This window comes from Bradyrhizobium sp. USDA 3256, assembly GCF_054058275.1.
On sequence record NZ_JBSSAE010000002.1, the window covers coordinates 2,385,483 to 2,499,302 of the forward strand.

The window sequence follows — 113,820 nt, forward strand, 5'->3', positions numbered from 1 at the left end:
TTTCCTTGATCTCGATCAAGGAGGCGAGGAGATCGTGGCCGATGCTGTCGACCGTTGGTGTCGATGGAGGTCGCGATGGTCCGTTGGGGCAAGACTCTGCTCGCGGTTGTGCTGGTGTCGGTGACGTCCGTTGCCGCATTCGCGCAAACGGCTGACAAGCCGCCCGCCCAGACCAGCCCGCCCGCCCAGGCTAGCCAGCCGGCTGCGGCAACCCAGCCTGCCGATCAGCTCCTGAAGCCGGAACAGCTGGAAGCCCTGGTGGCGCCGATCGCGCTCTACCCGGACTCGCTGCTCGCCAATGTGCTGGCGGCGTCGACCTATCCGCTCGAGGTCGTGCAGGCCGATCGGTGGGTCAAGGAGCGCAAGAGTCTGAAAGGGGATGCGCTGAAGACCGAGGTCGACAAGCAGGCCTGGGATGACAGCGTGAAGGCGCTCACGAGCACCGCCGACGTGCTCGCAATGATGAGCGACAAGATCGATTGGACGAAGAACCTGGGCGATGCCGTGCTGGCCCAGCAGCCCGACGTCATGGACGCGATCCAGCGGCTGCGCAGCAAGGCGCAGGCCAACAACAAGCTGGTGACAACCAAGCAGCAGAAGGTCAGCGTCCAGACCCAGGAGAACAAGCAGGTCATCGTCATCGAGCAGACCGATCCGAACACCGTCTACGTGCCTTATTACGATCCCGCGACGGTCTATGGCGCGTGGCCCTATGCGGAGTATCCGCCGTATTATTTCGGCTATCCGTCCTATATCGGCGCCGGTGTGATCGCGGCAGGCCTTGCCTTCGGTGCTGGCTGGGCGATCGGACGCTGGGGCAATTATTGGGGCGGCGGCTTCAACTGGGGCAATCGCAACGTCTATGTCAATCACCGGACCACCAACATCGCAAATGGCTGGCAGCACAATCCGGCGCATCGCCAGGGCGTTCGCTACAACAATAGCAACATCCAGCAGCGCTTCGGCGGCAACGCCAATCGGGCCGGTGCCAGCGATCGGATGAACTTTCGCGGCCGCGACGGTCAGCAGGTTCTCAATCCCGGTGATCGCCCGGGTGCAGATCGCGCAGGTGACCGGGCAGGAGACCGCGGCGGCGACCGTGCGGGTGATCGCGCCGGAGATCGTGCGGGCGATCGCGCTGGAGACCGTGGAGGCGACCGCGGCGGAGATCGTGCGAAGGGTGGTGACCGTGCAGGTGCAGGCGATCGCGCCAAGGGCGGCGACCGCGCGAGTGCCGGCAACAAGGCCAAGGGCGGTGGCGATCGCGCAAAGGCCGCCAACCGCGGCAATGCCGGTAACCGCGCGGCTGCGGCGAATCGCGGCGGTGGCGGTCGCGGCGGCGCCATGAACGTGTCGTCCGGACGGGCGGCTGCGGCGGCATCGGCGCGCGGGCGATCGAGTATGGCCAGCATGCCGCGCGGCGGCGGCGGCGCAAGTTTTGCCGGCCGTGGTGGCGGTGGCTTCAGCGGCGGCGGAGGCGGCTTCCGCGGTGGTGGCGGAGGTGGCGGCTTCCGCGGCGGCGGTGGCGGTGGACGACGCTCCGACATCGCGCTCAAGCACGATATCGAACTGCTGGGACATCTCGCCAACGGCCTCGGCTACTACCGCTTCTCCTATCTCGGCAGCAGCAAGGCCTATGTCGGCGTGATGGCGCAGGAGGTCGAGCAGGTCATGCCGGCGGCGGTGACGCGCGGCGCCGATGGCTATCTCAGGGCCTATTACGACAAGCTTGGGCTCAAGTTCCGCAGCTACCACGACTGGCTTGCCGCCGGCGCGAAGATTCCATCCTCGTCGGAGGCATCACGATGACTGGCCCCTCATGCTCGCGACTGGATCGTATTGCCTCCATCGGCGTGGCCGCGGCAACAGCACTCGCCTTGCTGCTGTCTCCTGCGCGCGCGCAGCAAGGCTTCCCCAATCCGGAAGACGCGGCGTCCGCCTTGGCAACCGCGGTCAAGACCGGCACCAGTCGGGCGATGCTGAAGGTGCTGGGCCGCGATGCCGCCGATATCATCGAGTCGGGCGACGATGTCGCCGACGCCAATGCGCGAGAGAGCTTTCTTTCTGCCTACGACGCCAAGCATTCGATCAAGGCTGACGGCAACAAGAAAGCCATCTTGATTCTGGGGAGGGACGATTTCCCGTTCCCGATCCCGCTCGTCAACAACAATGACGGCTGGAGTTTCGACGCCGCCGCGGGACGTCGCGAAATCCTCTACCGCAGGATCGGCCGCAACGAGCTGGCCGCGATCCAGACCTGTCTTGCCTATGTCGACGCACAGAACGAATACGCAGAGAAGGATCGCGGCGAGGGTGTGGGCGCCTATGCCCAGCGCATCGTCAGCAGGCCGGGCAAGACGGACGGGTTGTTCTGGCGCGACGACAAGGATCCAAGCCCGCTCGGCGAGCTGGCCGCCCAGGCCGCCGCGGAAGGCTACAAGGTCGGCGAGCAGAGCATGCCGTACCACGGCTACTACTATCGGATCCTGAAGGCACAGGGCTCCGACGCTCCGGGCGGCGCGCTGAACTATGTCGTGAAGGGCAAGATGATCGGTGGATTCGCACTGGTCGCCTATCCCGCCGAATACGGCAATTCCGGCGTCATGACCTTCCTGGTCAACCACGCAGGCACGGTCTATCAGAAGGATCTCGGCTCACGCACCGATTTCCTCGCCAAGCGCATGATCGTCTTCGATCCGGATCAGACCTGGAAGAAAGCGGATCCGACAAATCCCTGAGCGAGGAGGGGACTGCAGTGACGCGATCCATGATCCGTTCCGTCATACTGGCGCTCGCGGCGATGGTCCTGGCGGTCGCGCCATGCTTCGCCCAGGCCGTCGGCCACGTTCAGGTCAAGTTCGTGAAAGCCGCGCTCGTCGTGGGCGGCGGCGGCGGCAGCGGCACGTTGACCTACCGCGGGCGGCACTATCGGTTCATCGCGTCCGGCTTCAGCCTCGGCGTGACTGCCGGTGCGTCGGTGACCTGGCTGGAGGGCACCGCCTCAGGCATCAGGGACGTCAACGATTTCGCCGGCAGCTACGCGCTGGTCGGAGCCGGTGGCGCATGGGCTGGGGGCGTCGGCGGGGTGAGCCTGCGAAATGAACACGGGGTGGTGCTGGCGCTCAAGGGACCGAAGGCAGGGCTGGAATTTGCTGCCAATCTGGGCGGGCTTACGATCTCGCTGCGCTGAGCGATGGATTGATCTATCTCAAGGCCAGGTCCGAGGCTCAGGTTCAGCTTGCATTTGGCGGGCGGCGATACGTCATCCAGATAACCGGGAGGTGAAGGCATGTACCGGCACATTCTCATTCCGACAGATGGGTCGGACCTGGCGGAGCAAGGGGTGAAGCAGGGGTTGGCGCTGGCGAAATCTCTCGGAGCCAAAGTATCGGTCGTCTTCGTTGTTGAGCCGCTCTCGGAAATAGGAGGGCGGTACCGTGATCTGCTCGCGAGATTTGCCGAGATACGCAAGGAAGAGGCCACGAGCGCGCTGGATCGCGCCGCACACGCGGCCAGGGGAGGCCGGCGTTCCCTGCGAGACAAGCCAGGTCGAGAGCGGGCAACCCCATCAAGCCATCATCGCAGCAGCCGAGGATAAGGGCTGCGATCTCATCGTTATGTCATCGCACGGGCGCAGCGGGCTCTCCAAGCTCCTCATCGGCAGTGTGACAAACAAGGTGCTGACGCAAGCGAAGACTCCGGTCCTTGTCTGTCAGTGAGGGCGCAGATCGCTGGATAGAAATCACTGTGCACGGAGCTTGGGAGAAATCGAAATGAACAAAATCACTGTGTGCCTGGCTCTTGCCGGTGCGGCGTTGTCGGGTCCGCTGCAAGCGCAGACGAGCATCGATATGGCGCGGATAACTTGCTCGCAGTACCTCGCCATGTCCCCGGGCGATTCGTCCGTGTTTTCTGCCTGGATGAGTGGCTGGTTCAATCAGAAGAAGGGATACGTCTTCGTCGATCTCAACGCGTATGCACGGAATGTCGCAAGCGTGAAGGCGTGGTGCGCGACCAATCCCACTCAGACCGTGATGGCCGGTCTTGAGCGCTCTACGGCCGGCCAGTGATCAAACAGGGTTGGAAGATAACAATGAAACCATCAATCTTCGCAATTGCGACCGTTGCACTCCTCGCCACGAGCGTCGTGGCCAAAGCGCAAGTCGTCGTCGATCTGTCCCTCATTACCTGCAAGCAACTGCTGGAGTCGGATCAGGAACGACAAATGCTGATCAGCTCCTGGATGTCGGGCTATTTCAGCGCATCGAAGAACCTGACCGTTGTCGATTTTCGCTACGTCGAGCGAAACGGCAAGGTCATCGGCAAGTACTGCAAGTCGCACAAGACAGACACCGTAATGAATGCGATGCAAAAGAACTGGCGCTGACCATCGTTGTTGCGAACGCGCAGGCAGCGGACGGCATCCTCGTCCTTCTCGGGTCGGAGGTGAAGCCGGCGATGCCAACGGTCGGCAGGCTCGTCGCGGTTCACTCGCGCTTCTGATGAACCGCTTGTCCCTCAACTCGGGCCGCGGCGCCCGTATTTCTACGGTCCGAGCCCTTGACCAAGGTCAAGGCGCGGCCACTGGCTGGATGGTGTGTTGCTAGGGCTGTTTGCTCTTGCCCGGTGTCGCGGTGTCGGCCATCTGGTATGTCACTTATGAGATTCGCCGACGTGGTCTGCTGGCTCGAAGGGCGCGCAGTCCTCGCGAGACCAGGACATTTGCCAGCGAATCAGAAGCCAAGGCATTCGCACGGTCAAAACTGGACGAAGGGCTGGTCGTGTTTGCCGGCACCATCAATCCGCACCTCCCCAGGCAATTGATCCCCTCGCAGAACATTGCCGATTGGCTCGTCGAACAGTGAGCCGGCTCCTCTTCGGCAGAACGAGCTTCGTGCTGCGCCGAAGTTGAACGCGGAGCCCGAGCACGCTGTTCGTTTGCCCTTGAGTGTTGCCATTTTGGCACGTGGCTTTTCGTGACTCACATCTAGGCTTCGATCACTGCCCCGATTGGGCGAGCGCAAGGACTGCTTTTCTCGATTAACGCCAAGAGACCCGGAGATCATTCCATGAAGAGATTTTTGCTTTCTGTCGCCGCGATTGTCGGCATGGCTACGCCGGCGTTGTCGGCTGACATGGCCGTCAAGGCGGCGCCTGTGCCGGTCCCTCCGCCGGTCTACAACTGGACCGGCTTCTATATCGGTGCGAACGGCGGTTGGGGCGAGAGCCGCACCTGCTGGGACTTCATCCCTGCCGTCGGTGGTGTCGTGGCCGACGGATGCAGCTCACGCTCTGGTGGCGTTTTCGGCGGACAGCTCGGCTATCGCTGGCAGGCCGGCCAGTTCGTCTTCGGCCTGGAAGGACAGGGTGATTGGGCGGACCTGAAGAGCTCGCGCCTCAGCCTGATCGATCCGAGGTTCTCGACGACAACGAAGACCGACGGACTGGGCCTTTTCACCGGCCAACTCGGCTGGGCCTGGGATGCCGCGCTGTTCTACGTGAAGGGCGGTGCAGCGGTCACCAGCAATCGCTATGACATCTGGACCACGGTCGGCGGAATCGGGGTGGCGTCGGCGACATCGACCCGTTGGGGCGGCACGATCGGCGTGGGCTTCGAATACGGCTTCACTCCGAACTGGTCCGTCGGGCTCGAATATGACCGTCTCTTCATGGGCGATGCCAACAACACGTTCTCGGTGGTCAATCCCATCGTGGCCGGCGCCGCCAACCGGATCGGACAGGACGTGGATCTGCTGACGATACGCCTGAACTATCGGTTCGGCGGGCCGGTCGTCGCGAGATACTGATCGTCCTGGATGGATGTAAATTAGGCCCCGGCATTTCTGCCGGGGCCTTTCCCTTAGCTTTGGCACTACCGATCCAAACGCTCGATGCGCGGCAAGCGCCGCTGTCAGCGCTTCGCGGCGCCGCCCTTCGCTGCCTCGTAGGCGTCGCGATAGCCTCTGGCGATGGTCCGAACGCCGCGCCCGATATCGTCATAGACATCGTCAGGCAGGTTCGCGAGCGACACGCGAAGCGACCATTCGGGCGCATCGAATCCGCCGCCGTTCAACAGCACGATCCCGTGGGCTTCGGCCAGCCTGAACGCCAGGTCGAGCGGATGGACGTTCTTCTTCAGGTATTCAACCGCAGCGTCGCCGATGTTCTTCCGGGCCCAGAACTCGAAATCGATCAGGGCGTAGTAGGCATCATAGTTCGGATTCGGGCTCAGCTTGTCGGCCAGCCCGAGGCCGTCGAGCATCGACCACAGGCGCTTGTTGACGATCTCCATGCAGGCAGCCTGATAGGCCTTGTTCACGTCCATCATCTCGGCGAGCGAGAACAGGCTCATCATCACCTGCTGCGGCAATGACAGGCCCGCCGTGTGATTGAGCGCCACGTCGCGGCTGTCGGCGACGATGCGGTCGATCAGCTTGAGCTTGCGTGGTTCGAGCGTGAGCGGTCCGTAGCGCTTGTCGAGTGCCTTCACGGCCTCGTCCGGGAGCTTGGCGATCATCTTGTCGAAGATGTTGTCCTCGTTGATGGCGATGGCCCCGAGCCGCCATCCCGTGCAACCGAAATACTTCGAATAGGAGTAGACGCCGATGGTGTTGTGCGGCAGTTCGCCGAGCAGCGAGCGGAACCCGTGCACGAAGGTGCCGTAGACGTCGTCGGTGAGGATCATCAGGTCGGGGCGCTTGGTCTTGACCAGATTGGCCAGCTTGGCAACCGTCTCCTTGCTCAGCGCCATCCCCGGAGGGTTGGACGGATTGACGACGAAGAAGGCCTTGATCTTCGGATCCTCCAGCTTCTTGATTTCCTCGTCGGTGAACTGGAACTTGTTTTCTTGCGGAGCCCTGATCTGAACGACCTTCAGGTCGTAGTCTTCCAGGTGCGTCATCTCGATGTAGGGCGTGAAAATCGGCGTCGCCAGCGCGATCGTATCGCCAGGCACCAGCAGGCGATTGGCTTTCAGCGACTTGAAGAGGTAGCACATCGCCGCCGTGCCGCCCTCGACCGCATAGATGTCGAATTTGCCGGCCGGCCGGGGCTCGCCGCAAACCGCCCACATCAGGTATTCGTGCACGATCTTTTCGTTGTGCACCAGCATGCGGTCCGGCACCGGGTAATTGTCGCCGATGATCGAATCGACCAGCTCGTGGACGAAGGCGTCGGGGTCGAAGCCGAACTTCTTGACCGCAAAGGGCAGCATCTCGGTCAGGAAGCTCGCGCCCGGCATGTCCTTGTGCTGCTTGAGCCAGGCCTCGAACCGGCCGGCGATGCCGCTTGGCTGGGGCATGCCGCCGATGCCCGCCGGGTGCTCCATCACCCGCTTGCTCTCGGTGATGGCGAACTGTCCCAGCAGGAAGAAGCCTTCGCGCGGCGTCGTGGCCACCCAGTTCGGATTGCCCCGCCCGGCGTTCAGGAAAGGCATCTGGCTCCGCTTGGAATTGCTTTTGGCGAGGTTGATCAGCTCGTCCTTGATCTCGAAGGGGCTCAGCGCCTCGAATTTCTTCAGGGTCAGAAGATCGGCCATTTGACACTCCCGGGGCGATGCAAGCTGTTGGAATGGAGGCGACAGGCTCTGTTGCCTGCGCAATCGCGCGCAGCATGATCGGCGACCGGTTACGAGCCTTGATCTATGTCAACGGTCACGCGCAGCGCGATGCGATCGCTGCGACGGATCGCCGCTCACGATGCGAGTGCGCGGCACGTGCGTAGTGTCGGCAAGATCACGAAATCGCAAGGCTCCCGCAGCGGCGGTTGACATAGATCAACGTCCCGCTCGCCAACCGCCGTCTGATGTCGACCGATACGGTTGCTCGCCCTTTTCGGCACCCCTGCATGAGATCGAAGCGGGCGCACGCCGAAGCCCCGGGACAGCATGAACGGGTGACATCATGATCGATTGGCTCTTCCAGACGCTCCGCACCTATCCCGAAATTGCGATCTTCCTCTCGCTGGCCTTGGGCTACTATTTCGGTTCCTTCACCTATAAGGGGCTTGGACTGGGCGCGGTCACCGCGACACTGGTCGCCGCGGTCATCATCGGCCAGATCGGGATCACCATATCAGGGCCGCTGAAGCCGTTCTTCTTTCTGATGTTCCTGTTTGCAATCGGTTACGGTGTCGGACCGCAATTCGTGCGCGGCATCGCGCAGGACGGCGTCCCGCAGGCGGTTTTCGCGGCGGTGGTCTGTGTCTTCTGCCTGCTGTCTGCGTATCTCGGCGCCAAGCTCGCCGGTTACGACGTCGGATCGGCCATCGGGCTCTATGCCGGCTCGCAGACGATTTCCGCGTCGATGGGCCTCGCGACCGACGCCATCAATCGCCTTGGTCTGCCCGCCGACGAAGCCAAGAAGCTGCTCGATGCCATGCCGGTCGCTTATGCCGTGACCTATATTTTCGGCACGGTTGGGTCGGCGATCGTGCTGGCGCTGCTCGGGCCTGCGTTGCTCGGGATCGATCTCGAGACCGCATGCAAGAAATACGAGGAGGAGCACGGCGGCAAGAAGCAGCTGGGCGGCCCGGGGACGGCTTGGCACCAGTTCGATGTGCGCGCCTATCGCGTTCATGAGCGCGGACCCGTCGCCGGCAAGACGGTCGGGCAAGCCGAGGCGCTGCTTCCCGATCATCGCATCTTCGTCCTCCGGCTCCGGCAAGCCGGCAAGATCGAGGAGGCAACTTCGGACACCGTGATCCATGCCGGCGACATCGTCGCCGTTGCCGGCCGCCGGGATGTGCTCGTGCAGCTGATCGGCGAGCAGGCCGAGGAAATTGACGATCGCGAACTGCTGGCGGTGCCGATCGAGGGCGTCGACGTGTACGTGACCAGCAAGGACGTCGACGGCAAGACGCTGGAGCAACTGGCGAAGGAACCGGGCGCTCGCGGCGTGTTCCTGCGCAGGATCGTCCGGGGCGCGATCGCGACCGAGATTCCGATCCTGCCGTACACCAAGATCAATCGGGGCGACATCCTCACCTTGGTCGGCCGCACGTCCGATGTCGCCGCCACCACAAAGCTGCTGGGCCGGCCCGACCGTGCAACCGACGTTGCCGACGTCGCCTTCATCGGGGCGGCCATTGCGATCGGCGCTCTGGTCGGCGCTTTCGTCTACAAGATCGGAAGCGTGCCGCTCACGCTGTCCACCTCGGGCGGTGCGCTAATCTCCGGCCTGTTCTTCGGCTGGCTCCGGTCCGTGCATCCGACCTTCGGCCGCATCCCGTCACCCACGGTGTGGTTCATGAACTCGGTCGGCCTGAACGTCTTCATTGCTGTGGTCGGAATCTCCTCGGGCCCGGGATTTGTCGCCGGCCTGCAGAAGCTCGGCTTCAGCCTGTTCCTCTGGGGCGTCGTCGTGACCACCGTGCCGCTGATCCTGGCGATGTTTGTCGGCAAATACGTGTTCCGCTTCCACGACGCGATCCTGCTCGGATGCTGCTCCGGCGCGCGCACCACGACCGCCTCGCTGGGCATGATCAACGACCGCGCCAAAAGCCAGATTCCCGGCCTTGGCTACACCGTCACCTACGCGGTCGGAAACACGCTGCTGACGATCTGGGGCATGGTGCTGGTGATGATGATGACGTAGCCGCGGCGCGGGACCGTGTTGAGACGATGTTGACCTGGCTGGCGCAATTTCTCGTTCGGTATCCGGAGCTCGCGCTGTTCCTGGTGATCGCCGCGGGCTACTGGATCGGAAGCTTCAGGATCGGCGCCTTCAGCCTCGGCCCGGTGACGGGCGCGCTGTTCGCAGGACTCGCGGTCGGCGATTTCGCGCATGTACCCGTCTCCAGCATGACCAAATCGTTCCTGTTCCTGCTGTTCCTGTTCGGGGTGGGCTATTCGGTCGGCCCGCAATTCATGTTGGCTATGAAGCGCGATGGGCTGAAGCCGATGTTGATGGCCGTTGTCGTGAGCCTCACCGGCCTTGCGGCGGCGATCGTCGCGGCACGCGTGCTGCGACTCGACGCCGGCTTTGCAGCCGGGCTCATGTCGGGTGCGCTGAGCCAGAGCGCCGCGATGGGTACCGCGACCGACGCGGTCAATTCCCTGCCTGTGTCCGAAGCACAGCGCGCGTTGTTGGTCTCGCACATCGCGGTGGCCGACGCGGTCTGCTACATCTTCGGCTATGCCGGCGTGATTACATTCTGCACGATTGTCGTTCCGGCGCTGTTGAAGATCGATCTGAAGGCGGAAGCGCTCAAGCTGGAGCAGACCCTGGGCATCACGCGCGCCAAGCCCGGCCTGGCGTCGGCATGGCGCAAGTTCGAAATGCGCGCCTATCGGCTGGATGATCATGCCGCGATCGTCGGGCTGACAGTTGCTGCCGCCGAAGCCCGCGTGCCCGGGCAACGCGTCTTCATCCACCGCTTTCGTCGCGGCGAGCGCATCCTGGAGGCGGAGCCTGCCACTGTGCTCGCGGCCGGCGATATCATCGCGCTGTCGGCGCCGCGCCAGACCATCGTCGAACTGATCGGACCGCGCGGTGAGGAGGTGGAGGACCGCGAGCTGCTCGACATCCCCGTGATCTCGGCGGACGTGTTCCTGATCAACCGGGAACTCGCGGGCAGCAGTCTGCAGCAGGCGTCGGAACAGAGCTGGGCACGCGGCCTCTACTTGCGTTCGTTGAGCCGCGGCGATGAAGCTCTCCCCATCGCGGCCGGCGTTGTCCTGCAGCGCGGCGATATGCTTCGCATCGTCGGTCCTGAATCGGTGGTCCAGAATGCAGCCAAGAGCATCGGCGTCATCGTTGCGCCGAGCACCAGCATCGATTTCGTGGTGCTGGGGCTCGCGATCTTCTTCGGCGGCCTCGTTGGCGTGCTCCTGAGCTTTTCGATTGGTGGCGTCACGATCTCGCTGAGCACCAGCGTCGGTACGCTGCTCGCTGGACTTCTTGTCGGCTATCTCCGCACACGTCTGCCGTATTTCGGCCGGATCCCCGATGGCGCCATCAGCCTGATGACGTCGCTCGGACTGGCTGCCTTCGTCGGCCTGACCGGGATCCATGCCGGTCCGGTCTTCCTCTCCGCCATACGGGAGTCGGGCGTCGGCCTGCTGCTGGGTGGCATGTTTGTAACCCTGTTGCCGCAGATCGTCGGCTTCTGCTTCGGCCATTTCGTGTTGCGCATGAACCCCATCCTCATGCTCGGCGCATTGACCGGCGCACAGACGGTGACGGCCGCGATGGCGGCCATTCAGGAGCGCTCGGGCAGCTCCGTGGTGGTGCTTGGCTACACGCCCGCCTATCCGATCTCCAATATTCTGCTGACGACCTGGGGATCGATCATGGTCGTCGTTTTCGCTGGATGACGGGGCGGGGACGGCTCGCGCCTACCTCGCCATTGAGAGTCGCGCACAAGCGAGCCTCCCCGGGGCCGGACGACCGTATTCCGCCTGTTCCGAACTGAACTGCGGTTTCCAACGAGTCCCTACGGCTGAAGGGTCAGCGCGCTCGGCGGGTCGGATATTGAGGTCCGGATCGACGCCTTGATGGTGCCCCTCTGCTGGCAGCATGGCCCAGACTGCGTCGATGTTGCAGGGGGCTAACGCGCATTTCAGAGCGAAACATGAATATGAATGCGGAGGCCGATGAGTAACCCAGCCGCAACGCGATCTCTGTGATCGGCAGGTCGCTGCCCAACAATTCGATAGCCTTGAGCAGGCGGAGACGCTGACGCCATGCGCGCAAGCTCATGCCGACTTCGCGCTCGAAGTGCCGCGTCAAGGTTCGCGGCGACATGCCGATCTCACGCCCCCATCTCTCGGCGTGGCGCGTATCCGCTGGATCGGCGTAGAGGGTTTCACAGAGCGCCAGCAGGCCTGGGTGGGTCGGCCAAGGTAACGCTGCCGAGATCGGCGTCGCCCGCCGCAACTGATCGAGGATGAGCGCGATAACGCGAGCGGCGTAGCGACGATCCTCGCTTTTCAGCGACGCGGCTTCCACGATGAGCGTCCGCAGGAGCGGGGACACATGGATGACGGTCGTGCCCGAAGTCATGCCTTGGCTGGCAGCATTGGCGACCCAGAGGCTCCGGAATTCCGCTCCCATCAGCGAGCCGACCGAATGCTTCGTACCGGCCGGCAGCCAGACGGCCTGTTCCGGAGAAATGACGACGCGCCGTCCATCCGCCTTCACGGTGAGCGCGCCTGAGATCGCGTAGACCAGCTGATTCCAGCTGTGACTGTGTTCGGCGAAGTAGCTCCTCGCGGGAAGAGACTGCACCCGAACGATCAAAGGCTTCGGTGATCCGAGGCCCTGCGGGGCATCGACCGTCTTCCAGCCGGCGTTCCCTGGCGAAATGTGACGTTTCATCTACATAAATTGGCAATCTGTAGAAGGAAAAGTCCAGCGATTTCTCCTTAACTCCGACGCGGTGATCCACGGCCCTGGACCGGCCACCGGTCCGATCGGCGACGTCCCGTCGACGGACATCTAACGGCGGAGCAAGCCGCAGCGTGAACTTCAATTTTCCCGTTGCCAGCCATGAGGCGCCGACCGCCATTCGCCGAGAGCGCAGCAATGTCGCAAGGCTGGCTGTCGCCCAGGCCCTCGCAGGCGCCAATTCCACGGTCGTCTACGCAACCGGGGCCGTGGTCGGCGACATGCTGGCGCCTACCAAGGCACTTGCGACGCTGCCGGTCTCGGTTTTTGTCGTCGGCATGGCCATGTGCACGCTGCCGGCGGGCGCTGTCGCGCAGCGCTATGGCCGGCGCGCGACATTCCTGCTCGGTGCAGGCAGCGGCGTCCTCGCGGGCTTGATTGCGCTCCTTGCCGTACTCAACGCGTCATTCCCGCTATTCTGCGCAGGGACCTTCTTTGGCGGCGTCTATGCGGCCGTGGTGCTCTCGTTCCGCTTTGCGGCGGCCGATTGCGCAGCGCCTGAACGGCGTCCGCGCGCGCTCTCGGCCGTGATGGCTGGCGGTGTGTTCGCCGGTGTGATCGGTCCACAGCTTGTGACGCACACCATGAATCTGTGGGCGCCGTACCTCTTTGCTGCGACGTTTGTCGGCCAGGCGGTCGTTGCCGCGCTCTCCGCGGTCATTCTGGCGGGCGTTGAGCTTCCTCCGCGGACTGCAACGCATCTCAACGCCGGAAGGCCGCTCGCTGTCATTGCCCGGCAGCCGCGCTTTATCCTGGCCGTGATCTGCGGGGTCGTCTCCTACCTGCTCATGAATTTCCTCATGACCGCAGCCCCGCTGGCGATGAAGCTCTGCGGGCTGCCTCAGGAATCGGCCAATCTCGGTCTGCAGTGGCACGTCATCGCGATGTACGCCCCGAGTTTCTGGACCGGCCGCCTGATCACGCGCTTCGGCGCATCCGCGATCGTCGCGGTCGGGCTGGTATTGATTGCGGCCTCTTCGTCGGTGGGCCTGCTCGGGATCGATGTCGTGCATTTCTGGGCGACGCTGAGCCTGCTCGGGATCGGCTGGAACTTCAGCTTCATCGGCGCCTCCGCGATGATCCTGGAGTGCCATCGTCCCGAGGAAAAGGCGCGCGTTCAGTCGCTCAATGATTTCGTGGTCTTCGGCACGATGACCGTCGGCTCCTTCCTTTCGGGCGGGCTGCTGTCGTCCTTCGGCTGGTCGACCGTCCTGATGCTGTCGTGCGGACCACTGCTCGGCGCGTTGCTGGCACTCATCGGCTTTTCATACCGGCCCGGCCGCACGACCAAGCTAGCGTCTCGAGGAGAATCCACATGAGCGTAGCGGAAACCCCAGTTCAATATATGGAGCGAACGCGCCAATATTACCGTGCCCTTGGTTACGACAACGACTATGTCTGGGCGACCTTTGATGATGTCCCTTTCACCAAACCTGCCAAACCATCATCGGACCTGCGTATCGCACTGATTACCACGGCCAGTCCGCCGGATTTTGACGGCGTCAAACGGGTATGGTCGGGTGTGGTTTCGCCGCCGCCCGGGAAGCTGTTTACCGACAATGTTGCGTGGGACAAGGAGTCGACCCACACCAATGATCCGGGCAGCTTCTTGCCGGTAGAAGCCGCTTTCGGATTGGTCGGCGAAGGTGCCCTCGTCGGACTGACCCGGCACTTTCACGGCGTGCCGACAGAATACAGCCAACGGAAAACGAACGCGGAGGATGCACCTGAAATCCTGGCACGGGTTCGAAAAGACGGGGCTGATGCTGCGATCCTTTGCCCCCTTTGCCCCGTGTGTCATCAGACCGTAAGCTTGGTCGCCCGGCATCTGGAAGCGAACGGCATTCCGACGGTCATTGTCGGCTCGGCGCAGGATGTCGTGGAGCACTGCGGCGTGCCACGGTTCTATTTCACGGATTTCCCGCTGGGCAATCCTTGCGGGCATCCCTGGCGACCGGACATGCAGCGCGAAATCATGCGCCAGGCGCTCGCCCTTCTTGACACGGCGACGGCGCCGCGAACGACTGTGAAAGCGCCATTTGCGTGGAAGGAGGAGGGTTCCCTTTGGCGGCCCCGGTATGGAAGAGTAAATCCAGCGGATCGAGAGCGGCTGCTCAAGCTGGGTGATGAGCGCCGCCGGCGGCAAGCCAAGGCCAAGCAGGTTTCCATGGAGGGAGTGTCATCAAAATGACCGAGAGTTCGATGGGAAATCGGGTGCGCGTTCTTGAAGACCGGTACGGTAACCCCTTGAGCACAAGCTCTGCCGCCGCCCGCGACGCATATGTCGCCGGCGTCGACAAGCTGCTCGCGGCCGGATCGGGAATTGACCAGGCATTCCGCGACGCGATCGCCGCCGACGAAGGTTTCGCTCTGGCGCACATCGCGCTTGCGCGAACCCTGCAACTGCTCGGTCGCGGCAACGAAGTCAAAGCGCCGCTCGAACGCGCGATCGCGCTAGCGCCGGCTACGACTTCGCGTGAGCAAGGTCATATTGCGATCTTTGCCAAGATCCTGAGTGGTCAAGGCGCTGCGGCGGTTTCGGCGATCGCCGAACATATGAAGCACTGGCCGCGCGATGCCATGGTGCTGGCACCGGCCACCGGTGTCTTCGGCTTGATCGGCTTCTCGGGCAAGTCCGGCCGCGAGGTTGAGCAACTGGCGATGCTGGAGCCGCTTGCAACCCATTATGGCGATGACTGGTGGTTTCGAACCGTGCTCGCGTTTGCCGAAATCGAGCTGCACAGGCTCGACAGTGGTTTCAGGAATATCGAGACCGCACTTCGTGGTTGTCCCCGCAACGCTCACGCTGCGCATATCAAGGCCCATCTGTTCTATGAGCAGGGACAGCGCGAGGAGGGGCTGGTTTATCTCGAGCAATGGAACGCCGCCTACCCACGCGAGGGGCAACTGCATTGCCATATCAGTTGGCATCTTGCCCTGTGGTCGCTGGAGACCGGCAGGCGGGATCAAGCCTGGAAGATCTATCGTGAGGCGCTGCATCCGGGCGGCTCGTGGGGGCCGCAAATCAATGTCCTCACGGATTGCGCCTCGTTCCTTGCGCGCGCCGAGATGGCGGGCGAGCCGCGATATCCGGAACTCTGGAGCGAGATCAGCCAGTATGCGGCGAAGTGGTTTCCCAACTCGGGGATCATCTTTGCCGACATGCACAGCGCGCTTGCCTTTGCAATGGCTGGCGACGCGGAGGCCTTGGCGAGGATCATCGAGAACCCGAAGGGACCCGCCGCGGACATGGTGGTGCCCATCGCGCGCGGCTTCGATGGTTTGGCCAAGGGCGACTGGACACGGGTCGTCGATGAGCTAAGGCCCGTCCTGGCAACCCATGAAAGGGTTGGAGGCAGCCGCGCCCAGCGCGACCTGCTGGAATATTCCGTGACCTGCGCCTTGCTGCGCAGCGGTCGAGCCGACGAGGCGCGGCGGCTGATCGCGTCACGACGACCGCAGAATGTGGCGAGTGGCGTTCCGCTCGCGGGGATCTGAACGTGTCCTGGTTTGGGACCTGCACTGGTCAAGAGATCCGAAATGGCGAAGCGGTGGGTTTCGGATGGCGCCGCCTGAGGGAGAGTAACGATGCGCATCAACGATGATCTGTCGAAGCCCGTTATCGTTCACGCCTCGAAGCTGGACTGGGTGGCCAGTCCGTCGGCCGGCGTGGATCGGCGCATGCTGTTCCGCATTGGCGGCGAAGTCGCGCGCGCGACCTCGATCGTGCGTTATGCTCCCGGTAGCGCGTTCCCGCGTCATACGCATGGGGGTGGAGAAGAGATTGTCGTCCTTGAAGGTACCTTTCAGGATGAGCATGGCGACTACCCCGCGGGCAGCTACTTCCGCAACCCTCCAGGGACGTCACATGTTCCCGCCTCGAAGGACGGCTGCACCATCTTCGTGCGGCTCTGGCAGTTCCGGGACGAGGACCGGACCCAGGTCGTGCGTCAGCCAGGTGAGGGCCAACACGTTGCGCCGCGCCCCGGTGCAAGCAGCGTCAGTGTGCTGTTTGACGACGGCCACGAAGAGGTCCGCCTTGAAGACTGGCGGCCGGGTGAAGTCATCAGCCTTGCGAACGCGCGCGGGCTCGAGTTCTTTGTTCTATCGGGGGGACTAACGATCGGGGGCGAGACGCTGCAGCCGCAGGGCTGGGGTCGGCTACCCAGCGGCGTCGACCTGAAAGCGACCGTGGGCCCGCAGGGCGCGAAAATCTGGATCAAGGAGGCGCCGCTGCTGCATCCGGATATCTGTCGACTTCCCGGGTAGCCGATACAATCCTGACCGCCTCTGCGCTGGGCTCCTTGCAAGGGCGAAGCTGCTTTGCATGGGGTTGTTTTCGATATTTTGGTTGGGCCGGGCCTGTTTCCGCCGGGCAGCGCTCCGAAACATCATGTTGCATTGAACGGATGTTGCGGCTACGCAATTGAGATGACACGGAAATTTTCCGTTGCCCCAATGATGGACTGGAACGAAAGTTCAAGGTTTTCAGTTGGTTAGATGGCCACGTGTGCACGACGTGTGCACGCGGAGATCAAGAAAAATCTCACTACAGGCAGCGCGAGCATGGTGCGCGACGAAGCGCTTCCGACTGTGCAGATTGTCGCGCCGGCCGCGGATATTCTTCCCGCATCCCGCAAGGTGCTCGCCAGGGCCGGACTGACGCGCGATGATATTGACCTGTTCGAGGTCAACGAGGCGTTCGCCGTCGCCGTGGAGAAGTACATCCGCGACCTGCGGATCGATCGAAACAAGATCAACGTCAATGGAGGTTCGATCGCGCTGGGTCATCCAATTGGCGCGACGGGCACCGTCTTGATCGGGGCAAGTTTCCCGACGGGCTCCCCGCATCCTGCGTCGCGCTGCAAGAGCAATTGTGCTGGCACGAAAAATGCTGAGGCGCCTCCGCAACGGCGAGCACAAGGTTCGCTGGGCAGACGGAGGAGAACATGAAAGCCCAAGTATTGAGAGCGTATGACGAGAGGCTGTCCAACGACCGCTGGGTCATCGAAGAAAACGTACCTGATCCCAAGCTGACGAAATCGACTGACGTTATCGTCCGAATCGGCGGCGCGGGCGTATGCAGGACCGATATCCATATCATCGAAGGAGTCTGGAAGCCGCACATGGATCCGTCCGGCGACAAACTCCTCCCCATCATCATGGGACACGAAAATGCAGGTTGGGTCGAGGAGGTCGGCAAGGAGGTCGAGGGACTGAAGAAAGGAGATCCCGTCATTGTTCATCCGAAGATCACTGGAGGAACGTGTCTCGCCTGTCGTCGCGGCTTCGACATGCATGGTCCCGGCACGTTTCCTGGTCTGGATTGCAACGGTGGCTATGCAGAATTCCTCTGCACCTCGGAGCGGAATATCGTGCCGCTGCCACGGACGCTCGCCCCCAAGGAGGTGGCGCCTTATGCGGACGCGGGGCTCACGGCCTATCGCGCCGTCAAGAAGGCTACGCGTCACCTTTTGCCCGGCGAATCTTGCGTCGTTATCGGTGCAGGTGGATTGGGTCACATCGCAATCCAGTGCCTCAAAGCAATGTGCGCCGCCGATATTATCGTCGTCGACAAGTCCGAAGCGTCGCTGAAGCTGGCCGAAAAGTCAGGTGCCGACCATCTGGTGAAAGCCGACGGCGAAGAAGTGGCTGCCGTTCTGGCTCTGACCGCCGGAAACGGCGCGGAGGCGGTAATCGATTTCGTCGGTGAGAAGGGCACGACATCGAAGGGGCTGGCGATGACCCGTTCGATGGGAAGTTACTACGTTGTTGGTTACGGCGAGGACATCCGCATCCCGACTGTCGACATGGTGATCACCGAGAAGAACATCATCGGCAATCTCGTCGGCACATGGGCCGAGCTGACGGAGTTAATGGCGCTCGCAGACCGCGGTCTGGTTGAACTGGCAACCGCCGAGTATCGTCTCGCCGATGCAAACAAGGCCTTGCACGATCTCAATGCCGGCAAGATTCATGGACGCGCAGTTTTAATTCCGTGAACCCGGGTCTCGTCCACCGCGAGCATTTGCTCGTGGTGGATTTCACCGGCCCGTCTCCTGACACGGCATACAAATTCTCGTTCGTTTGGGCGCGCTGGAGGTGGCTTTGAAAGCTCATCGGAAACGAGTTTTTTAGTCCGGCCGGAAGCAGCCAATCGACCAAATCGGCTCTAGGCATCCAAACCGACTTTTCATGCTGCATCGCAAACTGAGGTGAGAATGCCACCTGCAGTTCACGGCGAGTCTCAATTTGCATCTTTGTCGCAATTTGCGTCGTGGACGCTCTCAAGTTGACGGGGCGCGGTCATCAGGGATCGCCGGTGATCACGGCGTTCAAGAAGCTGTTGTCGGAGGTTCCGGACGGTCTGGCACGGCCGTTGCACGAACTATGCGGCAGGGAGCCGCGAAGCATGAGTTGACCGTTTAAAGGCAGTGCTGGGAGCCGCCCGCAAGACGCTTCGTCGTTCCGGGTCGGCTGAATTGGGGGCGAGAGTGACATCATTTCTTCGCATTGAGCGGCGCTATATGAGGTTCATTCTGGTGAACGGCATGGCCCTGCGCCCGAGAATCCTCTGTATGCTTTGCTGTGAGCCAATCGGCGCCCACTATCTCAAAGAATTCAGCACCGGGCTGTCGTTCTGCGGTCATGACTGTTACGCGCTCTATTGCGATCGCTGGATCTCCAGGGCGGGGCAGATAAAGTGCTCGGCCGTTGCGGAGACCTCTTGCTGATTGGCGCATGCGTATGGGCAAGTGTTCCCGCGCATCGGCTAGAAGAGCCGCCCAGGTTCGAGGTCCCGAAACATCGCTGGACCCAACGTGCAGTCGTTACTGATTCCAACGAAGCGTTATCGGCATCCAAGCCTGCTTCCATTCTTGCAACGCAAACATCGCTGCACCAATCCCTTTGCGCTGTCGGAATTCTCATTCTGCAATTTCCGTCGCAATCTGCATCGCTTCCGGCAGCAGGCCGGGCCCGTGTAACGCGTCCGCCCACGCCATACACGCGTCGATACCTCGGAAAGAGAGTTGGCGAGCGCCTCGGATGCGCTGGCACGCCCATTGCAAAGCTCCTGATCACAACAACGCCGACTGCTCCGTCTGGGGTGAGCCGCGACAAGAACGAGGGAAGGGGACGCTTGCCTGAGGGCGCATCATGTGTGGGATGAAGTATAGCGATCGCAGGACCGTAGTTCGGAAGATCGCGCCTGATCATCGTTGCGGTGCACCACAGTCGTTCCCGAGACCCTTGCCGATATCAAACGTCCGGCCATGCAAGCGGCCGCGAGGTGGCCCGTAACGCACGGGTAGGCACTGCCCGGTCCGCGAAGGTCCAGGCAGGCGGAATATCGATGTGGTTTCTGACCCGATCAGGAGGAAAGACGAGATGTCTGGAACTTTAACACTCAACAAGATCACCGCCCAGCGCGGCATATCCGTCGGTGATGCTGCAAAGAAGATTGCAGATCTCGGATGGAATCCTTCCTACGTCCAGGAAGCGATGACCTTTCCCACGGACTACAAGATCGCGAAGGCGCCGAAGGATCCGATGAAGCAGGTCCTCCGCTCCTATTTCCCGATGCAGGAGGAGAAGGACAACCGCGTCTACGGTGCGCTCGATGCTGCGCTGCGCGGCGACATGTTCCGCAACGTCGAGCCGCGTTGGGTCGAGTGGATGAAGCTGTTCCTGGCGATAATCCCGTTCCCGGAAATTTCCGCCGCCAGGTCCATGGCTATGGTCGGCCGCCTCGCTCCAGGTGAAGATCTTCGCACCGGCTTCACGATGCAGATGGTCGACGAGTTCCGTCACTCGACGATCCAGATGAATCTCAAGAAGTGGTACATGGAGAATTACATCGATCCGGCCGGCTTCGACATCACCGAGGAGGCGTTCGGCAAATGCTACGCCACCACGATCGGCAGGCAGTTCGGTGAGGGCTTCATCACCGGCGATGCGATCACCTCTGCGAACGTGTACCTGACCGTGGTCGCCGAGACCGCGTTCACCAACACGTTGTTCGTCGCCATGCCGTCGGAAGCGGCCCGCAACGGTGACTACGCGCTGCCGACGGTCTTCCTGTCGGTGCAGTCGGATGAGAGCCGGCACATCGGTAACGGCCACTCGATGCTGATGTCGATGCTGAAGGAGCCGGAGAACCATCTGCTGCTCGAGCGCGACATGCGCTATGCCTTCTGGCAGAACCACGCCATCGTCGACGCAGCGATCGGCACCTTCATCGAGTACGGCACCACGAACCGCGACAAGACCAAGGAGTCCTATGCCGAGATGTGGCACCGCTGGATCTTCGAGGACTATTATCGCACCTACATGCTGCCGCTCGAGAAGTATGGCATCAAGATCCATCATGACGACGTTCAGACTGCCTGGAAGCGTCTGACCGAGAAGCACTATGTCCACAAGGTCGCGCAGTTCTTCGCGGTCGGCTGGTCGGCCAACTTCTGGCGCATCGAGGCGCAGACCGACAAGGACTTCGAGTGGTTCGAGCACAAGTATCCGGGCTGGTATGCGCAGTTCGGCGACTTCTGGAAATGGTATGAGAAGCTGTCGCATCGCGGCCAGACCAACATCCTGTTCAACAGCGATGTCGGTTACGTCTATCCGCATCGTTGCTGGTCGTGCCTGGTGCCCTGCCTGATCCGCGAGGACATGGTCACCGGCGAGATCGACGGCAAGCTCTACACGTTCGCCCATGAGCTCGATCGCTGGACGGCCGTCGAAGCCTTCGCCGGCGAGTATCAGGGGCGTCCGACCCCCGCGATGGGACGGTTCAGCGGCCGTCGCGAATGGGAAAGCGTCTACCACAATGTCGATATCGCCGACGCCATCAAGGATCTCGGCTTCGTGCGCACCGACGGCAAGACCCTGGTCGCCCAGCCGCACCTGCGCTTCGAGGAGAAGGAAATGTGGACGCTCGACGACGTCCGCGGCCACATCCTGAAGAGCCCGCTGCTCACGCTGCGGGAAATGAGCCCGGCCGACCGGGAAAAGCATCTCGCCGAGTATCGCAAGGGATTCACCATCAATCCCTGCAACTAGCCGAGGCGGAAGGGGCCGGCTCCGGCCGGCTCCTTCCGATCACTCTCCGGAAGATACGCAAGTCTTGGTTTGAGGAGGCCCTATGGGCACGCCCGCTAATGTCGTTCGCCTGCAACCGGTAGGCATAGAATTCGAGGTCGAGGAGAACGAGACCGTTCTTGACGCCGCCTTTCGCCAGGGCATCGCACTGCCGCATGGTTGCAAGGAGGGACAGTGCTCGGCGTGCAAATGCGTCCTTACCGGAGGCGAAGTAGAGCTCAAGAAATATTCGACGTTCGCCCTCAATGAGATGGAGCGAGGCCAGGACTACATCCTGCTGTGCCGGACCTTGGCCTATTCGGATCTCGAGGTGGAGCTCCTCAACTACGACGAGGAGGTGTTGTCGAAATCGATCCCGGTGAGGGACTTCGCGGGCACAGTCACGAGCGTCTCCGCGCTGACCCATGACATCCGGCTCCTCGAGATATCGCTCGAGCAACCTCTGAAGTTCTGGGCGGGTCAATATGTCGACATCACGCTCCCGGGGGCAGAGACGATTACGCGCTCGTTTTCCATGGCAAATTCGCCGATCGAGGGCGAAAAGCTCGCATTCATCATCAAAAAATACCCGAACGGACGCTTCTCTTCCCGGCTCGACGGAGACCTCTCCGCCGGAACCGCGGTCGGAATCCGCGGACCCTACGGGACCTGTTTCCGGCGAGAAAACAGAGCCGGAGCCATAGTCCTGGTCGGCGGCGGATCGGGAATGTCGCCGTTGTGGTCGATCCTGCACGATCACATCGAGTCTGGCGAGGCTCGTCCGGTGCACTTCTTCTATGGCGCACGGACGCGCAACGATCTTTTTTACCTCGATCGCTTCGCAGAACTCGCCGCCAGGCATCCGGAGTTCAAGTTCATCCCGGTGCTCTCCCATGCGGCCGATGATGCGGCCTGGAGTGGAGCAAAGGGCTTCGTGCACGAAGCCGTCGGAGCGCACCTTCGCAACGCGAGATATGGCGAAGACGTCGACGTCTATGCGTGTGGACCGTCGCCGATGATCGAGGCGCTGGTGCCCGTGCTGCAGCTGAACGACGTCGAGTCGGATCGCATCTTCTTCGACAAGTTCACACCAGCCAACAACTGAGGTTTTCGAATAGCGACCGTGCCTTTTACAGAGCCCACCAAGGGAGGAGGAAGACGACCATGACTGCCGTTCAAAGTGTTCCAGCGAAATCCGGTGCAGCAGGCGCTGCGGTGTTTCCGGATTCGGACAGCCGCAAGTACCGGTATTTCGAGCCCCGCAGCAAGCGGGCGACGCACTATGAGGACGTGACCGTAGACGTTCAGCCCGATCCGGAACGCTATTTGCTGCAGGACTGGATCATCTCCTTCCCCAACGGAAAGGGGGCCTACACCAAGGACAACACGGCCGCGTTGAGCTCGAACTGGCATGCCTTCCGTGCGCCCGATCAGGAGTGGGAGCGCACCCACTACCAGCGCCAGTCCAAGATCGAGACGATGGTGCAATCGGTGATCGCCAACGGCCGCAAGTCCGGTGCGCCGAAGGGCTTCGACAAGGCCTGGGTCAAGATCCTGCAAAACCACCTCGGTGCGTGGAAGCACGCCGAGTTCGGGCTCGGCACATCGCTGATGCAAGCTCAGCGCTACGGCTACACCCAGATGATCAACAACGCGACCCTGACGAACTCGTCCTATAAGCTTCGGCTGGCCCAGGACATCACGCTCTATCTCGCCGAGATCGGAATGGACATTCCGGGCTTCGACGACACGGCTGGCAAGCGGGCGTGGCTGGAGGACAAGGGCTGGCAGGGCACCCGGGAAGCGATCGAATCGATCATGGGGTCGGCTGACTATGTCGAGCAGTACTTCGCCACCAACATCGTGTTTGAGCCGCTGGTCGGTGAGCTGTTCCGCAGCGGATTCCTGATGCAGGTCGGCTCGCCGAACGGCGACTTCATCACGCCGGCGGTCATTTCGGCGGCCGAGGCCGACTATGAGCGCAATCTCGCCAACACGATCGACCTGATGCATCTGCTGGTGAGCGACAATCAGCACGCCGCACACAACAAGAAGCTGTTCCAGGGCTGGGTTAACAAGCACGTGGCGCTGGCCGGCAAGGCGGCCGCCGGACTGCAGCCGATCTGGTCGCAACCACATTCGAAGCCGGTGCAGTACGCCGACGTCCGCGCGCAGTCGGTCGAACGCATCAAGAAGATTCTCGGCGAGCTCGGTCTCGTCCTTCCCAAGGAGTGAATTGCAATGTCCATTGCTTCAAGAAGTGCGACCAACCAGAACATCTTCCAGAAGATGGGAGATCTCCGTTTTGAACAGACGATATCCCATCAGTGCGGCGTCACCATGAACGACAGCGTCGAAGCGCGCGCCATCGCTGAATTCATGGGCAAAAAGCCGAACGTGACCGTGACCTACCAGCCGGCCCTGATCCGCATCGACGGCGAGGGCAAGCTGATCTTCAAGATGGATGAGATCAGCGACATCCTCGGAAAAGACATGACGGCCGAGATATTCGAAGTGAATACCTCGACCCACTACGGCCGGATGGTGCGCATCGACGACAATACGGTGACGCTGTTCGGAAACATGGACGAGGTCTTCGAATACATCGAGTGAAGCTCCCTCACTGGGGGCCGCATCCTCAACGGTGTGGTCCCGCCGTTTCCAAAGTGTTCGCGCAGCTACGATGCGTGGATTGATCGAACAGCGCCTATCAAATTCTCGGAGATCATCATGTTCATAACTCCCACGGGCGAGGAAGTTTTCGTCATCGACGGTCATACCCACTTCTGGGACGGCAGTCCGGCGAACCAGCTCAACATTCACGGCAAGCAGTTCATTGATTGCTTCTACGCCTACCACAGCTCGCTCAGTCCAAAGGACAAGCTCTGGCCCAAGGAGCAATTCGAGAAATACAGCGCAGAGCAGATGTACCGCGATCTGTTCGTCGACGGTCCGGACGACATGGCCATCGTGCAGTCGACCTACCTCACGGAATTCTACAAGAACGGCTTCAACACCATCGACCGCAACGCCGAGATGGCGAAGAAGTACAAGGACCGCTTCATCGTCAACGGCGCATTTGATCCGCGCGACGGTGAGCGGGCGCTGGAATACATCCACTACATGAAGGATACGTTCGGCATCAAGGGCGTCAAGCTCTACACCGCCGAGTGGAAGGGCGAGTCGCGGGGCTGGAAGCTCACCGATCCGAACGCCTATCGTTGCTTCGAACTGTGCCAGAAGCTCGGCATCACGAACGTCCACGTCCACAAGGGGCCGACCATCATCCCGCTGGACAAGGATGCATTCGATGTTCACGACGTCGATCACGCGGCGACCGATTTTCAGGGCCTGAATTTCATCATCGAGCATTGCGGGCTGCCCAGGCTCGACGACTTCTGCTGGATCGCCGTCCAGGAGACCAACGTCTATGGCGGCCTTGCGGTCGCGCTGCCGTTCATTCACGGACGTCCACGGTATTTCGCGGAAGTGATCAGCGAATTGCTGTTCTGGGTCGGCGAGGACAAGATTCTCTTCGGCAGCGACTACGCCATCTGGACGCCTCGATGGCTGGTCGAGAAGTTCTGGAACTTCGAGCTGCCCGAGGATCTGAAGCAGGAGCACGGTGTCGATCTGACGCCGCAGGCAAAGAAGAAGATCCTCGGTCTCAACGCCGCGCGGCTTTATGGCGTGGATGTCGAGGCACAGAAGGCAAAGCTTGCGAAGGGTGCCTACGCGACCGCGGCGGGATGACATCACATGAACGCACTGCTCCACGAGTGTGACCGAAGAACCAGCGAGGTGTGGCAGCGCCTCGCGTTGGTGACAGACCCCGAGCTCGACGAGCCTGTGACCGAGCTTGGATTCGTCGAGCATGTTACCGTCGATGACGATGGCGATGTCGACATCGTCTTTCGGTTGCCGACCTTCTGGTGTTCGGCGAACTTCGCGTTCCTCATGGCCGACGACATGCGTCGGGCGGTGTCGTCGCTGCCGTGGGTTCGCAAGGCGCGGCCACAGCTTCGGGACCACATGGTCGCGGAGCAGATCAACCGCGGCGTCCGCGAAGGGATGTCGTTTGCCGATGCGCTCAAGGAGTTCGCACCTGGAGGCTCGCTTGACGAATTGCGGGATAAGTTCCGCCGCAAGGCGTTCGAGCGGCGCCAGGAGGTCATGATCCTGGCCTTGCGGGGGATAGGTTATGAAGATCCGGCGATCTGCCGGATGAGTCTGTGTAGCTTTGACGAGGTCGTGTTTGCTTCGCCGGACGTCGCGCGACAGAAGCCCCGCTACCGCGAGCTTCTGATCGAAACAGGCCTGGCCTGCCTCCCGGAGGATCGCACCTTTGTCACCTACGAGGGGGCCCCCATCAAACGGCACGAACTGGCATCCTATCTGCAGCGTTTGCGGGGAGTGCGCATCAATATGGAATTCAACAGCTCATTGTGCAGAGGCCTGCTTGCCGTCCGTCGTCGCGAACTCGTCGACGACAATCCCGGACCGACGCCGTCACCGTGCGGCGGCTGTAGCAGCCGCTGTGCTGCTCCATCAGGCAGCCCGTGACCTTTGAGAAGCTTAAAGCGTGGGGGCGCGTTTAACGCGCTGCCCGCAAGCGCCAAGAACCGGAGCGGTCAGCAAGTCCGCCCAACCAGACAACAAGATCCGTCCGCTTGGGAGTGAAGCCAATGCCGAAAGTATTGCTACATCATATCGAAGCCCGCCGTGCTCTTGCGCGCGGGGTCCAGAAGCTTGCAGCAGCGGTCGAATCGACCCTCGGTCCGAAGGGCATGAACGCGATGGTCGACAGGCCGATCGGCACGCCCATCGTCTCGCGCGATGGCGTCACCATCGCCTCTGAAATCGAACTGCCTGATCGCTTCGAGAACATGGGTGCGCAGGTGGTGCGCGAGGTCTCGATGCATACCAATGAGGTCGCCGGCGACGGCACGACCACCGCCATGGTGCTTGCAAATGGCCTCATCCAGGGAGGAGTTGCAGCACTAGAGCGGGGCGCCAAGGCGGTCGATCTCTGCAAAGGGATCGACCGGGCTGTTGAGGTCGTTGTCGAGGCTTTGAAGAGCTCCGCAATTGCCGTATCGGATCGCAAGACGCTGGAGGCGGTGGCGACGATCGCGTCAACCGACGCCCATCTGGGCGGTCTGATTGCGGAGGCGGTCCAGCGCGTCGGCAAGGATGGCATCATCAGTTCCGACTACGGGCTGACGACGAGCACGACGCTCGAAGTCGTCGAAGGCATGTCGTTCGATCGCGGTTACATCTCCCACCACATGGTGACGGATGTCGAAAAGATGGAGGTGGTGCTCGATCAGCCCTACATCCTCCTGACCGACCTGAAGATCAAAACGCCGGCCGAGCTGGCGGCGGTGCGCGCGACGGTCGCCTCGACCGGGCGGCCGCTTGTTATCGTCGCCGAGGAGATTGCGCCGGAAGTGGTCGTCACACTGCTCGGCGATGACAATCGCGGCAAGATCCTGGTGATCAATCCGCCTGATTATGGTCATTGGCGCAAGGCAATGATGGACGATCTCGCCATCATCACCGGTGGCCGGGTCATTGCGCGCGAGCTTGGCGGCAGACTGGAAGAGGCCAGCCTGGCCGATCTCGGCACCGCACGGCAGGTGCGGGCCAGTGCGCGGGAAACGGTGATCATTCGGGGCGGCGGCGACGATGCGGCGATCGCGGCGCGGCGCCTGCAGGTGGCCAAGCAGCACGATCTGGCTCCGCCTAACATCGAACAGGACAAGCTCAAGGAGCGGTTGGCGAAGCTGTCGGGCGGGACTGCCGTGATCCTCGCAGGCGGCGTCACTCCGGTGGAGCAGAAGCGGACGATCCAGTTGATCGACGATGCGCTCAGTGCGGCGCGGGCCGCGGCCGAGGAGGGCATCGTGCCCGGTGGCGGCACGGCGTTGGCGCAGTGTGCGCCGGTGGTGACACGTACGCTCGGCAACATCAATGGCGACCTCGGTGAGGGAATCAAGCTAGTGCGAGAAACCCTGTCTCGTCCGGCCGCTTTCATTGCACGGAATGCCGGCCATGATGCGGAGAAGGTCGTGGCCGATCTGCAGAGCTCCAGGTCGGGCGTCGGGTTCGATGCCGCCAACGGTGTATTCATTGACATGGTGTCGGCCGGCATCGTCGACCCCGTCCGGGTGACCTATACCGCGCTTCGAAACGCAGCTTCCGTCGCGACCCTGGTGCTGACCACCAACACGCTGATTGCCGACGTGCCGGAGTATATCGACCCGACACAGGGGCCCGCACTGGGCGGTGGGGCTGAGAAACTTGGACGCGCATGAGACTGTGTGCGCGGTCCGCGTTTCACCGCGTCGTCTCAGGAGACGACGCGGGCCGCGACCAGAGGGACAGAAACCTCGATATCGAATCCATCACCAGGAAGGGGGAGTTATGCAGAAGTATGTTGCGGAATTTATCGGTACGTTCGCGCTGGTGTTCTTTGGCTGTGCGACCGTAATCTTTATGCGGGCCGAGGTCGGCTTGCTGGGCGTCGCGTTCGCATTTGGCCTGACCGTGGTCGCAATGGCCTATTCTATCGGACATATCTCCGGTGCTCATCTCAATCCGGCGGTCAGCCTCGGGATGCTCGTCGCCGGGCGGATGTCGCCGCGGGATTTCTCGGGCTATATCGTCGCGCAGTTCGTCGGGGGAATCGCGGCTGCGGCCGTGCTGTACCTCATCGCCGAAGGCAAGGTCGGAGGCTACGACGTCGCGGCGAACGGCTTTGGCCAGAATGGCTGGGGCCAGTACGGTGTTCTATCCGCGTTCGTGTTCGAAGCGTCGGCAACGTTCCTGTTTCTGACGGTGATCCTTGGTGCGACGCAAAACGGAGCGGCGTCTGCCTATGCCGGGTTGGTGATCGGTCTGACGCTGGTCGCGATCCATCTCGCCGGCATCGCTGTGTCGGGATCGTCGGTCAATCCGGCGCGCTCGTTTGGGCCCGCATTGTTTGCGGGCTCCGATGCGCTGTCACAGGTGTGGCTCTATTTTGTGGCGCCGTGCCTGGGTGCCACACTGTCCGGTTACGTCTTCAAGGCGGGAGTAACGCGCCAGATGGTGGCGGCGACGTGACGTTCGCGATCGAATGATTGATTGCACCGTGACAACGATCCGGAACGGGTTACAATCTTGAAAGTCCCGGCATGAGCCGAAGGAGGCAGTGTAACAAGCCTCCAGGCTCATCCGATCAGCCGGGCGGGAGGAAAAGGGACATGGTCTATATTATCTCCAAGCGCGACGGTCCGCACCGTGAAGAACTGGCGGCCAAGGACTTCCTTCAGAGGAACCGCACGACGATCAACGCGCTCGCCAATCATCTGACACTCGGGCGTTGGCAGCAATTGCGCAACCCGACGCCCCCTCCGCAGCCCCAGCCGTCGGGCAAGCTCTGGTCCACGCCGCCGGCTCGCCCAAAAGAGGTCGAGCCTTATGTGCGGATCAGCCATAACGGTCGCGTCGTGATCGCCGATCTCGCATCGGGACGGCAGCTCGATTTTGTCGGCGAACTGCGTGGCAACGGCCAATCGCGATACTTCGCTCTGGCGACGCGCGAGAACGGGATCTTCGAGCCGCTGGACGACGAATTGTACAGGGTCCTGGCCGACCTTGAGGGAGTGAGTGTGCCCGACGAGACGTCGGAAGCTCACCTGGAACAGGTCATCTCAGGTCGTCTCGGCCTGGACGCGATCTCCAGAAGCGTCGAATGATCTGCGTGAGCTGAGCCTGCAGGGAAAGCGATCCCGGTCGGCTCCGGCTCAGTTTGTGTTTGCCGATCGGGTTGCTGTTTGCCAACGGACGTATGGTGCTCCAATGCTGACGGAAACGCTCATGGCCAAGCCGCCGTTTTCCCTGGAAGGCTACAAAGCTTCGGACGCGGAGCAGGGGCGGCCATACGATGAGGGCGAAACCAACAAGGCATGGGAAAACTTCCTGACCTTCGGGGACCTGAGGCGCGAGAACGCTCCGGTGCGAAGCGTCATCGAGGATTCATGGCAGCGCAGCGTCAAGTCCGGGGTTGATGCTCGTGGCAAGGGCAGTCATCTCCTAGCCTCGCCGGACGATCTCTATGAACTTCGTTTGAAGAATGATGATCTGCTTGGTTCGAGCGCCGAGACCTTCCGCCGTATTGCCGAGGTGCTTGGTGACGCGGCGACGATGGTGGTCATCACCGACGGGAACGGCGTCGTGCTGGAGGTCGGGGGCGATCGGCGGACCATTGATGCGGGGCACGATATTCGCCTGGAAGCAGGCGCGGCCTGGGGCGAAGCGGTCACCGGCACCAATGGCATCGGCACAGCGCTGGTCACTGGAAAGCCGGTTCATGTCCATGCGGCCGAGCATTTCTCGGAGGGCATCAAGGCGTGGACCTGCGTCGGTAGCCCCATTCGCAGTCCGATAGACGGCAGCATCATCGGCATCGTCGACTTTTCCGGACCTCAAGCAATCTTTCACCGGCACAATGTGGCCCTGGCGGTGGTCGCGGCCCATCACATCGAACTGGCGCTCTCGGAAAAGATCCGCATCGAGAGAATGCGGCTGCTTGAGGCGAGCATTTCCCGAATGCCGGGGATGAACAGTGCTGACGGGGTCGTTATTCTCGACCGGTTCGGCCGGGTCGTTCACCATAACGACATGGCGTCAGTTCGCTGGCACCGGATTGCGCAATCGCAAGACTTGAGCATCGGGAGGCAGCTTCTGCCAAACGACAAAGGCTTTCTCGCGAAAGACCTTGCCAAGGGGCTGCCCGAGGAACTGCGCGAGCAGCGGATCGAGCCGCTCGTGGTCGACGGCGTCGTAAAGGGCGCGATGCTCGTGCTCGCAGCGAAGCCACGCGCCAGTCTTGCCCGATCCCAGATGTCGCCAGCAGCCCGCGCCGCACTTGTTTCGGCCAGGGAAGCGATTGTTGGCTGCAGTGACGCATTACTGCAAACGATCGAGAAGATTGAGCGGGCAGCGCTTGGACGAACGGCAATCCTGCTCGAGGGTGAGACCGGCGTCGGCAAGGAACTGTTCGCCCGTCTGGTTCACGCCGCCAGCCAGAATACCGGCAAGGAGCCGTTCATTGCCTTCAATTGCGGTGCGGTCTCCAAGGAACTCCTCGGCGGCGAATTATTCGGACATGCGCCGGGCGCCTATACCGGCGCTACGCGCGAGGGGAGGCCTGGACGGTTTGAGTTTGCCAATGGCGGGGTGCTCAGCCTTGACGAGATCGGTGAAATGCCGATGGAGCTGCAGCCTTACTTGCTTCGTGTGCTGGAGGAGCGCGCGGTGTACAGGCTTGGTGACAGTAAGGCACGACCTGTAGACGTCCGGCTCGTGGCGTCGACCAATCGGAATCTGAAGCAGGAGGTGGCGGAAGGGCGTTTTCGCAAGGACCTGTACTTCCGGATCGGTGTCGTCAAGTTCACCATACCGCCGCTCCGTGAGCGCCTGGGCGATGTCGAGATTCTGATCGATCATTTCAACAGGCAGTTTGCAGAGACCTATAGTACCCAACCGCTACACTTCGAGGCAGCGACGATGGAGTTGCTGCGTCGCTATAGCTGGCCCGGGAACGTTCGCGAACTGCGCAATCTGGTCGAGAATCTCGTGCTGATGACGATCACCGGCATCGTCGCTCCCCGGGACTTGCCAGAGGATTTCGTGGAAATGGCGTCGGTTCAGCCCTCCTCGGTGTCCGTGCAGGCGGGGCATAGCTCGACGGGATCGGAAGGCGACGAGATTGCGCGTTTCGACGAGGTGGAACGCCGCACCATCGAGAGGGCGGTCGCGAATGCTGGCGGTAACATTGCCGCCGCTGCCGAGAAGCTCGGGCTTTCGCGCGCTACGCTGTATCGCAAATTGCACCAATACCGTTCCCGAACCTGAGGGCGGGGTGACACATGGCGGCTGTCTGGCATGAACAGAACGGCGGGGAGGGGCCGGCGACCGCGGCGGCGCTCGCATCGCAGATTGTTGCGCGCGCGGACCGCGACGTCACTTTCGTGGTGCAGCTGCTCGGCGAAAGCCAGGATCTGCTGGTTCGGCATTTCATCGTGCTCATCGAGGTCGAACTCTCGAAGCGCGGCATCAGTTACAGTGCGCATCCGCTCTTGCGTCCGTTCATCGAAATGCATGCGCGTGAGCTTTCGGAATTCGTCTTGAAGGGGATCGGCTTGCGGCATCAGTTCGGCCTTCAGGCTATCGAGACGATGGCCGGCGATCCTGCGCGGTTGCTGAGGGTCGATCTGTGGGACTCCCTGCAATCTCACATCAATGACGCGCAGCAACATTTTGTATCTGGTGTCGGAGGCCTGCAGCGGATCCTGGCTCAGATCGAGGCAGGCCGATGAGTGATGATTCTCCAACCCTGGTCGAAGTGCTGAAGGAACGATTGGTCGTCGTTCAGGAGATGTCGGCCGCTCAATCACGCAACCTTCTGAACCTTCAGCTCGGCGGTGGGGCGGAGTTCGAGATTCAGGAGATTGAGCGCGAGATCGCCGCGACGGGCGTCTCGCATGCGTTCGCCGAGGCGCTGGAGGAAGCGCGGGCGCGCCTGAAAAACGCAACTGCCGGAATGGCAGTATGCGACGCTCAATGCGCCGCACTGGAACGACGTCTTGAAGATCTTGACAGGCGGATTGCCGCCGGCAGGTGAGATGTTCGATGGATACGATGGAAGCAGACACTGCAACGCTTTATGATTTGCTTGGGCGACACTGGACGGTAGGGGCGCCCGTCACCAGTTTGGCCTTCGCGGAAGACGGAGTTGCGTTTGCGCTCGCCGATGGCGCTCTGGCGATCGCTCCGTTGACCGATATTGAGCCGCCGCAAGATCGCTGTCGTGTCGCGCTGGACGGGGGCCGGGCCACAATCTCGCCGCGGCGGAAACCGGTGCCCCCATTGACGAAGGTCGTTATCAGCGATGCTCCGCTTCACCTCGCCTTGATCGGGACGTCGGGCTTTGTCGCAAGTGATCACAGCCGGTTGCTTCGCGTGTCGGCATCCGGCGTCACGCATCTGATCGCGGACCATGGGTCCCCAATTGATCTCGTCGCCCCGGTTCAGGCTGGCGGCATTCTGGCCGCCTCCGGCGGATCGGTCATATTTTACAATCCAAATGGCGATGTCAGTTGGCTCCAGGAGCGAGCGGGCGGGCATGCATCGGCACTGGCCGTATCAAGGGATAGTCGGCGCTTTGCGGTCGGGGCCGATAATTGTCTGCTCGTTCGTGCCTTCGGGGCACGACCAGGGCCGGCGGCTTCATTCGAGCTCGGCCCGATCTCTCATTTGGCGTGGAGCCCGGACGGATCCTGGTTAGCCGCTTCGGTCGTGGGGACAGGTGTCGTCTTGGTCCGTCTTGCCGATGCCCGGATCGTCCGGATGTCCAGCTATCCCGGGAGTACTGCATCTCTGTCGTGGAGTGCGGATTCCCGCGTTCTCGTCACGAGCGGAGCTTATCGGATGATCGCATGGGATATTGCGAGCCTCAGCGACGACAGCGAACGGCCGGCCAGCCTTGCGACAGGCCGTGCCCGACCCGTACTCGTGAAGGCAGTGGATATACACCCCGAGGGTCAGCTGATTGCAGCAGGATACGCGGACGGCATGGTGGTTGTCGCCAAGATCGGCGAATCCGACGAACTGCTCGTCAAGCCACCCGGCCGGGGCGCTATCCACGCACTTCGGTGGTCGGCCGATGGCCAGCATCTCGCATTCGGCACGGACAACGGGGAGGCGGCGATCGTCACGTTTCCCTCCCACATCTTCAAATAGCGGGCTCGCACCAAAGGCGAAAGTCTTCCGCGATCATTAGGAGGGATACCATGACGTCTACTCGATCGCTAAACGAAGCCGAAAGCAAAGATCAGTATTTCAAGGAGCTGGCCGAGCTTTCCGAGCGGATGATCGCCGCGCATGGCAAGGAGTTCTCGATGGGCGCTCTCGTGCTGGCGGCCAGGTTCATCGCAGAGAACAAACCCTTCGAGCGAAGTGCAGCGACGACGAGCTGAGCAAAGCCAGCGATTGATAGCCGTTGTTGCAGATTGCGTTAAGCCGGACAGAACACGAACTGTGTGTGTAGGTCGGCGAAGCCGTGACGGTAACCGGCGCCCGCCCCGTAATTTTCTGCAGTTCGGGGCGACCTGCCGCAATTTGGCTGCAGCTTGCGCAAACCAGCTCATGATGGATGGAGCGAGAGTTCAAGTTTTTCAAAAGGTGAGCAGACCGCGTGTGCATGACGTGTGCACCGAGAGATCAAGAAAAATCTATTGTCGTCAAGTCTTGAGGGGCTTCCTTGAATTGATGTGTGACGGCTGAAAAGCGGTGATGGCTCGAGAGTGCTCGAGCCTCTGGCTCGCGCATTGTGGCGAGGACGCTAGTGTTCCTCACGGCATTCGGCCGGTCGGGAGAAGCTGAACCAACTACAGTCGACGATAAGAGTTGGTGCGGGGTTTGGGTCGCTCCCTGTTCGCATGGGCTACGCTTTGTCCGCCACACTGCTCTTCTATGTTCATCAACAGGGCGCGCGCAGGTGTCACAAGCCAACCGATGTTGGTCCCGTGACCGCGCGACGGACGAGGGCGATGACCTCATCGGCCTCCTGCTCGGTGCTGTCAAAGCGGGCGACGAACCGGATCACCTCGTCGCCTCGTCGCGCGAATTGCAACCCGTTTGCCGTGAGCCGGTCGATGGCTAGTGCGGGCAGCTTTGCGAAGATCAAATTGGCTTCCACTGGAGCAACGAGCCGAACGTCAGGCAGTGCAGCAAGACCTGCTCCAAGGTAGGCAGCCACGGAATTGGCCTTTGCCGCGAGTCGTAGAAAAAGGCGATCCTCGACATAAGCGAGCAGCTGCGCGGACGCATAACGCATCTTCGACGCGGTCTGTCCGGCGCGGCGAAGCCGATAGGACAGGGGTTCAACAAGGTTGTGGTCGAAGACCACGATCGCATCCGCTGACATCGCGCCGTTCTTGGTTGCTCCAAACGACAGGATGTCGACGCCCGCTCGCCAGGTCATATCGGCCGGGCTACAGCCGAGCCGCGCCAAGCCGTTGGCGAACCGGGCGCCATCCATGTGCAGCGACAGATTCTTGTCACGGGCGATTTCGCCGATCGCGGCGATCTCGGCGAGAGGGTAGACCGTCCCATATTCGCTGGCCTGAGTGATCGACACCGCATCGGGCTGCGCGCGATTGCGGACTCCCCAAGCCGCCCCGGTAACCGCCTCGCGCAGGATTGGCGGCTCGATCCGAAAATGCCCGCCGGGCAGCGTGAGGAGCTTCGCGCCACCTGTGAAGGCTTCGGTCGCGCCGCCTTCCGCCGTGTCGATATGTGCTTCCTTGTGGCAATAGATCGCGCCATAGGGCCGCACGCAGGTTGCGAGCGACAAAGCATTGGCGGCCGTGCCGGTCGAGACTGGGAACACCGCAACCTCGGTCTCGAACAGCGTCGAGAAGCGCTGATTCAGCAATTTCGAATAATCGTCGTCGCCATAAGCGGCGGCTGGCCCACGATTGGCCGCTTCGATCGCTCGCAGTATCTCAGGGCTGACCGGTGCGACGTTGTCGCTGCGGAAATTCGGGAGCGCTTGGGTTGCGTCGTTCATGCCGTCCTCACCTGCCGTCAGATCACGGTCGTTTCGTGTTTGCTTATGCGTCGGTTGATCAGGAGCAACGGGATTGCGGTGACCAGGATAAGCACCGCGGCTGCGGCGGCCGCGAGTCCCGCGCCGGTGCCCTCGATGGCATGGTACATCACGACGGTCGTGGTGACCCAGCCGCTCGCATAGAGCACGATAGTTGCGCTCAACTCGGATGCTGCGGTGATCCAGACCAGCACGAGGCCGCCGACAAGGCCGCTCGCCATCAACGGCACCGTCAGGGTCGCGAAGGTTTTGCTCGGCGAGACCCCAAGATTGATTGAGGCTTCCTCGAGCGAGGGATCGAGCTGATGCACAATTGCCGAGGACGACCGGATCGCGAAGGGCAATTTGCGGACGACATAGGCGATGACTAGGATCAGCCAGCCGCCGGTCAAGATCAACGGCCCGCTGTTGAACGCGATAATGAGCCCGATCGCCAGGATCGTGCCGGAAACCGCAAACGGCACCATGCCGACGAAATCGAGCAACCCAGACAGGCGCGTGCGGTGCCGGGCCACCACGTAGCCGATCGGAGCGCCGATCAGCATAGTGGCGATGGCCGCGATGCTGGCGAGCGTCAGCGTGTTGAGCAGCGGCCGATAGGAGCCCGACAACAAGGTCGCGTAATTGCCCAATCCGAACTCCCAGGTCAGCACGGGGCCACGGAAGCGCAGGAGAGAGATCATCAACACGGCTGCGAAAGGCAGCAGCGAGGAAATCACAATGCCCCAACTCACGACCGTAGCCACCAGCCGCAGTCCCGGTGTCATCGGCAGCTTCGCGGTCGCACTGCGGGCATTGGTTGAGAAGCGGCGCTTGGCGAGATAGTGCCGTTGAACGAGAAGCGCGAGCGCCGTGCAGGCAATCAGGAGCACGCTGAGCGCACCCGCAGCAGCCGGATTGGCGTCAGATTCGCCGGCGAACAGCTTGAAGATGTCGACGGCCAGGAACGGGCGGTCCTCAGCCAGCACCGCTGGCACGCCGAAATTCTCCAGCGCCTCAATGAACACCAAAATTCCCCCGGCAAGTATCGCCGGCATCACAATCGGCAGCAGCACGGTGCGGATCACATAGGACCGTGAACCGCCGAGATTGCGGGCTGCCTCCTCCATCGAGGCATCGACGGCCTGGAAGCCGGCCAGCACGGGCATGACGACGTAGGGATAGAGCGTCAACGTGAACACGATGACGATGCCGGGTAGGCCATAGATCGAGCCGATCGGGATGCCGATTCCGCGCAAGGCGCTAGTGATGACGCCGGCATGGCCGAACAGCAGCACGAGCGCGTAGGCGCTGACGAAGGAGGGCAGGACCAGCGGCAGGGAGGCAAGCGTCAGCAGCAGAGCGCGGCCCGGTATGTCGATCCGGGCAAGACAGAAGGCGAGCGGGATTCCGATCGCGCATGTGAAGGTTGTCGCGAGCGCGGCGCAAAGCAGACTATTGCCGATGCTGCCAAGATAGTAGCGGCTCTTCACAATCGCCGCATAGTTCCCGAGCGTCAGCCCGCCCGTGCCGTCGATCCGTATGCTCGCATCCAGAACGAGCGCCAGCGGGTAGAGCAGAAAGACCGCGAGCAGCACCAGCGCCGCCAGCGCCACGATGGTGGCAAATCGTTTCATGGCGCCGGATACGCCGTGATCTGGGCAGGATCGTAGGCAAGGGTGAGCGGAGCGCCGGGCAAGACATCAAGTACCTGGCCGCCGAGCGCTGTGATCCGAAGCTGGGTGCCGTCTGGCAACGTTGCGTGGAGACGCTGCATCAGGCCCAGAAATTCGCGTAGCGCCAGACGTGCCTGAACGAGCGGGCCGTCGGAACTGTTTCCCAGCCGCAGCGCCTCCGGCCTGACCGACAGCAACACCGGTGCGCCCGGTGATGCAACCTCGCCTCTGACTGAGAACTCCGTTCCGGCCGCCGCGACAGGGGTGTTGCGGCCGTCGAAAGCGCCGGCGATGCCCGGCACCATATTGGTCGAACCGAGGAACTCGGCGACGAACGCAGTCTGCGGCATCCGATAGATGCGTTCGGGCGTGTCCACTTGCTCGATCTTGCCGCGACGCAAGACAGCGATGCGGTCGGAGATGGCGAGCGCCTCCTCCTGATCGTGCGTCACGTAGATCGCAGTGAGGCCGAGCGCCTGCTGGAGCTGTCGGACCTCGATTCGCATTTCGGTGCGCAGTTGCGCGTCGAGATTGGAAAGAGGCTCGTCGAACAGGAGCACAGCAGGTTCGATCACGAGCGCGCGGGCGATCGCCACGCGTTGCAGCTGGCCACCGGAAAGCTGGTGTGGCGAGCGTGGACCGTAACCTGCTAGGCGCACCCGCTCGAGCGCTTTGTCGACACGCGATGCAATCTCGGCAGCCGGGACCTTCCTGGCCTTCAGCCCGTAGGCCACGTTTTCGGCGACGGTGTGGTTCGGGAAGATCGCGTAGTTCTGAAACACCATGCCGCTGTCGCGGCGATGCGCGGGCAGGGTATCGATGCGCCGGCCGTCGAAGGAAATGGATCCGGATTCGACATCGACGAAGCCGGCGATCATGCGCAGCAGCGTCGTCTTCCCGCAGCCCGAAGGCCCGAGCAGCGTGAACAGCTCGCCGTGCCTGATGTCGAGCGAAATGTTGTCCACGGCCCGCACCGCGCCGAAGGTGCGGGTCAGGCCTTCAATCCGGATCCTGGTCATGGGATCAGCGCGTGTTCTGGATTGTGGTCTTCAGCCGCGCGAGGGTGTCGCGCCGGGCTGCTTCCCATTTGGCATCGTCATAAGGCAGCACCTTGATCGCCCGGAAGGGCAGCATCCCGGGTGCGACTGCCTCGAGCTCGATATCTTGACGGGCAGGGCGCCGGAAGGTCGCCTTAAGCAACATCTCCTGAACTTCTTTGCTGGCCAGGTAGTCGACCAGCCGCTTGGCGGGCTCGGGGTTCGGTCCGCCTTTCAGGACGGCCGCGCCCTCGACGCCCGCATATGTGCCCTCGGCCGGATAGGTGACGCTCACTGGCGCCCCATTATGGGCCCACAGGAAGCCGGCATATTCGAGGGTGATGCCAAGTGGATATTCGCCGCTACCGATCCCGTCGAACACCTGGGTCGAGCGGTTGAGCACCTTCGCATTGGCGAGCAGCCCGTCCATCCTCGTCCACGCCGCGTCATCCGCACCCCACAGCGACAGAAGTGTGGTCGCGGCCGCATATGAGAATCCCGAATTGGCCGGGTCGGTAAAAGCGAGCTTGCCCTTCCATTTCGGATCGAGGAGGTCGGCCCAGGATTTGGGCCCGCTGGCCTTGTCGATCGCCTTGGTATTCTGCCCGATTACAACGACCTGGATGTTGGTGCCCAGCCAAAGGTCGTTTGGATCGCGGAATTGGGCCGGCACGGCTTCGCGGCCCGTGGCCGGGTAAGCCTGAAGATGTGGACTCGCCAGCCGCAGCAGCGTCGCATTGACACCCCAGATCACGTCACCCTGCGGATTGGCGGACTCGGAGGCGACACGGCGTACAAGGACACCCGATCCGGTCGAGACCACGTCGACTTTGATCCCGGTCGCCTTGGCGAAGCCTTCGGCGACAAGCTTGTTCACGGTGTCGTCGTTGGCCGAATAGAGCACGACGCTCTGCTGGGCCGCGGCCAGCCCGGCCGCGAACAGCGATACCGCGAGCGCCACGACTCGGGCGAGGACGGAGGCAGGACATCTCATCATGGTTCGCCTTTATCGGTTCAGTCGTCGCTCATGTGGTGGCAGCGAGGTACACGGTGGCCGCCTTGAGCCCGGCGCCTGGTTCAATCGGCAAGCCGAGCTTCGTGAGTGAGTCTTCAAGATGCAGAAGGTCGGTCAGAATCGTCGCCGTGCTCAAAGCCCCCATCGTGCCAAACCGGATGACACGGCCAGAGAGACGGTTGCGGGCGCCTGCGATCACCGTGCGGTGATCCTGGTAGAGCTGCCGGACGATGGCTCCGCCTTCGAGCCCGTCTGGGACCTTGAAGACCACGACCGTGCTCGAGCGCGGCTCATCGCGGCAAAAATCTGCTAGTCCGAGCGCCGCGCCGCCGGCGCGCAGCGCGGCTGAGAGCTTCTTGTGGCGCTCGAGCACATTGGCGAAGCCTTCCTCATGCATCATCGTCAAGGCCTCTCGCAGAGCGTAGATGAGGCTCACCGGCGCCGTGAATGCGGTCTCGTTTTGCTCTGCGGATTTCAGCGCGCGACGGAAATCCCAATAGAAGGTCGATCGCTGCTTGTCCTGCCCGATCACGCGCCATGCCTTGGCGCTCACGCTGGCAAGTGCGAGGCCGGGCGGGCACATCAAGGCCTTTTGCGAGGCTGAGACCACGATATCGACGCCCCATTCGTCCTGCCGCATCTCGATGCCGCCAAGACCGCTGACAGAATCTGCGATCAGCAGCGTGGGCCGGTCGCGCACGAGCGCGCCGAGCGCGGCGAGATCGGCAACGATCCCGGTTGAGCTCTCATTGTGCACGGCGACGACGGCGCAATAGGTGTGCTCGCGCAACCGGGCCTCCACCGCGGCGATATCGATCGCCTGGCCCCATTCGATCGCGACCGTGTCGGCCGTGATGTTCATGGCCTTGGCGATGGCGGTGAAACGCTCGCCGAACTGACCATGCTCGATCACAAGGATCCGGCTGCCGGGCCCCGCCACGTTGACGAGCGCGGCCTCCATGACGCCTGTTCCGGAACTCGCAAAGAACAGGACATGGTTTGTCGTCCCCAGGATCGGACGGATCATCTTCTCCGCCTCGCCGATCGCGGCCCGGCATTCGGGGCCGCGATGGTTGACCATTGTCCGGGCCATCGCCTGCCGCACCCGCTCGGGCACCTCGGTTGGACCGGGAAGCCGAAGACGGTAACCTGTCGAGGCGATGGCGGGGGAAGTCTCTGTGGCCGTCATAGCTTGAAGTCACCGTTCTGACGCATGTAGGGAACGAGGCCGCCCGCGCGCAGGATCGCCAGCATGATCGGTGGCAGGGGATCCGGGCTGAGCGTCTCGCCACTACGTTCGTTGCGGATCGCGCCGGTGCCGTCGTAGATCAGGATGTCGCCCTCACTAATCCCGGCGGTATCGCAGACGAGCGGCAGCAGGCCGTTGTTGATGGCGTTGCGGTAGTAGGTCCGCGAGAATCCTCGAGCCAGCACCGCCGGAATGCCGGCGCCGAGCACTGTCGTGACGGCGACCTCCATGGCCGAACCGCAACCGAAATTCTTGCCCGCCACCAGGATGTCTCCGGGCTGTACAGAGGCTGCGAAGGCAGGGTCGACATGCTCGAACAGGAATTGCTTCAGAACAGCGGGATCGAGGCTCTCTCGCTTGCGGGTCGAGCTGATGATCGAGTCAGTGTTGACGTCGTCGCCAACCAGTCGCGCGCGTCCCCGTAGAGCTGTCATCGCGACACCTCGCGGGGATCAGTCACCGCGCCGCGTGTTGCCGTGGCTGCGCAGGCAGCCGGGGAGGCGAGGTAGATCGATGCCTTGGCGTTACCCATGCGACCCTTGAAGTTGCGGTTGGCCGTCGAGATCACTGAAACTCCGTCTGCCGGGATCACCCCGCAGGTCCCGCAGCAGGAGCCGCAACCCGGCTCGACCACCGTCGCGCCGAAGCCGACCAGGGCGTCGAGCGTGCCGTCGGCCGCCATGGCGTCGCGGACCTCGCGCGATGCCGGCGTGACCACGAGCTGGACGCCGGGCGCGACGCCTCCACCCGCCTCGAGCACGGCACGGGCCTGATGGAAATCGCGTAGCCTGCCGCCCGTGCAGGTGCCGAGATAGACCATCTGCACCGGCGTGCCGGCCGCATCCTCGAGTGGTACGACCTGATCCACCAGATGCGGCAATGCGATCTGCGGCGGGAGTGCGTCGAGCGCGATCTCCACGGTCCGGCTGTAGCGGGCATCCGGATCCGGTGCGATCGGTTCGAAGGCTTGGCCGGTGCGACCTTCCAGATACGCGACGGTCTCTTCATCGGCCGGGAAGATGCCGGTCTTCGCTCCCATCTCGACGGCAAGATTGCTCAGGACGAGGCGGTCCTCCAGCGTGAGCGTGGCGAGGCCGGGCCCCGCGAATTCGAGCGCCTGATAGGCCGCACCGTCGGCGCCGAGTCGGCCCACGAGCGCCAGCGCGATATCCTTCGCATAGACGCCGCTCGGCAGTTCTCCGGTCAGAACGACGCGGATCGAGTCCGGGACGCGCAACCACATCCGGCCGCACAGCATGATTGCGGCAAGGTCGGACGAACCGATCCCGGTCGCAAAACAATTCAGCGCCCCGTATGTCACGGCGTGGCTGTCGGCTCCAACGACCAGGCTGCCCGGCAGCGCGCGGCCGGTCTCGACGATGAGCTGGTGGCCGATTCCTTCGCCGGCCTCATGCAGTGTGACGCCGAAGCGTTTGGCGAAGTCTCGCATCACGCGATGCAGTTCGATCGTTTGCGGGCTCGCGGGCGGCACGTAATGGTCGAGCGCAAAGACCAATCGCGCAGAATCGTGCACGTTCTTCCCGCCCATCGCCTTGAAATAATCGAGCGCCATGGGGACTGAACCGTCGGTACCGAGCGCGCAATCGACCTCGCAGACCACGAGGTCCCCGGCCTGCGCATCCTGCCCGGATTTTCGAGCGAGTATCTTCTCGGAGATCGTACGCCCGGCCATCGTTAGACCTCTGGCATCTCGCAGCCGAGACGGCGGAGCGAGGCGTCGACCCAGCTACGATCGAGCGTACCGGCTTCGATCGCCGCCATTTGCTTGGTCTCGGCAGCCCGCTTGGCTTCGGCGGCCTCGATCACCGCGCGGCAATCGTCGACGGCGACCGCGAGGACGCCGTCGTCGTCGCCCAACACCAAATCGCCGGGTTGTATGACCATGCCGCCGATCGCGATCGGCCCGTTGATCTCGCCCGGACCGTCCTTGTACGGACCGCGATGGGTGACACCCGCTGCGAATACGGGCAGCGGGTTCGCCCGGATCGCAGCCGCATCGCGGATCGCGCCATGGATGACGATGCCGGCGACGCCGCGCCGGGCCGCCTGCGCGAGCATCATCTCTCCGAAGATTGCGTTGCTGAGGTCGCCAGCCGCATCGACCACGATGACGTCGCCGGCAACTGCCATGTCGAGCGCCTTGTGAACCATCAAATTGTCGCCGGGGCGGGTCTTCACGGTCAGAGCGGGACCAGCCATGCCACCGACCGCATGCATCGGCCGCAGCGTCGCGCCGCCCGAGGCCATGCGTGACATCACATCACTAATATTGGCGACCGGAAGGGCGCGAGCCCGCTTGATCCATTCGTCCGCGACAGCGCGCTTGCGGGAATGGATCCTGAACCCTACGGCCATACCGAACCCCATTGAAAATGGAACGCCGTTACGCATAGTGTAATGGCGATGCGCCGAGGTCAACCCAGAATCGGCGGAACAGGGGATTTCGATGCCGAAGACACAGGGGGTCGCCGCCGTGCAACGCGCACTGGCGATCCTGGATACCTTCGCCGGAGCCGGCTCGCGCAGCCTGGCCGACATCGCCAAGTTCACGGGTTTGGCGAAACCAACGGTGATGCGTTCGCTGGTATCATTGGACGAAGCCGGCTACGTCGTCCGCCTCAGCGACGGCCGCTACGCACTTGGTGCGAAGACTTTCCAGCTCGGCACCACCTATCGGGCCAATTTCAATCTCGAACAGCATGTGCTGCCGGTGCTTCAGCGGCTAAGCCAGCAGACGTTGGAGAGCAGCGCGTTTCACGTGCGCGAACGCGACAGCCGGCTCTGCCTGTTTCGGGTGGATTCGCCGCAACTAGTACGCGACGTCGCGCGGCTCACAAATCTCGCGCCGCTTGATTTGACCTCGACAGGACAAGTGCTGAGGATGGCCCGTTGGGCGGACCGGGTAGATGACGGCGTGCAAATTTTCGTCAGCTCCGGAATTTACGACGCCGTGACGGCCTCTCTCTCCACCGCTGTCTTCGGCCACGACAGAGCACTGGTGGGGGCCATGACGGTCAGCGGCCCCGTCGAACGCATACGTCGCGCCGATCTCGGGGCGTTGGCGGCCCCGCTTACCGACGCCTCGCATCAGCTGTCGCTTGTGCTCGGCGCGCCACTGCCCCGGGAGGTCGGCGCGCCGCGCATCATCAGCTTGCCATCGGCGGAAACCGGCTCTCCCTGAACCTCCACCAATTTGAGCTGTTTGGCGGAGCTTGCCCGAGCTGGGTGGTGATGGATTGGAGTGAGAGTTCACGTGTTTCAATCGACTAGAGGGCGTCGTGTGCACGATGTGTGCATCAGGAGATCAACAAAAATCTATAGTCGGCCAATACAGGCAGCGGCCTCAAAGCTCGTTTCGGTGTCATGGAAAATGACGTGGTTTCGGCTCGATTTCCTATCCGGCTCGGAAGTCGAAATACGGTCTGACCTCGCGCAGTTGATCGAGCAGGGCAGGTCGATGAGCGGGGTCGAGATCGCCGCCATTCATCATGAGCGATTGGAAGTTCAGGGGCAGCCTGGTTGCATTGTTGGGGGGATCGACTGTTGCTCATCCGCAATGCTCGTGCCGATCCCGAACGATCGCCAAGACGAGTGAATACGGCGCCGATCCGACCGTGCCATTGAGCATCCTGCGCTTCACCGCCGTGTTCGATTTCAGCGGCAGCCCGACGAACTACGCTGTCGATGGCCATGGCAACGGATCGAATGCCCCCTGAGCAAGCAACTGGCTGGTCCGCATCTATCGGAGGACGTGCCGCCCGGCGTTTTCAATCGACAACGGATTGACACAGGCGCCGTCCGCCACTCAATGATATCTGTGCATCAAAGTCGGTGATGGGACGCCAAAGCGCGAGGTGACCTCAATACGCTGCCATCCTCATTGAGCGGCTAACGATGCGAGGCCATCAGCCGTCCCGCAACGGGCAGGCGCGCGACCAGAATGGAGCCGGTTTCCGACTCCGTGATGTAGAGGTTTTTGTTGTCGGGACCACCATAGGCCACATTGGTCGTGGCGAGGCCCTTGCAGGAGCGGATCCGATAGAGTGGCTCGCCCAGGCGACTGAATATCCAAGCGGTGCCGAGGCCGGCGTGAGCGATGGCAAGATTGTCTTGCTCGTCCATCGCCAGGCCGTCGGGGCCGCCCAGGCTTCCGGACAACTGGAGGAATATGCCGACCTTCGATGCCGTGCCGTCCGGCATCAGCGGTATCCGCCAGATCGCATTGCCGCGCGTTGCGGCGACATACAAGATGTGTTCGCTGCCATTGAGCACCAACCCATTCGGGCTCGGCACGTTGCCGACGATTAAGTCGAGCGTTCCATCGACGCGCAGACGATAGACGCGACCGGTCGGGTCGTGCATGCCGGTCTGCCCCTGGTCCGTAAAATAGATGTCGCCATTGCTGGAAAACACCAGGTCGTTGACGCCCTTGAAGCGCTCCGACCAGCGCCGGTCCAGCACGTTGGTGACTTTGCCGCTATCCGGCTCGAGCATCATGAGCCCGTGGCGATAGTCCGTGATGAATATCCGACCATCGCGTGCGATCTTCAAGCCGTTCGGCTCGCCGTCATATTCTGCGACCAGCGTGAACTCGCCGGCCGGGGAAATGCGGAAGACCCGGCCATACGGAATGTCGACGATATAGAGATTGCCGTTGCGATCGAAAGACGGTCCCTCGATGAAGGAATCAGTCGGAAGTCCCCGGCGGTTCACGACTGCCCAGGCGTTGTCAGGGTCCTTGCGACGAAACTTGTCCGGTAGGCAGGCGAAGACTTCGGTCTGGATTACTTCCGGTGCTGCGTACATCTATTCATCTCGTCAAGGGACAACAGCGGCCTGCGAGGGCAGCCACGTCGCGATTTCAGGGAAGATCACCAGCAGACCGAGCAGCACGAACATGATCAAATGGAACGGAATCGTGCCCGTGACGACGTCGCTCAGCTTGCCGGTCCAGATGCTCTGGATCACGAAAAGGTTGATGCCGATGGGAGGCGAGATCTGGCCCATCTCGATGAAGAGCACGAGGATGACGCCGAACCAGATCGGGTCGATGCCGTATTGGACCAGAACGGGATAGAGAAGGGGCACCGTCACCACGATCATGCCGAGACTTTCGACCAGGCAGCCCAGCACCGTATAGAGCACGAACAGAGCGAAGAAGAATTCGAGCTTCGAGAGCTTCAGATCGACCAGGAACTGGGTGATCTGCTCGCCGACGCCGGCATAGCTGATGGCGTAAGAGAACAGGAAGGCGGCATAGACGATGAACAGGATGTTGCCGCACACGCGCACGGTGGTCTGTAATGCGCGCCAGAGAATTGCGACGCTGAAATCACCCCAGAACATCGCGATGATCATCGCCAGCACACAGCCGACGGCAGCGGCTTCAGTCGGCGTGACCAGGCCGGAATAGATGCTCCCGATCGTGCCGCCGATCAGCACCATGAACGGAATGACGTCGAGCAAGGCCGACAGCAGTTCGCGGACCGATCGGGCGCCGGTTTCAGCGGGTGCGATCCCCGGCTTGAACCAGGCGTGCAGGGCAATGTAAGTCATGAACATCGCGGTCAGCAGCAGGCCCGGCATGACGCCGGCCATGAACAGCTTGGCGACCGAGGTCTCCGTGAAGGTGCCATAGACGATCATGGCAATACTCGGCGGGATCAGGATGCCGAGCGTGCCCCCTGCGGCCAGAGAGCCGGCGGATAAGCGGGGGCTGTATTTGCGCTTCCGAAGTTCCGGCAGCGCGACGCGTCCGATCGATGCAGCCGTGACGACACTTGAGCCGCTGATGGCGGCAAAGATCGCACATCCCGCGATGTTGGTTTGCAGCAAGCCCCCAGGAATCCACGAGACCAGCTTCGACAGCCCGTGATAGACCCGCAGGCTCAACCGGCTCTCCTGCAGGATCTCGGCCATCAGGATGAACAGCGGGATGGCGCTCAGCGTAAAGCTGTTCATGCTGCCCCAGCTGACGAGGCCGATGCCTTTCAGCCCGGCCAAACCGGCGTGCAGCAGCAGATAAATGACGGAAGGTACGGTGATTGCGAACGGGATCGTCATGCCAACGCAAAGCAGGCCGACGAAAATCGCAAGGACAAGGATCAGTTCGACGCCGGGAGTCATCGCTGCATGCTCCCTTGAAGGTGGCGGATTTTGACGAGAATGGTGCGGACCAGGGCGAAGCACAGGAGCAGCATGCCGAGCGCCATCGTGGTCTGCGGCAACCAGAGCGGCGTTTGCAGCGGCGTGGGAGCCACGTCCTCGGAGCGCCAGGAGTTCATCACGAGGCGCCCCAGTTGCCAGGTGACGAAAGCGGTGGCGATCAGCGACATCAGGTCAAAGATGATCTGCGAAACGATCCGTGCGGACTGTCCAAGCCGGGCCTGGATCAGCTCAACCCGGTGAAACGCGCCATGCGCTTCGGCAACCGACATGCTGAGGAAGGTGGTCGCGACTAGAAGATACCCGCCGATCTCATCGGTTATCTGAAGCGATGTCGAAAATACGTTGCGCGCGATCGCTTCCGCTCCGATCAGGATGATCATGGCAACCAGAAACAAGGCGCAGAGCGCCTCGGACGCATTCTCGACCGGGCCCGGGCCCGATGACACGTTGTCGATGAAGTGGACGGCGCCGTCAGGCGCCACGTCCTTGATCTCGATGCCGCCGGCCATGATTGATTACCGGCCGAGAGCCGCACGAACCTGTTTGAGCGCTGCCGCGGCATCCGGGCCCTTCGACTTTGCCCATTCATCCCAGAATGCTGAGATCACCTTGGTGCCGGCGTCAATATCGCCGGGCTGTTCCGGCGTGACGGTCATCCCGCCCTCGGCAAACTTCTTGCTGAGACCGTCTTCCTCGTCCGCCATGGCCTTGGTGATCAGCGGCATGTTGTCTGTGATCGCCTTGCGGACCTTAGCCTGGATCTCCGGTGACAGCTTGTTGAAGCGATCCTTGTTCACGATGATGACGGAATTGAAGTAGTTGATGCCCAGCCGATAGTTGAATTTCAGCAGGTCCTTCCAGGTGTTTCCGCCGCCGGTGTTGGCGGTGAGCACGCCGTCGACGATGCTGCGATCCAGCGCCGAGGGGACTTCCGGCGCGCCAAGCGTGACCGGCACGCCGCCGAGTCGCTTGATGAATTCGCCCTGCTCGGGCGAGGTCACGCGGATCTTCTGCCCTTTGATGTCTGCGAGCGAGATCAGCTTCTTGCTCGAGAATGCGACCTGGTAAGGATAAAGGTACTGCCCGAGCACCAGCACGCCTTTTTTCTCGAAGGCCTTTTCCAGGTACGGCGCCATGATGTCGGCGGCTTTCCTGTATTCATCAAGCGAGCGGATCAGCAGCGGCAATCGCAGGACGCCGCCAATCGGCACGTTGCCGAGAAAGTATCCGTCGTCGCCCATCTGCACGACGTCGTCGCTGACCGCCTGGGTGATGGTCGTGGTGTTGATCGGAAGCGATCCGCCGAGGTGCAGCCGGATCGTCAGCTCGCCGGCGGTATCCTCCTCGATCTGCTCGATGATGGCGTTCATGCCCTTGGCCGCTGCAACCGTCGCCACGGGATTGTAGATGTAGAGATCCCATTTCTCGGCGGCGGAGGCCGGGGCGGTCTTTGCAAGGCCCGCCAGTGCAATGGCCCCTACAATTGCATGCGCAAATCCGCGGCGGCTCGTCGGCATCATCGTTCGCTCCCGGTCGTTTATTGTCGTTGGGCAAAACTATGTTTGATCGCGGCCCGGCCAGCAAGTGAACGAACGGTCATAATCAATCGCATATGTGATAAATGCCTGGATCACGCCTAAGCGTATTGATCGTTCTGCGATCACGTAGAAGTTGGACATCCCGCGTGGCGAGCCGGTAGACGCGGCCAACTGAACGAGAGAGTTTCGGGATGGACACGACCCCTGCAGATGGCCCGTTGGGCGGAATCCGCGTCATCGACCTGACCAATGTGATCATGGGGCCGTTTGCGACCCACATCATGGCCGATCTTGGTGCGGACGTGATCAAGATCGAGAGCGAGGAAGGCGATTCCTTTCGCACCTACCGTCCCAATCGTAGCGAGGGCATGGCCGGCGGCTTTCTCCATCTCAACCGCAACAAGCGTAGCGTCGTGCTTGACTTGAAGCAGCCATCGGGAATGGCTGCACTGCACAAACTGATTGCGACGGCCGATGTCTTCGTGCACTCGCTCCGTCCCAGAGCGATCGATAAGCTCGGACTTGGCTATCAGGCGGTTCGTGCGATCAAGCCGGATATCATTTATTGCGGCGCTTACGGTTTCAGCGAGAAGGGACCTTATCGCGACAAGGCCGCTTATGACGACATCATCCAGGCGGGCTCCGGACTTGCCGCGCTGCACCTTGCCGCGCGAGGCGAGCCGGCATTCATGCCGACCGTGCTGTGCGACAAGCTATCGGGGCAGGCAGTCGCCTATTCGGTGATGGCGGCCTTGTTCCAGCGTGAGCGCGGCGGCGGCGGCCAGGCCATCGAGGTGCCGATGTTCGAGACCACGGCGGAATTCGCCTATATCGAGCATCTGCTCGGCTTTGCCTTCGAGCCCTCGCTTGGAAGTCCCGGCTATAGCCGTGTCGTCAGCCCGCGGCGGAAGCCGTTTCGGACCGGCGACGGCTACATGTGCATCCTTCCCTATTCGGATCGGAACTGGCGCGATTTCTTCGATTTTATCGGGCGTCCCGAGCTGAAGTCGGACGTCCGTTTCTTCCCGCTGGTCGAGCGGGCGTCTCATCTGGAGACGCTGTACGAGATCATCGAACAAGAGGCTCCCAGGCGCTCCACCGCCGCATGGGTCGCGTTCTGCGATGATGTCAGCATTCCCTGCATGCCTGTGCTCGGCCTCGCCGACTTGCCCGATGACAAGCACATGAAGGCGGTCGGAATGTTCGCGCGCGCCGAACATCCGTCGGAAGGCGCGTACAAATCGATCCGGGCACCGGTGTCCTTTAGCTTAGCACCGTTCCGCCTTCGCCGGCATGCGCCTCGCTTGGGCGAGCATACGGCCGAGATCCTGGCAGAGATCGGAATGGACGCTGCGCAGGCGTCTGCCAACAGCGTCAGGAGCAAGTGAGGCGCCGGGCGCGTTGCGCTAAGCGAGATAATCTGAAGGAGGTTCAATTGCGCGCATTTCGGTTCGAATCCCTGACGCTTCCGCCGGAAGCCGATGCGATGCGGCGCAAGGTTCGCGTGTTCCTTGAGGATGAGCGGGCCAATCGACGCTATGCCGCACACCGGACGTCGTGGTCGACATTCGATCCGGAATTCAGCCGGCGCGCCGCGAAGGCGGGCTTCATCGGCATGACCTGGCCGAGGCAATATGGCGGCGGCGAGTATTCCAACCTCGAGCGTTTCGTCGTCACCGAGGAGATGCTGGCGGCCGGGGCACCAGGCGGAGCGCACTGGATCGCCGATCGGCAGTCGGGTCCTCAGATCCTCAAGCATGGCAGCGAACGTGCGAAGGAGTTGATCCTGCCCAGAATCGCGTCGGGCGAGTGCTATTTCGGCATCGGCATGAGCGAGCCCGACTCCGGCTCGGACCTCGCGGCCGCTCGAACCAGGGCAGATCGGGTGGAAGACGGCTGGGTAATCAACGGCGCCAAGATCTGGACATCGAACGCACACCGCGTCCACTACCTGATTGTGCTGGCCCGCACCGGGCCACCCGGCCAGGATCGCCATGCCGGCTTGTCCCAGTTCATCGTGGATACGACGTCGAAGGGTATCGAGATCAGGCCGATCATGAACCTGTCGGGCGGACACGAGTTCAACGAGGTTTTCTTCAAGGACTGCTTCGTTCCGGACGACATGATGATCGGTAAGCCGGGTGAAGGCTGGACGCATGTCACCGGCGAGTTGGCGTTCGAACGGGCCGGTCCGGACCGCTTCATGTCCGATATCCGCCTGCTCGTCGAACTAATCAACAAGGTGGGACACGAACCGAATGAACGCCAGGCCGTCGAGATCGGTCGGCTGGCGGTTCACTTCGCTACGCTGCGGCGAATGTCGTCCTCGATCGCCGGGCTTCTGGAGCAGGGCGGGACCCCGGTCACGGAAGCCGCGCTTGTCAAGGACGTCGGCACGGCATTCGAACGAGAGGTCCCGGAGATCGTGCGGAAGCTCCTGCCGATGGAGGCGAGTCTCGACGATGAGGACGAATACTCGCAAGGATTGGCGCACGTGCTGCTACACGCCCCGTCCTTCACCATTCGGGGGGGAACGCCGGAAATCCTGCGCGGGATGATTGCCCGCAGTCTCGGATTGCGGTGAGAAGGAGCGCGTCATGGAAGACATGTCAGCTATCGTACTTGAGCAGGCAGACCGCCTGTTTCAGCAACACATCGACAAGCAGATCCTGCTGGAGGCCGATGCAGGTCATTGGCCGGGGTCGCTGTGGGGCGCTCTGGACGATGCTGGCTTGCCACTCGCCCTCGTGCCGGATGCGAAGGGCGGCGTCGGACTTGCTTCGAGCGTGGCTGCGAGCCTGATCCGTAGGTCCGCATTTCATTCGGTGCCGCTGCCGCTCGCGGAAACCATCATGGCCAACGCCCTGTGGACGGATGCCGGCGGGGAGGTCATCAAAGGAGCCATGACGCTTGCGCCGGTCAATCCGCTGGATCGCATCACGCTCGTAGCGGGCGCCAGGGGCGCGACACTCCATGGCACCGCGCGCCACGTTCCATGGGGCAAGCAGGCGTTGCACGCGCTGGTATTCGCTCGCGACGCATCCGGAAAGGCGTTCCTCTGCCGCGTGCCCACCGCAAAGATCAACTCGACCAAGGCGCGACGGAACGTCGCTTGCGAGCCACGCGAGGACATCGACTTCGACGGCTTGCACCTTTCATCGAACGACGTGTCGCCGGCATCCTCCTGCCTCGCCGCAGAGGGTTTGATGCCATTCGGCGCGGCCATCCGGGTGCAACAAATGATCGGAGGGATGGAGCGCTGCATGGACTATGCTTTGGCCTATGCCAATGAACGTGTCCAGTTTGGCCGTCCGATCAGCAAGTTCCAGGCCGTTCAGCACATGTTGGCGATTGCTGCCGGGCATTTCGCGGCAGCGTCGGCGGCCGGCGACGCGCTCTCCGAGGCACCGCTGCTCGGCGACAATGCGTTTGCCGTGGCGATCGCAAAGTCCCGTTGCGGCGAGGCCGCCGGACAGGTTGCCGCCATATGCCATCAGGTGCACGGCGCCATGGGATTTACGCAGGAGCACCCGCTGCATTATGCCACTCGTCGGTTGTGGTCATGGCGCGACGAATGGGGCGCCGAACCGTGGTGGCAGGAAAAAATTGGCCGGGTAATCTGTGCGCGCGGCGGAGACGGCTTCTGGCCGCTGCTGGTCGACCGGCAGGAAGCTGTCGGCGCCGCCTAGGCTGACGGAGCTGGCCGGAGATAGCGCTGCACGACATCATTGAGCAGTGCGACGATCTCGGCTCGACGTCGTGTCATGTCCTGCAGAGGACCTGACACTGCAACAGCGAGCGCTCTGTTCCATCCGTCGATGCCTTCGGGCAGGGGAATGGCAATCGAGCCTGCGCCCGGCGTCACCAGTCCTGCCGAGAAGAAGTAGCCATCACGCCGCGTGCGACCGACATTCTCGACCACCTGATTGATGTCGATACGCGGAATCCCGAGCGCTGCTTCCGCGTTCGTGCGCGTGCAGAGGCCGCGGATCTCTCTGTCGCTACATGGAGTCAGCAGCGAAAAGCCGGTGGCCGACCAGACCACCAGCCGCCGGGATCCCGGCGGAACGTGGAAGCGCATCGCGGACCTCGCCTGCAGCACGTGGATATACTGCGCGAAGATGCCGCTGCGCGCGGCGATGATCACGGTGTCGCCGGTCTTGTGGGACAGCTCTTCAAGCATCCTGATCAGGCTGCCGTTTCTGACCGGGCCCTTGTCCAGCCAGGTCCCGAGCAGGGTGACACGCGGTGAGGGCAGGAAGCTGCGGCTCTCCGGCAAATAGTCCATGTAACCCAGCTCGACCAGGCAGTTGAGGAGGATGGAGGTCGATGATTGCGGAAACGCAAGGCGTTCGGCCACTTCGGCAACCCGCGCGTCGCGCTGAATTTCGTCGAAGAACTCAAGAATCCGAAGCACGCGTCCCGCCGACTTGACCGAGCCCGCTGCGGGAGGGCCATAGCTCGTGGCTTCCGTGATTTGACTGTCTGCGGAGATTTTGGTTCTTCGTGTTGGCATTGTACGACGACTGATCCTGCTATTTTCGCAGACGCCTGGTCTTCTCTCGTTCAGATGTCCGCGTCGTCCCGCTGCGCATTTTCAAGGCGATCCCCAATTCGCTGGCCGCGTCGCGCACTACAGACAATATTTGCTGGGCGTCGCGTGAAATCAGTTCGGACAGACCGCCGATTCCAAGTCCGATAGGTTGCTCGAGCGGTCCGCGCGGCATCGCAACGCAGACAATACCGGCGCCGAGCGAGATCCGCCCCAGCGAAATCGCAAACCCGGTCCGTCGGATTTGCTTCAGCTCTTCCATAATTTCGGGAAGCGGCGAGACGAATGGATTCGCATTCCATAGATTGGAAACGTCGGAGGGGCGGATGCCTTGTGCTCCTTCGTCCTTGACGCGTCGTTTCGTCTGTTGCCAAAGCTCCTCGACCGTCTGGTCCGGCATCTCCGAGAGCAGCAGTCGCCCCATGCCGGCTTCCATCAGTGGCAGCCGCGATCCCACCGGGATGTCGAGGCGCATCGCGTGGCGACCGGGAATCACGTCGATGTAGCGCACACACAGATCGGACGGGACGCCGAGCAGGATCGTCTGGCTGGTGCGTTCACCAACCGCGACCATCAGCGATCTAACGTCCGCGCGCGAGACGCTCGGCTCGACCCAGTTGCCCAACGCCGCCACCCGGCTGCTGGGAAGGATTCCCCGACTATCATGATCAACGACGAGATAACCGGCATTGATCATGCTCTGTACGATCGTCGACGTGCTCGACTGGGGAAATGCGAGACTTGCCGACAGTTCCGCGATGGTCACGGCCCGCTGTCTGGAATCGATGTACTCCAGAATCTGCAGCGTGCGCAGTGACGACTTCACACTGATTCCTAAGGACTTGCCGGATCGTGATCGTGGCATGTTTCCCCCGTTTAATCATATAGATGATATTGAATATCTTATTGACGATCAAGACAATCTGCGTTGTTCTCTCGGCGAAAACAAATGCGAAGGAAACGCGATGGAAGGCTTGCCGAACACCATGTGGCAGCCGGCGGTCGAGGCCGGGTTCGTGGACGAGGTGCGGCGGTTCGTGAAGCAGCGCATCGTGCCGCTGGCCAATGAGATCGACGCCAAGGACCTGTACCCAGCCGAGATCGTTCGCGATCTTGCAAAGCTTGGCTGCAACGCGATCTCGCTGCCAAAGAAATTCGGCGGCCGCGAGCTGGGCTATGCCCATAGCGTAGCCGCCTGCGAGGAGATCGGCTACGGAAGCGCCGCCGTCGCGATCTGTCTGATCACGATCTTCCAGGCGCAGACGATGCTAAACACGTTCGGCTCGGAGAGCCTCAAACAGCGCTATCTGCCGCAATTCGCGGAGGGGCTGATCGCTTCCTACGCCCTGACTGAAGCCTCGCATGGCAGCGATATTCGCAGGCTCGATACCAAGGCGCACAAGGACGGCGACGCCTGGGTTCTGAACGGCGAGAAGTCGTTTATCACGTCCGGCTCCCGCGCCGAAGTGTTTGTGATCCTTGCACAGACAGATATCGGTGTATCAGTCTTTGTCGTCCCCCGCGAATGCGCCGGGGTCTCTACATATGTCGGAGAGAACTCCGCAACCTTCGGCCTGCGCAACGGCCCGCATGTCAACGTTCGGCTGCAGGACGTGCGGCTTCCGCTGGATCACCTGGTCGGGCAGGAGGGCAAAGGCGTCCGGCAGGCGGTGACGACGCTCGACTATTCGCGCACACTTGCCGCGGGCATTTCGGTCGGTATTGCAAGGGCCGCGTTTGACGCAGCCCTTGTGTTCGCGCGCGATCGCACCGCGTTCGACCAGAAGGTTGTCAATTTTCAGGGTATCCAATGGTACTTCGCAGACATGCTGGCGAAGATCGATGCCGCGCGCCTGTTGGTTTACGAGGCGGCGCGGGCGCTGGACAACCATGACGACGTCATCCGTCGGGCCAGTGCCGCGAAGCTGTTCGCTTCGGAGGTAGCAACCGAGGTCGCGGCGCGCTGCGTCCAGATCTGTGGCGCCTACGGCACGATGGTGAACGCGCCGTTCGGTCGCTTCATGCGCGATGCCAAGACCTATGAGATAGGCGGCGGCTCCTCCGAAGTGCTAAAGAACGCCTTGGCCAAGCGTGTCGTCAACTACGCGGCCGAGCTATGATCCTGGAACGCCTGTCACACTGGGCATCAGTCACGCCACAAAAGCCGTTTGTGGTCACTGCGGAGCGATCGTATTCGTTTGCGGAAATCCATTCGCTATCGCTCAGATGCGCGCGACTGCTGCAAGGGCGCAGCATCGGAAAGGGCGACCATGTTGCTCTTATCTCGGGGAACTCCGCCGCGTTCCTGGTCGCGTGGTTCGGTATCAATGCGGCCGGTGCCGTTGCCGTGTGCCTGAACGACCAGTTGAAGGGCGACAGCATCGACTATCTGGTGGCGCAATCCGATTCCAGGCTGATCATGGCCGATGAGGATTGGCTGGTCTCGAGGCGCGGTGATCTTCGTGACGGCCGGGTCGAGCTTCCCGTTGTCGCGATCGACGACGAAAAGTTTCTTCTGGAGCTTGCCGCTCTTCCCGAGAGCGAGGTCGCCGACATCGCGCCGCATGATGCCTGCACGATCCTGTATACGTCGGGAACGACCGGGCGTCCGAAGGGCGTGATATGTGCGCATGGCGGTTACGCGGCGACCGGAGTGCAGTCGGCCCGCATCCTCGAACTGACCGCGGAGGACCGCATCTTCGTCTATCTGCCGCTATATCACACGAATCCACAGACCTATGCGGTTATGTCGGCGTTGACGGTGGGCGCATCGCTTGGCCTGCGGCGGCGGTTTTCGGCGACTTCGTTCTTCGAGGACGCGAAGGCCGTGCAGGCGACCGGTTGCACGTTCGTCGGCACGGTACTCGCGATCCTGGCGGCACGCTATTCCGTACCGATGCGCGACCACATGATGCGCTTTACGATCGGAGGCGGTACGACAGCCGAACTCGCGCGCACCATCGAGGACCGCTTCGGTTTCAAGGTGCACGAACTCTACGGCATGACCGAGGTCGGAGGTTGGGTATCCGGAAGTACGGCTGGGGACCACAAGCTCGGCGCCAACGGCCGGGTGCGGCCGGACATGCAGGTCCAGATCGTCGACCCGGATGACAACCCGCTCCCGACCGGCGAGCGCGGCGAGATAGTGGTTCGGCCGCTCGAACCGAACCGAATCCTGCTCGGTTACTACAACAAGCCGGACGAGTTAGCGAAGGCGAGCCGGAACTTCTGGTTTCACACCGGCGATGTCGGCAGCTTCGATTCCGACGGATATCTATATTTTCATGGACGCACGAAAGAGCTCATTCGGCGTGGTGGAGAGATGATCTCGCCGCAGGAGCTCGAGGGCCGTCTGCTGAAGCTGCCCGGGGTCCGGGATTGCGCGATCGTAGGCGTTGCGGATCCGATCATGGGCGAAGAGGTCAAGGCGGTAGTCGTGACGGACTGCGATTTCGATCTGCGCGACGTGCGCGGGCGGCTTGCCGATCAGGTGCCGACATACATGCTGCCTCGGTTCGTCGAGCGAGTTCTCGCGATACCGCGCACCCAGACAGAGAAGATTCTGCGTCGCGAACTCCAATACATCGATGATCGGGTCACCGATCTCACCAATAATGAAAACGGGAGGAATTTGAAATGAAAGGGCTTGCGAGGGTACTTGGTGTACTGGCTTGCTGTCTGGCGACCGGTGCCTGGGCCGGAGACAAATCGGGGACGGTGAAGATCGGTGTCCTGACCGACATGACCGGGGTGTTCTCCGATCTGACCGGAAATGGATCGGTCGAGGCAGCCAAGATGGCGATCGAGAAGTTTGGCGGCAAGGTCAACGGCCGTCCGGTCGAGCTCGTGTTTGCCGATCACCAGAACAAGGCCGACGTCGGCCTTGGTATCCTGCGTCGCTGGTATCAGGTCGACGACGTCGATGCGGTGTTCGACTTCGCCAACTCGGCCGTCGCACTCGGCGCCGTCGAGATCACGAAGGAATTCGACCGGGTGATGGTTCCGTCTGGCGTCGGCGCGACCGACCTGACCGGCTCCAAGTGCTCGCCCAACACGATCCACTGGACCTGGGACTCCTATGGAAACGCCAATGCGCTGGTCAAGAGTGTGATGCATCAGGGCGGAAAGAAGTGGTTCTTCGTCACGGTCGACTATGCGTTCGGGCACAGCCTTGAGGAGAACGTCACGAAGTTCGTCAAGGCAGCTGGTGGTACCGTGCTGGGCTCCGTGCGTCATCCGCTCAACACGTCGGACTTCAGCTCCTATCTTCTTACGGCGCAGTCGTCCGGTGCGGACGTCATCGTGCTGGCCAGCGGCGGAGCCGATCTCTCGAACGCGATCAAGCAGGCACGCGAGTTCGGGATCACGTCGGACAAGTACAAGATTGTCGCGCCGCAGTTCAATCTTGCCGTCGTACACGCGGCGGGCCTTGACGCTACGCAGGGTCTGCTCGCCGCCGGCAGCATGAACTGGACCAAGGACGAGACGACGCGAGCCTTCGCGACCGAGCTCGCCAAGCGCAACAAGGGGATTCACCCCGATGCGCTCCAGGGCGGCGTTTACTCCTCGGTGCTGGCCTATCTCGGGGCCGTCGAGAAAGTCGGCAGCACCGATGGCCGCAAGGTGGTCGAATATCTGAAATCGGTCCCGGTCAAGGACCCGCTGCTTGGCGATGGCGTGGTCCGCGCCGACGGGCGTATGACGCATCCGGTGCAGATCTTCCAGGTCAAGTCGCCAAAGGAATCGAAGGAGCCGTGGGATTACTTCCGGACTATCGATACGATCCCCGGTGGCCAGGCGTTCCGGCCGCTGAATGAAAGCGAATGCCCGCTCGTCAAAGCGTCACGATGACCGGCACACCCTCGATTGCACTGGTCGGTCTCGGTGAGGTCGGCACCAGCTTTGCGAGCGCATTGCTCGATCGCGGTGTCGAGCTGAAGGTTGCCTCGCGTGCATCGCCGCGCGCGACGGCCTCGGCGAAGAAGCTCGGCATCGACGTCGACGAGGATGTCGCGCGCGCGGCGAGCACGGCCGACGTCGTGCTGCTGACGATCACCGGCGATGGGCTGCGCGACGTGGTCAAAACAATCGCACCGGTACTACGGGAGCAGGCGATCCTTGCCGACCTGACCGCCGCCGATCCGCCACAGGTGATTGCGGCCGCCGAAATGCTCGGTGCGAACCGTGCGCGGTTCGTCGATGTGGCGATCATGGGCGCCGTCAGCCTGCACGGCATCCGGACGCCCTTGCTGGCGTCAGGGGAGAAGGCAACGGACTTCGCGGAGGCGATGAATGCGCTCGGCTTTTCCGTATCGGCCCGCGACGGCTCCGCGGTTGGCGATGCATCGAGCCTGAAGCTGCTCCGGAGCCTGTTTGCCAAAGGCCTCGATGCGCTGGTCGTGGAGTCGATGCTGGCCGCGGAGGCACTCGGCTTGCGTCAGGACCTGATCGAACTGCTCGGCGATTTCGATCAGCGTCCATTGCGCGACCACATCGACATGTATCTGAGGACGCATCCTCCCCACGCCGGCCGGCGGCTGGTGGAGATGGAGCTGGCGGAAACGCAGTTGAAGTCGCTCGGGCTCAGGAGCCTGACCACCCGCGCGACCATCGATCGCTATCGCCACACAACGGACCTGGTCCGGCAGGGTGGGGCGATGCCGGGGCTGGATGCTCCAGCGGCCCTGCAATGGCTTCTGGCCGCCGAACGAGCCAGCACACATAAGAACAAGAGCTGAAGGACATTCGCCGATGGATTCGGAGGACATGGATGCGAAGGAGCGGCTGGTCTACGTCACGCCTGCGCTTTTGAAGAGGCAGATCGAACTTGTGTTGTCGGCATGGGGGATGACGCCGGACAAGGTCAACGTGATCGCGGATCTATTGGTCGAAACCGATCTGCGCGGCATCGAATCTCACGGCGCGTCCATGCTCCCTCTCTATGACAAGATGCGGCGCGCCGGCGGACTCAACATGACGCCGCAGCCGCGGATCGTGAAGGAGAATGCCGCCACGGCTCTCATGGACGGCGATGCGGGCCTCGGCCATCCCGTCGCGGTCGAGGCGATGAACCTCGCGGTCACCAAGTGCAAGGCGATTGGCATCGGTGCCGTCTCGGTCGTCAATTCGCATCACTTTGGAGCGACCGGGCTCTATGCCGAGATGGCGGCGCGCCAGGGTGTCATCGCACTTGTCACGTCGTCGGCTCGTACCGTTGCAGTGCTCCCGACCGGCGGCACGACGCCCGTGCTCGGCACCAATCCGATTGCATTCGCGGCGCCGGCGAGCAGGGGGGATCCGTTTCTTCTAGACATGTCGACCTCCGCGGTCGCCGCCAACAAGGTCAAGGTCTACGCATATCATCAGACGCCGCTTCCGGTCGGCTGGGTGGTCGACGGCTCCGGAAAGCCGGTCACCGACCCCACGGAAGGCTTCCGGACCTGCATGGAGAGCGACGTCGGCGGATTGATGCCGATGGGCGGCACCCGCGAAACCGGCACCCATAAGGGCTACGGTCTTGCCGTGATGGCGCAATTGCTCGGCAGCACGCTGGCGGGCGGCTCGTTCTCGCCGTTTCGCAGCCGGGGTGCGAAGCCGGGCACGCCCGACAATATCGGTCATTTCTTCCTTGCGCTGGATCCGGATTTCTTCCGCGCCGGCGGGTCATTCGAGGACGACGTCAGCGACATCCTAGATCACCTTCGCGCGACGCCTGCCGTCGATCCGGGCAGCCCAGTGATCGTCGCCGGTGAGCCGGAATTCGCGCGCAGAGCGGAGCGGCTGAAGACCGGCATTCCACTCAACGATGCGTTTCTGGATGAAGTGAAGGCCGTCGCAACGGGCGCGGCCGTCGATTTCATTCTCGATTCAAAGGTGCAGTGACGATGCTTCATTTCGACGGTGTCATTAAGGACTGTCTCCCTCCGCGACTGGCTTCAACTCCGGAGAGGATCAAGGTTCCGGCTGGCGCGTGGGAGACGCATGCCCACGTTATCGGTCCCGCAGTCGACTATCCTTTCGTATCAGGCAGACACTTCAATCCACCGCCGGCATCGCCTGCCGATTTCGTCGCGATGCTCGACAGGGTCGGCATGCAGTATGGTGTCGTCGTGCAGGTGTCGGTGCACGGAACCGATAACCGGCTGCTCGTCAAGGCATTGCGCGAATACCCCGACAGGCTGTGTGGGGTCGCCGTGATCGACCCCGATATCTCCGACAAAGAGATCGCCGAGCTCAAGGATGCCGGCGTGCGCGGTATCCGCGTTCTCGATATCGTCGGTGGCGGTGTCGGCCTGCAGAATCTCGAAGTCCTGGCGGACCGCTGCGCGGAAGTTGGCTGGCACGTTCAGGTCGCGACCCGCGGCGAGACTTATCCCGAAATCGTCGATCGACTGCTTCGACTGCGGGCACCCTTCATCATCGATCACATGGGGTGGTGCGCCGCGGCAAACGGCCTTAACAGCCCCGAATTCCAGGCGGTGCTCCGCATTGTCCGAAACTCAAGCTGCTACGTGAAGCTGTCCGGCGGCTTCAGACTTTCGGCGCAATCCTATCCGTTCCGCGACGTCGTTCCGTTTGCCGAAGCATTGATCGATGCCGCGCCCGATCGGATGGTGTGGGGAAGTGACTGGCCCCATGTCGGTCTCTACGACGCTGCCACTGTCCCGGATGTCGGCGAGATCCTCGATGGGCTCGCCAAGTATACCGCTGATGTTCAGCAGCAGCACAAGATACTGGTGTCTAACCCAGCTAAGTTCTACGGGGTTCCCGTCGCCACCTAGTCCCGCGCCTGATTTCCCACCTGGAAAAGGGCTTATGCTCTTTTCGAGTGGGATCTGGAGCCGGCAATCAATGGCCATCACACTTTTTGCTGCGTGCCTCACTCCGACAGGGTTTTGGGCCCGACCCTGACGTCCGGCCCGGTGACGCATTGGCGCCGCCGCTGAGGTTCCAGAGATAACGCTCTGTGCAGACTCGCTGGCCCCCCACCACCACCAGTGCCTTCCGGTGATGGAACATGGCTGCTCGGGCAGCTCTAACCGGGCCCGGCTGTTGTCCTGACCTAGCGAGAGCCTTGGTGGCTCTCGCCGACAGTGTGGTCTAGTCGGCCGATAGAGGGGCGCCGGTCAAGGACCAGCTTTCTCCGTCAAATGTCGCAATCCGCAGAGTTCTGAAGGGCGTGTAGTCTCCGGGCCGGGTGCTGATCGCGACGCCTGGGAGCATCATCGGCAATCGCTCGCCATTGAGCGAGGTCGCCTGCTTCATGAGGTTCTCGCGGGTCAGGTCGTCGCCGCATTTGCGCAGAGCCAGCTCCACGGCGTGCACGTTCATATAGGCAACGAGCACAGAATAATCGTCCGGATTGGCTGAAGGTGCATACGCCTTCAAGAACTCCTTGTAGGCCTTGACTTCCTCATCATTGGCCCAGGCTGGGTCGCCCGGTTGCTTGAGGAATTGCGTTGTGACCAGCCTTTTCGATGCTTCGAGGCCTGCGGGCTTCAGGATAGTTTCGACCGATGCGGTCGAGCCGCCGATCACGTGCAGCGGCTTCCAGCCGAGCTCGTAAACCTTGCGGATCGATTGCGCGGCTGCCTTCGACGACGACTGCTCGATCAGGGTGTCGACACCGGCGGCCTTCAGCTGGACGATCTGCGAGTCGATCGTCGGATCGGCGAGCTCGTAGGAAGCCTGGGCAACGATCAACTCGGCCTTCGGACCGAGGCCGGCGCGGAGACCCTTGAGGTAGTCCTTGCCATAGTCGTCATTCTGATAGAGGATGCCGATCCTGGCGTCCGGCTTTGCCGTCAGGATGTACTTGGCGATGACGCGGCCTTCGGTTTCGAAGTCGGGATAGAGCGGGATAGTCCAGGGAAATGCCTTGGGATCGTTGAAGCGGCGTCCGCCGGCGGTGATGAAGAGTTGCGGCACCTGCTTGGCGTTCAGGTACTTCTGGATCGCGACGTTGGGCGCGGTACCGATCGTGCCGACCTCGGCCAATATGCCGATGTCCTCGATCAGCTTGCGTGACTGTTCGACCGCTTTCGGCGCGCTGTAGGCATTGTCGAGCTGCGTGAAGTTGATCTTGCGACCGTTGATGCCGCCTTTGGCGTTCAGCATCTCAAAGTAGCCGACCACCGCCCGCCCGGCGCCCGCGCCGAACGCGGATGCGGGGCCACTCAGCGGCGTCGATTGGCCGAGCTTGATCTCGGTATCGCTGGCACCGGGACCGTAGGCTTTCTGAGCATAGGCAGGTACCGCCAGAAGTGCTGACAGCGCGCCGGCTATCAGCGCCCGGTTCATGATACGGTTCAAGGTCGTTCCTCCCGGTAATTGTATCTTCTTGAAATCGATCTGCACTATCGCAGCAGCTCGCGGGCGATCACCACGCGCTGGATCTGGTTGGTGCCTTCGAAAATCTGGGTCAGCTTGGCATCGCGCATCATGCGTTCGACCGGATAGTCCATCGTGTAGCCATAGCCGCCGAAGATCTGGACCGCGTCGGTCGTCACCTTCATCGCCATGTCGCTGCCGACGCATTTGGCCATGCTGGCAAGCACGTTGAGCCGCTTCCAGTCGCCGGCATCGCCGGCGCGGGCACATTCGTAGACCAGTGCGCGGGCCGCCTCGATCTGCATGGCCATGTCGGCGAGCATGAACTGCACGCCCTGGAATTCGGCGATCGGCTTTTTGAATTGCTTGCGCTCCTTGGCGTAAGCGACGCAGGCATCCAGTGCGCCTTGGGCGAGGCCAACGGATTGCGCGCCGATGGTCGGCCGGTTGAGGTCGAGCGCGCGCATCGACGCGCGAAAACCCCTGCCTTCCTCACCGACAAGGTTCTCGGCGGGGACCCGGACATTGTCGAAGAAGATCGGCGTGTTGGGCGCGCCGCGAAAGCCCATCTTGCGCTCGTGGCGCCCGAACGTGATGCCCGGCATTTTCTTCGGCTCGACGATGAAGGCGCTGATGCCGTCCGCACCGGCGCCGTCACTGGTTCGCGCCATGACCACGATGTAGTCGGCGACGACTCCATAGCTGCACCACTGCTTGCGGCCATTCAGCACATAGCTTTCTCCGTCCTTGCGGGCGCGGGTATTCAGCGCGGCGACATCTGAGCCGGCCTGCGGCTCCGAGATTGCGATCGCCGTGACCACGCCGCCCTCGGCGATGATCGGCAGATATTTCTTGCGCTGCTCCTCCGAGCCGAAATGCATTAGCGGCATGATGAACATGGTGTTGAGTGCCGCGATCGACGCGCAGGCGGGCGAGACCTTCGAGATCTCTTCGCGCGCGATGCAGGCCATGGTCAGGTTGCCGTTCGGGCCGCCATAGCGTTCCGGCACCCAGAGCTGCATCAGCCCCATTTCGCCGAACAGCTTGACCAGCTCGAGCGGGAAGCGGTCGGTTTCGTCGATCTCGGCGGCGATCGGCGCCACGTGCCTCGCGACCATCCTGCGCACGTTGTCGCGGAACGCGACCTGCTCCTCGGAAAAACTCATACGAACTCCCGGTTTGTTTTCTTTGCGGCAAGCCCAAAAAAGGGGCTTCCATTGAATGGGTGATCCATTTAATAATCCACCGCATGAGCACCAAGTCAAGCCCTCGCGCGCCGCAGCGCTCCCGTGCCGCCTCGCCGAGCCGCCGGGAGCGGGTCTCCGATCATCGTGCGGTCGGCCCCCCGGCCGCGCCGACATTCAAGCCAATTCACACCAGACGGACATTCGAGGAGATCTGCGAGCGCATTCGCGAGCAACTGGCGCTCGGCGTGCTGAAGCCCGGCGACAAGCTGCCGGCCGAGCGCGAACTTGCTCAACAGCTCGGGGTCAGCCGCAACGTGCTGCGGGAAGCGCTGCGCAGCCTCGAAATGGCCGGCGTGCTCCGGCTGCAGAAGGGCGTCAAGGGCGGCGCCTTCATCCAGCAGGGCGACACCCGCCGCATGAACGAGGTCATGCGCGACATGCTGAGCCTCGGCACGATTTCGGTGCGGGAATTGTCGGAGGCGCGGGTCCACGTCCTCGACCTCGTGGTGCAGCTGGCTTGTGCCAATGCCCGCCGGGCCGATCTCGATGCATTGGAAGCCAATATCGAGCGGACGGAGCTTGCGACGAAGGAGGGCCGGCTGCTCGACCGGGTCGAATGTTCGCGCGAGTTCTACAAGCTGCTGGCGGCCTCGACCGGCAACAAAGTGATTGCGATGATCGTAGACTCGGTGACCGAGATCCACATGCGCTTCGTCTACGCCAAGGTCGCCTCGAGCGGGGTCGCGATGGCGCGGCTGGCGGAAAAGCGGCGGCAATTCCTGGCGGCGCTCAGCGAACGGAACGTCGATCTGGCAAGCCGATTGCTGCGATCGCATCTGGAATCCGTGCAACGCATGCTCGAGCAGGATCCGGGCGCCATGTCGCTTCACGTCGCATTGGCGGATGTGCAGCCCGGGATGCGCCGCTAGCGCGCGCGCCTGAGTTGCCAATAATCAACAACTCAAACAGCGAAACAATGGAGGCAAACGTGTCCAATTACGCCAAGTATGAATGCCTGACGGTCGAGGTCGCGGACAAGGTCGCGACCGTGACCTTGAACCGCCCGCAGGCGCGCAATGCCATCAATCAGAAGCTGATCCGGGAGTTGCGCACGATCTGGGACGACCTCGCCGACGATCATGCCGTTAATGCTGTGGTGCTGACCGGCGCCGGCGACTTCTTCAGCGTTGGTGGCGACGTCAAGGCGATGTCCGAGCGGCCTGGCGGCGATGTGCTCGAAGAGGGCGAGGTACATGATCCCATGATCAGCCGCCGCGGAGTCACCCGCCAGCTCGAGCTCGACAAGCCCATGATCGCGGCGATCAATGGCGACGCCATCGGCCTTGCAGCTACCCATGCGCTGCTTTGCGACATCACGGTGATGGCGGAAGACGCGCGGATCGGCGACACCCATGTCTCGCGCGTCGGCCTGGTCGCGGGCGACGGCGGCACCGTGATCTGGCCGCTGCTGATCGGCATCAACAAGGCCAAGGAATTCCTGATCCGCGGCACGCTCCTGAAGGGAAATGAGGCGGAGCGAATCGGGCTGGTCAATCATGTCGCGCCGCGAGCGGAGGTGTTGGCCAAGGCCCGCGCGATCGCGGTCGAGCTCGCGAACGGTCCGACCTGGGCCATTCGCTGGACCAAGCTGTCGATCAACCAGATCGTCAAGGAGCGGGTCAACATGCTGCTGGAGGCGTCGATGGCGCTGGAGCAGGTGACGTTCGAGACTGCCGACCACAAGGAAGCGACTATGTCGTTCAAGGAGAAGCGGAAGCCCAGGTTCGGCCAGGCATAGCGCGGGGCTTCACCATGGCGGCGATCGAAGCGTCGAATGACGATGTCGCAGGAGTGCTGCGCGATTCCTTGCGCGGTTTCCTGAACGAGCATTGGCGTCCACTCGGTTTAGCCGCGCCGTCCTCGCCGGAAGAGGTGTCGGCGATCTGGCGCAAGCTCGTTGGGCTGGGCGTCGCCGCGCTTGGTGCGGAGAGCGGCGAAGGCGGGCTCGCCGAAATCCTCATCGTCATGGCGGAGCTCGGCCGGGCCGGCTGTCCGGCGCCGATGTGGTCTGCGGCGCTCGCCAATCTTGCGATCTCCGGATCGCAGGTCGATGTCGCAGTGGATCTGCTGGATCGGCTGCAGTCCGCGAAGGCGACCGTTGCCTTCTCATTCGGCGCGCTGGATCCGGACGCCGGCACAGGAGCGGTTGAGGTCGCGGACCTCAAGGCAAAGGGCACGCTTCGTTTTGTCGAGGCTGCCGGAGGCGCGACGCATCTCTTGGTTGTTCTAGACCGGGCCCAACTTGCGCTGATCAATCTTGATGGTCCCGGTGTCGAGTGCGTCGCAACTCGTGCGATGGGAGCGTGGGGGCTCTATGAGGTCCGGCTGAACGAAGCGCCGCTCACGCGCATTCCCGCAGGTACGGTCGATCTCGACCATCTCCGCATCAAGGGCAGAGCGATGTTGACCGCGCGCGCTCACGGCGCGGCGCGGCGTGCCTTTGAGCTCGCCGTGGATTACGCCAAGGAGCGGCATCAGTTCGGGCAGCCGATCGGCAGGTTCCAGGCCATCCAGCACAAGCTGGCCGACTGCCTGATCGCGCTAGAAGGCGTCAGGTTGATCCTCGATCATGCCGCCAGACTGCATGATGGCGGCGAGGGCGGCTGGCGCTACTTCGCCGATTGCGCATCGGCGTTCTCCGGTCATGCGCTGCGGCAGGTGTCGCTGGAGATCCAGCATACGTTCGGTGCCATCGGCTATGCCGAAGAGCACGAGGCGCCAATCCACTTCAAGCGCGTGCATCTCGATACGGTTGCGCTCGGCGGCGCCTCGGATGCCAAGAGCGGGCTGGCAGCGCGGCTGCTGGATGCGGGCGGCGTCGGGCTGCCGCAATATGACCTCGGGTCGGCTGGGAATGCGTTTCGTGATCAGATCCGGTTCTGGCTCGAGCAAAACTGGACTGGAGATACGAAGCAAGCGTTCGACGTAAGGCCGTTCGCCAAGCGTGAGTTCGATGCCGGCTTCGCCCGCGACATCGGTGAGACCGGATGGATCGGCCTTGGATGGCCAAAGCAATTCGGCGGCCAGGCGCGATCGCCGCTGGAGCAGATCGCCTTCATGGAGACGATGGAGCGGGGCGAGGCGCCGCGAATCGGCGCGGCGATCCAGGCCAATGCGCTGATGATGTTTGGCACGGCAGCGCAGCAGCAGAAATACCTTCCGGAAATCCTGCGTGGCGAAGCGATGCACGGTATGGGCTACAGCGAGCCGCAGGCAGGGTCGGACCTTGCGGCGCTGCGCACCAGTGCGGCCAGGGACGGCGATCACTGGGTGATCAACGGCCAGAAGATCTGGACCACCACCTGGTGGGGCAAATACATGTTCCTCGCCGCGCGGACCGACAAGGACACGAAGCCGCCGCACGCGGGCATCAGCATGTTCATCGTGCCGATGGATTCGCCGGGCATCACGGTCCGTCCGTCTGCTACCATGTATGATGGCACGTTTGCCAACATCTTCTACGATAATGTCCGCATCCCCTCCGAGAACCTGGTTGGCGGGGTCAATGGCGGTTGGAAAGTGTTGACCGGCGCGCTGGCCTTCGAGCGCGGGCTGGTCGGTGGCGGGATCGTCCTGAAGGTCGCGCACGCCTTCGAGCAGCTGCGTTTGCATGTAATGGCGAAGCAAGGTGATCGGTCTCTCGCTGATGATCCAATGATCCGCGACAGGATGGCGACCCTGGCGTCAGAGATCGAGATCGGCCGGCTCTTGATGATGCATTGCGCCGAACTTGCCGCCGACGGCATGACGCCGCCGGAATATGGCGCGATCAGCAAGGTGTTTTCCGGTGAGCTGATGGAGCGCTTTGGCGAGGCTGCGCTCGACATCCTTGGCATGCGCGCCGCGCTGTCCGAGCAGATGCCGGGCGCGATCGACAACGGCCGCTTCGAGCAAAACCTGCGGCATTCGCTGATGTGGGTCATCAGCATCGGGACAAATGAGATTCAGCGCAGTCTGATCGCGCAACGCGCGCTCGGGATGCCGAGATAGGAGAGATCGGATGCAGAAGGATGGCGACAGGGCGCCGCTCGCCGGCGTGCGCGTGCTCGATTTCTCGATCATGGTGGCGGGGCCCTATTGCGCGCGGCTGCTCGCCGACGTCGGCGCCGAGGTCATCAAGATCGAGCCTCCGGAAGGCGACGATATGCGGTTGCGAACGCCGCTGCGCGAAGGCCACAGCACCTATTTCGGCCAGCTCAATGCCGGAAAGCGTAGCCTGGCGCTGGACCTGAAGAATGCCGACGCCATCAGGCTCGTACATCGCATGGTCGCGGAGGCGGACATTCTCGTCGAGAATTTCCGCCCTGGCGTGATGGACCGCCTCGGCCTTGGCTACGAGACGCTTCGCGAGATCAACCCGCGCCTCATCTATTGCTCGATCTCGGGTTATGGCCAGTCAGGCCCAGCCGCCGAGCGCGCGGCTTATGCGATGATCGTGCATGCCGAGAGTGGATTCGATCACTCCCTGATGCGCTATGCCGGCGACCGGGAGCGTCCCGCGCCGGGCGCTATTTTTGTGGCCGATATCCTCGGCGGTATCTTCGGCTATTCCGCGATCCAGACCGCGATGGTCCAGCGTACGCGCACCGGGAAAGGACAGCGCGTCGATGTAGCCTTGATGGACTGCATGCTGAATCTGCTGGTCTATGAACTTCAGGAAGCGCAATTCCCGATCCGTGCGCCGCGCCCGACCTATGGGCCGGTCCGCACGCGCGACGGCGATATCCTGATCGCCCCGGTCACGCCGCGTAATTTCGCGGCGCTGTGCGAGGTGACTGGGCAGGAAGAGCTGGTGAACGACCCCCGCTTTTCGACCATTCCGGCGCGCGGCGCCAATTGGACCGCCATGATGCAGGTGATCGAGAAATGGACGGAGCGCCACACTGTCGCTGAATGCATCGCGGCGCTGGATCGCGCCGGCGTTCCTTGCGCCGATTACCGGACGCCGGGCGCGGCGCTGACCGATGACCATTTGCGCCAGCGCGGTGTGTTCGGGACGGTCTCGGATGGCGCCGGCGACTTCGTCGGCGTCAATGCGCCATGGCAGATGTCCGGGGCCGATACGCCGATAGGAAGCCGCGTTCCCGGGATCGGCGCGCAGCGGGATGATGTGTTGTCGCGGATCCTGGAATTGTCGCCCGACGCAATCGCTGCACTTGCTGCCGCCGGCACATTTGGAAAGGCGCCGGCCTCGGAGGGCCGCGCGTCGGCGACCTCAGGTATCGGCCGGAGCGTCTGGCGGCGGAGCCTTCGCGATCGCAAGTAGACATTTCAGGAAATGCGCGCGGTCTTCCTTGCGCAGCGGAGCCAGCATGATGTTTTGCAGCTCAGCGGCGGCCGGAATGACGGCCAGAAGCGCTTCCTCTCCCTTGGCGGTGATCTGCACCTGGAGCGAGCGGCGGTCGTCCGGATTGTCCTTCTTTGAGACCAGCCGGCGCGCGACCATGCGCTTGAGCATTTCGCTCAGCGTGTTGCGGTCGCAACTGATCCGCTCCGCCAGCACGGAGGGGGTGAGGGGCCCCAACTGATACAGCGCCATCAGCACGCCGAACTGCCGCGGCGTGATATCGCTCTGGCGCGTCATGCTTTGGTAGAGGCCGTCGTAGCGGGCCTCCAGCAGCCGCAGCAGAAATCCGACGCCGCCTTCGAGTTGCCAGTCGCGCGCGATGTCTGTGGCCAAGTTCGTCTTCATACCCGTGTCGGCTGCCATGCCGTCGTTGAATCCCAGCTGCGATGTTTCGAATTCGCCTTAGCCGTTAGCAGCTTGGCCTGACGTCCTCAACCCTGTGGCAAACCGCGGTCCAAGTCTGTTCCGCGCGCGATGGATCGCGCCCTCGGCTCTTGCCAGCCCTCCGGCTATGTAGTACGTATACGTATCAAACGCGATGCGTAGACATCGTTCAGGGAGGTTGAACTTGGACCTGCGTGAGCTGCTGTCGATCCCCTATCTGCTTGAGGCCGAGGCGGTCGAAACCGAGCCGGGGCAGTGGCGGGTTCGACTTGCCTATCCGGAGCTGCCGGGGTGCACGGCGGAAGCCTCCGTCGTCGAGGAGGCTCTGCGCGAGCTCGAGCGGCGCCGCATCGAATTGATCGTCCGCCTGGTGGAGGAGGGCAAGCAGCCTCCGATCCCACGCAAGCCGCTCACCGCATCCGATCCGCTTTGGACCGCTCAGGATCTTGGACTGTCTGACCGTGTCGCCACGCTTCTCGGCGGCGCGACGGGCCCGGCCACACGCAATTGAAGGAGGCAAACCCATGCTCTCGCGCGAAGACAATGAACGCCTGGTGAGGGTCGGCAAGGGCACGCCGCTCGGCGACCTCTTTCGCCTTTACTGGATTCCATTTCTGCCGTCGGCGGATCTCAGCAAGGACGGGCAACCGAAGCGCATCCGGCTGCTGGGCGAGGATCTGGTCGCCTTCCGCGACACCGAGGGCCGCGTCGGACTGGTCGACCAGGCCTGCCCGCATCGCGGCGCACCGCTGATCTTCGCAAGAAACGAGGATTGCGGGCTGCGCTGCGTCTATCACGGCTGGAAATTCGACGTCACCGGTGCCGTGACTGACATGCCGGCAGAGCCGGTGCGCAGCCGCCTCAAGGAGCGGGTGCGGATCAAGGCCTATCCCTGCAAGGAGCGCAACGGGATGATCTGGACCTATATGGGTCCGGACCAGGCCGAGCTTCCGCCGTTGCCGAACCTCGAATGGAATCTCGTGCCGGCCGAGCAGGTGCACATCTCGGTTCGCGTCCAGGAGTGCAATTGGCTGCAGGCGGTCGAGGGCGAGATCGATTCGGCGCACGCGCCGCTGCTTCATGGACGGCTGGATGCGCAGGGCACGACGAGCGCCTGGATCCAGAAGCGCGACCTGCGCCCGACCTTCGAATGCATCAAGCAGGATTTCGGCATGAGCATCGCCGCGCGGCGGAATTACGATTCCAACACGTTGTATTGGCGGGTCAACCAGTTCCTTCTGCCGTTCTATACGCTGGTGCCCCCGCTGTCTCCGTTCCCGGATCTGAGCGGGCATGCCTGGGTGCCCATCGATGACGAGAACACGCTCTGTATCATGTTCTCCTATCATCCGTCGGAGCCGCTGCTGGAGAAGACGCGGCAGGTCTTTGCAGAAGGACACAAGGGCCGCGAGAGCGGCCACGCCAGCCGCCACGCGCTCGTGCAGCACCCGGTGACGGTGCCGTATGCCGGCTACTGGACCAGATACAACCCGCAGAACGGCTTCCAGTTCGACTACGAGGCTCAGCGGACCACCTGGTTCTCGGGCCTGCCGGGACTCTGGGTGCAGGACGGTGCGTGCCAGAGCGGCGTCTCGCCGATTTTCGATCGCGCCAAGGAGACGCTCTGTTCGAGCGATACCGGCATCGCGATGACGCGGCGCTTCATCCTGGAGGCGCTCGGCGCCTATCGCGATCACGCGATCAAGCCGAAGGGTGTGTTGGACCCCGACGTGTTCATGGTGCGGGCGGTGTCGCTGCGGCTGCCGCCGGAGGATTCCTGGGTCGATGTCGGCGCACCGTTCATGCGGGCGAAGCTCGGTGCCGATTTCGGTTACGAGCTGTGAGCGCATCCAACCGGGAGGTTCTGGTCAAGCGCATTGGCTATGAGGCCGAGCGGATCCACTCCTACGAGCTGATCGCGCGGACGGGCAGCGAGCTGGCCCCGTTCACAGCCGGCAGCCATATCGACCTGCATCTGCCGAACGGCATGATCCGCAGCTACTCGCTGGTGAACGATCAGTGCGAGCGGCATCGCTACGTCATCGCGGTCAACAAGGATGCCGGGAGCCGCGGCGGCTCCAGCTTCGTTCACGACGCTGTCAGGGTCGGGGACATCATCGCGATCTCCGGGCCGCGCAACAACTTCGCGCTTCAGGAAGAGGCTGAGTATTCGGTCCTGATCGCCGGAGGCATCGGCATCACGCCGCTGCTGTCAATGATCCGGCGCCTGGAAGCGCTCGGATGCCGCTGGGACCTGTTCTACGCCGCAAGGACGCGCGCCGCTGCCGCATTTCTCAACGAGCTCGGCACGTATCGATCGAGGGTTCATGTCGATTTCGACGACGAGCGATCGGGACGGGTTTTCGATCTGCCGGCGATCGTCAGGAACGCGCCGGCTCACGCGCATCTCTATTGTTGCGGTCCGCTGCCGATGCTCGAGGCGTTCGAGGCGGCGACGGCCGATCGTCTGGCCGATCGCGTGCATGTCGAATATTTCAAGGCGCGGGAAGCCCCGGCCACCGAGGGCGGCTTCGACGTCAAGCTGACGCGAAGCAACCGCACCATCGCGGTCGAGGCCGGGAAGACCATCCTCGATGCGCTGCTGGATGCCGGGATAGCCGCGAACTACGCCTGCACCGAGGGGGTCTGTGGCACCTGCGAGACGCGCGTGCTCGAGGGCATACCCGATCATCGCGACCAGTTTCTGAGCGAGGAAGAGCAGGCGGCGAACAAGAGCGTCATGATCTGCTGCTCGGGCGCCAAGTCCCGCACGCTCGTGCTCGATCTCTAAGACAACAACATACGACGGGTGGAAACAATGAAGTATCTTTCGCGTATTGTCGGAATAGCCCTCCTGGCCGCTTGCGCCAGTGCGCCCGCGTCGGCGGACGCTGCGCGCTCCCTCAAGATCGGTGTGCTCAACGACGCGTCCGGCCCTTATTCGGACAACGCCGGCGGAGGTTCGGTGACGGCGGCCAAAATGGCGACCGAGGACTTCATGCGGCTTCATCCGGATTTCAAGGTCGAGATCGTCTCGGCCGATCACCAGAACAAGGCCGATGTCGGCGCCGCAATCGCGCGCCGCTGGATCGATCAGGAGAAGGTCGATGCAGTCGCTGATGTGCCGAACTCGGCCGTCGGGCTCGCCGTCAACGAGGTCGTGCGCGGCACCAAGGCGGCGCTGATCGCGTCGAGTGCGGCGTCTTCCGACCTGACCGGAAAATACTGCTCACCCAATACGATTCAATGGACCTTCGACACCTGGGCGGCCTCGCACACCATCGGCGCCTATCTCGTGCGTCACGGTGGCAAGAAATGGTACTTCATCGCCACCGACAATGCGCTCGGCAAGTCGATGGTGCGCGATGGGACGGCGGTGATCGGCGCCGGCGGCGGCACCGTTCTCGGATCGGTCAACGTGCCGATCAACAATGCGGACTACGCGTCGTTCATCCTACAGGCAGAAGGCTCGGGCGCCGATGTGATCGCGTTCGCGACCGCCGGCGGCGACACCGTCAGCCTGATCAAGCAGTCCGCTGAGTTCGGACTGAAGCAGAGTGGGCGTACCTTCGCGGCGCTGCTGACCACCACCAACGATGTTGAGTCGAGCGGCCTCGCGGTCGGCGAGGGGCTGATCATCACCCAGCCGTTCTACTGGGACCTCAACGATGCCAGCCGCGCATGGTCGGCCAGATTCGGCGAGCGGCAGCATGGGCAATCGCCGACTGCCTTCCATGCCGGCGTCTATTCGTCCGTGCTGGCCTATCTCAACGCGGCGTTGGCGGCAGGAACCAATGACGCGCCGGCCGTGATCCAGAAGTTGAAGGAGACGCCGATCGACGACGCCTTGTTCGGGCCGATCGTGGTGCGCGCCGACGGCCGCGCCATTCACAACATGTATATCCTGAAGGTGAAGAGCCCGACTGCGTCGAAGAGCAAGTGGGATCTGCTGGAGCAGGTCGGCGTGTTGTCCGGGCCGGAAGCCTTCCGGCCGCTCGACCAGGGTGGATGCCCGCTCGTCGAGCCACCGAAGAGCAACTGACGACAGCCGCGGTCCTCGGATCAACATTTCTCAAACCAACGGATATCCCGATGCTGGACCAGCTCGAAGCCGATTTCCCCGAGCACACGCCTCGTCCTCCCGGCGCGCCAAAGGCGCTCGAGGGGATTCGGGTGATCGATTTCTCGCATTTCATCGCGGGACCGTTTGCGACCATGATACTCGCCGACATGGGCGCCGAGGTGATCAAGATCGAGGCGCCGGGCCGCGGCGACGATCTGCGCCGCTATCCCCCGGTGCATCCCGATCTCAAGCACGGTGCGCCGTTCCTCTGGACCAACCGCAACAAGCGCAGCGTTGCTCTCGATCTGAAGTCCCCGGAGGGCCTGAAGGTTGCGCGTGAGCTGATCGCGACGGCGGACGTCCTCGTCGAAAACTTTTCGGCGAGCGTGATGGCGCGGCTCGGGCTCGACTATGAGAGCTGCCGCAAGATCAAGCCCGAGATCATCTATTGCTCGGTGTCGGCCTATGGCCGCGACGGGGCGTTTGCGGACCGGCTCGGCTTCGATCCGATCGCGCAGGTCGAGAGCGGCTTCGTGTCGATGAACGGCTACGCCGACCGGGAAGGGGTGCGGGCCTTGTCGCCGGTGATGGACATCAGCACCGCGATGATGGCGAGCAATGCAATCCTTGGCGCGTTGTTGGCGCGCGAGCGCAGCGGGCAAGGCCAGGCCATCGAGGTGTCATTGTTCGACAATGCCGTCCTGATGACCGGCTACGCGACCACGCAGTCGCTCTTCAATGGCACCGATCCGAAGCGAAGCGGCAACACCAGCCCGGACACGTGTCCGTCGGGCGTGTTCCTGGCGAGCGATTGCTCGTTCTATATCAACTGCGGCAATGACAAGATCTTCCAACGCCTGATGGCGCAGGTCCTTGAGCGCGAGGATCTCGCGGCGGCCGAGATTTATGCAACCGGCCCTGACCGAATCCGCAGGCGCGAGGAGTTGTTCGCGATTCTCGGCGATGCCTTTGGCCGGCAGCCCTGGTCGCACTGGCAGTCGCGGATGCGGGCGGCTGGCGTCCCCTGTGGCCAGGTGCGGACCGTCGGCGAGGCGATCCGCTCACCGGAGGCGAGGGAACGCGGGATCGTCACCCGGATCCCGCACGAGATGGTGGGGTGGGTGCCCAATGTCAACCTGCCGATCCGCTATTCGCGGACGCCGATCGTTGATCCCGTCGCGGCACCGACCGTTGGGCAGCACACCGGAAACGTGCTGCGCGAGTTGCTCGGCTATGATGAGGCGGAGGTCGCGCGCCTCGCCAAGGGCGGAGCCTTCGGCAGCCAGGCTTCGCAACGGGATGCCAAGCCGTGACCGGGCGCGCGCGAGACGAGCGTACGCTGCGGGGCCGCGTGGCCGTGATCGGGATCGGTGAAACCGAATATTATCGTCATGGCGCTTCTCCCGATCCGGAATTCAAGCTCGCGCTGAAGGCGATCCTGGCGGCCTGCGAGGATGCCGGGCTCGATCCCCGCGAGATCGATGGCTTCTCTTCCTACAGCGACGATCGCAGCGAGGCGTCACGGCTGGCTGCAGCGCTGGGCACGCATCGATTGCGCTCCGCCACCATGCAATGGGGCGGAGGCGGCGGCGGTTGCTGCGCGGCGGTCGCCAACGCGGCCGCCTCGATCGTCGCAGGCCTTGCCGATTGTGTCGTGGTGTTCCGTTCATTGGCGCAGGGCCAATATGGCCGTTTCGGACAGGCAGCCGGGATTCACACCGTTTCCGGCGAACGGTCCTATCTGATGCCCTATGGTGTGCTGGCGCCCCCGCAGCGCTTTGCCATGCGAGTGCAGCGCTACATGCACGAGCATGGCGTGCGGCAGGAGGCGCTACGCTCGATTGCTCTCGCCTCCTATCATCATGCCCAGGCCAACCCGCGTGCCGTGATGCATGGCAGGCCGCTGCACGCGGAGAAATACGATGCCTCGCGCTGGATCGTGGAGCCATTCCATCTCTACGATTGCTGCATGGAGAATGACGGAGCGGCGGCCTTGCTGCTGGTATCGGTAGAGCGCGCCAAGGACTTCGCGTCCAAGCCGGCCTACGTACTCGGTGCGGCCTTCGGCTCGGGCCATCGTGCAGCCGCGACGGCGCACAACGCGCCGCTCTACGCTACCGCGAGCTTCGACACAGTTGCCCCCGATCTGTACCGCATGGCCGGGGTAGGGCCGTCAGATGTCGGCGTGGTCCAGGCGTACGAGAACTTCACCGGCGGTGTCGTGATGGCGCTGGCGGAGCATGGCTTCTTCAGGCCCGAGAAGGCCAACGACTTCCTGACTTTCGACAATTTGATCGCTCCATCCGGGAGGCTCCCGCTCAACACCAGTGGCGGCAACCTTGCCGAATGCTACATGCACGGCTTTGAGCTGGTGCTGGAAGCTGTTCGTCAGGTGCGTGGCGCGTCGACGAGCCAGGCTCGACGAAATGATGTTGCGTTGGTGATCGGCGGCCCGATGGTGACGCCGGCCAGTAACCTCATCCTGGGTTCGGAGGCAACGTTATGAGTGGACCTACGCACTATCTCCCTGTCGGGTTGCCCATTCCAGTGGGCGAGCCGGACGGCCTCTCGACACCCTATTGGATGGGCTTGCGTGAAAATCGCCTACTGGTGCAACGCTGCGATCGCTGCTGCACCTGGCAGTTCGGGCCCGAATGGATTTGCCACAATTGTCATTCCTTTGATCTCACGTGGACTGACGTCGAGCCGACTGGCCGCATCTACAGTTGGGAACGCGTGTGGCATCCATCCCACCCGGCGCTAAAGCAGTGCGCCCCATATCTCGCGCTGCTCGTTGAGCTGCCACACGCCGGTGGCGTACGCATGGTGGGTAATCTGCTGGGCGATCCCCGGCAGACCGTGGTCATCGGAACCGAGGTTAAAGGGGTGTTCGAACATCACCTGGAGGCCGATCCAGTGTTCTCCTTGCTGCACTGGTGGCTACAGCGAGACGCTGACGCGTCGGACAGTCGATCGGGCGCCTAATGAGATTGCGGGCTGGCAAGAAACCCTTCAGACAAACCGCGGCTTAGACGGTTTGCCTTGGCGTAATTGGCATGAGATGGCTCCGGAAGGCTCAACAATGGACTGGAGTGAGAGTTCAGAGTTTCAATAAGTTATAGGGCTGCGAGTGCACGGCATGTGCACTCGAAGATCAAAGAGGAAGTATGAACGAGAGCAGATCCTCCCTTTTCTGGAGGATATGGATTTGCGATCGCATGTGCAGAGCTTGCGCCGAAGGGTTTGTGCGCGGTGTGCGACTTCCCGCTCAATTGCTGTCGCTCGCTGTAAGCTTCAGAAATTCACTTTTCATCCCGTTGACCTTCGCTATGTACGCCGCGACGAGGTGGTCGCCGCAGCGCTCGCCCGCTGCCGGCTGGAAGCTGCGGCGCACGAAGGCCAATGCGTTGCCTGTGCCGCAGAGTTGGATGATAGCGGCAAGATTTCGCGATCCTTACTTCGGCAGGATCAAGGCCATCGACGCCTTCACCCGGTCCATCACGACCAGGGTTTTGAAGTGCTTGATATTGTGGTTTTCGAAGAACAGGCGCTTGGTCAACTGTTCGTATTCCTGCATGGACCCCACTGTTACGACGAGCACGAAGTCTGTTTCTCCCGTCACGTAGTAGCATTGCTGCACTTCCGGGGCCGAGGCGAAACTCCCCTTCGACGCCTCCAGCAGGTCAAGCCGCTCATTCTCGATCTGGACCTCCACCAGAACGGTAATTGGTTGACCAACTGACGCGGGGTTCAGGATGGCGACGTTACCCTGGATGACGCCGTGCTTTTCCAGACGGCTGATCCGTCGCTGCACCGCAGCCGCGGACAGGTTGACCATTTCTCCGATCGTCCGCTGTGGAGTTGTGTTGTTTCGCTGAAGAATCTCCAGGATCGCAAGATCCTGGGGATCAAGGTCATTCAAGCGAAGTTCTTGTGTCGGTGCCATGGCGCGCAACAAAATCACGGGATCCGGCCCCACTTAGAGGCCTTTTCTCGACAGAGCGCAATACTGTCACCTCCATGACAGTCGTCGATGCGGACGGCATTGCGCCGGATCCGGGCCTGAGAGATTCCGAACGAGGTGATGATGAGCACGATTACGCGCCACACGGTGCCGGGGTTACCCCCGTCGATGTCGCCGAGCAGCCATGCGGTCGAGGCCGATGGATTTGTGTTCTTGACGGGTCAGTTTGCGAGAAATCTCGATGAGCCCGGCTTGCCACTTCCTGAAGGTATCGCGTCGCAGACGGAGCAGACCCTCAAGAACATGGAACGGGTACTGGGGAGCCTCGGCCTGAAGATCGAAAACGTGGTCAGCGTCCGCGCGTTTCTCACCAACTTCAAACGCGATTACGACGAGATGAACGAGGTCTACTCCCGGTTTTTTCACCCGGATCATCGACCGACGAGGACCTGCGTCGGCGTCACCGATCTCGTAAGGGACGCTCTGATCGAAATCGACTGCGTCGCAAGGCGATAAGTAAAACAACCACAAAATCCAGAAGGGGAGAAAATGCAGCAAGCCAGCTCGGTATCGGCACGCCTCGACCGCCTTCCGATCTCGAAGGTTCACAAGCGTATCGTCGCCCTTGTGGGTGGCGGCATGTTCTTTGACAACCTCGATATCTACATAGCCGGCGCAGTGCTGGGCGTGTTTCTCTCAACCGGCTTCTCCAGTCTCGACCTGAATGCGTACTTCGTGTCCGCGACATTCCTGGGCATGTTTCTGGGAACGGTCGGGGCCGGCGTCGTCGCGGATTTGCTTGGTCGCCGGGTGACCTTCCAGTGGAATTTGGCGATCTTTGGTCTGGCCTCGCTCGTCGGTGCGGCGGCGCCCAACATGGAATGGGTCGTTTTTCTGCGGTTCCTTTGCGGCGTTGGCCTCGGTGCCGAGATCGTTCTGGGCTATGGGACGCTTGCCGAGTTCGTGCCGCCGCAGCAGCGGGGGCGCTGGGTTTCCACGCTCTCGATGATTTCCAGCATGGGGCTGCTGGTGTCGACCCTGCTGAGCTGGGCGCTCATCCCGGTATTCGGTTGGCGCGTTATGTTCGCTGTCCCCGGCGTTGGAGCACTGGTCATCTTGTGGCTTCGAAAGGCGCTTCCCGAGTCTCCGCGCTGGCTGGAGGTCAAGGGGCGGTTCAGCGAGGCGGACCAGGTCGTTTCTGCTATCGAGCACGAGGCTCGCAGAGAGCACGGCGAACTAGGCGCTCCGGAGTGGCGGCCTGCAGTTGCACCCGAGTCAATTTGGCAAAAGGCGTTCATTCGGCCTCTGGTCCTCGGAACGGTTTTACAGGTCATCATGTTCGCAGCCCTGTATGGCCTCGTCTCGTGGATCCCGACTTTCCTTCTCAAGCAGGGCATCCCGATCAATCAGACCCTCGGTCAGTCGGCGCTCATGTCCCTCGGCGCGCCAACGGGAGCATTCGTCGCCCGGCTTTGGGTCGATCGTTTGGGTCGACGCGTCGCGATCATCGGCGGCTCTATCGGTGCAGCCGTCATGACAATGCTGTTCGGCCAAGCCACTTCTCAGGTCGCGGCCGTGGGCATCGGCTTCGCCACCTTCGCGTTGATCTACTTTCTTCTCGCGACGATCCAGGCGGTCTATTTGCCCGAGCTCTTCCCGACGTCGGTTCGTATGCGCTGCAACGCCGTCTGTGTTGGAATAGCGAGGCTTACGACGGCTGTGGTTCCCTTCGGCGTTGTCTATCTCTTCAACAACTGGGGCGTCGCTGCGGTGCTGTCCACGATCGGCGGGCTACTTTTCGTGCAGGCCGTTACCATGGCGTTGCTTGGACGTGAAACTGGCGGACGTTCGCTCGAACTCGCGACCAATACAATGGCTCGACCGATGTCGGATTACGCGCCCGTCGAGGCGCCTGCGACCAAGGCGGTGCCATGAACAGTCGGGCTCCTGATTTCGATACGCGCGACGTCACCTCGGTCCGTAAGGCGGTGCGCTCCGGTGCTTATGTCGGCTACACGGCCGGCTTCGCACCGGATCGCGTGCAGGCGAACATCTGCATTCTTCCTCGAAGCCATGCGGAAGATTTCCTTCTGTACTGCCAACGCAATCCGCAGCCATGTCCTCTGATTGCCCGGTCGGATGTCGGCGATCCCTGTCTTCCCACCCTGGGGGAGGACATTGACATCCGCACCGATGTGCCGCGGTACCACGTCTTTCGCGATGGTCAACTCGCGGAAGAAGTGACCGACATATCCCGGCTCTGGCAGGATGACCTGGTAACCTTCGCTTTGGGTTGCTCCTTTTCGTTCGAGTACGCCTTGGTGGAAGCGGGAATTGCGCTCAGGTATCTCGAGCGTGGCGAAGTGGCTGGCGTCTATGAGACGACGGTAGATACGATGCCTGCCGGTGACTTCCGTGCGAAGCTGGTGGTCACGATGCGACCGTTCGCGGCCAGGGAGGCTATTCGTGCCATCCAGATAACGTCGCGCTTTCCGAACGTTCATGGTGCTCCCGTTCATATCGGCGATCCCGGCTTGATCGGAGTGGACCTGTCGAAGAGGTACAGGGAGGTAGGTTCGGGAGAGGTGCTTCCGCACGAGATCCCGCTGTTCTGGGCCTGCGGCCTCACCCCGCAGCTTGCGACCGCGAACGCAAAGCCGCCCTTGTGCATCACGCACGCGCCGTCCTCCATGCTCATTACAGATCTGCGTAATGCTGGCCTCGCTTCCTTTTAAGCCCCGCCAATTCCGGAAGGGGTAAGGCATGAGAAACTTCGAGTCACCGGGGCGGTCGGAAGCCTTCGGCGGGAACGGCATGGCCGCTACTACGCACCCGCTCGCCACATTGGCCGCGATCGATGTGCTACGCGATGGCGGCAACGCAGTAGATGCAGCCGTAGCGGCGGGAGCGATGCTTGCTGTCGTCGAGCCGACCCAAACAGGTGTCGGCGGGGATTGCTTCGTCTTGTTGAAACGGGAAGGGCAGCCGGTCATTGCCCTTAACGGGTCCGGAGCTGCACCGGCTGCGGTAAGCCTCGGCAGTCTCGCGGAAGCCGGAATCAGAACGCTCGATCCCGAAAGCGTCCACACGGTTACTGTTCCGGGCGCTGTACGCTCCTGGGCGCGGCTCACGGAGGACCACGGAACGTTCGATCTGGCGCGTCTTCTCGCACCGGCCATCGCGGCTGCGGAAAACGGTTATCCGGTCACCGAGCGACTGTCCCGGGACTGGAGCAGGCAGGTGCCGAAGCTGTCGCGTCTCGCCGCGACGACCTCGGTCTTTCTTCCCGCCGGGGAAGCGCCGAAGCCCGGCCAGCTGCACATGCAGCCGGCGCTCGCTTGCGCCCTCAAGGAGGTCGCCGCAAAGGGAGCGGACGTATTCTACGAAGGGTGGATCGCAGAAAGCATCGTGAAGACGCTTCGTTCGCTGGGTGGTTTTCACACGCTTGAAGATTTTACCGCGTTCAGGCCCCGATACGAGACGCCGATATCGACATCCTATCGTGGCTACGAATTGTGGGAATGCCCGCCTAACGGCTCGGGCGTTGCTGTTCTTGCCATGGCAAACCTGCTCGACCGATATAACATCGCGGACTTCGCTCCGGTATCGGTCGAACGCTACCATCTGCTGTCCGAGATTGCCCGCATCGGCTATGCGGAGCGGGACGCCTTCGTCGGCGATCCCGATGCCGCACCAGTACCTGTCGAGCGTATGAAGAGCTCGGCCCGTGCCGACATCCTCACCGGCCGGATATCGCAGAACTCGCGGCTGGTCGACGTCGTTCCGGTCGCGATGCCAGAACACAAGGACACGGTGTTTCTGTCCGTCGTCGACAAGGATCGCACCGCAGTCTCGTTCATCAACTCCATCTTCGACGATTTCGGCAGCGGCATCGTCGCCCCCGAGTGCGGGGTCCTCTTGCACAATCGCGGCTTCGGCTTTGTGCTCGAACCCGACCATCCGAATACGCTCGCGGGCGGCAGGCGTCCGATGCATACCATCCTGCCGGCCATGCTCACCCGCGACGGCGAGTGCGTGCTTTCCTTCGGCGTGACTGGTGGTCACTTTCAGCCGATTGGGCAGATCCAGATCCTGTCGAACCTGCTCGACTACAAGATGTCCGTGCAGGAAGCCATCGACCAACCGCGCATCTTTGCTCGCGGTGACGTGCTGGACGTCGAAGGAACCGTTCCGGCGCATGTTGTCGAAGGTCTCCGCGCTCTCGGGCACCGCCCGACGCCGGCGCCCAATCCACTTGGAACTGCCCAGGCGATCTGGATCGACCGGAAACGCGGGGTCCTAAGAGGCGGGGCAGATTCCCGTCGTGACGGCGTCGCACTAGGTTATTGAGAGACCAAATGTTCAAAATCCTCAGCGAAAACTTCTCCCTCCAACCCAACCCGTACCCCGTTCGTCAGGAAAAGTACGGCGAGAACGGGCGCGGCGGTATCCTCAGCCTCGCAGCCCTCGATCAGGCGCGAAAGGAGATCACCACCTGGCCCGGCTATCGTCCCACCGAGTTGCGGCGTCTGGACGGGCTGGCGAGCGCCGCGGGCGTTCGCACGATTCTCTATAAGGATGAGGGCGCTCGCTTTGACCTCGGCAGCTTCAAGGCCCTGGGCGGAGCCTACGCGGTGGCCTCCTTCCTGCAGCGCGAAGTAGAGGCGCTTACCGGCAAGCGCCCGAGCACGAAAGAGCTTGGGGCCGGCTCGCTGAAAGACGTCACGACCGGCATGACGGTGACCTGTGCGACGGACGGAAATCACGGCCGGTCCGTGGCATGGGGCGCCCGCACTTTCGGGTGCCGGTGCGTGATCTTCGTGCACGCCACGGTGAGCCAGGGCCGCCGCGATGCGATCGCTGCCTACGGCGCTGAAGTACGCGTGGTCGACGGAACTTATGACGACGCCGTTCGCGAGGCTGCAGACACGGCAGCGCGAAACGGCTGGCAGGTGATCTCCGATACGTCTTACGAGGGATATACCGACATTCCCCGCTACGTCATGCAGGGGTACGGAGTGATGGTGGAGGAGGCCGTCGAGCAAATGCCGCGCGGTGCTTTTCCGACCCACGTCTTCGTGCAGGGCGGCGTTGGCGGCCTCGCTGCAGCCGTCTGCTCCTATCTTTGGGAGCGTTTCGGCGAGAAGTCGCCCTTGTTCTACGTGGCTGAGCCCGAGACGGCACGATGCCTCTACCTTAGCGCGGCGGCGGGGCGGCCGACTGCCGACCACGGCTCGCTGGACACGATCATGGCGGGTCTTGCCTGCGGCGAGGTCTCCCTTCTGGCCTGGTCGATCCTCAATGCGGGCGCCGACGGCTTCTTCTCGATCACCGACGCATCCGCGGCGGAAACGATGCGCCTGCTTGCGGACGGTCGGTACGGCGATCATCCGATCGTCGCCGGTGAGTCCGCCGTCGCGGGTTTGGCTGCAGCACTTCTGGCCGCAGGCGATGCCGACGCCCGGCATGCCATCAAGCTGACGGAAGAGAGCGTGGTGCTGGTCATCGGCACGGAAGGTGCAACCGATCCCGCCGTCTACGAGCGAATCGTCGGGAAGGCGCCCGAGCGCGTCGTGGCTGGCTGGTCGACCAGGAAGGAATTAGTGCAATGACGTCGTCTGGCTGGAACGAGCTTATTTTGCGTGAGATCGACGAAGATCGCGAGGCTCTCGTCGATCTGTGCCGTCGGCTGGTCGCGGCTCCGAGCATGAATCCGCCGGGGCGGACGACGGAAGTAGCGGACGAATTGCAGGCGTTTCTCCGGGGGAGGGGCTTGGCAAGCGAGCGGATCGCTGTTGTCGACGACGCCGCGAACGTTCACCTGACGCTGAGCGGCTCGGCGGAAGGAAAGCATGTGGTCTTCAACGCCCACATGGACACGATGCAGCCGGGCGACGAGTCCGCGTGGAGCGTGCCGCGTCTCGAGTTAACGCGCAAGGACGGTCGTCTTTACGGCCTTGGCATGGGCAACCTGAAGGGCGGTCTCGCCGCGATGGCTCTCGCGACGACCGTGCTTGCGCGGCATCGTGATCAGCTTCCGGGGAGCTTGAGCTTCACGGCCGTTTGCGACGAGGTCATGTTCGGCGGACGCGGCACCGAGCATCTCCTTGCGGTTCGGCCGGATCTTGCCGGCGACTTTATGATCAGCGCAGAAGGTCCCGGTTTTATGGATTTCGCTGTCGCGGAGAAAGGCCTTCTCTGGGTGGATGTTGAGGCAACCGGACCGGGAGGGCATTCGTCCCGCGCGCTGCGCGGCGAAAGCGCCGTCGGCAAGCTCGCCAACTTCATGGCGCAGGTCGATACCTTCAACGACGTCTTCGCGACCTTGCCCGAGGAACTCAAAGGCGTGACCGGCGGAGAGGGAAATCTGGGGCTTCGCTTGTCGGCCAACGCGGGCGTAATCCAGGCTGGCGAAGTGCGTAGCCTGGTCTCGCCGTCCGCACTTGCCCGGTTTGATTTCAGACTTCCACCGGGCATCACTGCTGCAAGCGTCAAGCACCGCCTGCAGAAGATCGCCAGCACCGTTCCGGGAATCCGTCTATCGTATCCGAAGGAGTGGGATGCGAATTGGGAGGCGGCCGATAGCCCGTATGCAAAGAGCCTGCTTCATGTGATTGCCAATGTGCGAGGAAAGACACCTCAGCTGGTCGTGCGGCTTCCAGGCAGCGATGCCCGTCACTGGCGGAACAAGGGTGTCCCGGCCGCATGTTTCGGACCACAGCCGACGTTGTCAGCTGGCGTTGACGACTATGCCAACGAGCAGGACGTTGTCGATTGCGCGAAGATCTATGCCCTTGCTGCGATTGATCTCATGAGTCTTCGCTGAGGAGGTGAATACTTCCTAGTCCAGGCCACGGCAATCGTCATGAAGATTCCGCTGACGGCGGATGCAGAATCGAAAGCGGTCGATCAATAACGGCCGCCGTCGCGCTTTTGCTGCGCGATCCACTCCGACAACGTCTTTTTCGGCGTCGGTCCTGAGGCCCGGCTTGGCGATGTTCTCGAGTTCTCGCCCGCGCCCCTTGCCGCGCGGGCTCGCTCCTTATCCGTCTTGTTCAAAGCAGTAATCGAACTTTCTGCAGCTTCCTTCTCGAGACGCAGCTTTTTCAACCGCGCCATCTTGTCGCGTTCTGCATCTGCTTCGGGTCCCTCGGACAAGAGCGTCCGTTGCTGAGCATCCTCCGCAGAGACCATGATTCCCACAATCGTCGTCTCTCCAAGCGCCTTGCAAGCTTCGAGCCGATGTAGTCCCTCGACCAGAACGAAGCGGTCTTCGTCGGGCCGGACGAGGATGGGGGTTTGTTGTCCGATTTCCAGAATGCTTCCAGCGATCTCCTCGACGACTTGAGGTTTGATTGCCTTCCTTCTTTTCACGGGAACGTAGATCTTCTCGATTGGGAAGCTTTCCGGTTTGGGCATAACGTCTACTCCGCTGTACAGGCCCGTCCGAAACGCATGCCGGGGAGGCGGGATTTTAGGAATGAAGCGCTCGGCTGCAATGGCAATATTAGCGCGCGCAGGATTGATCGGTGTAGGACCCGGGCGCATTCTGAGGCGGGCACCGCCAACTCGTGATTCTTCGGCGAGCGGTTGCGGTGAGGGTAGGCCATGCCTCTTGTTTCCACCCAGGATCGCGACGCGGTCCGTGTCATCACCTTCGCTAACGCCCCATTCGGCACCATGACGGCCGCCGGGGCGGCCGAGATGTTCGATGCGGTCGCCGCTGCAGGGATGGCCCCATCGGTGCGGGTCATTGTCATTACAGGGGGCCTACCCGGCATCTTCATCCGTCACTACGACGTTGGGGAACTCTCTGAGGCTGCAGATGCGATTGAGCGCGGAGCGCCTCGCGCCCCGCCGTCGCCTGGTCCTCGACCACCTGGTTTCCACGCGCTGACAGATGCGATTGCAGCGGTCGACAAGCCGGTCATTGCGGCTATCAACGGCCTGTGCATGGGAGGAGGCTTCGAGCTTTCGCTGGCCTGCGACCTGCGCATCGCCGGGAGCAGTGTCGCGGCGATCGGACTTCCGGAAACGCGCATCGGCATCTTTCCGGGTGGTGGCGGTACACAGCGTTTGCCCAGGATCGTTGGAGAGGCCAAGGCGCTCGAGATGATCCTCTGTGGCCTGACAGTGACGGGACTGCGCGCGCACGAAATCGGAATTGTGCATGAGGTTGTCGCCGATCCGCTCGCGCGTTTGGGCAGAAGCGGGCACTGGTCGTCTGGACGCGACTGATCTTGCCGAACAGCAATTCGATCGTGATCGAGAACCTTCCGGCCACGGATGTTGCAGGCTATGCCGGGCTCGAGGATGAGGTGGACTTCCATACCTGGCAACTGCTCAAGGGCGTGGCTTTGGCGACGCTGATCGGAGTAGCGAACGATGCGGCCCATGGGAATGACCTGTTGTGGATTCGTCTCGAAGTATTCAATGAGCTCGTCGAGCTCATCCTGCGTTGGCCGCCGGTCTCGCTCGTCTGATTTTTCCGACGAGACCCAAATGCTTCAACGCGAAGCGCGCGAGGGCGAACCTCCTCGGCAGAAACCTCAATTCCGTGGACGGCCGCGGCGTGCGTCGCGAGTGTCCTGATGAAAGCCATATCGATTGCGAGGGTCGCCGGCCTGGCGCCTTCCTTCGCTCGCTTTCGGCCATATTCAATAAGCCGTTCTCGGTCCAGCCGAGGTATCTTGGTGCATCCGAGCTCCTCCTTGAGCGCCTTCAGTACCGCCGCTTTGGATCGGCGTGGTGGGCGGCCGACGTCGCGCATGTCTTGAATGTGCAGATCAATGATGTCGCCGAAGGTCTTCGCTTTTACGGCAGCGCGCGGTTTGGGTGACCCGCTACGATCAATATTGTGCTCCACGTCGAGCGCCCATTCTTCGCCGTCCTTGCGGCGGCGAAAGGTCTCTGCCACATAACGGTTCTTGCGGCGAACTTGGACCCGCCAGTTTCCCGACGGCAACTGAGTAAAGGTGGCCATGGTCGTGTGCTTTTTCCAAACGGTGTGCGATACGTGTGCGTCGAGAGGTCAAAACGGGTACAAACGTATGCAAATTCGGCAAGTTTGGCGGGTACTCGTTCTTGTTACATCCCATTGAGAGCTTAAGGTAAATCATTGGAATCGCAAGACTATCTCTTTTCTGTGGCGCCCATGATGGACTGGACCGACCGGCACTGCCGGGTCTTCCATCGGCTGATGTCGCGGCGGGCGCGGCTTTATACGGAGATGCTGACGACCGGCGCCATCATCCATGGCGACCGGGCGCGGCTGCTCGGCTTCGACGCCAGCGAGCATCCGGTGGCGCTGCAACTCGGCGGTTCCGATCCGCGCGATCTGGCGACCGCTGCAGAGATCGGCGAGCAGTTCGGTTACGACGAGATCAACCTCAATGTCGGCTGTCCCTCCGATCGGGTGAAGGATGGCCGCTTCGGCGCCTGCCTGATGGCCGAGCCCGCGCTGGTCGCCGAAGGCGTTGCGGCGATGAAGCGCGCGGTGCGGATTCCCGTCACGGTGAAATGCCGGATCGGCATCGACGACCAGGATCCGGAAGTCGCGCTCGATACGCTGGCCCGCGGGGTGGTTGCCGCGGGCGCGGACGTGCTCGTCGTGCACGCGCGCAAGGCCTGGCTCAACGGACTGTCGCCGAAGGAGAACCGCGACATCCCGCCGCTCGACTACGATCGGGTCTATCGCCTCAAGGCGGCGTTGCCGGATGTGCCCATCATCATCAACGGCGGCATCACCAGCCTTGCCGAGGCAAAGCAGCATCTGGCGCATGTCGATGGCGTGATGCTGGGGCGGGCGGCCTATCAGGAGCCGTGGCGCCTGCTCACCGTCGATTCCGAGCTGTTCGGCGAGACTGCGCCACACGCGACGATGAAGGAAGTATTCGCGGCGATGCTGCCCTATATCGAGCGGCAGCTTGCCGAAGGCGCGCGGCTGCATTCGATCACGCGGCATTTCGTCGGTGCCTTCCATGGCGTCCCCGGCGCGCGTGCGTTCCGCAGGCACCTTGCGGAGAACGGCGTTCGGCCGGGTGCTGACATCGACGTGCTGCACGAGGCGATCGCACGCGTTGACGATCGCGCGCCGGCGGCGGTCGCGGCCTGAGGGCGCTGGTTACGGCTTGCGCTGACGCCGCGTGACGTCCTGTGCGACCTTCAGGAAATTGAACAGATGCGGCATCCGGTTGTCGCGCCGGTAGTTCAGCGACAGCGCAGTGCCTGGATTGTGTCCCTCATAGGCGCGGTAGGCGACGCCGGGCCGCTCCGCCTCCGAGACCGATTTCGGCACCAGCGCGATGCCGACGCCGACCGACACCAGGCTGATCGCGGTCTGGTAGTCCTGGGCCAGCACCTGCGATTTCGGAATGAAGCCTTCTTCGAGGCAGATGTTGAGGATGTGGTCGGCGAAGCTCGGGCGCGGCTTGCGCGGGTAGAGGACGAACGTCTCGGCCTTCAGCGCCGCCAGCCGCGGGACCTTTTGATCGAGCAAGGGCGAAGTGTCGGAGAGCGCGAGGATCAGCGGCTCCTGCAGCAGCGGCTCCGACTTCAGCTCCTCGTCGTCGAGCGAGGGGCGGGCGATGGCGATATCGATCTCGCGCTGGATCACCGCGCGCTTCTGCTCGGCGTTGTTCATCGCCGACAGCGCGAGCTCGACGTCAGGATAGGCCGAACGAAACGCCTGGATCACGCTCGGCAGCACGCCATAGGTCGCCGAGCCGACGAAGGCGACGCGCAGGTGCCCGGAAAAGCCTTCGCCGATCCGCTTGATCTCGCGGTGCGTCCGGTCGAGCCGCTCCAGCACGTCGCGCGCACGTTCCAACAGAACGCTGCCAGCCTGGGTCAGCCGGATCTGGCTGCGGCTCCGGTCGATCAGCATGACGCCGAGATCGCTCTCGAGTTGCGCAATCTGCCGGCTGAGCGGCGGCTGCGCGATCGCGAGCCGCGATGCGGCGCGGCCGAAATGCAATTCCTCGGCGACGGCGACGAAATAGACCAGCCGCCTGAGATCCATGACATCGTCGCGATCGGTCACGGCTAGCCGAACGCCTGCTCGCGCGCTTCCGGGGAAGCTGCGGAAAAATCCTGCCGGGTTTGATATCGCGTGGTCATGTGCGCACGATCGAGACGATGGTTCCGACGCGAAGACTGGGCGTGGGTCCGTGGATTGTCAATTGTCCGCGGGAACGACGCCATCCGGCTAGTCCTTCCGGGCGAAGGCGCGGATCTTGTCCTCGTCGACCTCTACGCCGAGACCGGGGCCATCAGGAGCGCAGATCTCGAACTCGTCGAACCTGATCGGGTTGACGACCAGATCCTCCACGAGGATTCGCGGACCGAAATGCTCGGTGCCCCATTCGAGCCTCGGCAGGGTGGCGAAGGCGGCGAGATGCGCCGCCGCGCCGATGCTGCTCTCCAGCAGGCAGCCGCCATAGAGTTCGAGCCCGTGGGCGGCCGCGACCGCAGCGGCGCGCTTCATCTCGAACAGGCCCCCGCTCTTCACGAGCTTCAGCGAGTAGACGCTGCCGCAGCCCATCGCGCCCGCGCGCGCGATTTCCTCCTTGGTGAAAGCCGCTTCGTCCACCAGCAGCGGAATCGAGGTGCGGGCCGCGACCCGCGCCATCGCTTCCAGTTGCAGCGCCGACACCGGTTGTTCGATCAGGGCCACATCCAGCTCCTCCAGCGCCGGCATGAAGCGGATGCATTCGGCCTCGGTCCAGCCCTGGTTGACATCGACGATCAGGCGCACCTCGTCGCCGAGCCCGGCGCGCAGCGCTTGCAGCCGTTTCAGATCGACCTGCGGCCGGTTGAAGCCGAACTTGATCTTGAACTGGCGGTGTTCGCGGCGCCGCAGCTTCTCCCTGGCTTCCTCGACCTCCTGGCCGCTGTCGCCCGACGCCAGCGCCCAGATCACCTCCATGCGCTCGCGCACCGCGCCGCCGAGCAGGGCGCTGGCGGGCAGGCTGAGCGTCTTGCCGGCGGCGTCGAGCAGGGCGGACTCGATGGCGCCCTTGGCGGCGAAATTGCGGGTGGCGGCCTTGCTCATGCGCAAGGCATTGGCTTCGAAGGCGAGGGCAGGCTGTCCAAGCAGCGCCGGCGCCAGATAATTCGTGACCGCGGCCTTGATCGACTCCACGCTCTCCTCGGCCCAGCGCGGCCCGCCGAGCGTCGAGGCTTCGCCGATGCCCGTCACGCCGTTGTCGAGCAGGACGCGCACCAGCACGTAGCCCTGATGGGTGACCTCGGTGTTCGAGAGCTTGTGCCGGCGGCGGGTCGGCGCCTCCACGATGGTGGCGCGGATACTGCGGATCGCAGTGTCCTTTGCGTGAGCCTGCACTCGCTCCAAGGGTTCGGCGATTTCGATCACGGCACGACTCATATGTCCTCGCAGGTCAGTTCAGAATGAGCCCTGCCAGGCTGGTGGGGCCTGGCAGGACGTAACGGGTATTACTCGGCCGCGACGAGCCGTTCGACAGCGGCTTTCTTGAGCTTGAAGTCGAAGTTGAGAACCAGATCGGTGTCGGCGCCGGCGGGGGCCTTGGCGAACTTGCCGATCAGGCTCTGCTTCACGGCGAACACCGAGTCGTTGTCGAGATACTTGGTCTCGGAATCGTAGATTTGCGAGATCAGCGATTGATATCCCTCCTTCGCAAGCATGAAATGGATGTGGCCCGGACGCCAGGGATGGTGGCCCATATATTTCAGCAGCTCGCCGCCGGCGCCGTCATAGGGGATCGGGTAGGGCTCGGGGCGGAGCGCCACGAAGGCATATTCGCCGTTGGCGTCGGTCGTGAAGCGTCCGCGCAGATTGTAGGCCGGCTGTTCCGGATCCTGCAGGTCGTAGAGGCCGTTCGGCGCGTCTTCCCAGACGTCGATCGTGACGCCCTCGATCGGCCGCCCCGCGGTGTCGCTGATGCGCCCTGAGACCTTGACGGTCTGCGCGTTGTCGAACGTCTTCTTGATGATGGAGGCGCCCTTGGGCAGCACCGGCGGGTTTTCCCGGTAGAACGGTCCGAGCACGGTCGATTCGCTCTCGCCGTCGGTGACCCGGTGATCGAGCATGTCGACCAGCACCTCGACGCCGAGGATGTCGGCGATCAGGATGAACTCGTTGCGCTTCTCGTCCGAGATGTCGCCCGCGCGGCGCAGGAATTCGCATGCGGCGAACCACTCGGCGAAAGTCAGGTCGACCTCCTTGCAGAAGTCGTGCATGTGGCGGATCAGGCTTGTCATGATCTGCCGGTTGCGATCCGGAATGTCCTTCGAGAGCGCGGCGATCACGTGGTCGGTGATGGTGTCCTTGTTGACGTTCAGCATGGTCGTTCCTCCTTTTCTTGCAGTTTGCTCAAACTTGCATCCCCGTTTTCGGGAATATCGGTTGCTGGTCTCACCAGACAAATTCGTAAGCGGCATTCTCCAGCGTCGCGGGCGCGGGGTGCGGGTCGGCAAGGCCGCCGAAGCGACCGCGGAAGAACAGCAGCGGCTTCTTGCTGGGCTCCAGCGACATCTCGCGGACGTGGCCGAGGAAGATCGTGTGGTCTCCGGCGACGATCTCATCGGCGAGATCGGTCACGAAGTATGCCGCCGCGTTGGCGATCACAGGCAGATCGTTGCGGCGTTCGAAGACGTTGCAGAGGTCGAGCCTTGGCTTGCCGGCGAAATGCCAGGCGAAATCCTCCATGCCCTCGGCGAGGATGCTGACTGCAAAGCGGCCGGTGTTCTGGATGTTGCACAGCATCTTCGCGCTCTTCGCGATCGAGATTGCGACCAGCGGCGGATCGAGCGAGACCGACATGAAGGCGTTGGCCGTCATGCCGTGATCGCGGCCCTCGCAATGCGTCGTGATGATGGTGACGCCGGTGCCGAACTGGCCACAGGCATTGCGCAACTCTCGCGGATCGATGGCGGTCATTGGCTCGCGACCTCGAGTTGGGTCAAACCGGATCGATTGGCCGGTGGCGCGGTCACTATATCTCGCCAGTTTTCCAGCGTCGCCGCGGCGGCGGCAAGGCCGGATCGTCGCAAGGCGCGAATCCGGCTGCTGGAGACGATCTCGCCATCGCCGCAGCGCACCGGCGGCAGGATGCGCGTGTTGAAGTGCTGCCGCAGCAGCAGGGCGGTGCCGCCCTTGCAGGATCCGAAGCGGAAATCCTCGCCGACGATGACTTCGCGTGGTCGCACAAGCTGCAATTCGGCGAGGAAATCGAGCGCGGTGCGCCGGACGTAGATCTGGTTGAAATCGGCGACGACGACGTGGTCGGGCGCGAATGTTGCGATGCGCTCCAGCTTTTCGCGAAGCGAGATCAGCGGCTCGGCCTGGCCGAAATACACTTTGGGCGCCGGATCAAAGGTGTAGACCACGGCTGCAATGCCGCGGCGCCGCGCTGCCGCGATGGTCTGCCGCAGCAGTTCCTGATGGCCGCGGTGGACGCCGTCAAATGCGCCGATGGTCACGACACAGGCGTCGAGGGCCAATTCCCCATCGCGATGGAAAGCGACAGCGCTGCTGTCAAAACCCTTGCCCATGGTCCGCTCCCTTGCCGTGCTGCATCAGCTGCGGCGTTGCGCCGGCCGAACGATCCTTGCCGTCCGGTCCGTGCCATCGAGTCATAGCCCGAGCCGGGCCGGTCTGCGCGGTATGGTGTGATACCTTTCGCCCGCTCCGGGTCAGCGCGTAGCGTTTCCTCCGATGTCACGCCGTCCAAGAGCGTGACGAGATGGTCTTAGGGCCGGTGCGGCAAACGCCGCCGGTCCAACGACACCAGCGGAGGAGAAACCCATGACTACAGCAGCTGCCCTGCGGGCCGACGTGCCAGCGTCAACCACCAGCGTCTATACCGGTGCGGAATTCCTGGACAGCATCCAGGACGGCCGGGAAATCTACATCTACGGCGAGCGCGTCAAGAACGTCACCCAGCATCCCGCCTTTCGCAATTCGGCGCGGATGGTGGCGCGCTGGTACGACCGCTTCCATGAGAAGAAGGATCAGATCGGCGTCCTGACCGACACCGGCTCGGGACAGCTGACCCATCCGTTCTTCCTCGGCTCGAAAACGGCCGACGACCTCGTCAAGGGCCGCGATGCGATCGCCGAATTGCAGAAGGTTGCGTTCGGCTGGATGGGCCGCTCGCCAGACTACAAGGCGTCGTTCCTCGGCACGCTGGGAGCGAATTCAAGCTTCTATGGCGATTACGCCGGCAATGCGAAAAAGTGGTACGCCCGGACCCAGGAGCGTCTGGACTTCTGGAATCACGCCATCGTCAATCCGCCGATCGATCGCGACCGCGCCATCGAGGAGGTGCGCGACGTCTTCATGCATGTCGAGAAGGAGACCGACGCTGGCCTGATCGTGTCGGGCGCGAAGGTGGTGGCGACCGGCTCGGCGCTGACGCACTACAATTTCATCGCCCACTACGGCATTCCGATCAAGGACAAGTCGTTTGCGCTGATCTTCACGGCGCCGATGGATGCCAAGGGCATCAAGCTGATTGCCCGCTCGTCCTACGAATTCACGGCGGCGGCGACCGGCTCGCCGTTCGACTATCCGTTGTCCAGCCGCTTCGATGAGAACGACTCGATCCTCGTGTTCGACAAGGTGCTGGTGCCTTGGGAGAACGTCTTCATCTATGGCGACGTCGACAAGATCAACCAGTTCTTCCCGGCCTCGGGCTTCATCCCGCGGTTTACGCTGCACGGCGTGACGCGGCTTGCCGTCAAGCTCGACTTCATCGCCGGCCTGTTCTCGATGGCGGTCGAGGCGACCGGGTCAAAGGACTTCCGCGGCGTGCAGACGGCGGTGGGCGAGGTGATTGCCTGGCGCAACCTGTTCCACGGGATTGCCGACGCGATGGTGAAGTCGCCGATCGCCTGGCAGGGAACCGATGGCTACAACCTGCCGAACCTGAACTACGGGCTGGCCTATCGCGTGTTCGCGCCGATGGCCTATCCGCGGATCAAGGAATTGATCGAACGTCATGTCGCGAGCGGCCTGATCTATCTGCCGTCGAGTTCGGCCGACCTGGAGAGCGAGGCGATCCGGCCCTATCTCGACCGCTTCGTGCGCGGCTCCAACGGCTATGCCGCGATCGACCGGATCAAGCTGCTGAAGCTGCTCTGGGACGCGGTCGGCTCCGAGTTCGGCGGCCGGCATGAACTCTACGAGCGCAACTATGCGGGCAATTACGAGAATCTGCGCGTCGAGACGCTGATGGCCGCGAGCGCCACCGGCGACCTCGGCGCCATGCAGGATTTCGTGCGCAACTGCATGAGCGACTACGACGTCTCCGGTTGGACGGCGAAGGACCTCGTCAACCCCGACGACATCAACCTCGTCAGCCGCGGTTTGGTGCAGGGCTGACGATCTGTTAGACGGATCAATAGAGCCGCCACAGTTGCGTGGCGGCTCTACGCCGTTCCATCTTGTCGTAGAAGGGTTCACTTGTCATGCTGTTCCACGTCGAAATGGATGTGCGGATTCCGCACGATCTCCCGGTCGAGAAGGTCGACGCGCTGAAGGCTGCGGAACGCGTCCGCGCCATGGAACTGCAGCGTACGGGGGCCTGGCGCCATCTGTGGCGGGTGGCGGGGCGCTACGCCAATGTCAGCATCTTCGACGTGTCCGGCGCGCAGGAATTGCACGACATCCTGTCCAGCCTGCCGCTGTTTCCGTTCATGGAGATCGAGGTCACGCCGCTGTGCCGGCACCCGTCGTCGATCCACGACGACGATCGGTAGCGGTGGGGTAGGCGCCGTCGCGCTAGTCGACGGCCGTGCGCGCGCGCCGGTGGCGGCTCGAGGTGCTGATGCTGCCGGTGACGTCGGGGTAGCCGGTCAGGCTCAGTGTGTCGGCGCGAACGCCCCAGCTCTCGAGCCGGTCGAGGAAGCTCATGCCGAGCAGGTTGGTCTTCATCTGCCCGCGCTGCACCACCAGCGCCGGCACCGATTTCTCGACCAGCTTGCCGACCGCGAGCCGGTCGAGCGTCAGCCGCGCCGCCTTGGTGTGACCGCCGGCGGTCTCGAGGTCGACATTGTATTCGAGCATATCGATCGGCAGCCCGATCGCTTTCGCGGTTTCCCAGGTCAGCACGACCGAAGTCGCGCCGGTGTCGATCACCATTGGGGCGCTGACGCCGTTGATCTTAGCGCGGAACGCGAACTCGCCGCCCTGGCCGCGCGCGATCTGCACCGCGGGGGCGGAGCTGGAGGTCGAGGCTGAGGCGGTGATGCTGCGGCCGAAGATCTGGGTCAGATTCTCCCTGGCGCGGGCGATCTGCTCGGGGTCGCCATAGGCAACAACGGCGCCGGCGGTTGCCATCAGCAGCACGATGACGAGGAGGATACGGGTCACGGCGCAACTCCCGCCGCAGCGCCGATCACGCGCGCTTCGGACGCGGCTCCATGCGCTCGAGCCCAGCCTCGGCCATGCGCGCCGGCAGCGTCGCCATCACCGACAGCCGCTCCGCGCGGTCCATCTTGTGCCAGCGCGCGATCTCCGGGAGCGTGCGGCCACAGCCGAAGCAGAGCTTCGTCCTGGGGTCCATCATGCAGACTGCGATACACGGCGTCTCTGAGCTCATTGTTCAAGTGTTGAACGGTTTCGGCGGCCAGTGCAAGCCGGCTGGTGTGGGATGCTGCATCACGCCACGGCTTTTTGTCGCGAGCATGGTCCTGGCGCGAACGCCTTGGGTTTATTGCCGAAGCGTTTTCGAGCGAAGTGGATACCGGTTCGCGTGAAGAAAACGCGTCAGAACCAAAATCTAGAGCCCCGTTCCGAATCCATCGGAACGGAAAGGGCTCTAGCGATAACCGCGTCACGATCTTCCGCGACATGCTCTACAATCCGGTGCCGGCACTCATGATCGACTTGCGGCGCACGCGTTTCCGGTCGGCGCCCATCGCGGGCTCGACGGGCTCCGGCGGCTGCATCGGCGGCGCTTCTTCAGTCATCGGCGCCAGCGCGCTCATCACCCGTTCCGGCGGCAAGGTGACGATCACCTCGGTACCGATGCGCAGCTTCGACTTCAGCGTGAAGGTGCCACCATGCATGTCGATCAGGCTTTTCGCGATTGGCAGGCCAAGGCCCGCGCCCTGTTCCGCCGACTTGATCGAGTTGGAGCCCTGGCCGAAGGAGGCCAGCACGACCGGGATCTCGTCCTCGGCGATGCCGCTTCCAGTATCCTTGACGCTCAGATATTGCCCGCCCGACGCGGTCCAGCCGACCTTCAACCAGATTTCGCCGCCCTGCGGCGTGAACTTGATCGAGTTGGAGAGCAGGTTGAGCACGACCTGGCGGATGGCGCGCTCGTCGCCCCAGATCCTGGGCATGCCGTGCTCGAACACCTCGTGGATGGTGATGCCGCGGCTGGAGGCGCGCAGCTTCAGGAGATGGTGGCAGTCGGCGACGACATGCACCAGCGCCACGGCCTCTTCGTTCAGCTCGTAGCGGCCGGCCTCGATGCGTGACAGGTCGAGGATCTCGTTGATGAGATTGAGCAGGTGCACGCCGGAATTATGGATGTCGGCGGAATATTCCTTGTAGACTGGCACGGTATGCGCGCCAAAAATCTCGCTCTTCATCACCTCGGAGAAGCCGAGGATCGCGTTGAGCGGCGTGCGCAGCTCGTGGCTCATCTGGGCGAGGAAGCGCGACTTGGCGACGTTGGCGGACTCGGCGCGGTGCCGTGCCTCGTCGGAGATCGCCTTGGCCTGTTCCAGCTCGCCGATCAGCGCATCCTTTTCGGCGCGGGCCTCCAGCGTCGCCAGCGTGGTCGAATGCAGGCGGTGCGCGAGCAGGGCAAAATAGCCTTCGGCTGCAAGTGCGAGCAGTGCCAGCACGTAATTGTCGAACGCGCCGTTGAGCACGAGGTCGAGCGCGATCCCGACCGTCACCGGAACGGTCGCCGCAAGTGCTGCGATCGGCAGGCTCGCGGCCAGCATGCTGGAGACCGCGATCACCAGCAGCATCAAAAACATCATCAGCGTGTTGGAGGCGAGGTCGCGCCCGGCGGGGTGGATCAGGATCGCGGTCCAGCACAGGCCGTAGAGCAAGTCGAGCAGCACGAAGCGGGTCCGCCATTTGCGGGTGACCGCGACGGAGGTCGGTTCGGCGAGGAAGCGGGAACAGCTGCGGATGATGGCGAGATGGACGCAGAGGATGCCGACCGTCCAGGCGCCGGCCACGATCGGCTTCATCCAGAGGCCAAACAGCACACCGGTTGCCACCACGAGCAGCATCACGACGTAGGACGCCGACATGCGGGTCTGGGCGTATTGGCGGAGCAGTTCGGCGTCGAACGCCGGGCGGGTTCCACTGGTTGACGTTAACCGATCCCGCGCCTCGCGCACCCGCTGCGCGGCGACGCGCCGGCTGTTCACCGGCACCGTCACCTGAGGTCCTGCCGGAAGCGCTACAACTTCAGGCTTTTCTGCGGGATTACTCATCAACAACACAAATCCTGCCCACGAACCGCGCGGGCTTTTTGCATTGTCTATCTGTGACGCTAAATCATTAAGCGTTGCCTTAAAGAGCTAAGGAAAAGCGTAAACGGGAAGTTAAATTAACTTTTGCGCGGGGGTCCCGCTGTTGTGCGAGGGCGGGTGCACATGCGCACGCCGGGTCTGACAATGCCATGTTCTCATGGCCGGGCTTGTCCCGGCCATTTACGTCTTGCTTCTCGTTGGATCCAAAGACGTGGATGCCCGGGACAAGCCCGGGCATGACGAGATGGTGGGAAGTGTTACCGCTGCAGACGGGCCAGCAGGCTCGACGTGTCCCAGCGCTTGCCGCCCATCTTCTCGACCTCGGCATAGAACTGGTCGACCAGCGCGGTGGCGGGCAGGGTGGCGCCGTTGCGGCGGGCTTCCGCCAGCGCAATCGAGAGGTCCTTGCGCATCCACTCGACCGCGAAGCCGAAATCGTACTTGCCCTCGTTCATGGTCTTGTAGCGGTTCTCCATCTGCCAGGACTGCGCCGCGCCCTTGGAGATGGTCTCGATCACGGCGGCGACGTCGAGGCCGCTCTTCTTGGCGAAGTGGATGCCCTCGGACAGGCCCTGAACCAGACCTGCGATGCAGATCTGGTTGACCATCTTGGTGAGCTGGCCGGCGCCGGCCGGGCCGAGCAATTTGCACATCCGCGCGTAAGCGCCGGTGATGATCGGCTCGGCGCCCGCATAGGCGTCTTCGCTGCCGCCGCACATCACCGTCAGCACGCCGTTCTCGGCGCCGGCCTGGCCGCCCGACACCGGCGCGTCGACGAATTTGAAGCCGGCCTTGGTGGCGGCGGCATCGAGCTCGCGGGCGACCTCGGCGGAGGCGGTGGTGTGATCGACGAAGGTCGCGCCCTTCCTGATCCCGGCGAAGGCGCCGTCGGGGCCGATCGTGACCGAACGCAGGTCGTTGTCGTTGCCGACGCAGCACATCACGAAATCCTGGCCTTCGGCGGCGGCTTTCGGGGTCGGCGCGGTCTTGCCGCCGAACTTGTCGGCCCATTCCTTCGCCTTCGCCGCGGTCCGGTTATATACGGTGACCTCATGGCCGCCTTTTTTCACGAGGTGTCCCGCCATCGGGAAACCCATCACGCCGAGACCGAGAAAAGCGACTTTAGCCATATCTGTTACCTTGTGATTTGCCGTGGTGATCGCCCTTCGCTCGCCGGCAAATTCGCGGCGGGCAGGGCATTCCGTCCATGGAAGGAGCCGCACCATACCCCCTGTGCAGCGGAGGGCAACGGCCTTGGTGGGATGGCAGAAGGCGGTTTTGTGCTAGGATCGGCCCACCAACGAACTTCACAAAAAAGGGAGTGTATCGCATGGGCATGAGCGTCGGTGTGCTCGATCATTTCAATATCCGGACCCGGAATCTCTCCGCCACGGTGCGGTTCTATGAGGACATTCTGGGCCTGGAAAAGGGCGCGCGGCCGAACTTCGCGTTCCCCGGTGCGTGGATGTACAGCGAGGGCAAGGCGGTCGTGCATCTGGTCGATATTTCGGCGACCGACGAGGCACAAAAGCCCGACTCGGGCGTCGTCCATCACGTCGCCTTTGCCAGCCAGGGCTTCGATGGGATGCGGCAGCGGCTTCAGTCCAAGGGGATGGAATTCGACTCGCGCCAGGTTCCCGGCGGCGATCTCTGGCAGATCTTCGTCAACGACCCGAACGGGGTCATGATCGAGCTGAATTACGAGGCCGCCAAGGAAGGCGGCTCGGCCGCGCCGGCCGAGCGGCGGGACGACGTCGGAGCGAGGTAGCCTTTTGCGCTGCAACGCTCTATGGGAGGTCTCTTGGGGCATGATCCGGAAAAGTGCGAAGCGGTTTTCCGAACAAGATCATGCCTACGAAGAAGCCCAGGAGATGCGCGGTGAGCGTGACGCAGCAACAGGTTCTCGATTGCCTTGCCAAGGTGATGTCGCCGCGCGGCGTCCCCTTGACCAACGCCAATGTGCTGTCGGCGATCACGGTCACCGACGGCAAGGTGTTCTTCTCGATCAATGTCGATGCCGCGGAGGCCCGCGCCTGGGAGAGCGTGCGTGCGCAGGCCGAGAACGCCGTGCGCGCCATTCCCGGCGTCAGCGTCGCGATGATCGCGTTGACCGCCGAGCGTAAGGCGGGCGGTGCGGCACCGGCGCCGCGGCCGGCCGGCGGCGTCCCGCCGGCGTCCGCCCATCGCCATCCACATCCGCCCGGCGGGCAATCGCCGATGGCCCGGCAGGCCGAGATCCCCGGCATCTCCGCCGTCATCGCCGTCGCCTCCGGCAAGGGCGGCGTCGGCAAGTCGACCACGGCGCTCAACCTCGCGCTCGGCCTGCGCGACCTCGGCCTGCGCGTCGGGCTGCTCGACGCCGACATCTACGGCCCGTCGGTGCCGCGGCTGACCGGCATCCGCGAGAAGCCGCAGCTCAATGACGACAAGAAGATGGTCCCGCTGCAGCGCTTCGGCCTGTCGATCATGTCGATCGGCTTCCTGGTTGAGGAGGACACCGCGATGATCTGGCGCGGGCCGATGGTGATGTCGGCGATCACCCAGATGCTGCGCGACGTCGCCTGGGGCACGCTCGATGTGCTCGTGGTCGATATGCCGCCCGGCACCGGCGATGCCCAGCTCACGCTGGCGCAGAACGTCCCGCTCAAGGGCGCCGTCATCATCTCGACCCCGCAGGACCTTTCGCTGATCGACGCCCGGCGTGGGCTTGCGATGTTCAAGAAGGTCAACGTGCCGGTGCTCGGCATCGTCGAGAACATGAGCTATTTCCAGTGCCCGCATTGCGGCACCCGCTCGGATATCTTCGGCCATGGCGGCGCCCGCCACGAAGCCGAGAAGCTGGGGGTGCCTTTCCTCGGCGAGATCCCCCTGCACATCGCGATCCGCACCGCCTCCGATGCCGGCAACCCGGTGGTCGAGAGCGAACCGGACGGCCCGCACGCGGCGATCTACCGCGCGATCGGCGGCAAGGTCCGCGAGCAGCTGCAAGGCGTCATCGCGGCAGCCTGAGCCTGCGCTGCTGTCCCGCTGGGCCGATTGGCCGCGAAGCTTCGGGAGCCCGGCGGGCTTTCTTCACAGGCCCGTGGCCGTTGGTGCCTTTGGACGATTGCTGAATCGGTTCCGGCCTGTATGTTTATGCAGGAGTGGCCGAATCGTACCACCCTTCGATCAGCGGAAGGCGGCCGCGGGTGAAGCCAAACCGCGGGAAGGGGCCGTGAGGCGACCATCGACATGGCAGCATCACGCGAAGCAAACAAACAGCACCGCAAACATCTGACGCGGGAGAAGCGCGCAGAAGCCTCCCGGCTTGCGTTCAACATGGCCAAGAAATCCGACTCGATCGGCGAGGCTGCCGAGGTGATCGCCAAGACGTATGGCGTCAGCAAGACAACTGCGCAAAGCTGGATCCGGCGCGGGCGGTATTTGGCTGATCAAGCCAAGAAGGCGCGAGAGACGACGCGGCGCTGATTGCTCCGGTAACCCCCGGCGGTTGAGAGCGGGCCGGACGGCCCGCACGCGGCGATTTACCGCGCGGTCGGCAGCAGCTCTGCGGCCACCTGCCAGGCGTCATCGTCGCTGCCTGAAGGCGCATTTTCCGGCTGATTTCCAGCCTCATCAGACTTTCGTTTAATTGGCGCGGTCATGCCATTGTCGCGTTTCCGTGAAGCCACCTTCCGTGTTAAAGGGCCGACCAGAGCGCCTCGGCAAGCCTTCATGCGCCTGCCGGAGAACTGCTTGCGGTCACTGGGAAACGCCCCTGAAGGAGAAGTCGTACGATGAAGCGTCGTGATTTTTTGAAAGTTTCTGCGGCCGGTGCTGCCGCGACGGCGGTTGCCGCGCCGGCGATCGCGCAGTCCTCGCCTGAAATCAAGTGGCGCCTGACCTCGAGCTTCCCGAAGTCGCTGGACACCATCTATGGCGGTGCCGTCGAGCTGTCGAAGTACGTCGCGGAGATGACCGACAACAAGTTCCAGATCCAGGTGTTCGCGGCGGGTGAAATCGTCCCCGGCCTGCAGGCGCTGGACGCGACCTCCAACGGCACGGTCGAGATGTCGCACACCGTCGCCTACTACTATGTCGGCAAGGACCCGACCTTCGCGATCTACGCGTCGGTGCCGTTCGGTCTCAATGCCCGCATGCAGAACTCCTGGTGGTATCAGGGCGGTGGCCAGGAGCTCGGCAACGAGTTCTTCAAGAAGTTCGGCGTGATCGGTTTCCCGACCGGTAACACCGGCACCCAGATGGGCGGCTGGTTCCGCAAGGAGATCAAGACCGTCGCCGACATGTCGGGCCTGAAGATGCGCATCGGCGGCATTGCCGGCCAGGTGCTGCAGAAGGTCGGCGTGGTGCCGCAGCAGCTCGCCGGCGGCGACATCTATCCGGCGCTCGAAAAGGGCACCATCGACGCGGCCGAATGGGTCGGTCCCTATGACGACGAGAAGCTCGGCTTCCAGAAGGTCGCGAAGTACTACTACTATCCGGGCTTCTGGGAAGGCGGTCCGACCGTGCACTCCTTCGTCAACCTGGAGAAGTGGAACGCGCTGCCGAAGAACTATCAGGCGATCCTGGCCAACGGCGCCGCCAACGCCAACAGCTGGATGGCCGCGCGCTACGACATGCAGAATCCCTCGGCGCTGAAGCGGCTGGTTGCCGGCGGCACGCAGCTGCGTCCGTTCACCAACGAGGTGCTCGAGGCCTGCCTCAAGGCGACCAACGAGCTTTGGGGTGAAATCTCGGCCAAGAATGCCGACTTCAAGAAGTCGATCGAGGCCATGCAGGCCTACCGGTCGGACCAGTATCTGTGGTGGCAGGTCGCCGAATACACCTTCGACAGCTTCATGATCCGCTCGCGCACCCGCGGCTGATCGGCGTCTAGCCTTTTGGACGAGCGTTCGCGCGACGCGAACGCATTGCCCGGCCTCCGCAAGGAGGCCGGGTTTTTTGCGTCTGGCATTCGTGAAGGGGATGTTCCATGCTCGCATCCGAAGCCTCGGCACGAAGGCGGCGTGTGATCGGTCACCGGTCATGACGGCAAAAAGAAAAGCGGCGCGACGATCGAAAGCAGTCGACGCTCGGACAACACAATCGAACAGGGCAGGATTCAAATGAAGCGAAGAGATTTCATCAAGGTCACGGGTCTGGGCGTCGCCGGCGCCGCCACGGTCGCAGCTCCCGCGATCGCGCAGTCAATGCCGGAACTCAAGTGGCGCTTGACGACGAGCTGGCCGAAGTCGCTCGACACGCTGCACGGCGGCGCCGAGCTGATGGCGAAGGCGGTCGGCGAAGCCACCGACAACAAATTCCAGATCCAGACTTTTGCCGCCGGCGAGATCGTACCGGGCCTGCAGGTGCTCGACGCCGTGCAGAACGGCACCGTCGAGATGGGGCACACCGCGCCCTATTATTATTTCGGCAAGGACCCGACCTTCACCTTCGGCTCCGCGGTGCCGTTCGGGCCCAACATGCGCCTCAACCAGGCCTGGTTCATGCTGGGCGGCGGCAAGGACCTGCTCAACGAGTTCTACAAGAGCTACAACGTCACCTCGCTGCTCGCCGGCAACACCGGCTGCCAGATGGGTGGCTGGTTTCGCAAGGAGATCAACAGCGTCGACGATCTCAAGGGCCTCAAATTCCGCATCGGCGGCTTTGCCGGCAAGGTGATGCAGAAGCTCGGCGCGGTGCCGCAGCAGCTCGCCGGCGGCGACATCTATCCGGCGCTGGAGAAAGGCACCATCGATGCGGCCGAGTGGGTTGGTCCCTACGACGACGAGAAGCTCGGCTTCTACAAGGTCGCGCCGAACTACTACTTCCCCGGCTGGTGGGAAGGCGGCCCCATGCTGGTGGCGATGATCAATCTCGACAAGTGGAACGCGCTGCCGAAGCATTATCAGTTCGTGCTCGAGCAGGCCGGCCATCTCGCCAACAACTGGATGATGGCGCGCTACGACCAGGCCAATCCGATCGCACTGAAGAAGCTGCTCGCGGTCGGCACCAAGCTGCGTCCGTTCCCGCCTGCGGTGATGGAAGCTTCCTTCAAGGCCGCCAAAGAGCTGCATGCCGAGGTTTCGGCGACCAATGCAAACTTCAAGAAGGTCTATGACTCGCTGACCTCGTTCTCCAACAACGGCTATCAATGGTTCCAGGTCGCCGAGGTCGGCTACGACAATTTCATGGCGCGCCATTCGCAGGCGTGATTGCTGTAAGTTGGACAGGAAATCGGCCTCGGAGCGAAAGCGCCGGGGCTTTTCCATGCCGCGATCACGGCAGCGGCGCGACGCGGCTTGCGAAGACGCATGACCGCCGGTCGCTGGCCGTGGCGGCAGCTGCCAGTTCTCGATCTCCGGGCGCGAACGTGCAATCCGTTATGTTATCATGGCTAGCTGACGTCAGCCTTACACGGGCGCAATCAAAGGCGCCTGGCGTAGATTTTGATTCAGCGGGTTGGCGGTATCTGTTTTCAGGGCAGTAACACTAGCTGGAGCAACATGCGCTTGTGTCGCCATCGAGACGTCACCTTCGCATGCGTCTTGTTTTGACGACAGCAAGCGGAAGATCGATCGAATGAGGACTGGATTGCTGCGATGCGCCTTCTGATCGTCGAGGACAATGTCGAGCTCTCGCGGCTGCTCGCCAGCGGGCTGATGGCGGCGGGATACGAGTCCGATGTCGTCAACAGCGTTGCCGAGGCGCGCGATGCGCTGCGCAGCGTCAGTTATGCCGCCATGATCCTCGATCTCGGTCTGCCCGACGGCGATGGCTTGTCGGTGCTGTCGGAGCTTCGCCGCAAGACCGATCCGCTGCCGGTCCTGGTGCTGACCGCGCGGGGCGGCCTGCAGGATCGGGTCAGCGGCCTGCGCAGCGGCGCGGACGACTATCTGGCGAAGCCGTTCGCGCTGGAAGAGCTGGTGGCGCGGCTCGAAGCCATCCTGCGCCGGCCCGGCCAGCTGCTCGGCTCCTCGCTGAAGCTCGCCAATCTGGTCTACGACACCGAGAGCAAGCAGGTGTTCGTCGACGGCGCTCCGCACGTGTTCTCGGCGCGCGAAACATCCGTGCTTGAGATCCTGCTGCGGCGGCAGGGGCGGGTGGTGCCGAAGAAGAATGTCGAGGACCACATCTTCGGCCTGTCCGGCGAGGTCGCCTCGAACGCCGTCGAGGTTTACGTGTCGCGGCTGCGCAAGCTGCTCGCCGAGCACCGCGCCAGGGTCATCATCCATACCATTCGGGGCGTCGGTTATCTGATGGCGGAGGAGAAGTAGGCGTGTTCCGCTTCAAGTCGCTGACGTCGCGGATCGTGTTCCTGCACATCGTGGCGGTCGCGGTCGCGGCGATCTTCCTGCCGCTGCTGCTGCTATGGCTGTTGAATTCGGAGATAAATCAGCTGCATCGCGAAGCGATGCGCGACCAAGCCGCCGATCTCGGCCAGAACCTCTCGGTCGATGCCGCAGGCAAGGTGCAGCTCAACCTGCCGGACAGCCTGAAGGGACTCTATTCCGACGCCTACGGCCGATACCGCTACGACATCTACGATGCCGACGGTCATCTGCTGTTCTCGTCACATCGCGAGGCGCCGCGACTGCCGGTGTCCGCCAACCGGATTTCCGGTGCCAGCGTCACCAAGCTGCTCGGCGGCCAGACGTTGCGCATCCTGGTCGCCGAGGACCTGTCGCATCGCGACGTCATCATCGACGACATCGTCTCCAACTTCTTCCGGCGGGTTGGCTGGATCACCATCCCGATCCTTCTGATCTTGCTTGCCACCGACATCCTGATCTTCCGCCGCGCGGTGACACCGCTGTTGCGGGCCTCGGAGGAGGCGAGGAGCATCGGACCGGCAAGGACCGATATCCGCCTGCCGACGGAGGGAATTCCGAGCGAGATCCTGCCGCTGGTGACGGCCGTCAACCAGGCGTTCGATCGCCTTGAGGAAGGCTTTCACGTGCAGCGCCAGTTCACGGCCGATGCCGCGCATCAGCTGCGCACGCCGCTTGCGATCCTCAGGACCCGGATCGAAACGCTCGATGCGGCCAAGGGGACCAGGGAGCTGCATGTCGACATCGAGAGCATGAGCCGCATCGTCAGCCAGCTGCTCGAGATCGCCGAGCTCGACACGCTGGTGCTGGATCCCGGCGAGACCGCGGATTTGCGCGCGGTGTGCGCCGAGGTGGTCGGCTCGATCGCGCCCTACGCGCTGGCGCAGCAGAAAGACATCGCGTTGCGCGGCACCGACAATCCGGTGCAGGTCAGGGGCAATGCGGAGATGCTGCAGCGGGCGATCTTCAATCTGGCGGAGAACGCCATCAAGTACACCGCCGAGAGGACTTCGGTCGATGTCGAGGTGCACGACAACGGTTCGGTGCAGGTGCGCGACTGCGGGCCGGGGATTGCGCCCGCCGAGCAGGGCCTGATCTTCCAGCGCTTCTGGCGCAGCGATCGCCAGCGCACCGACGGCGCGGGGCTCGGGCTCTCGATCGTGCGCGGCGTCGTCGACGATCACGATGCAACGGTAAGAGTGGAGAACCTGCCGTCCGGCGGCGCCCAGTTCACGCTGCGCTTCCGCCTCGCCAAGGCGGAGCCGGCGGCGTCCTGAGCCGGCCCGCGAACGTGCCGCGGCCTTGCCGGTCTACTTCACCTTGCCGTCGGACAGGTCCATGATCATGCGCGTGGTCAAATAGAGGCGCGGCACGATGCTGTTGATCTGCACGTATTCCGCATCGTTGGAGTGCGCGCCGAAGCCCGACAGGCCCATGCCTTCGACCACGGCGCCCTTGGTCTTGAGGGCGGCAAACGCCGCGTCGGTGCCGCCGCCTGTGGCCCTCTCGGCGACGTTCAGCGACAGGCCCAGCTCCTGGTAGATCGTCTTGCCGTGGCCGGCGACGCGGCGCGAGGCGTCGGTGGTCTCGAGCGGCGGGCGGCGCACCTCGAACTTCACGTCCACCCTGGAGTCCGGCAGCAGGCGATTCTTGATCTTGTCCTGCAAGGCCTTCTCGAGCTCGTCGAAATCCGCCACCTTGAGCGCGCGCGCATCGGCCTGGGCGGTGGCTTCGGCGGGGATCACGTTGCGGTTGGTGCCGGACTTGGACACTGTCCAGTTCAGCTTCAGACCCTGCTCGGGCTTGGACAGGTCCTTCATCTGCAGCACCTGGTGCGACAGCTCATAGAGCGCATTCACGCCGCCTTCGGGCCTGGCGCCGGCATGCGACGACTTGCCGTGCACCGTGAGGTAGGCCGAGCCGATGCCGCTGGTGGCGAGACGCAGCGTGCCGTCGGTGCCACCGCCCTCGAACGAGAATACGGCATCCTGTTCCGCGGCGAGGCGGGTGATGGTGCTGCGCCAGCCGGGCGAAGAGATCTCCTCGTCGCCATTGATGAGCACCGTGAGCGTGCCGTAGTTCCTGAAGTTCAGCTTCTGCAGCAATGCCACGGCGTGGAGGATGGTGGCGACGCCCTGCTTGTCGTCGGCAATGCCGAGCCCATGGGCCTTGTCGCCATCGATGCGGAAGGGTTGGTCCTTCAGCATGCCCTTGAGATACACCGTGTCCATGTGCGCGATCAGCATGATCTTCGCGCTGCCGGTGCCCTTGAAGACGGCCTGCACGGCGGGACCGATCTTCTCGGGCGTGTCGTCGAGACGGTAGATATCGGTGGTCTGCAGGATATCGACCGTGCCGCCGAGCTGCTTGAGCTGGCCGGCGATCCGCTCGGCGAGCTGGTTCAGACCCTCGATGTCCTTGCTGCCGGATTCGATCTGCACGAGGTCGCGCAGGGTGTCGAGCAGCGGCTGCTGTTCCTGTTGCGCCAGCGCGCGAATGTCGGCTGCATGCGCTGCGGGCGCGGCGAGCGCCAGACCAAACGACAGCATCAGCGGGCGAATGAGCGAGCGGGCGGGATGCAGTTGGGGCATGGCGGCGATCTGTGAATTGGAGGACGATCCGTATCCCCGTCTTCACAGGCCGCGCCGGTGCCGTCAACAGCGGCGTGCCTCGCGCCCGCAACAGCATTTTGGGCGAAGTGGACGCCGGTCCGCGTGAAGAAAACGCGTCAAGACAAGAATCCAGAGCTTCGATTCTGATTCAATCAGAACCGAAATGCTCTAGGCGCGCCGAATGCGCTGATGCCGGCTACTGCTTCGGCTGGCCGAAGTCCAGCGGCGGCAGGTCGATCTGCGGCACCTCGATCTTGACCTTGTTGAGGTCGACATCGAGCGGCTTGTCGAGCAGGCCGGTGACGACGACCGGGAACGCGATCACCAGCGCCACCATGATCGCCTGCAGGCCGATCCAGGGCATTGCGCCCCAGTAGATGTCGGAGCTCTTGACTTCCTTCGGCGCCACGCCGCGCAGATAGAACAGTGCGAAGCCGAACGGCGGATGCAGGAACGAGGTCTGCATGTTGACGCAGAGCATCACGCCGAACCAGATCAGCGCCGCGTCGGGGCCGACCACTGGCGCCAGCACCTTCTGTGCGATCGGCGCGATCATCGGCAGGATGATGAAGGCGATCTCGAAGAAGTCGAGGAAAAACGCCAGGAAGAAGATGAACAGGTTGATGAAGATCAGGAAGCCCCAGACGCCGCCGGGCAGCGAGGTCAGGTGGTGCTCCAGCCAGGTGCCGCCGGATACGCCGAGGAACACCACCGAGAAGCAGGTCGAGCCGATCAGGATGAAGGTGACCATGCAGGTGATCCGCATGGTGGTCTCGTAGCCCTGCTTGATCAGGTCGCGCAGGTCCGGGATCCTGACGGCCTCGAGGCAGATCCAGACCACCGCGGCGTAGGTGATCGCGAAGGCGAGCTTGAAGATCAAGTTCTCGCTGTACAGCATCGCGATGATGGTGCCGATGCCGCCGGCGATCACGCCGACGATCAGCACCTTGTTGCCGGTGGCGCTGAAATCCTTGTGGTGGATGGCGGCGAGCACAATGGCGCCGACCGCGCCCATGGCGCCGGCTTCCGTCGGGGTCGCGAGGCCCATCATCATGGTGCCGAGCACGACGAAGATCAGCACCGCCGAGGGGATGATGCCGAGCAGGCACTTCTTCCACAGCGCCCAGCCGGTCAGCGTGCGCGCCTCGATCGGCACCGCCGGCACATGGCTCGGCTTGAAGATGCCGAGCACGAAGGTGTAGCCGGCGAACAGCAGGATCTGGAACACCGATGGGCCCCAGGCGCCGAGATACATGTCGCCGACCGACTTGCCGAGCTGGTCGGCGAGCACGATCAGGACGAGAGAGGGAGGGACAAGTTGCGTGATGGTGCCGGAGGCGGCGAGCACGCCCGTGATGTAGCGGATGTTGTAGCCGTAGCGGATCATCACCGGCATCGAGATCAGCGCCATCGCGATCACCTGCGCCGCCACCGTGCCGGTGATGGCGCCGAGGATGAAGCCGACGATGATCACGGAATAGCCGAGGCCGCCGCGGATCGGGCCGAACAGCTGGCCCATCGAATCCAGCATGTCCTCGGCGAGCCCGCATCTCTCCAATATCGCGCCCATGAAAGTGAAGAACGGGATCGCCAGCAGCAGTTCGTTGGACAGCACGCTGCCGAAGATGCGGCCCGGGATCGCCTGCAGGAAGTTGAGGTCGAAGAAGCCGAGATAGATCGAGAGGAACCCGAACGACAGGCCGACCGCGGCGAGCGTGAACGCCACCGGATAACCGATCAGCATCGCTACGATCAGGCCGCCGAACATCAGTGGCGGCATCATCTCCAGCGTGATCATTGAGTCGGCCTCTCATACTTCGCGTCGATGGTCACGTAGCCCTGCAGCGCGGCGATCCGCTTGATCACCTCTGAGACGCCTTGCAGCGCAAGCATCACGAAGCCGGACGGGATAACGAACTTGATCGGCCAGCGCAGCAGGCCGCCGGCGTTGCCGCTCATCTCGCCGACCGCATAGGCCTGGTAGAAGAACGGCCAGGACAGATAGGCGAGCAGGAGGCAGGCCGGGATCAGGAAGAACAGCGTTCCGATCAGGTCGAGCCAGAGCTGGCCGCGTTCCGACAGCATCAGATACATGATCTCGACGCGGACATGCTCGTTGCGCTTGAAGGTGTAGGAGGCACCGAACATCACGAGGATCGCGAACATGTACCACTGCGCCTCGAGCCAGCCGTTCGACGAGTAGCTGAACGCGTAGCGGATCATGGCGTTGCCGGCGCTGACCAGGCACGAGATCAGCACCAGCAGGTTGCAGATGTAGCCGATCTTCTCGTTGAGTTGGTCGATGGCCTGACTTAATGCCAACAATGGGCGCATCACGATCTCCACGGCCGCGCCATCCGCGCGCCGAATATCTCTTCAAGCATCATCTGGCCGCCGCGCGCATGCGCACGGAGCCACGGCTCACTTTCAGGAGCAGTTGCAAACGTTCGTCCTCCCCCGAAATCCGCTTCAGCCGTTCTTGGCTGCCGGGGATCGTCGGCAGGAGCCGACGGAGGGCAGCGGCCTATGCTGGCCAGACTAGCGTGAAAGCTGATTCACCAAATCAGCGCCGTGGAACGCCGTCAATCGGAAAATGGACAAATTGACGCCGCGGCAAACTGTTGTCCCGCCTTGGTAATCGGGGGACAGGCCGCGCGTCGGGAGGGAGCTCGAAGACTAGCCGCCGGTCACGCTCATGTGGCGGCTGACGCTCGGACGGTTATGGCGGCGGTCGATGATGAAATCGTGCCCCTTCGGCTTCAGTCCGATGGCGCGGTCGATGGCCGCCGCCAGCAGGTCGTTGTCGGCGGAGGCGCGCAGCGGCCGGCGCAGGTCGGAGGCGTCCTCGTGGCCGAGGCAGGTGTGCAGCGTGCCGGTGCAGGTGATACGCACCCGGTTGCAGGATTCGCAGAAATTATGGGTCATCGGCGTGATGAAGCCGAGCTTGCCGCCGGTTTCGGCGACCCGGACGTAGCGGGCGGGGCCGCCGGTGTCGTCGGAAAGATCGGTCAGCGTGTAGTGCTTCTCGAGCCGCGCGCGCATCAAGGACAGCGGTACGTACTGATCGATCCGGCCTTCGCCGATGTCGCCCATCGGCATCACCTCGATCAGGGTGAGGCCCATGCCCTTGCCGTGCGCCCATTCCATCAGCGCCGGAATCTCGTCCTCGTTCATGTTCTTCAGCGCGACCGCGTTGATCTTGACCGCGAGTCCCGCCGAGCGCGCCGCCTCGATGCCCGACAGCACCTTGTCGATGTCGCCCCAGCGGGTGATGGCCCGGAATTTTACGGGGTCGAGGGTGTCGAGCGAGACGTTGACGCGGCGCACGCCGCAATCGGCCAGCTCCTGGGCGAAGCGCGCCAGCTGCGAACCGTTGGTGGTCAGCGTCAATTCGTCGAGTGCGCCCGTGGTCAGATGGCGCGACAGCGAGCGCACCAGGCCCATCACGTTGCGGCGGACCAGCGGCTCGCCGCCGGTGAGGCGGATCTTGCGCACGCCCTTGGCGACGAAGGCCGAGCAGAGCCGGTCGAGCTCTTCGAGCGTCAAGAGATCGGCCTTCGGCAGGAAGGTCATGTCCTCCGACATGCAGTAGAAGCAGCGCAGGTCGCAGCGGTCGGTGACGGAGACGCGCAAATAGCGGATGGTCCGGCCGAACGGATCGGTCATCGGACGAAACAGCGTGTCGGAATGCGCTTGCGTGGATCCGTTCATTCAGTTCGGGCCTTGCAATCTGTTTCCTGCCTGCCGCGCCGTGATCGGCTCCGGCATCCGCAATCTATGCATGTTGGCGCGTTGTCACAATGCGTCCCAAGGGATGATCGTATGGATGATCCGCAACATGCAAAGCGATAGGCGAAGCATATCACGCGATGCATGATCGCAATCGCGGATGTGCCTCCACCAAATACAAAAACCCCGGCTTTGGGCCGGGCTCTTGTGCAATGCAAATCCGGTGCAGCCGCCTTCGCTAGCGCGACGGAGCCGCGGCCGGCGCCGGCTCAGCCGCGCTCGGGGCGGGGAACGCGGAGTCCGGAGCGGCGGCGGCGGGAGCCGCTGCGGCAGCCGGCTTCGGCTTCCTCTTCCGTATCGGCTTCTTCGCCGCGCGCGGCGGCGGGCCGGCCGGTTGCAACTCGGCGAACACCGGACTCGGATCCAGCGTCGTGGTGGCCGGCGTGGTGAAGTCGCCGGGAACGCGGGTCACGGTGACCGGAACGGTCGCCGGCTGGAACTTCGGCATGTTGAAGGTGACCGAGAAGTTGGTCTCCGGCGCCGGGATCGACACGGTGCAGGGCGTCTTGCAGCCCGGTCCGAGCGAGGTCACGGCGTCGGCGCCGGGCGGGTTCGAATCCAGCTGCACCGGCATCGGCGGCGGCGCCGACTTGAACGAATCCAATGAGAAGGAGGAGCAGCCGGCCAGGCTCAGCCCGGCGGCCGCAATCACGATGATACGACGCATGATCCACACTCTACTGCGGCAATCAGCCACAATCCCCGGAGCGGACCATAGGTGCGTCGAAACAGAGGCGCAACAGCGAGGGGCCTGTTCGTTAGCGGATGGTTAATGGCAAATTCGCATGGCTAAATATTGCCAAGCGATATCAATATATTACTGAAAGTTTATGCCGCGCTCAGGCTGGCGACCGCGTGCGGGAGATCGCGCATATGGCTGATCAGCCGGTCCGGCTTCAGCTCGGTCATCGGGACGTCGGTATAGCCAAAATCGACGCCGATCACCGGGACCTGGGCGCGCCTTGCCACCCCGACATCGGGGCCGGCATCGCCGACCATGATGGCGCCGGGCAGCCGGCCGCCGGCGCGGGCCACCGTCTCGCGCAGGAACGTCGGATCGGGTTTTGCGATGCCGAACGTATCGGCGCCGCAGATCGCGGCGAAGCGCTTGATCAGGCCGAGCCGGTCGAGCAGCAGCTTCGACAGCCATTCCAGCTTGTTGGTGCACACCGCAAAGCGATGGCCCTTTGCCTCGAGCCGGTCTAGCGCGGCCTCGAGCCCGTCGAACGGGCGCGAGCCATCGGCGATATGTTCGGCATAATAGTCGACGAAATCCGCGGTCAAGCGGTCGAGGTCACCGACGCTGACCGCGCGTCCTTCCACCTCGAGCCCGCGTTCGAGCAGCTTGCGCGCGCCGGCGCCGATCATGTTGCGCGCGGCCGCCAGCGGCACAGGCCGCAGGCCCTCGCGGTCGAGCACATGGTTCAGGGCGCCGATCAGATCAGGCGCGGTGTCGACCAGCGTGCCGTCGAGATCGAATACGACGATGGGGGGAGAGGAGGCGGACATGATGCTTTTGGCTATCGGGCCAGGCGCTGCGATGCAAGAGTAGATGTGGGCAGGTCATGAAATAGGGGCGGCAGAGATGCGGGAACTTGTCGGAAAAGCCGCTTTTGTCACCGGCGCGGCCAGCGGAATCGGACTTGCGATGGCTACCGCCTTCGCCCGCGAGGGCATGAAGGTGATGCTCGCCGACGTTGAAACCGGTCCACTGGACACGGCCGTCGATGCGCTGCGCGCCGGCGGTGCGGATGTCCATGGCGTTGTCTGCGACGTTGCCGATCCCCTAAGCGTCGATCGCGCCGCGGAGGCGTCGTTCCGCGCCTTCGGCACGGTCCATGTCGTCTGCAACAATGCCGGCGTCGCGGCCGGCGGCGGCATTGACCCGATCTCGGTCGACGACTGGCGCTGGGTGATCGACGTCAATCTGATGGGCGTCGTGCACGGCATCAGGAGCTTCCTGCCGCACATCCGCGGGCACGGCGAGGGTGGCCATATCGTCAATACGGCTTCGATGGCCGGGATGAATGCCGGGCTTGGCTTGAGCCCGTATTCGGCGACCAAGTTCGCCGTCGTCGGCCTGTCCGAAGGGCTCGCCATGCAGCTCAGGCCGCTCGGGATCGGCGTCAGCGTGCTCTGTCCGAGCTTTGTGCGGACCCGGATCGGCGAGAGCGGGCGCAATCGCCCGGAGCAGTACGGCCCGACCCGTCAGCTCGATCCGGCAAGCTCGATGGCCGCTGTCGTCGCCGAGATCGCGCGGCAGCTCGATGCTGGGCTCGATCCGGCGGCGGTCGCGGACCGCGTGCTGGCCGCGATCCGCGACGACCAGTTCTACATTTTCACCCATCCCGGGATGCGGGCCGAGGTCGAGGAGCGCTTTTCGGCGATTTTGGCCGCGATGGACGCCGTTTCGGCCTAAAGACTGGTCCGCTTGCCGCTATTCCTGCCTGCAAAACGACGCTAGATATGCGCCCGCCGGGCCACCCGATGGCGGCCCGTAACGGACCAACCGAGGGGCTATCGGCACGTGGACATGGACGCACTGAAACGCCAGGCGGCGGCGCGCGCGCTCGAAGAGGTGCGCGACGGCATGAAGCTCGGGCTCGGCACCGGATCGACCGCGAAGCATTTCGTCGAGCTGCTCGGCGAGAAGGTCCGTGCGGGCATGAAAGTGATCGGCGTGCCGACTTCGGAAGCGACCCGCGCGGATGCGATCCGCTGCGGCGTTCCGCTGACCACGCTGGACGAGATCGACCATCTCGACCTCACCATCGACGGCGCCGACGAGATCGACCCGGCGCTCAACCTGATCAAGGGCGGCGGCGGTGCGCTGCTGCGCGAGAAGATCGTCGCGGCCGCCAGTGATCGCATGATCGTGATCGCCGACGACAGCAAATGGGTCGACGTGCTCGGCCGCTTTCCGCTGCCGGTCGAGGTGATCCCGTTCGGGCTCGCCGCAACGCAGGCCGCGATGGCGCGGGCGTTTTCAGAGGCCGGCGTGTCCGGCGAGATGCTGATCCGGAAAGGCAAGGACGGTCACGTTTTTGTCACCGATGGCGGCCACTGGATCGTCGATGCCCATCTCGGCCGGATCGGCGATCCGCCGCGTCTTGCCGGTTTGCTCAGCGCTATACCGGGCGTGGTCGAACACGGCCTGTTCATCGGGCTTGGCAGCGTCGCCGTGCTGGCCGGCGCGCAGGGAATTCAGGTTGTTGAACGGCCATGAGGCCGCAAGCAAGGAGACTTGGAATGAATCGTTTTTCGGGACTTTTGTCGGCTGCGGCGCTGGCGGCTGGACTGGCGCTCGCACCGGCGATGGCGCAGCAGCCGCAGCTGCCTCCCATGCCCAAGGACGTCAAGCAGTCGACACCCGCGGCGATCGGATACGCCAAGGAAATCCTGACGATGAAGAACGTCTCGGTGATGTATGCCGGTGCCGTTCCGGGCATCATCGAGAAGACCAAGACCGGCCTGCTGCAGCAATACCTGAACTACCAGAAGGATCTCAACGAGGTCGCACTGGTCATCGCCAAGAATCTGGCTGGCAGCGAGAAGGAAATCGGCGAGGGCATGGCGCAGCTCTACGCCGCCGAGTTCACCGAGCAGGAGCTGAAGGATCTCGTGATCTTCTACAAGACGCCGCTCGGTCAGAAGCTTTTGACCTCCGAGCCCAAGGCAATCAACGATTCGCTGAGATATATGCAGGAGTGGGCGCAGCAGTTTGGCGTGATCGTCAACGCCCAGTTCAAGGCCGAGATGAAGAAGCGCGGCAAGGATATCTGAGCACGTTGTCACCTCGCCCCGCTTGCGGGGGGAGGCACAGGTCGCCGCCGGCGGCCGTTACTGAAGCGACGCCGAAGCGAAGCTTCGGCTACGGCGGAGCGCCGGGTGAGGGGGACTTTCCACTAGCTGGCTCGTGGAGATGCCCCT

Annotated in this window: 109 protein-coding genes and 3 pseudogenes; 74 read left to right on the forward strand and 38 right to left on the reverse strand. The window is 62.9% G+C overall.

Translation table 11 applies throughout. The annotated features are described in order from the left end of the window. Positions 1-75: 75 nt before the first annotated feature. The 8 genes and pseudogenes from ACVWY5_RS12690 (at position 76) to ACVWY5_RS12725 (ending at position 5,807) form a co-directional block, all read left to right on the forward strand. Positions 76-1,809 carry a DUF3300 domain-containing protein gene (locus ACVWY5_RS12690; protein WP_038377486.1) on the forward strand — a complete coding sequence of 578 codons (1,734 nt, stop codon included), beginning with the start codon at positions 76-78 and terminating at the stop codon, positions 1,807-1,809. Beyond that, positions 1,806-2,738 carry a DUF2950 domain-containing protein gene (locus tag ACVWY5_RS12695; RefSeq protein WP_028352129.1) on the forward strand — a complete coding sequence of 311 codons (933 nt, stop codon included), beginning with the start codon at positions 1,806-1,808 and terminating at the stop codon, positions 2,736-2,738. The genes ACVWY5_RS12690 and ACVWY5_RS12695 overlap by 4 nt, the downstream gene beginning before the upstream one ends. 29 nt (positions 2,739-2,767) lie before the next feature. Further along, positions 2,768-3,190, forward strand: coding sequence for a hypothetical protein (locus ACVWY5_RS12700; RefSeq protein WP_028334154.1), 423 nt, complete (start codon positions 2,768-2,770; stop codon positions 3,188-3,190). Positions 3,191-3,289: 99 nt separating this feature from the next. Further along, positions 3,290-3,719: pseudogene (locus ACVWY5_RS12705) on the forward strand (universal stress protein). 54 nt (positions 3,720-3,773) lie between these two features. Further along, positions 3,774-4,070, forward strand: a complete 297-nt coding sequence (locus ACVWY5_RS12710; RefSeq protein WP_028334156.1) for an HdeA/HdeB family chaperone — start codon at positions 3,774-3,776, stop codon at positions 4,068-4,070. Between the two features lie 23 nt (positions 4,071-4,093). Continuing rightward, the gene (locus ACVWY5_RS12715) at positions 4,094-4,387 is read left to right on the forward strand and encodes an HdeA/HdeB family chaperone (RefSeq protein WP_028334157.1); all 294 of its coding nucleotides are present in this window, start codon (positions 4,094-4,096) and stop codon (positions 4,385-4,387) included. A 232-nt stretch (positions 4,388-4,619) separates the two neighbouring features. After that, complete coding sequence (locus ACVWY5_RS12720) at positions 4,620-4,865, forward strand: hypothetical protein (protein WP_157343962.1); 246 nt, start codon at positions 4,620-4,622, stop codon at positions 4,863-4,865. A 204-nt stretch (positions 4,866-5,069) separates the two neighbouring features. Beyond that, on the forward strand, positions 5,070-5,807 hold the full coding sequence (locus ACVWY5_RS12725) for an outer membrane protein (protein ID WP_028334158.1): 738 nt from the start codon (positions 5,070-5,072) through the stop codon (positions 5,805-5,807). Between the two features lie 104 nt (positions 5,808-5,911). On the opposite strand, the gene aspD is transcribed toward ACVWY5_RS12725, so the two are convergent. Further along, positions 5,912-7,537 carry an aspartate 4-decarboxylase gene (aspD, locus tag ACVWY5_RS12730; protein WP_028334159.1) on the reverse strand — a complete coding sequence of 542 codons (1,626 nt, stop codon included), beginning with the start codon at positions 7,535-7,537 and terminating at the stop codon, positions 5,912-5,914. A 364-nt stretch (positions 7,538-7,901) separates the two neighbouring features. Here aspD and aspT (ACVWY5_RS12735) point away from each other — a divergent pair, with 364 nt between their 5' ends. Next, a complete protein-coding gene (gene aspT / locus ACVWY5_RS12735; protein ID WP_028334160.1) occupies positions 7,902-9,593 on the forward strand; it encodes an aspartate-alanine antiporter in 1,692 nt (563 codons plus the stop codon). Positions 9,594-9,619: 26 nt separating this feature from the next. Beyond that, on the forward strand, positions 9,620-11,314 hold the full coding sequence (aspT, locus tag ACVWY5_RS12740; protein ID WP_028334161.1) for an aspartate-alanine antiporter: 1,695 nt from the start codon (positions 9,620-9,622) through the stop codon (positions 11,312-11,314). Positions 11,315-11,447: 133 nt separating this feature from the next. On the opposite strand, the gene ACVWY5_RS12745 is transcribed toward aspT (ACVWY5_RS12740), so the two are convergent. Continuing rightward, entirely contained in the window at positions 11,448-12,317 is an 870-nt protein-coding gene (locus ACVWY5_RS12745; protein ID WP_051376139.1) for an AraC family transcriptional regulator, read from the reverse strand. A 143-nt stretch (positions 12,318-12,460) separates the two neighbouring features. On the opposite strand from ACVWY5_RS12745, the gene ACVWY5_RS12750 reads away from it, so the two are divergent. The 20 genes and pseudogenes from ACVWY5_RS12750 to ACVWY5_RS12845 all read left to right on the forward strand — a co-directional run bounded on the left by ACVWY5_RS12750 (position 12,461) and on the right by ACVWY5_RS12845 (position 33,490). Next, a complete protein-coding gene (locus tag ACVWY5_RS12750) occupies positions 12,461-13,705 on the forward strand; it encodes an MFS transporter (RefSeq protein WP_051376140.1) in 1,245 nt (414 codons plus the stop codon). Continuing rightward, positions 13,702-14,577, forward strand: a complete 876-nt coding sequence (locus ACVWY5_RS12755; RefSeq protein ID WP_038377460.1) for a hypothetical protein — start codon at positions 13,702-13,704, stop codon at positions 14,575-14,577. Before ACVWY5_RS12750 ends, ACVWY5_RS12755 begins: the two co-directional genes overlap by 4 nt. Beyond that, positions 14,574-15,884 carry a tetratricopeptide repeat protein gene (locus tag ACVWY5_RS12760; RefSeq protein WP_028334163.1) on the forward strand — a complete coding sequence of 437 codons (1,311 nt, stop codon included), beginning with the start codon at positions 14,574-14,576 and terminating at the stop codon, positions 15,882-15,884. The genes ACVWY5_RS12755 and ACVWY5_RS12760 overlap by 4 nt, the downstream gene beginning before the upstream one ends. A 90-nt stretch (positions 15,885-15,974) precedes the next feature. Next, on the forward strand, positions 15,975-16,655 hold the full coding sequence (locus tag ACVWY5_RS12765) for a cupin domain-containing protein (RefSeq protein ID WP_028334164.1): 681 nt from the start codon (positions 15,975-15,977) through the stop codon (positions 16,653-16,655). Between the two features lie 357 nt (positions 16,656-17,012). Beyond that, positions 17,013-17,210 (forward strand): annotated as a pseudogene (locus ACVWY5_RS12770) (acetyl-CoA C-acyltransferase); the annotation flags it as partial. Positions 17,211-17,335: 125 nt separating this feature from the next. Further along, positions 17,336-18,388, forward strand: a complete 1,053-nt coding sequence (locus tag ACVWY5_RS12775) for an NAD(P)-dependent alcohol dehydrogenase (RefSeq protein ID WP_028334166.1) — start codon at positions 17,336-17,338, stop codon at positions 18,386-18,388. A gap of 1,387 nt (positions 18,389-19,775) precedes the next feature. Further along, entirely contained in the window at positions 19,776-21,446 is a 1,671-nt protein-coding gene (locus ACVWY5_RS12780) for an aromatic/alkene/methane monooxygenase hydroxylase/oxygenase subunit alpha (RefSeq protein WP_028334167.1), read from the forward strand. A gap of 82 nt (positions 21,447-21,528) precedes the next feature. Beyond that, positions 21,529-22,569, forward strand: coding sequence for a 2Fe-2S iron-sulfur cluster-binding protein (locus tag ACVWY5_RS12785; RefSeq protein WP_028334168.1), 1,041 nt, complete (start codon positions 21,529-21,531; stop codon positions 22,567-22,569). 59 nt (positions 22,570-22,628) lie between these two features. Beyond that, a complete protein-coding gene (locus ACVWY5_RS12790) occupies positions 22,629-23,699 on the forward strand; it encodes an aromatic/alkene monooxygenase hydroxylase subunit beta (protein ID WP_028334169.1) in 1,071 nt (356 codons plus the stop codon). Between the two features lie 6 nt (positions 23,700-23,705). Further along, a complete protein-coding gene (locus tag ACVWY5_RS12795; RefSeq protein WP_028334170.1) occupies positions 23,706-24,077 on the forward strand; it encodes an MmoB/DmpM family protein in 372 nt (123 codons plus the stop codon). 117 nt (positions 24,078-24,194) lie between these two features. Continuing rightward, entirely contained in the window at positions 24,195-25,217 is a 1,023-nt protein-coding gene (locus tag ACVWY5_RS12800) for an amidohydrolase family protein (RefSeq protein WP_028334171.1), read from the forward strand. A gap of 6 nt (positions 25,218-25,223) precedes the next feature. Beyond that, positions 25,224-26,027 (forward strand): iron-sulfur cluster assembly protein, encoded by an 804-nt coding sequence (locus ACVWY5_RS12805; protein ID WP_028334172.1) that lies wholly within the window; start codon positions 25,224-25,226, stop codon positions 26,025-26,027. 122 nt (positions 26,028-26,149) lie between these two features. Continuing rightward, positions 26,150-27,781: a molecular chaperone GroEL gene (gene groEL, locus ACVWY5_RS12810; RefSeq protein WP_028334173.1), complete on the forward strand. Its 1,632-nt coding sequence runs from the start codon at positions 26,150-26,152 to the stop codon at positions 27,779-27,781. A 109-nt stretch (positions 27,782-27,890) separates the two neighbouring features. Beyond that, complete coding sequence (locus ACVWY5_RS12815; protein ID WP_028334174.1) at positions 27,891-28,571, forward strand: MIP family channel protein; 681 nt, start codon at positions 27,891-27,893, stop codon at positions 28,569-28,571. Between the two features lie 140 nt (positions 28,572-28,711). Next, the gene (locus ACVWY5_RS12820; protein ID WP_028334175.1) at positions 28,712-29,206 is read left to right on the forward strand and encodes a hypothetical protein; all 495 of its coding nucleotides are present in this window, start codon (positions 28,712-28,714) and stop codon (positions 29,204-29,206) included. Positions 29,207-29,327: 121 nt separating this feature from the next. Continuing rightward, the gene (locus tag ACVWY5_RS12825) at positions 29,328-31,367 is read left to right on the forward strand and encodes a sigma-54-dependent Fis family transcriptional regulator (protein WP_244482437.1); all 2,040 of its coding nucleotides are present in this window, start codon (positions 29,328-29,330) and stop codon (positions 31,365-31,367) included. Positions 31,368-31,381: 14 nt separating this feature from the next. Next, positions 31,382-31,831 carry a hypothetical protein gene (locus ACVWY5_RS12830; RefSeq protein ID WP_028334177.1) on the forward strand — a complete coding sequence of 150 codons (450 nt, stop codon included), beginning with the start codon at positions 31,382-31,384 and terminating at the stop codon, positions 31,829-31,831. Continuing rightward, a complete protein-coding gene (locus tag ACVWY5_RS12835; RefSeq protein ID WP_028334178.1) occupies positions 31,828-32,136 on the forward strand; it encodes a hypothetical protein in 309 nt (102 codons plus the stop codon). The genes ACVWY5_RS12830 and ACVWY5_RS12835 overlap by 4 nt, the downstream gene beginning before the upstream one ends. An 8-nt stretch (positions 32,137-32,144) precedes the next feature. After that, positions 32,145-33,254, forward strand: a complete 1,110-nt coding sequence (locus ACVWY5_RS12840) for a WD40 repeat domain-containing protein (RefSeq protein ID WP_028334179.1) — start codon at positions 32,145-32,147, stop codon at positions 33,252-33,254. Positions 33,255-33,304: 50 nt separating this feature from the next. Continuing rightward, complete coding sequence (locus tag ACVWY5_RS12845) at positions 33,305-33,490, forward strand: hypothetical protein (RefSeq protein WP_028334180.1); 186 nt, start codon at positions 33,305-33,307, stop codon at positions 33,488-33,490. A 524-nt stretch (positions 33,491-34,014) separates the two neighbouring features. On the opposite strand, the gene ACVWY5_RS12850 is transcribed toward ACVWY5_RS12845, so the two are convergent. From ACVWY5_RS12850 to ACVWY5_RS12890, 9 genes and pseudogenes are all read right to left on the reverse strand, one after another. Then, on the reverse strand, positions 34,015-35,085 hold the full coding sequence (locus ACVWY5_RS12850) for a beta-eliminating lyase-related protein (protein ID WP_028334181.1): 1,071 nt from the start codon (positions 35,083-35,085) through the stop codon (positions 34,015-34,017). A gap of 17 nt (positions 35,086-35,102) precedes the next feature. Continuing rightward, positions 35,103-35,642 carry an ABC transporter permease gene (locus ACVWY5_RS12855; protein WP_410712190.1) on the reverse strand — a complete coding sequence of 180 codons (540 nt, stop codon included), beginning with the start codon at positions 35,640-35,642 and terminating at the stop codon, positions 35,103-35,105. A gap of 318 nt (positions 35,643-35,960) precedes the next feature. Beyond that, positions 35,961-36,740: pseudogene (locus ACVWY5_RS12860) on the reverse strand (ABC transporter permease); the annotation flags it as partial. After that, the gene (locus ACVWY5_RS12865) at positions 36,737-37,798 is read right to left on the reverse strand and encodes an ABC transporter ATP-binding protein (protein ID WP_028334183.1); all 1,062 of its coding nucleotides are present in this window, start codon (positions 37,796-37,798) and stop codon (positions 36,737-36,739) included. The pseudogene ACVWY5_RS12860 and the gene ACVWY5_RS12865, both read right to left, overlap by 4 nt. Positions 37,799-37,802: 4 nt before the next feature. Next, positions 37,803-38,777: an extracellular solute-binding protein gene (locus ACVWY5_RS12870; RefSeq protein ID WP_028334184.1), complete on the reverse strand. Its 975-nt coding sequence runs from the start codon at positions 38,775-38,777 to the stop codon at positions 37,803-37,805. A gap of 64 nt (positions 38,778-38,841) precedes the next feature. Next, a complete protein-coding gene (locus tag ACVWY5_RS12875) occupies positions 38,842-39,924 on the reverse strand; it encodes an alanine--glyoxylate aminotransferase family protein (protein WP_321176799.1) in 1,083 nt (360 codons plus the stop codon). Positions 39,925-40,016: 92 nt separating this feature from the next. Next, entirely contained in the window at positions 40,017-40,514 is a 498-nt protein-coding gene (locus tag ACVWY5_RS12880; RefSeq protein WP_028334186.1) for a LeuD/DmdB family oxidoreductase small subunit, read from the reverse strand. Continuing rightward, complete coding sequence (locus ACVWY5_RS12885) at positions 40,511-41,773, reverse strand: aconitase/3-isopropylmalate dehydratase large subunit family protein (protein WP_028334187.1); 1,263 nt, start codon at positions 41,771-41,773, stop codon at positions 40,511-40,513. Before ACVWY5_RS12885 ends, ACVWY5_RS12880 begins: the two co-directional genes overlap by 4 nt. Before the next feature lie 2 nt (positions 41,774-41,775). Continuing rightward, positions 41,776-42,456 (reverse strand): RraA family protein, encoded by a 681-nt coding sequence (locus tag ACVWY5_RS12890; RefSeq protein WP_028334188.1) that lies wholly within the window; start codon positions 42,454-42,456, stop codon positions 41,776-41,778. Positions 42,457-42,547: 91 nt separating this feature from the next. On the opposite strand from ACVWY5_RS12890, the gene ACVWY5_RS12895 reads away from it, so the two are divergent. After that, positions 42,548-43,282, forward strand: coding sequence for a helix-turn-helix domain-containing protein (locus ACVWY5_RS12895; protein ID WP_051376142.1), 735 nt, complete (start codon positions 42,548-42,550; stop codon positions 43,280-43,282). A 307-nt stretch (positions 43,283-43,589) separates the two neighbouring features. Next, entirely contained in the window at positions 43,590-43,817 is a 228-nt protein-coding gene (locus ACVWY5_RS12900; protein WP_321176800.1) for a hypothetical protein, read from the forward strand. A gap of 172 nt (positions 43,818-43,989) precedes the next feature. Here ACVWY5_RS12900 and ACVWY5_RS12905 read toward each other — a convergent pair whose 3' ends face one another. From ACVWY5_RS12905 to dctP, 4 genes are read right to left on the reverse strand one after another with little or no spacing between them, the layout of a single operon-like run. Further along, positions 43,990-44,907: an SMP-30/gluconolactonase/LRE family protein gene (locus ACVWY5_RS12905; protein WP_028334190.1), complete on the reverse strand. Its 918-nt coding sequence runs from the start codon at positions 44,905-44,907 to the stop codon at positions 43,990-43,992. A 12-nt stretch (positions 44,908-44,919) separates the two neighbouring features. Further along, the gene (locus ACVWY5_RS12910) at positions 44,920-46,227 is read right to left on the reverse strand and encodes a TRAP transporter large permease (protein WP_028334191.1); all 1,308 of its coding nucleotides are present in this window, start codon (positions 46,225-46,227) and stop codon (positions 44,920-44,922) included. After that, positions 46,224-46,778 carry a TRAP transporter small permease gene (locus ACVWY5_RS12915; RefSeq protein WP_051376145.1) on the reverse strand — a complete coding sequence of 185 codons (555 nt, stop codon included), beginning with the start codon at positions 46,776-46,778 and terminating at the stop codon, positions 46,224-46,226. Before ACVWY5_RS12915 ends, ACVWY5_RS12910 begins: the two co-directional genes overlap by 4 nt. Before the next feature lie 6 nt (positions 46,779-46,784). Then, positions 46,785-47,789, reverse strand: a complete 1,005-nt coding sequence (gene dctP / locus ACVWY5_RS12920) for a TRAP transporter substrate-binding protein DctP (RefSeq protein WP_321176801.1) — start codon at positions 47,787-47,789, stop codon at positions 46,785-46,787. Between the two features lie 209 nt (positions 47,790-47,998). Here dctP and ACVWY5_RS12925 point away from each other — a divergent pair, with 209 nt between their 5' ends. Genes ACVWY5_RS12925 through ACVWY5_RS12935 form a run of 3 tightly spaced genes read left to right on the forward strand, consistent with a single transcriptional unit; the run spans position 47,999 to position 51,496 of the window. Further along, on the forward strand, positions 47,999-49,195 hold the full coding sequence (locus ACVWY5_RS12925; protein WP_028334193.1) for a CaiB/BaiF CoA transferase family protein: 1,197 nt from the start codon (positions 47,999-48,001) through the stop codon (positions 49,193-49,195). A gap of 47 nt (positions 49,196-49,242) precedes the next feature. After that, positions 49,243-50,391 (forward strand): acyl-CoA dehydrogenase family protein, encoded by a 1,149-nt coding sequence (locus tag ACVWY5_RS12930; RefSeq protein ID WP_028334194.1) that lies wholly within the window; start codon positions 49,243-49,245, stop codon positions 50,389-50,391. A 13-nt stretch (positions 50,392-50,404) separates the two neighbouring features. Next, positions 50,405-51,496 (forward strand): acyl-CoA dehydrogenase family protein, encoded by a 1,092-nt coding sequence (locus ACVWY5_RS12935; protein ID WP_028334195.1) that lies wholly within the window; start codon positions 50,405-50,407, stop codon positions 51,494-51,496. On the opposite strand, the gene ACVWY5_RS12940 is transcribed toward ACVWY5_RS12935, so the two are convergent. Then, complete coding sequence (locus ACVWY5_RS12940) at positions 51,493-52,224, reverse strand: IclR family transcriptional regulator domain-containing protein (RefSeq protein WP_028334196.1); 732 nt, start codon at positions 52,222-52,224, stop codon at positions 51,493-51,495. The genes ACVWY5_RS12935 and ACVWY5_RS12940 overlap by 4 nt on opposite strands. A gap of 118 nt (positions 52,225-52,342) precedes the next feature. Beyond that, on the reverse strand, positions 52,343-53,185 hold the full coding sequence (locus tag ACVWY5_RS12945) for an IclR family transcriptional regulator (protein ID WP_028334197.1): 843 nt from the start codon (positions 53,183-53,185) through the stop codon (positions 52,343-52,345). On the opposite strand from ACVWY5_RS12945, the gene ACVWY5_RS12950 reads away from it, so the two are divergent. Genes ACVWY5_RS12950 through ACVWY5_RS12975 form a run of 6 tightly spaced genes read left to right on the forward strand, consistent with a single transcriptional unit; the run spans position 53,166 to position 60,140 of the window. Further along, positions 53,166-54,479, forward strand: coding sequence for an acyl-CoA dehydrogenase family protein (locus ACVWY5_RS12950; RefSeq protein ID WP_321176802.1), 1,314 nt, complete (start codon positions 53,166-53,168; stop codon positions 54,477-54,479). The two genes, ACVWY5_RS12945 and ACVWY5_RS12950, sit on opposite strands and share 20 nt — an antisense overlap. Continuing rightward, positions 54,476-55,999, forward strand: a complete 1,524-nt coding sequence (locus ACVWY5_RS12955) for an AMP-binding protein (RefSeq protein ID WP_028334199.1) — start codon at positions 54,476-54,478, stop codon at positions 55,997-55,999. Before ACVWY5_RS12950 ends, ACVWY5_RS12955 begins: the two co-directional genes overlap by 4 nt. Further along, the gene (locus tag ACVWY5_RS12960) at positions 55,996-57,210 is read left to right on the forward strand and encodes an ABC transporter substrate-binding protein (protein WP_028334200.1); all 1,215 of its coding nucleotides are present in this window, start codon (positions 55,996-55,998) and stop codon (positions 57,208-57,210) included. Before ACVWY5_RS12955 ends, ACVWY5_RS12960 begins: the two co-directional genes overlap by 4 nt. Further along, complete coding sequence (locus ACVWY5_RS12965; protein ID WP_038377464.1) at positions 57,207-58,097, forward strand: NAD(P)-binding domain-containing protein; 891 nt, start codon at positions 57,207-57,209, stop codon at positions 58,095-58,097. Before ACVWY5_RS12960 ends, ACVWY5_RS12965 begins: the two co-directional genes overlap by 4 nt. 13 nt (positions 58,098-58,110) lie before the next feature. Continuing rightward, positions 58,111-59,241, forward strand: coding sequence for an Ldh family oxidoreductase (locus ACVWY5_RS12970; RefSeq protein ID WP_028334202.1), 1,131 nt, complete (start codon positions 58,111-58,113; stop codon positions 59,239-59,241). Between the two features lie 2 nt (positions 59,242-59,243). Next, a complete protein-coding gene (locus ACVWY5_RS12975; RefSeq protein WP_080667080.1) occupies positions 59,244-60,140 on the forward strand; it encodes an amidohydrolase family protein in 897 nt (298 codons plus the stop codon). A gap of 319 nt (positions 60,141-60,459) precedes the next feature. Here the strand turns inward: ACVWY5_RS12975 and ACVWY5_RS12980 are convergent, their stop codons facing one another. Both ACVWY5_RS12980 and ACVWY5_RS12985 read right to left on the reverse strand, forming a co-directional pair. Then, a complete protein-coding gene (locus tag ACVWY5_RS12980) occupies positions 60,460-61,659 on the reverse strand; it encodes an ABC transporter substrate-binding protein (protein ID WP_028334203.1) in 1,200 nt (399 codons plus the stop codon). Positions 61,660-61,715: 56 nt separating this feature from the next. Next, on the reverse strand, positions 61,716-62,855 hold the full coding sequence (locus tag ACVWY5_RS12985) for an acyl-CoA dehydrogenase family protein (RefSeq protein WP_028334204.1): 1,140 nt from the start codon (positions 62,853-62,855) through the stop codon (positions 61,716-61,718). Positions 62,856-62,938: 83 nt separating this feature from the next. Here ACVWY5_RS12985 and ACVWY5_RS12990 point away from each other — a divergent pair, with 83 nt between their 5' ends. The 4 genes from ACVWY5_RS12990 to ACVWY5_RS13005 are packed head-to-tail and all read left to right on the forward strand — an operon-like array spanning position 62,939 to position 68,202. Then, positions 62,939-63,805, forward strand: a complete 867-nt coding sequence (locus ACVWY5_RS12990; RefSeq protein WP_050386185.1) for a FadR/GntR family transcriptional regulator — start codon at positions 62,939-62,941, stop codon at positions 63,803-63,805. Positions 63,806-63,864: 59 nt separating this feature from the next. After that, a complete protein-coding gene (locus ACVWY5_RS12995; RefSeq protein WP_321176803.1) occupies positions 63,865-64,674 on the forward strand; it encodes an enoyl-CoA hydratase-related protein in 810 nt (269 codons plus the stop codon). 14 nt (positions 64,675-64,688) lie between these two features. Beyond that, positions 64,689-66,926, forward strand: coding sequence for an acyl-CoA dehydrogenase family protein (locus ACVWY5_RS13000; RefSeq protein ID WP_028334206.1), 2,238 nt, complete (start codon positions 64,689-64,691; stop codon positions 66,924-66,926). Positions 66,927-66,936: 10 nt separating this feature from the next. After that, positions 66,937-68,202, forward strand: coding sequence for a CoA transferase (locus ACVWY5_RS13005; protein ID WP_321176804.1), 1,266 nt, complete (start codon positions 66,937-66,939; stop codon positions 68,200-68,202). Here the strand turns inward: ACVWY5_RS13005 and ACVWY5_RS13010 are convergent. Beyond that, complete coding sequence (locus tag ACVWY5_RS13010) at positions 68,152-68,616, reverse strand: MarR family transcriptional regulator (RefSeq protein ID WP_321176805.1); 465 nt, start codon at positions 68,614-68,616, stop codon at positions 68,152-68,154. The genes ACVWY5_RS13005 and ACVWY5_RS13010 overlap by 51 nt on opposite strands. A gap of 235 nt (positions 68,617-68,851) precedes the next feature. Here ACVWY5_RS13010 and ACVWY5_RS13015 point away from each other — a divergent pair, with 235 nt between their 5' ends. From ACVWY5_RS13015 to ACVWY5_RS13045, 7 genes are all read left to right on the forward strand, one after another. Further along, positions 68,852-69,178 carry a hypothetical protein gene (locus tag ACVWY5_RS13015; RefSeq protein WP_028334208.1) on the forward strand — a complete coding sequence of 109 codons (327 nt, stop codon included), beginning with the start codon at positions 68,852-68,854 and terminating at the stop codon, positions 69,176-69,178. Between the two features lie 13 nt (positions 69,179-69,191). Continuing rightward, positions 69,192-70,511 carry a Rieske 2Fe-2S domain-containing protein gene (locus ACVWY5_RS13020; protein ID WP_028334209.1) on the forward strand — a complete coding sequence of 440 codons (1,320 nt, stop codon included), beginning with the start codon at positions 69,192-69,194 and terminating at the stop codon, positions 70,509-70,511. Further along, positions 70,508-71,458 (forward strand): PDR/VanB family oxidoreductase, encoded by a 951-nt coding sequence (locus ACVWY5_RS13025; RefSeq protein ID WP_028334210.1) that lies wholly within the window; start codon positions 70,508-70,510, stop codon positions 71,456-71,458. The genes ACVWY5_RS13020 and ACVWY5_RS13025 overlap by 4 nt, the downstream gene beginning before the upstream one ends. A gap of 27 nt (positions 71,459-71,485) precedes the next feature. Continuing rightward, complete coding sequence (locus ACVWY5_RS13030) at positions 71,486-72,709, forward strand: ABC transporter substrate-binding protein (protein ID WP_028334211.1); 1,224 nt, start codon at positions 71,486-71,488, stop codon at positions 72,707-72,709. A gap of 50 nt (positions 72,710-72,759) precedes the next feature. After that, the gene (locus ACVWY5_RS13035; RefSeq protein WP_028334212.1) at positions 72,760-74,043 is read left to right on the forward strand and encodes a CoA transferase; all 1,284 of its coding nucleotides are present in this window, start codon (positions 72,760-72,762) and stop codon (positions 74,041-74,043) included. Then, on the forward strand, positions 74,040-75,236 hold the full coding sequence (locus ACVWY5_RS13040; RefSeq protein ID WP_028334213.1) for a thiolase C-terminal domain-containing protein: 1,197 nt from the start codon (positions 74,040-74,042) through the stop codon (positions 75,234-75,236). Before ACVWY5_RS13035 ends, ACVWY5_RS13040 begins: the two co-directional genes overlap by 4 nt. A 77-nt stretch (positions 75,237-75,313) precedes the next feature. Continuing rightward, positions 75,314-75,715 (forward strand): Zn-ribbon domain-containing OB-fold protein, encoded by a 402-nt coding sequence (locus tag ACVWY5_RS13045; RefSeq protein ID WP_080667087.1) that lies wholly within the window; start codon positions 75,314-75,316, stop codon positions 75,713-75,715. Between the two features lie 283 nt (positions 75,716-75,998). Here the strand turns inward: ACVWY5_RS13045 and ACVWY5_RS13050 are convergent, their stop codons facing one another. Together ACVWY5_RS13050 and ACVWY5_RS13055 are read right to left on the reverse strand one after the other, a co-directional pair. Next, positions 75,999-76,133 carry a hypothetical protein gene (locus ACVWY5_RS13050; protein WP_283090374.1) on the reverse strand — a complete coding sequence of 45 codons (135 nt, stop codon included), beginning with the start codon at positions 76,131-76,133 and terminating at the stop codon, positions 75,999-76,001. A 51-nt stretch (positions 76,134-76,184) separates the two neighbouring features. Beyond that, positions 76,185-76,676: an Lrp/AsnC family transcriptional regulator gene (locus ACVWY5_RS13055; RefSeq protein ID WP_028334214.1), complete on the reverse strand. Its 492-nt coding sequence runs from the start codon at positions 76,674-76,676 to the stop codon at positions 76,185-76,187. A gap of 138 nt (positions 76,677-76,814) precedes the next feature. Between ACVWY5_RS13055 and ACVWY5_RS13060 the strand changes: the two genes are divergently transcribed. Genes ACVWY5_RS13060 through ACVWY5_RS13085 form a run of 6 tightly spaced genes read left to right on the forward strand, consistent with a single transcriptional unit; the run spans position 76,815 to position 83,520 of the window. Beyond that, positions 76,815-77,210 carry a RidA family protein gene (locus ACVWY5_RS13060; RefSeq protein ID WP_321176806.1) on the forward strand — a complete coding sequence of 132 codons (396 nt, stop codon included), beginning with the start codon at positions 76,815-76,817 and terminating at the stop codon, positions 77,208-77,210. Between the two features lie 33 nt (positions 77,211-77,243). After that, positions 77,244-78,629, forward strand: coding sequence for an MFS transporter (locus ACVWY5_RS13065; protein WP_038377465.1), 1,386 nt, complete (start codon positions 77,244-77,246; stop codon positions 78,627-78,629). Then, positions 78,626-79,429: a putative hydro-lyase gene (locus ACVWY5_RS13070; RefSeq protein WP_028334216.1), complete on the forward strand. Its 804-nt coding sequence runs from the start codon at positions 78,626-78,628 to the stop codon at positions 79,427-79,429. Before ACVWY5_RS13065 ends, ACVWY5_RS13070 begins: the two co-directional genes overlap by 4 nt. 28 nt (positions 79,430-79,457) lie before the next feature. Continuing rightward, positions 79,458-81,044, forward strand: coding sequence for a gamma-glutamyltransferase (gene ggt, locus ACVWY5_RS13075; protein WP_028334217.1), 1,587 nt, complete (start codon positions 79,458-79,460; stop codon positions 81,042-81,044). Between the two features lie 8 nt (positions 81,045-81,052). Further along, on the forward strand, positions 81,053-82,306 hold the full coding sequence (locus tag ACVWY5_RS13080; RefSeq protein ID WP_028334218.1) for a diaminopropionate ammonia-lyase: 1,254 nt from the start codon (positions 81,053-81,055) through the stop codon (positions 82,304-82,306). Next, positions 82,303-83,520, forward strand: coding sequence for a M20/M25/M40 family metallo-hydrolase (locus ACVWY5_RS13085; RefSeq protein WP_038377467.1), 1,218 nt, complete (start codon positions 82,303-82,305; stop codon positions 83,518-83,520). Before ACVWY5_RS13080 ends, ACVWY5_RS13085 begins: the two co-directional genes overlap by 4 nt. An 83-nt stretch (positions 83,521-83,603) precedes the next feature. Here the strand turns inward: ACVWY5_RS13085 and ACVWY5_RS13090 are convergent, their stop codons facing one another. Further along, positions 83,604-84,113 carry a ParB N-terminal domain-containing protein gene (locus ACVWY5_RS13090; protein WP_028334220.1) on the reverse strand — a complete coding sequence of 170 codons (510 nt, stop codon included), beginning with the start codon at positions 84,111-84,113 and terminating at the stop codon, positions 83,604-83,606. Between the two features lie 189 nt (positions 84,114-84,302). Here ACVWY5_RS13090 and ACVWY5_RS13095 point away from each other — a divergent pair, with 189 nt between their 5' ends. The 4 genes from ACVWY5_RS13095 to dusA all read left to right on the forward strand — a co-directional run bounded on the left by ACVWY5_RS13095 (position 84,303) and on the right by dusA (position 86,808). Further along, a complete protein-coding gene (locus tag ACVWY5_RS13095) occupies positions 84,303-84,932 on the forward strand; it encodes an enoyl-CoA hydratase/isomerase family protein (RefSeq protein ID WP_051376150.1) in 630 nt (209 codons plus the stop codon). Between the two features lie 2 nt (positions 84,933-84,934). Then, positions 84,935-85,177 carry a TrbI/VirB10 family protein gene (locus ACVWY5_RS13100; RefSeq protein ID WP_028334221.1) on the forward strand — a complete coding sequence of 81 codons (243 nt, stop codon included), beginning with the start codon at positions 84,935-84,937 and terminating at the stop codon, positions 85,175-85,177. Then, positions 85,153-85,533, forward strand: a complete 381-nt coding sequence (locus ACVWY5_RS13105) for a hypothetical protein (protein ID WP_028334222.1) — start codon at positions 85,153-85,155, stop codon at positions 85,531-85,533. The genes ACVWY5_RS13100 and ACVWY5_RS13105 overlap by 25 nt, the downstream gene beginning before the upstream one ends. A 279-nt stretch (positions 85,534-85,812) precedes the next feature. Further along, positions 85,813-86,808 carry a tRNA dihydrouridine(20/20a) synthase DusA gene (gene dusA / locus ACVWY5_RS13110; RefSeq protein WP_080667081.1) on the forward strand — a complete coding sequence of 332 codons (996 nt, stop codon included), beginning with the start codon at positions 85,813-85,815 and terminating at the stop codon, positions 86,806-86,808. A 9-nt stretch (positions 86,809-86,817) separates the two neighbouring features. On the opposite strand, the gene ACVWY5_RS13115 is transcribed toward dusA, so the two are convergent. The 5 genes from ACVWY5_RS13115 to ACVWY5_RS13135 form a co-directional block, all read right to left on the reverse strand. Next, the gene (locus tag ACVWY5_RS13115; protein ID WP_225162295.1) at positions 86,818-87,735 is read right to left on the reverse strand and encodes a LysR family transcriptional regulator; all 918 of its coding nucleotides are present in this window, start codon (positions 87,733-87,735) and stop codon (positions 86,818-86,820) included. 165 nt (positions 87,736-87,900) lie between these two features. Continuing rightward, entirely contained in the window at positions 87,901-89,037 is a 1,137-nt protein-coding gene (locus tag ACVWY5_RS13120; RefSeq protein WP_321176807.1) for a muconate/chloromuconate family cycloisomerase, read from the reverse strand. Between the two features lie 110 nt (positions 89,038-89,147). Continuing rightward, positions 89,148-90,017 (reverse strand): intradiol ring-cleavage dioxygenase, encoded by an 870-nt coding sequence (locus ACVWY5_RS13125; protein WP_028334226.1) that lies wholly within the window; start codon positions 90,015-90,017, stop codon positions 89,148-89,150. A 70-nt stretch (positions 90,018-90,087) separates the two neighbouring features. After that, positions 90,088-90,612, reverse strand: coding sequence for a flavin reductase family protein (locus ACVWY5_RS13130; RefSeq protein ID WP_028334227.1), 525 nt, complete (start codon positions 90,610-90,612; stop codon positions 90,088-90,090). Continuing rightward, entirely contained in the window at positions 90,609-91,226 is a 618-nt protein-coding gene (locus ACVWY5_RS13135; protein WP_321176808.1) for an FAD synthetase, read from the reverse strand. The genes ACVWY5_RS13130 and ACVWY5_RS13135 overlap by 4 nt, the downstream gene beginning before the upstream one ends. 253 nt (positions 91,227-91,479) lie before the next feature. On the opposite strand from ACVWY5_RS13135, the gene ACVWY5_RS13140 reads away from it, so the two are divergent. After that, positions 91,480-93,057 carry a 4-hydroxyphenylacetate 3-hydroxylase N-terminal domain-containing protein gene (locus ACVWY5_RS13140; RefSeq protein ID WP_028334229.1) on the forward strand — a complete coding sequence of 526 codons (1,578 nt, stop codon included), beginning with the start codon at positions 91,480-91,482 and terminating at the stop codon, positions 93,055-93,057. An 86-nt stretch (positions 93,058-93,143) separates the two neighbouring features. Next, positions 93,144-93,434: a muconolactone Delta-isomerase gene (catC, locus tag ACVWY5_RS13145; protein WP_028334230.1), complete on the forward strand. Its 291-nt coding sequence runs from the start codon at positions 93,144-93,146 to the stop codon at positions 93,432-93,434. A 22-nt stretch (positions 93,435-93,456) separates the two neighbouring features. On the opposite strand, the gene ACVWY5_RS13150 is transcribed toward catC, so the two are convergent. The 4 genes from ACVWY5_RS13150 to ACVWY5_RS13165 all read right to left on the reverse strand — a co-directional run bounded on the left by ACVWY5_RS13150 (position 93,457) and on the right by ACVWY5_RS13165 (position 97,309). After that, the gene (locus ACVWY5_RS13150; protein ID WP_028334231.1) at positions 93,457-94,047 is read right to left on the reverse strand and encodes a TIGR02281 family clan AA aspartic protease; all 591 of its coding nucleotides are present in this window, start codon (positions 94,045-94,047) and stop codon (positions 93,457-93,459) included. Between the two features lie 25 nt (positions 94,048-94,072). After that, positions 94,073-94,276, reverse strand: coding sequence for a DUF1289 domain-containing protein (locus tag ACVWY5_RS13155; protein WP_028334232.1), 204 nt, complete (start codon positions 94,274-94,276; stop codon positions 94,073-94,075). Between the two features lie 256 nt (positions 94,277-94,532). After that, complete coding sequence (locus ACVWY5_RS13160; RefSeq protein WP_028334233.1) at positions 94,533-96,140, reverse strand: sensor histidine kinase; 1,608 nt, start codon at positions 96,138-96,140, stop codon at positions 94,533-94,535. Between the two features lie 296 nt (positions 96,141-96,436). Further along, complete coding sequence (locus ACVWY5_RS13165; RefSeq protein ID WP_028334234.1) at positions 96,437-97,309, reverse strand: NAD(P)-dependent oxidoreductase; 873 nt, start codon at positions 97,307-97,309, stop codon at positions 96,437-96,439. A gap of 200 nt (positions 97,310-97,509) precedes the next feature. Between ACVWY5_RS13165 and ACVWY5_RS13170 the strand changes: the two genes are divergently transcribed. From ACVWY5_RS13170 to ACVWY5_RS13200, 7 genes are all read left to right on the forward strand, one after another. Next, positions 97,510-97,947, forward strand: coding sequence for a VOC family protein (locus ACVWY5_RS13170; RefSeq protein WP_016843272.1), 438 nt, complete (start codon positions 97,510-97,512; stop codon positions 97,945-97,947). Between the two features lie 110 nt (positions 97,948-98,057). Continuing rightward, entirely contained in the window at positions 98,058-99,188 is a 1,131-nt protein-coding gene (locus ACVWY5_RS13175) for an Mrp/NBP35 family ATP-binding protein (protein WP_028334235.1), read from the forward strand. 222 nt (positions 99,189-99,410) lie between these two features. Continuing rightward, a complete protein-coding gene (locus ACVWY5_RS13180) occupies positions 99,411-99,647 on the forward strand; it encodes a hypothetical protein (RefSeq protein ID WP_028334236.1) in 237 nt (78 codons plus the stop codon). Positions 99,648-99,955: 308 nt separating this feature from the next. Further along, positions 99,956-101,044 (forward strand): TRAP transporter substrate-binding protein, encoded by a 1,089-nt coding sequence (locus ACVWY5_RS13185; protein WP_028334237.1) that lies wholly within the window; start codon positions 99,956-99,958, stop codon positions 101,042-101,044. A 240-nt stretch (positions 101,045-101,284) separates the two neighbouring features. Next, the gene (locus tag ACVWY5_RS13190) at positions 101,285-102,373 is read left to right on the forward strand and encodes a TRAP transporter substrate-binding protein (RefSeq protein ID WP_028334238.1); all 1,089 of its coding nucleotides are present in this window, start codon (positions 101,285-101,287) and stop codon (positions 102,371-102,373) included. A gap of 387 nt (positions 102,374-102,760) precedes the next feature. Further along, on the forward strand, positions 102,761-103,435 hold the full coding sequence (locus ACVWY5_RS13195; RefSeq protein ID WP_028334239.1) for a response regulator transcription factor: 675 nt from the start codon (positions 102,761-102,763) through the stop codon (positions 103,433-103,435). A 2-nt stretch (positions 103,436-103,437) separates the two neighbouring features. After that, positions 103,438-104,766 (forward strand): sensor histidine kinase, encoded by a 1,329-nt coding sequence (locus ACVWY5_RS13200; protein WP_028334240.1) that lies wholly within the window; start codon positions 103,438-103,440, stop codon positions 104,764-104,766. 33 nt (positions 104,767-104,799) lie between these two features. Here the strand turns inward: ACVWY5_RS13200 and ACVWY5_RS13205 are convergent, their stop codons facing one another. The 6 genes from ACVWY5_RS13205 to ACVWY5_RS13230 all read right to left on the reverse strand — a co-directional run bounded on the left by ACVWY5_RS13205 (position 104,800) and on the right by ACVWY5_RS13230 (position 111,399). Next, positions 104,800-106,080, reverse strand: coding sequence for a M20/M25/M40 family metallo-hydrolase (locus ACVWY5_RS13205; protein ID WP_028334241.1), 1,281 nt, complete (start codon positions 106,078-106,080; stop codon positions 104,800-104,802). Positions 106,081-106,297: 217 nt separating this feature from the next. Further along, a complete protein-coding gene (locus ACVWY5_RS13210; protein WP_028334242.1) occupies positions 106,298-107,899 on the reverse strand; it encodes a TRAP transporter large permease in 1,602 nt (533 codons plus the stop codon). Next, entirely contained in the window at positions 107,896-108,435 is a 540-nt protein-coding gene (locus tag ACVWY5_RS13215; RefSeq protein WP_028334243.1) for a TRAP transporter small permease subunit, read from the reverse strand. Before ACVWY5_RS13215 ends, ACVWY5_RS13210 begins: the two co-directional genes overlap by 4 nt. Positions 108,436-108,777: 342 nt before the next feature. Next, entirely contained in the window at positions 108,778-109,812 is a 1,035-nt protein-coding gene (moaA, locus tag ACVWY5_RS13220; protein ID WP_016844402.1) for a GTP 3',8-cyclase MoaA, read from the reverse strand. Between the two features lie 256 nt (positions 109,813-110,068). Beyond that, the gene (locus tag ACVWY5_RS13225; RefSeq protein WP_028334244.1) at positions 110,069-110,557 is read right to left on the reverse strand and encodes a PEGA domain-containing protein; all 489 of its coding nucleotides are present in this window, start codon (positions 110,555-110,557) and stop codon (positions 110,069-110,071) included. Between the two features lie 161 nt (positions 110,558-110,718). Next, on the reverse strand, positions 110,719-111,399 hold the full coding sequence (locus ACVWY5_RS13230) for an HAD hydrolase-like protein (protein ID WP_038377469.1): 681 nt from the start codon (positions 111,397-111,399) through the stop codon (positions 110,719-110,721). 76 nt (positions 111,400-111,475) lie between these two features. Between ACVWY5_RS13230 and ACVWY5_RS13235 the strand changes: the two genes are divergently transcribed. The 3 genes from ACVWY5_RS13235 to ACVWY5_RS13245 all read left to right on the forward strand — a co-directional run bounded on the left by ACVWY5_RS13235 (position 111,476) and on the right by ACVWY5_RS13245 (position 113,673). Further along, entirely contained in the window at positions 111,476-112,309 is an 834-nt protein-coding gene (locus tag ACVWY5_RS13235; protein WP_038377470.1) for an SDR family NAD(P)-dependent oxidoreductase, read from the forward strand. A 108-nt stretch (positions 112,310-112,417) separates the two neighbouring features. Then, on the forward strand, positions 112,418-113,116 hold the full coding sequence (rpiA, locus tag ACVWY5_RS13240; protein WP_321176809.1) for a ribose-5-phosphate isomerase RpiA: 699 nt from the start codon (positions 112,418-112,420) through the stop codon (positions 113,114-113,116). 23 nt (positions 113,117-113,139) lie between these two features. After that, positions 113,140-113,673 carry a DUF2059 domain-containing protein gene (locus ACVWY5_RS13245; protein ID WP_028334248.1) on the forward strand — a complete coding sequence of 178 codons (534 nt, stop codon included), beginning with the start codon at positions 113,140-113,142 and terminating at the stop codon, positions 113,671-113,673. Positions 113,674-113,820: the final 147 nt, after the last annotated feature.

Bases quoted from the DNA above. Each gene is read 5' to 3' on its own strand.
- ACVWY5_RS12690 (WP_038377486.1), top strand. From the start codon at position 76: ATGGTCCGTTGGGGCAAGACTCTGCTCGCGGTTGTGCTGGTGTCGGTG.
- ACVWY5_RS12695 (WP_028352129.1), top strand. From the start codon at position 1,806: ATGACTGGCCCCTCATGCTCGCGACTGGATCGTATTGCCTCCATCGGC.
- ACVWY5_RS12700 (WP_028334154.1), top strand. From the start codon at position 2,768: ATGATCCGTTCCGTCATACTGGCGCTCGCGGCGATGGTCCTGGCGGTC.
- ACVWY5_RS12710 (WP_028334156.1), top strand. From the start codon at position 3,774: ATGAACAAAATCACTGTGTGCCTGGCTCTTGCCGGTGCGGCGTTGTCG.
- ACVWY5_RS12715 (WP_028334157.1), top strand. From the start codon at position 4,094: ATGAAACCATCAATCTTCGCAATTGCGACCGTTGCACTCCTCGCCACG.
- ACVWY5_RS12725 (WP_028334158.1), top strand. From the start codon at position 5,070: ATGAAGAGATTTTTGCTTTCTGTCGCCGCGATTGTCGGCATGGCTACG.
- aspD (WP_028334159.1), bottom strand. From the start codon at position 7,537: ATGGCCGATCTTCTGACCCTGAAGAAATTCGAGGCGCTGAGCCCCTTC.
- aspT (WP_028334160.1), top strand. From the start codon at position 7,902: ATGATCGATTGGCTCTTCCAGACGCTCCGCACCTATCCCGAAATTGCG.
- aspT (WP_028334161.1), top strand. From the start codon at position 9,620: ATGTTGACCTGGCTGGCGCAATTTCTCGTTCGGTATCCGGAGCTCGCG.
- ACVWY5_RS12745 (WP_051376139.1), bottom strand. From the start codon at position 12,317: ATGAAACGTCACATTTCGCCAGGGAACGCCGGCTGGAAGACGGTCGAT.
- ACVWY5_RS12755 (WP_038377460.1), top strand. From the start codon at position 13,702: ATGAGCGTAGCGGAAACCCCAGTTCAATATATGGAGCGAACGCGCCAA.
- ACVWY5_RS12760 (WP_028334163.1), top strand. From the start codon at position 14,574: ATGACCGAGAGTTCGATGGGAAATCGGGTGCGCGTTCTTGAAGACCGG.
- ACVWY5_RS12765 (WP_028334164.1), top strand. From the start codon at position 15,975: ATGCGCATCAACGATGATCTGTCGAAGCCCGTTATCGTTCACGCCTCG.
- ACVWY5_RS12775 (WP_028334166.1), top strand. From the start codon at position 17,336: ATGAAAGCCCAAGTATTGAGAGCGTATGACGAGAGGCTGTCCAACGAC.
- ACVWY5_RS12780 (WP_028334167.1), top strand. From the start codon at position 19,776: ATGTCTGGAACTTTAACACTCAACAAGATCACCGCCCAGCGCGGCATA.
- ACVWY5_RS12785 (WP_028334168.1), top strand. From the start codon at position 21,529: ATGGGCACGCCCGCTAATGTCGTTCGCCTGCAACCGGTAGGCATAGAA.
- ACVWY5_RS12790 (WP_028334169.1), top strand. From the start codon at position 22,629: ATGACTGCCGTTCAAAGTGTTCCAGCGAAATCCGGTGCAGCAGGCGCT.
- ACVWY5_RS12795 (WP_028334170.1), top strand. From the start codon at position 23,706: ATGTCCATTGCTTCAAGAAGTGCGACCAACCAGAACATCTTCCAGAAG.
- ACVWY5_RS12800 (WP_028334171.1), top strand. From the start codon at position 24,195: ATGTTCATAACTCCCACGGGCGAGGAAGTTTTCGTCATCGACGGTCAT.
- ACVWY5_RS12805 (WP_028334172.1), top strand. From the start codon at position 25,224: ATGAACGCACTGCTCCACGAGTGTGACCGAAGAACCAGCGAGGTGTGG.
- groEL (WP_028334173.1), top strand. From the start codon at position 26,150: ATGCCGAAAGTATTGCTACATCATATCGAAGCCCGCCGTGCTCTTGCG.
- ACVWY5_RS12815 (WP_028334174.1), top strand. From the start codon at position 27,891: ATGCAGAAGTATGTTGCGGAATTTATCGGTACGTTCGCGCTGGTGTTC.
- ACVWY5_RS12820 (WP_028334175.1), top strand. From the start codon at position 28,712: ATGGTCTATATTATCTCCAAGCGCGACGGTCCGCACCGTGAAGAACTG.
- ACVWY5_RS12825 (WP_244482437.1), top strand. From the start codon at position 29,328: ATGGCCAAGCCGCCGTTTTCCCTGGAAGGCTACAAAGCTTCGGACGCG.
- ACVWY5_RS12830 (WP_028334177.1), top strand. From the start codon at position 31,382: ATGGCGGCTGTCTGGCATGAACAGAACGGCGGGGAGGGGCCGGCGACC.
- ACVWY5_RS12835 (WP_028334178.1), top strand. From the start codon at position 31,828: ATGAGTGATGATTCTCCAACCCTGGTCGAAGTGCTGAAGGAACGATTG.
- ACVWY5_RS12840 (WP_028334179.1), top strand. From the start codon at position 32,145: ATGGATACGATGGAAGCAGACACTGCAACGCTTTATGATTTGCTTGGG.
- ACVWY5_RS12845 (WP_028334180.1), top strand. From the start codon at position 33,305: ATGACGTCTACTCGATCGCTAAACGAAGCCGAAAGCAAAGATCAGTAT.
- ACVWY5_RS12850 (WP_028334181.1), bottom strand. From the start codon at position 35,085: ATGAACGACGCAACCCAAGCGCTCCCGAATTTCCGCAGCGACAACGTC.
- ACVWY5_RS12865 (WP_028334183.1), bottom strand. From the start codon at position 37,798: ATGACCAGGATCCGGATTGAAGGCCTGACCCGCACCTTCGGCGCGGTG.
- ACVWY5_RS12875 (WP_321176799.1), bottom strand. From the start codon at position 39,924: ATGGCCCGGACAATGGTCAACCATCGCGGCCCCGAATGCCGGGCCGCG.
- ACVWY5_RS12880 (WP_028334186.1), bottom strand. From the start codon at position 40,514: ATGACAGCTCTACGGGGACGCGCGCGACTGGTTGGCGACGACGTCAAC.
- ACVWY5_RS12885 (WP_028334187.1), bottom strand. From the start codon at position 41,773: ATGGCCGGGCGTACGATCTCCGAGAAGATACTCGCTCGAAAATCCGGG.
- ACVWY5_RS12890 (WP_028334188.1), bottom strand. From the start codon at position 42,456: ATGGCCGTAGGGTTCAGGATCCATTCCCGCAAGCGCGCTGTCGCGGAC.
- ACVWY5_RS12895 (WP_051376142.1), top strand. From the start codon at position 42,548: ATGCCGAAGACACAGGGGGTCGCCGCCGTGCAACGCGCACTGGCGATC.
- ACVWY5_RS12900 (WP_321176800.1), top strand. From the start codon at position 43,590: ATGAGCGATTGGAAGTTCAGGGGCAGCCTGGTTGCATTGTTGGGGGGA.
- ACVWY5_RS12905 (WP_028334190.1), bottom strand. From the start codon at position 44,907: ATGTACGCAGCACCGGAAGTAATCCAGACCGAAGTCTTCGCCTGCCTA.
- ACVWY5_RS12910 (WP_028334191.1), bottom strand. From the start codon at position 46,227: ATGACTCCCGGCGTCGAACTGATCCTTGTCCTTGCGATTTTCGTCGGC.
- ACVWY5_RS12915 (WP_051376145.1), bottom strand. From the start codon at position 46,778: ATGGCCGGCGGCATCGAGATCAAGGACGTGGCGCCTGACGGCGCCGTC.
- dctP (WP_321176801.1), bottom strand. From the start codon at position 47,789: ATGATGCCGACGAGCCGCCGCGGATTTGCGCATGCAATTGTAGGGGCC.
- ACVWY5_RS12925 (WP_028334193.1), top strand. From the start codon at position 47,999: ATGGACACGACCCCTGCAGATGGCCCGTTGGGCGGAATCCGCGTCATC.
- ACVWY5_RS12935 (WP_028334195.1), top strand. From the start codon at position 50,405: ATGGAAGACATGTCAGCTATCGTACTTGAGCAGGCAGACCGCCTGTTT.
- ACVWY5_RS12955 (WP_028334199.1), top strand. From the start codon at position 54,476: ATGATCCTGGAACGCCTGTCACACTGGGCATCAGTCACGCCACAAAAG.
- ACVWY5_RS12960 (WP_028334200.1), top strand. From the start codon at position 55,996: ATGAAAGGGCTTGCGAGGGTACTTGGTGTACTGGCTTGCTGTCTGGCG.
- ACVWY5_RS12965 (WP_038377464.1), top strand. From the start codon at position 57,207: ATGACCGGCACACCCTCGATTGCACTGGTCGGTCTCGGTGAGGTCGGC.
- ACVWY5_RS12970 (WP_028334202.1), top strand. From the start codon at position 58,111: ATGGATTCGGAGGACATGGATGCGAAGGAGCGGCTGGTCTACGTCACG.
- ACVWY5_RS12975 (WP_080667080.1), top strand. From the start codon at position 59,244: ATGCTTCATTTCGACGGTGTCATTAAGGACTGTCTCCCTCCGCGACTG.
- ACVWY5_RS12980 (WP_028334203.1), bottom strand. From the start codon at position 61,659: ATGAACCGGGCGCTGATAGCCGGCGCGCTGTCAGCACTTCTGGCGGTA.
- ACVWY5_RS12985 (WP_028334204.1), bottom strand. From the start codon at position 62,855: ATGAGTTTTTCCGAGGAGCAGGTCGCGTTCCGCGACAACGTGCGCAGG.
- ACVWY5_RS12990 (WP_050386185.1), top strand. From the start codon at position 62,939: ATGAGCACCAAGTCAAGCCCTCGCGCGCCGCAGCGCTCCCGTGCCGCC.
- ACVWY5_RS13000 (WP_028334206.1), top strand. From the start codon at position 64,689: ATGGCGGCGATCGAAGCGTCGAATGACGATGTCGCAGGAGTGCTGCGC.
- ACVWY5_RS13005 (WP_321176804.1), top strand. From the start codon at position 66,937: ATGCAGAAGGATGGCGACAGGGCGCCGCTCGCCGGCGTGCGCGTGCTC.
- ACVWY5_RS13020 (WP_028334209.1), top strand. From the start codon at position 69,192: ATGCTCTCGCGCGAAGACAATGAACGCCTGGTGAGGGTCGGCAAGGGC.
- ACVWY5_RS13030 (WP_028334211.1), top strand. From the start codon at position 71,486: ATGAAGTATCTTTCGCGTATTGTCGGAATAGCCCTCCTGGCCGCTTGC.
- ACVWY5_RS13035 (WP_028334212.1), top strand. From the start codon at position 72,760: ATGCTGGACCAGCTCGAAGCCGATTTCCCCGAGCACACGCCTCGTCCT.
- ACVWY5_RS13045 (WP_080667087.1), top strand. From the start codon at position 75,314: ATGGGCTTGCGTGAAAATCGCCTACTGGTGCAACGCTGCGATCGCTGC.
- ACVWY5_RS13055 (WP_028334214.1), bottom strand. From the start codon at position 76,676: ATGGCACCGACACAAGAACTTCGCTTGAATGACCTTGATCCCCAGGAT.
- ACVWY5_RS13060 (WP_321176806.1), top strand. From the start codon at position 76,815: ATGATGAGCACGATTACGCGCCACACGGTGCCGGGGTTACCCCCGTCG.
- ACVWY5_RS13065 (WP_038377465.1), top strand. From the start codon at position 77,244: ATGCAGCAAGCCAGCTCGGTATCGGCACGCCTCGACCGCCTTCCGATC.
- ACVWY5_RS13070 (WP_028334216.1), top strand. From the start codon at position 78,626: ATGAACAGTCGGGCTCCTGATTTCGATACGCGCGACGTCACCTCGGTC.
- ggt (WP_028334217.1), top strand. From the start codon at position 79,458: ATGAGAAACTTCGAGTCACCGGGGCGGTCGGAAGCCTTCGGCGGGAAC.
- ACVWY5_RS13080 (WP_028334218.1), top strand. From the start codon at position 81,053: ATGTTCAAAATCCTCAGCGAAAACTTCTCCCTCCAACCCAACCCGTAC.
- ACVWY5_RS13085 (WP_038377467.1), top strand. From the start codon at position 82,303: ATGACGTCGTCTGGCTGGAACGAGCTTATTTTGCGTGAGATCGACGAA.
- ACVWY5_RS13090 (WP_028334220.1), bottom strand. From the start codon at position 84,113: ATGCCCAAACCGGAAAGCTTCCCAATCGAGAAGATCTACGTTCCCGTG.
- ACVWY5_RS13095 (WP_051376150.1), top strand. From the start codon at position 84,303: ATGCCTCTTGTTTCCACCCAGGATCGCGACGCGGTCCGTGTCATCACC.
- ACVWY5_RS13125 (WP_028334226.1), bottom strand. From the start codon at position 90,017: ATGCTGAACGTCAACAAGGACACCATCACCGACCACGTGATCGCCGCG.
- ACVWY5_RS13130 (WP_028334227.1), bottom strand. From the start codon at position 90,612: ATGACCGCCATCGATCCGCGAGAGTTGCGCAATGCCTGTGGCCAGTTC.
- ACVWY5_RS13135 (WP_321176808.1), bottom strand. From the start codon at position 91,226: ATGGGCAAGGGTTTTGACAGCAGCGCTGTCGCTTTCCATCGCGATGGG.
- ACVWY5_RS13140 (WP_028334229.1), top strand. From the start codon at position 91,480: ATGACTACAGCAGCTGCCCTGCGGGCCGACGTGCCAGCGTCAACCACC.
- catC (WP_028334230.1), top strand. From the start codon at position 93,144: ATGCTGTTCCACGTCGAAATGGATGTGCGGATTCCGCACGATCTCCCG.
- ACVWY5_RS13155 (WP_028334232.1), bottom strand. From the start codon at position 94,276: ATGAGCTCAGAGACGCCGTGTATCGCAGTCTGCATGATGGACCCCAGG.
- ACVWY5_RS13160 (WP_028334233.1), bottom strand. From the start codon at position 96,140: ATGAGTAATCCCGCAGAAAAGCCTGAAGTTGTAGCGCTTCCGGCAGGA.
- ACVWY5_RS13165 (WP_028334234.1), bottom strand. From the start codon at position 97,309: ATGGCTAAAGTCGCTTTTCTCGGTCTCGGCGTGATGGGTTTCCCGATG.
- ACVWY5_RS13170 (WP_016843272.1), top strand. From the start codon at position 97,510: ATGGGCATGAGCGTCGGTGTGCTCGATCATTTCAATATCCGGACCCGG.
- ACVWY5_RS13180 (WP_028334236.1), top strand. From the start codon at position 99,411: ATGGCAGCATCACGCGAAGCAAACAAACAGCACCGCAAACATCTGACG.
- ACVWY5_RS13185 (WP_028334237.1), top strand. From the start codon at position 99,956: ATGAAGCGTCGTGATTTTTTGAAAGTTTCTGCGGCCGGTGCTGCCGCG.
- ACVWY5_RS13190 (WP_028334238.1), top strand. From the start codon at position 101,285: ATGAAGCGAAGAGATTTCATCAAGGTCACGGGTCTGGGCGTCGCCGGC.
- ACVWY5_RS13195 (WP_028334239.1), top strand. From the start codon at position 102,761: ATGCGCCTTCTGATCGTCGAGGACAATGTCGAGCTCTCGCGGCTGCTC.
- ACVWY5_RS13205 (WP_028334241.1), bottom strand. From the start codon at position 106,080: ATGCCCCAACTGCATCCCGCCCGCTCGCTCATTCGCCCGCTGATGCTG.
- ACVWY5_RS13210 (WP_028334242.1), bottom strand. From the start codon at position 107,899: ATGATCACGCTGGAGATGATGCCGCCACTGATGTTCGGCGGCCTGATC.
- ACVWY5_RS13215 (WP_028334243.1), bottom strand. From the start codon at position 108,435: ATGCGCCCATTGTTGGCATTAAGTCAGGCCATCGACCAACTCAACGAG.
- moaA (WP_016844402.1), bottom strand. From the start codon at position 109,812: ATGAACGGATCCACGCAAGCGCATTCCGACACGCTGTTTCGTCCGATG.
- ACVWY5_RS13225 (WP_028334244.1), bottom strand. From the start codon at position 110,557: ATGCGTCGTATCATCGTGATTGCGGCCGCCGGGCTGAGCCTGGCCGGC.
- ACVWY5_RS13230 (WP_038377469.1), bottom strand. From the start codon at position 111,399: ATGTCCGCCTCCTCTCCCCCCATCGTCGTATTCGATCTCGACGGCACG.
- ACVWY5_RS13235 (WP_038377470.1), top strand. From the start codon at position 111,476: ATGCGGGAACTTGTCGGAAAAGCCGCTTTTGTCACCGGCGCGGCCAGC.
- ACVWY5_RS13245 (WP_028334248.1), top strand. From the start codon at position 113,140: ATGAATCGTTTTTCGGGACTTTTGTCGGCTGCGGCGCTGGCGGCTGGA.